Source organism: Pannonibacter phragmitetus (assembly GCF_050510895.1).
GTDB classification, from domain to species: Bacteria; Pseudomonadota; Alphaproteobacteria; order Rhizobiales; family Stappiaceae; genus Pannonibacter; species Pannonibacter phragmitetus_B.
Genome location: NZ_JBNINT010000001.1, coordinates 3482520 through 3595070, shown reverse-complemented (window position 1 = coordinate 3595070; position 112551 = coordinate 3482520). Strand labels below are relative to the sequence as shown.

Annotated in this window: 104 protein-coding genes, 1 tRNA gene and 12 pseudogenes (1 of these 117 cut by a window edge); 78 read left to right on the top strand and 39 right to left on the bottom strand. The window is 62.5% G+C overall.

All coding sequences use genetic code 11. The features are described 5' to 3' along the window. The first annotated feature begins 185 nt into the window (after positions 1–185). The 3 genes and pseudogenes from ACQB61_RS17215 to ACQB61_RS17205 all read left to right on the top strand — a co-directional run bounded on the left by ACQB61_RS17215 (position 186) and on the right by ACQB61_RS17205 (position 5429). On the top strand, positions 186–1259 hold the full coding sequence (locus ACQB61_RS17215) for an efflux RND transporter periplasmic adaptor subunit (protein WP_430513616.1): 1074 nt from the start codon (positions 186–188) through the stop codon (positions 1257–1259). Then, positions 1256–2341 (top strand): efflux RND transporter periplasmic adaptor subunit, encoded by a 1086-nt coding sequence (locus tag ACQB61_RS17210; protein WP_430513615.1) that lies wholly within the window; start codon positions 1256–1258, stop codon positions 2339–2341. The genes ACQB61_RS17215 and ACQB61_RS17210 overlap by 4 nt, the downstream gene beginning before the upstream one ends. Then, positions 2338–5429 (top strand): annotated as a pseudogene (locus ACQB61_RS17205) (efflux RND transporter permease subunit). Before ACQB61_RS17210 ends, ACQB61_RS17205 begins: the two are co-directional and overlap by 4 nt. 91 nt (positions 5430–5520) lie before the next feature. Here ACQB61_RS17205 and murJ read toward each other — a convergent pair. Both murJ and phnF read right to left on the bottom strand, forming a co-directional pair. Beyond that, the gene (gene murJ, locus ACQB61_RS17200) at positions 5521–7056 is read right to left on the bottom strand and encodes a murein biosynthesis integral membrane protein MurJ (RefSeq protein ID WP_430513614.1); all 1536 of its coding nucleotides are present in this window, start codon (positions 7054–7056) and stop codon (positions 5521–5523) included. A 109-nt stretch (positions 7057–7165) separates the two neighbouring features. Further along, the gene (gene phnF / locus ACQB61_RS17195) at positions 7166–7876 is read right to left on the bottom strand and encodes a phosphonate metabolism transcriptional regulator PhnF (protein ID WP_430513613.1); all 711 of its coding nucleotides are present in this window, start codon (positions 7874–7876) and stop codon (positions 7166–7168) included. Positions 7877–8029: 153 nt separating this feature from the next. Between phnF and phnG the strand changes: the two genes are divergently transcribed. Genes phnG through phnL form a run of 6 tightly spaced genes read left to right on the top strand, consistent with a single transcriptional unit; the run spans position 8030 to position 12536 of the window. Next, entirely contained in the window at positions 8030–8491 is a 462-nt protein-coding gene (phnG, locus tag ACQB61_RS17190) for a phosphonate C-P lyase system protein PhnG (protein ID WP_430514402.1), read from the top strand. After that, on the top strand, positions 8491–9090 hold the full coding sequence (gene phnH / locus ACQB61_RS17185) for a phosphonate C-P lyase system protein PhnH (RefSeq protein ID WP_430513612.1): 600 nt from the start codon (positions 8491–8493) through the stop codon (positions 9088–9090). The genes phnG and phnH overlap by 1 nt, the downstream gene beginning before the upstream one ends. Next, a complete protein-coding gene (locus ACQB61_RS17180; protein ID WP_430513611.1) occupies positions 9090–10196 on the top strand; it encodes a carbon-phosphorus lyase complex subunit PhnI in 1107 nt (368 codons plus the stop codon). Before phnH ends, ACQB61_RS17180 begins: the two co-directional genes overlap by 1 nt. After that, positions 10186–11076 (top strand): alpha-D-ribose 1-methylphosphonate 5-phosphate C-P-lyase PhnJ, encoded by an 891-nt coding sequence (locus tag ACQB61_RS17175; protein ID WP_430513610.1) that lies wholly within the window; start codon positions 10186–10188, stop codon positions 11074–11076. Before ACQB61_RS17180 ends, ACQB61_RS17175 begins: the two co-directional genes overlap by 11 nt. Continuing rightward, positions 11073–11852, top strand: coding sequence for a phosphonate C-P lyase system protein PhnK (phnK, locus tag ACQB61_RS17170; protein WP_430513609.1), 780 nt, complete (start codon positions 11073–11075; stop codon positions 11850–11852). The genes ACQB61_RS17175 and phnK overlap by 4 nt, the downstream gene beginning before the upstream one ends. 3 nt (positions 11853–11855) lie before the next feature. Continuing rightward, positions 11856–12536 (top strand): phosphonate C-P lyase system protein PhnL, encoded by a 681-nt coding sequence (gene phnL, locus ACQB61_RS17165; RefSeq protein ID WP_430513608.1) that lies wholly within the window; start codon positions 11856–11858, stop codon positions 12534–12536. A gap of 22 nt (positions 12537–12558) precedes the next feature. Here the strand turns inward: phnL and ACQB61_RS17160 are convergent, their stop codons facing one another. Continuing rightward, positions 12559–13377, bottom strand: coding sequence for a hypothetical protein (locus tag ACQB61_RS17160; RefSeq protein WP_430513607.1), 819 nt, complete (start codon positions 13375–13377; stop codon positions 12559–12561). Positions 13378–13671: 294 nt separating this feature from the next. Between ACQB61_RS17160 and ACQB61_RS17155 the strand changes: the two are divergent. The 4 genes and pseudogenes from ACQB61_RS17155 (at position 13672) to ACQB61_RS17140 (ending at position 17542) form a co-directional block, all read left to right on the top strand. Continuing rightward, positions 13672–14672, top strand: a pseudogene (locus tag ACQB61_RS17155) (sulfate ABC transporter substrate-binding protein). Positions 14673–14768: 96 nt separating this feature from the next. Next, positions 14769–15593, top strand: a complete 825-nt coding sequence (cysT, locus tag ACQB61_RS17150; protein ID WP_430513606.1) for a sulfate ABC transporter permease subunit CysT — start codon at positions 14769–14771, stop codon at positions 15591–15593. Between the two features lie 3 nt (positions 15594–15596). Then, complete coding sequence (cysW, locus tag ACQB61_RS17145) at positions 15597–16502, top strand: sulfate ABC transporter permease subunit CysW (protein WP_430513605.1); 906 nt, start codon at positions 15597–15599, stop codon at positions 16500–16502. After that, complete coding sequence (locus tag ACQB61_RS17140) at positions 16499–17542, top strand: sulfate/molybdate ABC transporter ATP-binding protein (protein WP_430513604.1); 1044 nt, start codon at positions 16499–16501, stop codon at positions 17540–17542. The genes cysW and ACQB61_RS17140 overlap by 4 nt, the downstream gene beginning before the upstream one ends. 35 nt (positions 17543–17577) lie before the next feature. On the opposite strand, the gene mepA is transcribed toward ACQB61_RS17140, so the two are convergent. From mepA to ACQB61_RS17100, 8 genes are all read right to left on the bottom strand, one after another. Then, a complete protein-coding gene (mepA, locus tag ACQB61_RS17135) occupies positions 17578–18588 on the bottom strand; it encodes a penicillin-insensitive murein endopeptidase (RefSeq protein ID WP_430513603.1) in 1011 nt (336 codons plus the stop codon). 147 nt (positions 18589–18735) lie between these two features. Beyond that, positions 18736–18903, bottom strand: coding sequence for a hypothetical protein (locus tag ACQB61_RS17130; RefSeq protein ID WP_430513602.1), 168 nt, complete (start codon positions 18901–18903; stop codon positions 18736–18738). Further along, complete coding sequence (locus ACQB61_RS17125; RefSeq protein ID WP_430513601.1) at positions 18876–19826, bottom strand: patatin-like phospholipase family protein; 951 nt, start codon at positions 19824–19826, stop codon at positions 18876–18878. The genes ACQB61_RS17130 and ACQB61_RS17125 overlap by 28 nt, the downstream gene beginning before the upstream one ends. A gap of 131 nt (positions 19827–19957) precedes the next feature. Beyond that, positions 19958–20500: an N-acetyltransferase family protein gene (locus ACQB61_RS17120; RefSeq protein WP_430513600.1), complete on the bottom strand. Its 543-nt coding sequence runs from the start codon at positions 20498–20500 to the stop codon at positions 19958–19960. Positions 20501–20528: 28 nt separating this feature from the next. Next, complete coding sequence (locus ACQB61_RS17115; protein ID WP_430513599.1) at positions 20529–20675, bottom strand: hypothetical protein; 147 nt, start codon at positions 20673–20675, stop codon at positions 20529–20531. A gap of 37 nt (positions 20676–20712) precedes the next feature. Beyond that, a complete protein-coding gene (locus ACQB61_RS17110; RefSeq protein ID WP_430513598.1) occupies positions 20713–21051 on the bottom strand; it encodes a helix-turn-helix domain-containing protein in 339 nt (112 codons plus the stop codon). 109 nt (positions 21052–21160) lie between these two features. Further along, on the bottom strand, positions 21161–21979 hold the full coding sequence (locus ACQB61_RS17105) for a class II glutamine amidotransferase (RefSeq protein ID WP_430513597.1): 819 nt from the start codon (positions 21977–21979) through the stop codon (positions 21161–21163). A gap of 215 nt (positions 21980–22194) precedes the next feature. Then, entirely contained in the window at positions 22195–22572 is a 378-nt protein-coding gene (locus ACQB61_RS17100) for a tautomerase family protein (RefSeq protein WP_430513596.1), read from the bottom strand. 435 nt (positions 22573–23007) lie between these two features. Between ACQB61_RS17100 and ACQB61_RS17095 the strand changes: the two genes are divergently transcribed. The 7 genes from ACQB61_RS17095 (at position 23008) to ACQB61_RS17065 (ending at position 29527) form a co-directional block, all read left to right on the top strand. Continuing rightward, the gene (locus ACQB61_RS17095) at positions 23008–23319 is read left to right on the top strand and encodes a hypothetical protein (protein WP_430513595.1); all 312 of its coding nucleotides are present in this window, start codon (positions 23008–23010) and stop codon (positions 23317–23319) included. Positions 23320–23448: 129 nt separating this feature from the next. Next, positions 23449–24507 (top strand): Rieske 2Fe-2S domain-containing protein, encoded by a 1059-nt coding sequence (locus ACQB61_RS17090; RefSeq protein WP_430513594.1) that lies wholly within the window; start codon positions 23449–23451, stop codon positions 24505–24507. Between the two features lie 272 nt (positions 24508–24779). Then, positions 24780–25616, top strand: coding sequence for a phosphonate ABC transporter ATP-binding protein (gene phnC / locus ACQB61_RS17085; RefSeq protein WP_430513593.1), 837 nt, complete (start codon positions 24780–24782; stop codon positions 25614–25616). 64 nt (positions 25617–25680) lie between these two features. Then, entirely contained in the window at positions 25681–26580 is a 900-nt protein-coding gene (phnD, locus tag ACQB61_RS17080; protein WP_430513592.1) for a phosphonate ABC transporter substrate-binding protein, read from the top strand. A gap of 76 nt (positions 26581–26656) precedes the next feature. After that, a complete protein-coding gene (gene phnE / locus ACQB61_RS17075; RefSeq protein WP_430513591.1) occupies positions 26657–27535 on the top strand; it encodes a phosphonate ABC transporter, permease protein PhnE in 879 nt (292 codons plus the stop codon). Position 27536: 1 nt separating this feature from the next. Beyond that, positions 27537–28868 (top strand): phosphonate ABC transporter, permease protein PhnE, encoded by a 1332-nt coding sequence (phnE, locus tag ACQB61_RS17070; protein ID WP_430513590.1) that lies wholly within the window; start codon positions 27537–27539, stop codon positions 28866–28868. A gap of 41 nt (positions 28869–28909) precedes the next feature. Continuing rightward, positions 28910–29527, top strand: a complete 618-nt coding sequence (locus ACQB61_RS17065; RefSeq protein ID WP_430513589.1) for a chloramphenicol acetyltransferase — start codon at positions 28910–28912, stop codon at positions 29525–29527. 63 nt (positions 29528–29590) lie between these two features. On the opposite strand, the gene ACQB61_RS17060 is transcribed toward ACQB61_RS17065, so the two are convergent. Next, on the bottom strand, positions 29591–30118 hold the full coding sequence (locus tag ACQB61_RS17060; RefSeq protein ID WP_430513588.1) for an N-acetyltransferase family protein: 528 nt from the start codon (positions 30116–30118) through the stop codon (positions 29591–29593). An 88-nt stretch (positions 30119–30206) separates the two neighbouring features. Between ACQB61_RS17060 and ACQB61_RS17055 the strand changes: the two genes are divergently transcribed. Both ACQB61_RS17055 and lepA read left to right on the top strand, forming a co-directional pair. Next, complete coding sequence (locus ACQB61_RS17055) at positions 30207–31133, top strand: LysR family transcriptional regulator (RefSeq protein WP_430513587.1); 927 nt, start codon at positions 30207–30209, stop codon at positions 31131–31133. Positions 31134–31234: 101 nt separating this feature from the next. Further along, entirely contained in the window at positions 31235–33040 is a 1806-nt protein-coding gene (lepA, locus tag ACQB61_RS17050; RefSeq protein WP_430513586.1) for a translation elongation factor 4, read from the top strand. Between the two features lie 192 nt (positions 33041–33232). On the opposite strand, the gene ACQB61_RS17045 is transcribed toward lepA, so the two are convergent. From ACQB61_RS17045 to uxaC, 11 genes and pseudogenes are all read right to left on the bottom strand, one after another. Continuing rightward, positions 33233–34630 carry a UxaA family hydrolase gene (locus ACQB61_RS17045; RefSeq protein WP_430513585.1) on the bottom strand — a complete coding sequence of 466 codons (1398 nt, stop codon included), beginning with the start codon at positions 34628–34630 and terminating at the stop codon, positions 33233–33235. After that, complete coding sequence (locus ACQB61_RS17040) at positions 34621–34755, bottom strand: hypothetical protein (protein ID WP_430513584.1); 135 nt, start codon at positions 34753–34755, stop codon at positions 34621–34623. Before ACQB61_RS17040 ends, ACQB61_RS17045 begins: the two co-directional genes overlap by 10 nt. 12 nt (positions 34756–34767) lie before the next feature. After that, positions 34768–35430, bottom strand: a complete 663-nt coding sequence (locus tag ACQB61_RS17035; protein WP_430514401.1) for a hypothetical protein — start codon at positions 35428–35430, stop codon at positions 34768–34770. Between the two features lie 48 nt (positions 35431–35478). Further along, positions 35479–36206 (bottom strand): annotated as a pseudogene (locus tag ACQB61_RS17030) (mannitol dehydrogenase family protein); the annotation flags it as partial. Then, positions 36178–36918 carry a 2-dehydro-3-deoxy-D-gluconate 5-dehydrogenase KduD gene (kduD, locus tag ACQB61_RS17025; protein ID WP_430513583.1) on the bottom strand — a complete coding sequence of 247 codons (741 nt, stop codon included), beginning with the start codon at positions 36916–36918 and terminating at the stop codon, positions 36178–36180. The pseudogene ACQB61_RS17030 and the gene kduD, both read right to left, overlap by 29 nt. Continuing rightward, complete coding sequence (kduI, locus tag ACQB61_RS17020) at positions 36915–37739, bottom strand: 5-dehydro-4-deoxy-D-glucuronate isomerase (protein WP_430513582.1); 825 nt, start codon at positions 37737–37739, stop codon at positions 36915–36917. The genes kduD and kduI overlap by 4 nt, the downstream gene beginning before the upstream one ends. A gap of 30 nt (positions 37740–37769) precedes the next feature. Then, positions 37770–38084, bottom strand: a complete 315-nt coding sequence (locus tag ACQB61_RS17015; protein ID WP_430513581.1) for a cupin domain-containing protein — start codon at positions 38082–38084, stop codon at positions 37770–37772. 13 nt (positions 38085–38097) lie between these two features. Next, complete coding sequence (locus ACQB61_RS17010) at positions 38098–39378, bottom strand: TRAP transporter large permease (RefSeq protein ID WP_430513580.1); 1281 nt, start codon at positions 39376–39378, stop codon at positions 38098–38100. Position 39379: 1 nt separating this feature from the next. Further along, entirely contained in the window at positions 39380–39892 is a 513-nt protein-coding gene (locus ACQB61_RS17005; RefSeq protein ID WP_430513579.1) for a TRAP transporter small permease, read from the bottom strand. Positions 39893–39966: 74 nt separating this feature from the next. Then, positions 39967–40947 (bottom strand): TRAP transporter substrate-binding protein, encoded by a 981-nt coding sequence (locus ACQB61_RS17000; protein WP_430513578.1) that lies wholly within the window; start codon positions 40945–40947, stop codon positions 39967–39969. A 30-nt stretch (positions 40948–40977) separates the two neighbouring features. Further along, positions 40978–42387, bottom strand: a complete 1410-nt coding sequence (gene uxaC, locus ACQB61_RS16995; protein WP_430513577.1) for a glucuronate isomerase — start codon at positions 42385–42387, stop codon at positions 40978–40980. Between the two features lie 104 nt (positions 42388–42491). Between uxaC and ACQB61_RS16990 the strand changes: the two genes are divergently transcribed. Continuing rightward, a complete protein-coding gene (locus ACQB61_RS16990) occupies positions 42492–43199 on the top strand; it encodes a GntR family transcriptional regulator (RefSeq protein WP_430513576.1) in 708 nt (235 codons plus the stop codon). A gap of 280 nt (positions 43200–43479) precedes the next feature. Here the strand turns inward: ACQB61_RS16990 and ACQB61_RS16985 are convergent, their stop codons facing one another. Continuing rightward, positions 43480–44916 (bottom strand): helix-turn-helix domain-containing protein, encoded by a 1437-nt coding sequence (locus ACQB61_RS16985; protein WP_430513575.1) that lies wholly within the window; start codon positions 44914–44916, stop codon positions 43480–43482. An 84-nt stretch (positions 44917–45000) separates the two neighbouring features. Between ACQB61_RS16985 and ACQB61_RS16980 the strand changes: the two genes are divergently transcribed. Next, complete coding sequence (locus ACQB61_RS16980) at positions 45001–45372, top strand: response regulator transcription factor (RefSeq protein WP_430514400.1); 372 nt, start codon at positions 45001–45003, stop codon at positions 45370–45372. Between the two features lie 44 nt (positions 45373–45416). Here ACQB61_RS16980 and ACQB61_RS16975 read toward each other — a convergent pair whose 3' ends face one another. The 3 genes and pseudogenes from ACQB61_RS16975 to ACQB61_RS16965 form a co-directional block, all read right to left on the bottom strand. Continuing rightward, entirely contained in the window at positions 45417–46010 is a 594-nt protein-coding gene (locus ACQB61_RS16975) for a helix-turn-helix transcriptional regulator (RefSeq protein WP_430513574.1), read from the bottom strand. Next, complete coding sequence (locus ACQB61_RS16970) at positions 46007–46420, bottom strand: helix-turn-helix transcriptional regulator (protein ID WP_430513573.1); 414 nt, start codon at positions 46418–46420, stop codon at positions 46007–46009. The genes ACQB61_RS16975 and ACQB61_RS16970 overlap by 4 nt, the downstream gene beginning before the upstream one ends. Before the next feature lie 471 nt (positions 46421–46891). Then, a pseudogene (locus ACQB61_RS16965) lies at positions 46892–47864 on the bottom strand (complex I NDUFA9 subunit family protein). A 173-nt stretch (positions 47865–48037) separates the two neighbouring features. Between ACQB61_RS16965 and ACQB61_RS16960 the strand changes: the two are divergent. The 12 genes and pseudogenes from ACQB61_RS16960 to ACQB61_RS16905 all read left to right on the top strand — a co-directional run bounded on the left by ACQB61_RS16960 (position 48038) and on the right by ACQB61_RS16905 (position 57810). Continuing rightward, positions 48038–48123 (top strand) — tRNA-Leu (locus ACQB61_RS16960). A gap of 149 nt (positions 48124–48272) precedes the next feature. Next, a pseudogene (locus ACQB61_RS16955) lies at positions 48273–48892 on the top strand (ribonuclease D). A 253-nt stretch (positions 48893–49145) separates the two neighbouring features. Continuing rightward, the gene (gene lptC, locus ACQB61_RS16950; protein WP_430513572.1) at positions 49146–49805 is read left to right on the top strand and encodes an LPS export ABC transporter periplasmic protein LptC; all 660 of its coding nucleotides are present in this window, start codon (positions 49146–49148) and stop codon (positions 49803–49805) included. Beyond that, positions 49802–50347, top strand: a complete 546-nt coding sequence (lptA, locus tag ACQB61_RS16945) for a lipopolysaccharide transport periplasmic protein LptA (protein WP_430513571.1) — start codon at positions 49802–49804, stop codon at positions 50345–50347. Before lptC ends, lptA begins: the two co-directional genes overlap by 4 nt. Before the next feature lie 96 nt (positions 50348–50443). Then, a complete protein-coding gene (lptB, locus tag ACQB61_RS16940; RefSeq protein ID WP_019963591.1) occupies positions 50444–51226 on the top strand; it encodes an LPS export ABC transporter ATP-binding protein in 783 nt (260 codons plus the stop codon). Between the two features lie 72 nt (positions 51227–51298). Beyond that, positions 51299–52864: pseudogene (gene rpoN / locus ACQB61_RS16935) on the top strand (RNA polymerase factor sigma-54). A gap of 282 nt (positions 52865–53146) precedes the next feature. Further along, a pseudogene (hpf, locus tag ACQB61_RS16930) lies at positions 53147–53736 on the top strand (ribosome hibernation-promoting factor, HPF/YfiA family). A 78-nt stretch (positions 53737–53814) separates the two neighbouring features. Further along, positions 53815–54281 (top strand): annotated as a pseudogene (ptsN, locus tag ACQB61_RS16925) (PTS IIA-like nitrogen regulatory protein PtsN). Positions 54282–54481: 200 nt separating this feature from the next. Beyond that, the gene (locus tag ACQB61_RS16920; protein ID WP_430513570.1) at positions 54482–55444 is read left to right on the top strand and encodes a zinc-dependent alcohol dehydrogenase; all 963 of its coding nucleotides are present in this window, start codon (positions 54482–54484) and stop codon (positions 55442–55444) included. A gap of 50 nt (positions 55445–55494) precedes the next feature. Next, positions 55495–55896, top strand: coding sequence for a 6-pyruvoyl trahydropterin synthase family protein (locus tag ACQB61_RS16915; RefSeq protein WP_430513569.1), 402 nt, complete (start codon positions 55495–55497; stop codon positions 55894–55896). Further along, positions 55893–56978: a glycosyltransferase family 4 protein gene (locus ACQB61_RS16910; protein WP_430513568.1), complete on the top strand. Its 1086-nt coding sequence runs from the start codon at positions 55893–55895 to the stop codon at positions 56976–56978. The genes ACQB61_RS16915 and ACQB61_RS16910 overlap by 4 nt, the downstream gene beginning before the upstream one ends. A gap of 40 nt (positions 56979–57018) precedes the next feature. Further along, the gene (locus ACQB61_RS16905) at positions 57019–57810 is read left to right on the top strand and encodes a hypothetical protein (protein ID WP_430513567.1); all 792 of its coding nucleotides are present in this window, start codon (positions 57019–57021) and stop codon (positions 57808–57810) included. Positions 57811–57894: 84 nt separating this feature from the next. On the opposite strand, the gene ACQB61_RS16900 is transcribed toward ACQB61_RS16905, so the two are convergent. Continuing rightward, the gene (locus tag ACQB61_RS16900) at positions 57895–58767 is read right to left on the bottom strand and encodes a RibD family protein (RefSeq protein ID WP_430513566.1); all 873 of its coding nucleotides are present in this window, start codon (positions 58765–58767) and stop codon (positions 57895–57897) included. A 265-nt stretch (positions 58768–59032) separates the two neighbouring features. Between ACQB61_RS16900 and ACQB61_RS16895 the strand changes: the two genes are divergently transcribed. The 6 genes and pseudogenes from ACQB61_RS16895 (at position 59033) to ACQB61_RS16870 (ending at position 65732) form a co-directional block, all read left to right on the top strand. Further along, the gene (locus ACQB61_RS16895) at positions 59033–59566 is read left to right on the top strand and encodes a cytochrome b (RefSeq protein WP_430513565.1); all 534 of its coding nucleotides are present in this window, start codon (positions 59033–59035) and stop codon (positions 59564–59566) included. A 248-nt stretch (positions 59567–59814) separates the two neighbouring features. Next, entirely contained in the window at positions 59815–60063 is a 249-nt protein-coding gene (locus tag ACQB61_RS16890; protein WP_430513564.1) for an acyl carrier protein, read from the top strand. Then, the gene (locus ACQB61_RS16885; protein ID WP_430513563.1) at positions 60063–61250 is read left to right on the top strand and encodes an acyl-CoA dehydrogenase family protein; all 1188 of its coding nucleotides are present in this window, start codon (positions 60063–60065) and stop codon (positions 61248–61250) included. Before ACQB61_RS16890 ends, ACQB61_RS16885 begins: the two co-directional genes overlap by 1 nt. Before the next feature lie 31 nt (positions 61251–61281). After that, the gene (locus ACQB61_RS16880) at positions 61282–62190 is read left to right on the top strand and encodes an amino acid--[acyl-carrier-protein] ligase (RefSeq protein ID WP_430513562.1); all 909 of its coding nucleotides are present in this window, start codon (positions 61282–61284) and stop codon (positions 62188–62190) included. A gap of 1 nt (position 62191) precedes the next feature. Next, a pseudogene (locus tag ACQB61_RS16875) lies at positions 62192–63192 on the top strand (DUF1839 family protein). A 92-nt stretch (positions 63193–63284) separates the two neighbouring features. Continuing rightward, on the top strand, positions 63285–65732 hold the full coding sequence (locus ACQB61_RS16870) for a glycosyl hydrolase 2 galactose-binding domain-containing protein (RefSeq protein WP_430513561.1): 2448 nt from the start codon (positions 63285–63287) through the stop codon (positions 65730–65732). Here the strand turns inward: ACQB61_RS16870 and ACQB61_RS16865 are convergent. From ACQB61_RS16865 to ACQB61_RS16850, 4 genes are all read right to left on the bottom strand, one after another. After that, the gene (locus ACQB61_RS16865; RefSeq protein WP_430513560.1) at positions 65720–66343 is read right to left on the bottom strand and encodes a hypothetical protein; all 624 of its coding nucleotides are present in this window, start codon (positions 66341–66343) and stop codon (positions 65720–65722) included. The genes ACQB61_RS16870 and ACQB61_RS16865 overlap by 13 nt on opposite strands. Continuing rightward, on the bottom strand, positions 66331–68475 hold the full coding sequence (locus tag ACQB61_RS16860) for a cellulase family glycosylhydrolase (protein ID WP_430513559.1): 2145 nt from the start codon (positions 68473–68475) through the stop codon (positions 66331–66333). The genes ACQB61_RS16865 and ACQB61_RS16860 overlap by 13 nt, the downstream gene beginning before the upstream one ends. A gap of 127 nt (positions 68476–68602) precedes the next feature. After that, positions 68603–69979, bottom strand: coding sequence for a lipopolysaccharide biosynthesis protein (locus ACQB61_RS16855; protein WP_430513558.1), 1377 nt, complete (start codon positions 69977–69979; stop codon positions 68603–68605). After that, on the bottom strand, positions 69976–71139 hold the full coding sequence (locus ACQB61_RS16850) for a glycosyltransferase (RefSeq protein WP_430513557.1): 1164 nt from the start codon (positions 71137–71139) through the stop codon (positions 69976–69978). Before ACQB61_RS16850 ends, ACQB61_RS16855 begins: the two co-directional genes overlap by 4 nt. Positions 71140–71433: 294 nt before the next feature. On the opposite strand from ACQB61_RS16850, the gene ACQB61_RS16845 reads away from it, so the two are divergent. Together ACQB61_RS16845 and ACQB61_RS16840 are read left to right on the top strand one after the other, a co-directional pair. Then, positions 71434–72519: a polysaccharide deacetylase family protein gene (locus tag ACQB61_RS16845; RefSeq protein ID WP_430513556.1), complete on the top strand. Its 1086-nt coding sequence runs from the start codon at positions 71434–71436 to the stop codon at positions 72517–72519. Beyond that, positions 72516–73673, top strand: coding sequence for a glycosyltransferase family 4 protein (locus ACQB61_RS16840; protein ID WP_430513555.1), 1158 nt, complete (start codon positions 72516–72518; stop codon positions 73671–73673). Before ACQB61_RS16845 ends, ACQB61_RS16840 begins: the two co-directional genes overlap by 4 nt. Positions 73674–73697: 24 nt before the next feature. Here the strand turns inward: ACQB61_RS16840 and ACQB61_RS16835 are convergent, their stop codons facing one another. Then, positions 73698–75005: a UDP-phosphate alpha N-acetylglucosaminyltransferase gene (locus tag ACQB61_RS16835; protein WP_430513554.1), complete on the bottom strand. Its 1308-nt coding sequence runs from the start codon at positions 75003–75005 to the stop codon at positions 73698–73700. Positions 75006–75051: 46 nt separating this feature from the next. After that, positions 75052–77064 carry a GumC family protein gene (locus ACQB61_RS16830; protein WP_430513553.1) on the bottom strand — a complete coding sequence of 671 codons (2013 nt, stop codon included), beginning with the start codon at positions 77062–77064 and terminating at the stop codon, positions 75052–75054. A 543-nt stretch (positions 77065–77607) separates the two neighbouring features. On the opposite strand from ACQB61_RS16830, the gene ACQB61_RS16825 reads away from it, so the two are divergent. From ACQB61_RS16825 to ACQB61_RS16815, 3 genes are all read left to right on the top strand, one after another. Then, positions 77608–78204, top strand: coding sequence for a WecB/TagA/CpsF family glycosyltransferase (locus ACQB61_RS16825; RefSeq protein WP_430513552.1), 597 nt, complete (start codon positions 77608–77610; stop codon positions 78202–78204). Positions 78205–78311: 107 nt separating this feature from the next. Continuing rightward, entirely contained in the window at positions 78312–79184 is an 873-nt protein-coding gene (gene cobA / locus ACQB61_RS16820) for a uroporphyrinogen-III C-methyltransferase (RefSeq protein ID WP_430513551.1), read from the top strand. Beyond that, positions 79181–80512, top strand: a complete 1332-nt coding sequence (locus ACQB61_RS16815; protein WP_430513550.1) for a cobyrinate a,c-diamide synthase — start codon at positions 79181–79183, stop codon at positions 80510–80512. Before cobA ends, ACQB61_RS16815 begins: the two co-directional genes overlap by 4 nt. Positions 80513–80585: 73 nt before the next feature. On the opposite strand, the pseudogene ACQB61_RS16810 reads toward ACQB61_RS16815, so the two are convergent. Next, a pseudogene (locus ACQB61_RS16810) lies at positions 80586–81886 on the bottom strand (MFS transporter). A 265-nt stretch (positions 81887–82151) separates the two neighbouring features. Here ACQB61_RS16810 and cyoA point away from each other — a divergent pair. The 5 genes from cyoA to ACQB61_RS16785 all read left to right on the top strand — a co-directional run bounded on the left by cyoA (position 82152) and on the right by ACQB61_RS16785 (position 87313). Continuing rightward, positions 82152–83357, top strand: coding sequence for a ubiquinol oxidase subunit II (gene cyoA, locus ACQB61_RS16805; RefSeq protein ID WP_430513549.1), 1206 nt, complete (start codon positions 82152–82154; stop codon positions 83355–83357). A gap of 12 nt (positions 83358–83369) precedes the next feature. Next, the gene (gene cyoB, locus ACQB61_RS16800) at positions 83370–85373 is read left to right on the top strand and encodes a cytochrome o ubiquinol oxidase subunit I (protein ID WP_430513548.1); all 2004 of its coding nucleotides are present in this window, start codon (positions 83370–83372) and stop codon (positions 85371–85373) included. Between the two features lie 5 nt (positions 85374–85378). Then, entirely contained in the window at positions 85379–86002 is a 624-nt protein-coding gene (cyoC, locus tag ACQB61_RS16795; protein ID WP_430513547.1) for a cytochrome o ubiquinol oxidase subunit III, read from the top strand. After that, positions 86002–86403 carry a cytochrome o ubiquinol oxidase subunit IV gene (cyoD, locus tag ACQB61_RS16790; protein WP_430513546.1) on the top strand — a complete coding sequence of 134 codons (402 nt, stop codon included), beginning with the start codon at positions 86002–86004 and terminating at the stop codon, positions 86401–86403. The genes cyoC and cyoD overlap by 1 nt, the downstream gene beginning before the upstream one ends. 199 nt (positions 86404–86602) lie before the next feature. After that, positions 86603–87313: an SURF1 family protein gene (locus ACQB61_RS16785; RefSeq protein ID WP_430513545.1), complete on the top strand. Its 711-nt coding sequence runs from the start codon at positions 86603–86605 to the stop codon at positions 87311–87313. 21 nt (positions 87314–87334) lie between these two features. On the opposite strand, the gene ACQB61_RS16780 is transcribed toward ACQB61_RS16785, so the two are convergent. From ACQB61_RS16780 to ACQB61_RS16770, 3 genes are all read right to left on the bottom strand, one after another. Next, positions 87335–87664, bottom strand: coding sequence for a hypothetical protein (locus ACQB61_RS16780; RefSeq protein ID WP_430513544.1), 330 nt, complete (start codon positions 87662–87664; stop codon positions 87335–87337). 68 nt (positions 87665–87732) lie between these two features. Next, positions 87733–88170 (bottom strand): cobalamin biosynthesis protein, encoded by a 438-nt coding sequence (locus tag ACQB61_RS16775; protein WP_430513543.1) that lies wholly within the window; start codon positions 88168–88170, stop codon positions 87733–87735. Beyond that, positions 88167–88616 carry a hypothetical protein gene (locus tag ACQB61_RS16770; RefSeq protein ID WP_430513542.1) on the bottom strand — a complete coding sequence of 150 codons (450 nt, stop codon included), beginning with the start codon at positions 88614–88616 and terminating at the stop codon, positions 88167–88169. The genes ACQB61_RS16775 and ACQB61_RS16770 overlap by 4 nt, the downstream gene beginning before the upstream one ends. Positions 88617–88835: 219 nt before the next feature. On the opposite strand from ACQB61_RS16770, the gene ACQB61_RS16765 reads away from it, so the two are divergent. The 4 genes from ACQB61_RS16765 to ACQB61_RS16750 all read left to right on the top strand — a co-directional run bounded on the left by ACQB61_RS16765 (position 88836) and on the right by ACQB61_RS16750 (position 91932). Continuing rightward, a complete protein-coding gene (locus ACQB61_RS16765; RefSeq protein WP_430513541.1) occupies positions 88836–89255 on the top strand; it encodes a DUF2946 family protein in 420 nt (139 codons plus the stop codon). A gap of 86 nt (positions 89256–89341) precedes the next feature. Further along, positions 89342–90772 carry a PepSY-associated TM helix domain-containing protein gene (locus ACQB61_RS16760; RefSeq protein ID WP_430513540.1) on the top strand — a complete coding sequence of 477 codons (1431 nt, stop codon included), beginning with the start codon at positions 89342–89344 and terminating at the stop codon, positions 90770–90772. Positions 90773–90898: 126 nt separating this feature from the next. After that, a complete protein-coding gene (locus ACQB61_RS16755; protein WP_430513539.1) occupies positions 90899–91312 on the top strand; it encodes a carboxymuconolactone decarboxylase family protein in 414 nt (137 codons plus the stop codon). A 92-nt stretch (positions 91313–91404) separates the two neighbouring features. Continuing rightward, the gene (locus ACQB61_RS16750) at positions 91405–91932 is read left to right on the top strand and encodes a glycine cleavage system protein R (RefSeq protein WP_430513538.1); all 528 of its coding nucleotides are present in this window, start codon (positions 91405–91407) and stop codon (positions 91930–91932) included. Between the two features lie 17 nt (positions 91933–91949). Here ACQB61_RS16750 and ACQB61_RS16745 read toward each other — a convergent pair whose 3' ends face one another. After that, positions 91950–93248: an Hsp70 family protein gene (locus ACQB61_RS16745; RefSeq protein ID WP_430513537.1), complete on the bottom strand. Its 1299-nt coding sequence runs from the start codon at positions 93246–93248 to the stop codon at positions 91950–91952. A gap of 233 nt (positions 93249–93481) precedes the next feature. On the opposite strand from ACQB61_RS16745, the gene flgB reads away from it, so the two are divergent. The 22 genes and pseudogenes from flgB to flbT form a co-directional block, all read left to right on the top strand. After that, positions 93482–93862: a flagellar basal body rod protein FlgB gene (flgB, locus tag ACQB61_RS16740; RefSeq protein WP_430513536.1), complete on the top strand. Its 381-nt coding sequence runs from the start codon at positions 93482–93484 to the stop codon at positions 93860–93862. Positions 93863–93865: 3 nt separating this feature from the next. Continuing rightward, the gene (gene flgC / locus ACQB61_RS16735; RefSeq protein WP_430513535.1) at positions 93866–94282 is read left to right on the top strand and encodes a flagellar basal body rod protein FlgC; all 417 of its coding nucleotides are present in this window, start codon (positions 93866–93868) and stop codon (positions 94280–94282) included. Positions 94283–94284: 2 nt separating this feature from the next. Beyond that, positions 94285–94626 (top strand): flagellar hook-basal body complex protein FliE, encoded by a 342-nt coding sequence (locus ACQB61_RS16730; RefSeq protein ID WP_026355490.1) that lies wholly within the window; start codon positions 94285–94287, stop codon positions 94624–94626. A gap of 49 nt (positions 94627–94675) precedes the next feature. After that, positions 94676–95464 carry a flagellar basal-body rod protein FlgG gene (gene flgG, locus ACQB61_RS16725; RefSeq protein WP_430513534.1) on the top strand — a complete coding sequence of 263 codons (789 nt, stop codon included), beginning with the start codon at positions 94676–94678 and terminating at the stop codon, positions 95462–95464. Between the two features lie 53 nt (positions 95465–95517). Next, positions 95518–95982, top strand: a complete 465-nt coding sequence (gene flgA, locus ACQB61_RS16720; protein ID WP_019963547.1) for a flagellar basal body P-ring formation chaperone FlgA — start codon at positions 95518–95520, stop codon at positions 95980–95982. 2 nt (positions 95983–95984) lie between these two features. Then, positions 95985–97097 carry a flagellar basal body P-ring protein FlgI gene (gene flgI / locus ACQB61_RS16715; protein WP_430513533.1) on the top strand — a complete coding sequence of 371 codons (1113 nt, stop codon included), beginning with the start codon at positions 95985–95987 and terminating at the stop codon, positions 97095–97097. A gap of 227 nt (positions 97098–97324) precedes the next feature. After that, entirely contained in the window at positions 97325–97921 is a 597-nt protein-coding gene (locus tag ACQB61_RS16710; RefSeq protein ID WP_430513532.1) for a MotE family protein, read from the top strand. Beyond that, positions 97921–98625: a flagellar basal body L-ring protein FlgH gene (gene flgH, locus ACQB61_RS16705; protein ID WP_430513531.1), complete on the top strand. Its 705-nt coding sequence runs from the start codon at positions 97921–97923 to the stop codon at positions 98623–98625. Before ACQB61_RS16710 ends, flgH begins: the two co-directional genes overlap by 1 nt. 23 nt (positions 98626–98648) lie before the next feature. Next, the gene (locus tag ACQB61_RS16700; protein ID WP_430513530.1) at positions 98649–99155 is read left to right on the top strand and encodes a flagellar basal body-associated FliL family protein; all 507 of its coding nucleotides are present in this window, start codon (positions 98649–98651) and stop codon (positions 99153–99155) included. Next, positions 99152–99900: pseudogene (gene fliP, locus ACQB61_RS16695) on the top strand (flagellar type III secretion system pore protein FliP). Before ACQB61_RS16700 ends, fliP begins: the two are co-directional and overlap by 4 nt. 261 nt (positions 99901–100161) lie before the next feature. Continuing rightward, on the top strand, positions 100162–101079 hold the full coding sequence (locus ACQB61_RS16690; protein WP_430513529.1) for a flagellin: 918 nt from the start codon (positions 100162–100164) through the stop codon (positions 101077–101079). A gap of 143 nt (positions 101080–101222) precedes the next feature. Beyond that, the gene (fliF, locus tag ACQB61_RS16685; protein ID WP_430513528.1) at positions 101223–102863 is read left to right on the top strand and encodes a flagellar basal-body MS-ring/collar protein FliF; all 1641 of its coding nucleotides are present in this window, start codon (positions 101223–101225) and stop codon (positions 102861–102863) included. Beyond that, on the top strand, positions 102863–103498 hold the full coding sequence (locus ACQB61_RS16680; protein ID WP_430513527.1) for a hypothetical protein: 636 nt from the start codon (positions 102863–102865) through the stop codon (positions 103496–103498). Before fliF ends, ACQB61_RS16680 begins: the two co-directional genes overlap by 1 nt. Beyond that, a complete protein-coding gene (locus ACQB61_RS16675; protein WP_430513526.1) occupies positions 103495–105156 on the top strand; it encodes a MotB family protein in 1662 nt (553 codons plus the stop codon). Before ACQB61_RS16680 ends, ACQB61_RS16675 begins: the two co-directional genes overlap by 4 nt. 92 nt (positions 105157–105248) lie before the next feature. After that, positions 105249–106157 (top strand): chemotaxis protein, encoded by a 909-nt coding sequence (locus tag ACQB61_RS16670; protein ID WP_430513525.1) that lies wholly within the window; start codon positions 105249–105251, stop codon positions 106155–106157. Between the two features lie 2 nt (positions 106158–106159). Then, the gene (locus ACQB61_RS16665) at positions 106160–107581 is read left to right on the top strand and encodes a flagellar hook-length control protein FliK (RefSeq protein ID WP_430513524.1); all 1422 of its coding nucleotides are present in this window, start codon (positions 106160–106162) and stop codon (positions 107579–107581) included. Beyond that, complete coding sequence (locus tag ACQB61_RS16660) at positions 107521–107988, top strand: transglycosylase SLT domain-containing protein (protein WP_430513523.1); 468 nt, start codon at positions 107521–107523, stop codon at positions 107986–107988. The genes ACQB61_RS16665 and ACQB61_RS16660 overlap by 61 nt, the downstream gene beginning before the upstream one ends. A gap of 171 nt (positions 107989–108159) precedes the next feature. Then, positions 108160–109433 (top strand): annotated as a pseudogene (locus tag ACQB61_RS16655) (flagellar hook protein FlgE). A 28-nt stretch (positions 109434–109461) separates the two neighbouring features. Next, positions 109462–110946 carry a flagellar hook-associated protein FlgK gene (flgK, locus tag ACQB61_RS16650; protein ID WP_430513522.1) on the top strand — a complete coding sequence of 495 codons (1485 nt, stop codon included), beginning with the start codon at positions 109462–109464 and terminating at the stop codon, positions 110944–110946. 3 nt (positions 110947–110949) lie between these two features. Further along, positions 110950–111999, top strand: coding sequence for a flagellar hook-associated family protein (locus tag ACQB61_RS16645; protein ID WP_430513521.1), 1050 nt, complete (start codon positions 110950–110952; stop codon positions 111997–111999). Positions 112000–112064: 65 nt separating this feature from the next. Further along, on the top strand, positions 112065–112445 hold the full coding sequence (gene flaF / locus ACQB61_RS16640) for a flagellar biosynthesis regulator FlaF (protein WP_430513520.1): 381 nt from the start codon (positions 112065–112067) through the stop codon (positions 112443–112445). Continuing rightward, positions 112420–112551: the 5' portion of a flagellar biosynthesis repressor FlbT gene (flbT, locus tag ACQB61_RS16635; RefSeq protein ID WP_430513519.1), read on the top strand. 291 nt of this gene lie beyond the right edge of the window; the window shows 132 of its 423 coding nt (coding positions 1–132); the start codon lies at positions 112420–112422; its stop codon lies off the right edge, out of view. Before flaF ends, flbT begins: the two co-directional genes overlap by 26 nt.

The following is a 112551-nucleotide window of genomic DNA, read 5'->3' as shown; positions in this document are numbered from 1 at the left end:
ATCTATATCAAGGCTTTCGATGCTGACGCATCGCGCCTTGAAGATGCTCAATCGCCGCACGGGCTTAGCCACGGCTCGATGAGGCAAGCTCATCGAGCCGTGGCATTTACCTGATTGCTGTTTTTTTCATTGACCTTCGAGTCAGTCAATAATAATTTGCCGCATCTTTTTAGGAAGGGGCGATCATGCGACGGATAGCCACACATTTTCTCTGGCCGCTTGCTGCCGGCTTTCTGGCGGCCTGCGGGCCGCAGGATGAGCCGCAGCAGAAGCCGGACCGGCTGGTTCAGGTGACGAAGGTGCACGAGGTCTCCGTTCCGGACCGTGTGACGGCAACAGGGGAGATCCGCGCCCGCGTGCAATCGAACCTCTCCTTTCAGGTGACGGGCCGGATCATCGCGCGGCTGGTGGATGTGGGAGACCGGGTCAGCGCCGGGCAGGTGCTGGCACGGGTTGATCCAAGCGAGCAGCAGGCGGATCTGGACGTGGCGGTTGCCTCGCTCAACTCCGCGATGGCTGAACGCACGCAGGCGCAGCAAGCCTTCGACCGGCAGCAGCGGCTGTTTGAAAGCGGTGTGACCACGCGAGCCTCGCTCGACAGTGCCCAGGAGCAGCTGACGCGGACTCAGGCCAATGTGGAAGCCGCGCAGGCGCAAGCTGGCCGGGCGCGCGAAGCGCTGGAGCGGACCAGCCTCAAGGCCGATGCAGACGGGGTCATCACCGCCCGCAGCGCCGAAGTGGGGCAGGTGGCACAGGCCTCGCAGCAGGTCTTCTCCCTAGCCCATGACGGCCCGCTGGACGTGGTGCTCAATCTGGATGAATCGGTCTTTCTGGACCGCAAGCTGGAACCTCTGGTGCTGGTTTCGCCCTTGAGCGGCGGCACACCGGCCAAGGCGGTCATCCGCGAAATTTCTCCGGCCATTGACCCGTCCACCGGCACAATCCGGGTGAAGATGCAGCTTGAGGACAGCGCCGCCCTGCGTCTTGGCAGCGCGGTGACGGCCACCTTGAGCTATCAGCCCGTGCCTGTGATCGAACTTCCAGCCGCGGCTATGGCATCGGATGGCGGGCGCACGGCTGTCTGGGTGGTGGATCCGGCAGAGCGCAAGGTTTCGCTGCGCCCGGTCGAGGTGATGGCCTATAGCAGCAGCGCCTTTACGGTCGCCTCAGGCGTCACGGCGGGGGAGCTGGTGGTCAGCAATGGCACCAAATTCCTGAGCCCCGGCGAGATCGTCAGTTTTGAGGAGGCCGCCCAATGAGACGCGCAGCCAGTCTTTCGTTCCTGCTGCTGGCCGGTATTTCGCTGGCCGCATGCAATCCGCATGAAGCTGGAGAGGCGGCACCGGTGCGCCCGGTGCTGTCCGTGCGGGTGGAGGAAGCGCCTGCCACCCGTCTGACCCTGCCCGGCACTGTCGCCGCGCGTGTCGAGACGGACTACGGGTTCCGCGTGCTCGGCCGCATCGTCACGCGCAATGTGCAGACGGCCGATATCGTCCGCAAGGGCGATGTACTTGCCACCATTGATCCGGTGTCGCTGGAACTGGCGGTGAAAAGCGCCCAGTCCGATCTGGTCAATGCCAATGCTCAACTAAGCAATGCCATCACCACCGAGGCGCGGCAGAAGACGCTGTTCGAGCGCCAGTCTGGGGCTCTGGCAACTTTCGAGACGGCGGAGCAGGACCGCAAGATTGCCGAAGCGGCGGTGGCAAGGGCCAAGGCCAATCTGGACAAGGCTCAGGAACAGCTGGGCTATGCCCGCCTGCTGGCCGAGTTCGACGGGGTTGTCACCGGCACATCGGCGGAAGTGGGGCAGGTCGTGACGGACGGGCAGACTGTGGTGACGGTGGCCAAGCCGGACGAGCGCGATGCGGTGATCGACGTGCCGGAGGACGCCAGTGGCAAGTTGAAGCCGGGCGCTGTCTTTGATGTGGCCTTGCAGCTGGACCCAAGGGTGCAGGCGAAAGGCATCGTGCGCGAAATCGGCCCGCAGGCTGACGGCGCCACCCGCACCCGGCGTGTGCGCCTGACACTGGTGGACCCGCCCGAGGCATTGCGGCTGGGAGCCGTCATCATGGCCTTTGCCGATGTCCATTCCGAGGCCCGTTTCTGGCTTCCGGCATCCGCCATCCGTGCGGACGGGGATACGCGGTCGGTGTGGGTGGTGGACGAGGCTGCCGCCAAGGTGGTCTCCCGCCAGGTGCGTCTTGACGAAACGGCAGCCCAGGGCGGCCGGGTTGCAGTGCTGCAAGGTCTTGAGGCGGGCGACCGCGTGGTCGTGGCTGGTGTGAACATGCTCACGGAAGGCCAGGCCATTCGAATTGATCAGGAGACGGTCAAGTGAAGAAGTTCAACCTCTCTGACTGGGCGCTGGAGCACCGTTCTCTCGTCTGGTACTTCATGATTGTCTTCCTGCTGGCTGGTGTCTTCTCCTACATGAACCTTGGCCGCGAGGAAGATCCGAACTTTACGATCAAGACCATGATCGTCAGCGCCCAGTGGCCCGGCGCCTCTGCGGAGGAAATGCGTCTGCAGGTGACGGACCGGATCGAGCGCAAGCTCGAGGAACTGGAGGCACTGGACTTTACCCGCAGCGAAACGCGGGCGGGCCAGACCACAATCTTTGTGGAGCTTCTGCCGACAACGAAGGCAAAGGACGTCACCGGCAACTGGGTGCGCGTCCGCAACATGATCAATGACATCCGGGGCCAGTTCCCCAGTGGCGTGCAGGGGCCGTTCTTCAACGATTCCTTCGGCGATGTGTATGGCAACATCTTTGCCTTCACGTCGGACGGGCTGACCCAGCGCCAGCTGCGCGATCTGGTGGAAGATGCCCGCGCCAAGCTGCTGACGGTGGAAAATGTCGGCAAGATCGACATTCTGGGCGCGCAGGATGAGGTGATCTACCTGGAGTTTTCCACCCGCAAGATCGCTGCGCTCGGCATCGACCAGCGGGCAATCATCGAGACCTTGCAGGCACAGAACGCGGTTACCCAATCCGGTTTCGTCGAGGCGGGGGCCGAGCGGATTGCCCTGCGCGTCAATGGACAGTTCACCTCCGAAGAAAGCCTGAAGGCGATCAACCTGCGTGTGAATGACCGGTATTTCCCGCTGGCAGACATTGCTACGGTCAGGCGCGGCTATGTGGACCCGCCGTCTGAGCTGTTCCGGTTCAACGGCCAGCCAGCCATCGGCCTTGCCATTGGCATGAAGGCGGGAGCCAACTTGCTGACCTTCGGCGAGGAGCTGGAAGCCGAGCTGCAACGCGTCATCCGGGATCTGCCGGTCGGCGTGACCGTGTCTCAGGTCTCGAACCAGCCCAAGGTGGTGGAGGAGGCCGTCTCCGGCTTCACCAAGGCCCTGTTCGAGGCGGTGGCCATCGTCCTGGCCATCAGCTTCATCAGCCTTGGCATGCGTGCCGGTCTGGTGGTGGCTATCTCCATTCCGCTGGTGCTGGCCATCACATTTGTCTTCATGGAATACACCGGCATCTCATTGCAGCGTATTTCGCTGGGCGCGCTGATCATCGCGCTGGGCCTGCTGGTGGATGATGCCATGATTGCGGTGGAGATGATGGTGTCGCGCCTGGAATCAGGCGATACGCTCAGGAAAGCGGCCACCCACGTCTACACCTCTACCGCCTTCCCGATGCTCACCGGAACGCTGGTGACGGTCGCCGGCTTCATCCCCATCGGCCTGAACAGCAGTGCTGCCGGTGAGTTTACGTTCACGCTCTTTGTCGTCATCGCCGTGTCGCTGATCGTGTCCTGGATCGTGGCCGTTCTGTTCACGCCTCTCCTTGGTGTGACAATCCTGCCGAAGACGATGAAGGCCCATCACGAGAAGAAAGGGCGGATGGCTTCGCTGTTCGCCTCGCTGCTCACGCTGGCCATGCGCTGGCGCTGGATGACGATCCTGCTCACCATGGCTGTCTTCGGGGTGTCGGTGGGCGGCCTCGGGCTGGTGCAGCAGCAGTTCTTCCCCGCGTCTGACCGTGTCGAGCTGATCATCGACTGGAACATGCCGCAGAACACGACCATTGCCGAAACAAACCGGCAGATGGCGCAGCTGGAGCGTGAGAAGCTGGCTGGCAACGAGGATGTGGAGCATTGGTCGGCCTATGTGGGGCAGGGGCGCCGCGCTTCATCCTGTCCTATGATGTGCAGTCCGCCTCGCCCTGGTTCGGCCAGATCGTCATTGTCACAAAGGACCTTGAGGCCCGCAACCGGCTGCGCGCAGATCTTCAGGCCTATGCGGCGAAGACCTTCCCGGGCAGCGATGTGTTCGTGAAGCTTCTCGACATCGGGCCTCCGGTGGGCAAGCCCGTCCAGTACCGCATCAGCGGTCCGGACGTGCAGCAGGTGCGTCAGCTGGCGCAGAAGTTTGCAGCGGTCATCAACAAGCACCCGCTGCTGTCCAACCTGACCTACGACTGGAACGAACCCATTCGTGTGGTGAAAGTGGACGTGCTGCAGGACAAGGCCCGCCAGCTCGGCATATCCTCGCAGGATATTGCCTCGGCGCTGGGCAGCATCGTGCAGGGGTCTTCGGCGACCCAGGTTCGGGACGATATCTATCTGATCGATGTCGTCGGCCGCGCCCAGGCCTCCGAGAGGGGCTCTGTCGAGACTTTGAAGAACCTGCAACTGCCCAGCAGCAGCGGCAAGTCCATCCCGCTGTCAACGGTCGCCCGCTTCCGCAACGAGGTCGAGCAGCCGCTGATTGCCACCCGCGACCGCATCCCCACCATCACGGTGAAGGCTGCCGTGATCGGACCGACCCAGCCTGCGACGATTGTCGAGCAGCTGAAGCCGCAGCTGGAGCAGTTCCAGAAGGAACTTCCGGCAGGTTACAACATCGAAATAGGCGGCTCGGTGGAGTCCAGTGCCGAGGCGCAGGGGCCGATTGCTGCTGTGGCCCCGCTGATGCTGTTCATCATGGCCACGATCCTGATGATCCAGCTGCAGAGCTTCAGCCGCCTGTTCCTGGTGTTCGCCGTGGCGCCGCTCGCTCTCATCGGCGTGGTGGCGGCGTTGCTGCTCAGCAATGCGCCGATGGGCTTCGTCGCCATTCTCGGCGTTCTGGCCCTCATCGGCATCCTCATCCGCAACTCGGTGATCCTTGTGGTGCAGATCGAGCATTTGCGGGAGGAGGGTATGCCTGCATGGAAGGCGGTGATCGAGGCGACTGAACACCGCATGCGGCCGATCATGCTGACGGCCGCGGCAGCGACGCTTGCGCTGATCCCGATCTCCCGCGAGGTGTTCTGGGGGCCGATGGCCTATGCCATGATGGGCGGCATCGTAGTGGGCACGGTGCTGACGCTGCTGTTCCTGCCCGCACTCTACGTAGCCTGGTTCCGCATTCCGCGTGACGACAGCCCTGCAGAGCCGCAGGACGGCGGGCACAAGGACGGCGCTGCGCATACCTGAGGCACAGCAGGGAACAAGGCAGAGAAGCTGAAACAGAACGGGCGGCCAACCGGAAGACTGGCCGCCCGTCTGCGCGTCCGGGATTGAGAACTCAGCGCCTGCGGCGGCGCAGGAAACCACGTGCGGGGTAGAGGACCACCGCATAGACGGTGAGGGCGGCGCCTGCCAGCAGCGTCAGCGTGGCAAAGGGCGCGAGTGCCCCCAGGCTTTGCGGCAGCAGGCTGGAGAAAAGCACCAGCGTCTGGTTCTGCAGGAGCATCAGGCCTGCCATCAACACCGTGCCCGTGAGCAGCAGACCGGTCAGCCGGGAGGGCGGGGTGCCCATGTAGTCGCGGTGGCGTGCCGTCAGATAAAGCCCCATGGCATAGATCCACACGCCTGCCGAAGTGCCTGCTGCAAGGCCTGCTGCCTCCCAGGGGCCGGAGAGGGTGGCTTTCAGGGAAACATTCACCAGCGTTGCCACGGCAAGGATCTTCAGCGGCGTCACCATGTCGCCGCGCCCGTGGAAGGAGGCAACGAGGGAGCGCACGGCAAGGGCGGCCGGCAGGCCGAGCGAATAGGCAAGCAGCACCGCGCCTGCCCCGGCGGTCGCACTGGCATCAAAGGCTCCGCGCTGGAAGAAGGCGGCAATGGCAAGTTCTCCGAGCCCTGCCATCAGCACTGCCACCGGCAGCCCGACGGCAAGGCAGATGTTGAAGGCCTGATCCATGGTGGCGCGCAGCTTCTGCCGGGCTTCGTCCGTCTCCGCTGCGGCGCCCCGGCTCACTTCCGGCAGCAGCGCTGTTCCAAGAGCAATGCCGATGACGCCCAGCGGCAGCTGATACAGCCGGTCGGCATAGTAGAGGTGCGAGAGGGCGCCAGAGGGCAGGAAGCTGGCAAGGATCGTGTCTGCGAAGATGGCGATCTGAACGACGCCCGAGGCGAGCAGCGCAGGCCCGAGGCGGCGGAAAAACAGGCGCACGCCCGGATCCAGCTTTGGCAGGCAGAAGCTCACGGAGAATTCGCTGCGGAAGGTGGCTGCCGTCAGCAGCAGAACCTGCGCAATGCCGCCCGCCAGCACGCCCCAGGCTGCTGCGCTGCCTGCATCGGGGAAGTGGCTGACGGCCAGCAGCGTGCCAATCATGGCGATGTTCAGAAGCACAGGTGCAGCCGCTGCCGCAGCAAAACGCCGCTCCGCATTCAGCACGGCCGACAGCAGCACCACGATGGACATGCACAGGAGATAGGGGAAGGTGATGCGCGTCAGCTCGATGGCCATGGGCCGGGCCGGATCATCAGCGCCCAGCCCCGGCGCCAGCAGGGTGATCAGTGTTCCCGTGGCCGCCCAAGCGAAGGCGAGCAGCGCCAGATTGGCGAGCATCAGCCAGGACAGGATCTGCGAACCGAAATGGCGCGCCTTGTCCGGCCCATCCTTCTCCAGTGTCGCGGCATAGGTGGGCAGGAAGGCTGCGTTGAAGGCTCCTTCGGCAAAGATGGCGCGGAAGTGGTTCGGCAGGCGGAAGGCCAGCATGAAGGCATCGGCAATGGGGCCTGCGCCGAGCACGCCGGCCATGATGAGGTCGCGGATGAAGCCGAGCAGCCGGCTCAAAAGGGTCAGTCCGCCGATTAGGCCAAGGCGACGCAGCATGTCTCAAGGTTCCGCACATCAGGCCGGACACGGCGCCCGGCTGCGGCGTGCTGCTTACCCTATATCTGCGCCGCCGTCACGCCGCAGGGGGCTCTGGTCCCCTGATGCCCTAGTCCGGAGCCATGGTGAGGGACACGCGGTCCCCGGCGAACCAGGTGATGCCATATTCAATGGGTCTGCCATCGTCCGTCACATTGACCGAAACGGAGCGCAGGATTGGTGCGGCTTCCGCGATCTGCAGCGTCAGGGCTTGCACCGGGCGCGCCAGCTTGGCTGTCAGGCGCGTCTGGGCACGGGTGTAGTCGGCAATGCCGCATTCGGCCAGCGCTTCGGTGATCGACTGCCGCCCTGCCATGGCCTCAAGGAAGCCGGGCACGCGTGCTGCCGGAAAGACGGAGCGGAACAGCGCCAGCGGAACACCATCGGCCAGGGATACACCCTCTACAACATGCACCAGGTCGCCAGGAGCCAGTTGCAGCGCTTCGGCTTCCTTTTCGCCGCAGGCCCGGGTTTCCATCAGGCTGATACGCCGCGAGGCCATGCGGCCGCTGGCGGCAAGGTTCTGCTGAAACCGTACACGCCGGCCGATGGCATAGTCCGTCGGCTTGATGGTGACGAAGACACCGGCCCCGCGCCGTGAATGCACGGTTCCCGCCTCTGCCAGCGCAGCCAGAGCATGGCGCACCGTATGCCGGTTCACGCCAAAGCGCGCGGCAAGCTGCGCTTCCGTCGGCAGCTTATCCCCCGGCTTGTAGTGGCCTTCCGCGATTTCCGCCGAAAGCGTGTCCACGATGGATTTCCAGATCGCGCTGCGCGCCATTGCCTTGCCCTGAAGTCTCTGCCGCCCGATGCGCAACCCCGTCTGTCGCAAAAATTTCACAAGACGGCGGTTGAGCCGGATGGCCCCTTGCAGTATCCATATGTCTAGTTGTCTATCATTATATAGACAGGATCCAAAGATGTCGAGGTGCCGATGAAGCCCGCCGTTTCCCCCAAGGATGACGAGCCGTACAGCCAGCGCAAGAGCTGGTTGTCGCTGCTGGCCAAGGCCAATCCGGCGCGTCTGGCGGCATTGTTTCCGGATCTGCCGGACCATACGCAGCTCCGCCGCCCCGAGGTTGGGGCCGTGATGGTGCGCGGGCGGATGGGCGGCACGGGCGCACCCTTCAACTTGGGTGAGATGACCATCACCCGCTGCACGGTCCAGCTCTCCGGCGGTGAAGTGGGCCACGCCTATGTACAGGGGCGGGACAAGGCCCATGCCACCCGTGCGGCCTGTGTGGATGCGCTGATGCAGACCGGGGCTGCCGCAGATCTTCAGGCACGGGTGCTGGATGTGCTGGCCGCAGAGGCGGCAAGCGCCCGCCAGCTGCGGGCGGAAAAGGCCGCAGCCACCAAGGTCGATTTCTTCACCCTCGTGCGCGGAGAAGACTGATGACGCCCGACGCTCTGACCGGCGGCTTTGCCGATGCGCCTATCGAGGCCGCACGCGCCTTCCGCTGTCTGCTGGAAGCCCTCGCCCGCCCTGGCACCCTTCACACGCTGGATGCTGCCCAGCCGCCGCAACCCGTTTCCCCGGCCGCAGGCGCGGTGCTTCTGACCCTTGCCGACACAACGACGCCCGTGTTTCTGGCCGGTGCTGCCGATTGCGAGGCCATGCGCGGCTGGATCACCTTCCACACCGGCGCCCCGGTGCTGACGGCGGCAAGCCTTGAGGCAGGGGCTGATGCTGCGAGCATCCGCTTTGCGCTTGGGCGCCTTGAGGACCTGAAGCCCTTCATGGATCAGTTTCCCATTGGCAGCCCGGATTATCCGGACCGCTCTGCGACGCTGGTGCTGGAAGTAGAAAGGCTCACAGCAGAAGGCTGCCGTCTGACGGGGCCCGGGATTGCGGACGAGGCATTCCTGAACCTGCCGGAGACGGAGCTGTTCCGGCAGAACCGTGCGCTGTTTCCCCTCGGGTTTGACTTCTTCCTGACCGCAGGCCGCCAGATCGCCGGACTGCCACGCACAACCATCGTGGAGGCCAGCTGATGTATGTCGCCGTCAAGGGTGGCGAACGCGCCATCGGCAATGCCCATGAATGGCTGGCAGAGGAACGGCGCGGCGACACTACCGTCACCGAACTCACAGTGCCGCAGATCCGCGAGCAGCTGAAGCTTGCCGTTAACCGCGTGATGGCGGAGGGCAGTCTTTATGATCCCGATCTCGCCGCCCTTGCCATCAAACAGGCGCGAGGCGATCTGATCGAGGCCATCTTCCTCATCCGAGCCTACCGCACCACCCTGCCGCGCTTCGGCGCGTCGCTGCCAGTGGAAACGGCAGACATGGCCGTGGACCGCCGGGTGTCTGCCACGTTCAAGGATCTGCCGGGCGGACAGATCCTCGGGCCGACCTTCGACTACACCCACCGGCTCATCGACTTCAAGCTGGCTGCAGAAGGGGACGTTGATCCGGCCCCGCAGGCCCCGGCGGACGGCGGTCCAGTGCCGCATGTCACCGGCATTCTTGGCCGGGACGGGCTCATTCAGGACGAACCGCGCAGCGATAGCACCCCGCCGGATCTGACCCGCGAGCCACTGGAGCTGCCGGCCAGCCGCCCGCTGCGGCTTCAGTCTATCACGCGCGGAGATGAGGGCTTCATCCTGTCGCTCGCCTATTCCACACAGCGCGGCTACGGGCGCACCCATGCCTTTGTCGGTGAACTGCGCATCGGCACAGTGGCGGTGGAGATGGATATTCCGGAGCTGGGCTTTGCCATCGAAATTGGCGAAGTCGAGCTGACGGAATGCGAGACTGTCAACCAGTTCACCGGTTCGCGCACCGAGCCGCCTCAGTTCACGCGCGGCTATGGCCTTGTTTTTGGCCAGTCGGAGCGCAAGTCCATCGCCATGTCGCTGGTAGACCGGGCGCTGCGCTGGGAGGAGCTGGGCGAGGATTACATCGGTGCCCCTGCGCAGGATCAGGAGTTCGTCCTGTCCCACTGCGACAACATCCAGGCCACGGGCTTTCTGGAGCACATCAAGCTGCCCCATTACGTGGACTTTCAGGCGGAGCTGGAACTGGTGCGCCGCCTGCGGGCGGAAGCAGAAGCAGCCCGCAACGCAACCGCAGAGGGGAGGCTGCCAAATGACGGATGATGCCTACAACTTCGCCTATCTGGACGAGCAGACCAAGCGGATGATCCGCCGTGCCATCCTCAAGGGCATCGCCATTCCCGGCTATCAGGTGCCCTTTGCCAGCCGCGAGATGCCCATGCCTTATGGCTGGGGAACAGGCGGCGTTCAGGTGACGGCCGCCTGCCTTGTGCCGGAGGACCGGCTGAAGGTGATCGATCAGGGGGCGGATGACACCACCAACGCCGTCAGCATCCGCCGCTTCTTCCAGCGCACCGCCAACGTTGCCGTGACCGGGCGCACGGAGGAGGCGACACTGATCCAGACACGCCACCGCATTCCGGAAACGCCGCTGACCGAAGGGCAGATCCTTGTCTATCAGGTGCCCATCCCCGAGCCTCTGCGCTTTCTGGAGCCGCGTGAGACCGAAACACGCAAGATGCATGAGCTGGAGGAATACGGCCTCATGCATGTGAAGCTTTACGAGGACATCGCCCGTCACGGCGAAATCGCCACTTCCTACGCTTATCCGGTGAAGGTGGAAGACCGCTACGTGATGGATCCTTCGCCGATCCCGAAGTTCGACAATCCGAAGCTTTCGGACAATCCGGCGATCCAGCTTTTCGGCGCCGGGCGTGAGCAGCGCATCTATGCCCTGCCGCCCTATACGAAGGTTGTCAGCCTCGACTTTGATGATCATCCCTTCGTTCCCGGCAAGGCGCCGCATGCCTGCGATCTTTGCGGGGCGGAAGACAGCTATCTGGATGAGGTGATCACGGACGATGCCGGCAGCCGGATGTTTGTCTGCTCCGACACAGATTATTGCAGCGAGCGCCAGGCCTGCGGTCATACCGGGCGGCTGAGCGCAAACCCGGTTGCCGCAGCGCGGGAGATGGCGTCATGAGCCTGCACCAGACCGTCACTGACACACCGCTTTTGAAGGTGTCCGGCCTCACCCGGCGCTATGGCGCGCGTATCGGCTGCGCGGATGTCTCCTTCGAGCTTTATCCCGGTGAGGTGCTGGGCATCGTCGGCGAAAGCGGCTCGGGAAAGTCCACGCTACTGTCCTGTCTGGCCGGACACCAGCAGCCGGATGAAGGCACCGTGCTTTATGAAGGGCGCGACGTGCTGGCCATGGCGGAAACGGCCAGACGGCGGCTGTCGCGCACCGAATGGGCCTATGTGCACCAGAACCCGCGTGACGGCCTGCGCATGGGCGTTTCGGCAGGCGGCAACGTCGGGGAACGGCTTATGGCTGTCGGCGCCCGGCATTACGGCTCGATCCGCGACAAGGCCACAGACTGGCTGGCGCGGGTGGAAATTGCTGCCGACCGCATCGACGACCGCCCCTCCGCTTTTTCCGGCGGCATGCAGCAGCGCCTGCAGATCGCTCGCAATCTGGTCACCGGCCCGCGCCTTGTCTTCATGGACGAGCCGACCGGCGGGCTGGATGTGAGCGTGCAGGCCCGGCTGCTCGACCTGCTGCGCGGGCTGGTGCGTGACCTTGGGCTGTCGGTCATCATCGTCACCCATGACCTTGCCGTGGTCCGGCTGCTGGCCGACAGGCTGATGGTGATGAAATCCGGCCGCGTGGTGGAGCAGGGCCTCACCGACCAGGTGCTGGACGACCCGCAACATGCCTATACCCAGCTTCTCGTTTCCTCCGTCCTGCAGGTGTAGGCCATGATCCGGATTGAAAACCTGTCCAAGTCTTTCACGCTGCACAATCAGGGCAGTGCCGTGATCCCTGTGATGGAAGGGGCCAGCCTCACCGTTAAGTCGGGCGAGTGCATCGGCCTCACCGGCCAGTCGGGAGCGGGCAAGTCCACGCTGATGCGGATGATCTATGGCAATTATCTGGCCGCCGGCGGGCAGATCCTCGTGGGCGGCATCGATGTGACGAAGGCGGAACCACGCCAGATCATCCGCCTGCGCCGCGAGACGCTGGGCTATGTCAGCCAGTTTCTGCGCGTTGTGCCGCGTGTGCCTGCGCTGGATGTCGTCGCCGAGCCGCTGCTGCAATTGGGCACACCGATTGAAGAGGCCAGGGCGCGCGCCGCAGATCTGCTGAGGCGCCTCAATATTCCCGAAAGGCTCTGGCAGCTCTCGCCCACCACGTTCTCCGGCGGTGAGCAACAGCGCGTCAACATCGCCCGTGGCTTTGCCCATGCCTATCCGGCTCTGCTGCTGGATGAGCCCACCGCAAGCCTTGATGCCGCCAACCGTGAAGTGGTGCTTTCGCTCATCGCTGAAGCCAAGGGGCGGGGCGCTGCCATCGTCGGGATCTTCCACGACGAGGAAGCCCGTGCCCGCATCTGCACCCGGCTTGTCGATGTGACCGGATTCACGCCGAAGGCTGCGTGAGGTCTGACCCCAGGCGGACTGGTCAGACCCTGTAATTGTACTCGCGCAGGACCGAAAGCTCGCCTTCGGAGAAATTGTATCCCAGTCTGATCTCCGAGAGCATATTATCAAATGCCTGCTGCACGGAATTGATCTCGTCGTAATGAAGATCATCCGGCGTCAACATGATGTAGCCTTCGTCAGCATGACTGTAGGCTAGCTTGACATCATCACCGTACCGTTCTTTCAGCTGGCGCTCGGCTTCAAGGCGTTCCATGAAACCGGTCAAATCAGCGATGCTGTTTTTCTCAAACATGTCTATCGGTTGAGAAAGCGGGTTCCCACGGTTCCATTGCCCTGCCAGCATCTGCGGTGTGATGGGCATGTAGGAACTCGTGGCGCCGGGCGGCAGCGCCTTCAACGCCTCTGACGTGCTGTTCAGCTGCGGGGGTTCATCCGCATCTATCTGTGCCTGCAACTCGGGCGAATAGGTCAGTTTCCCATCGTAGGGGCGCAGCAAGGAAATCCCCTCGCGTGCATCAATGCTGTGCCCCGCCACAATGATGTTGAAGCCGTTTGCAGTTTCGCGTTTGACGGGATCCTCAGCGGGCGCCGGTGAGGCGCTGCCCGCGCCGGCTTCCTGGATCTTCTGGAGGGTGGCCATGACATCGGCAGAGAGGACACGTGCCGAAGACGTGGAGACTGACCAGGGGGCATTTTTTGCAGGCAAATTTTGCCTAGTGGCACTTTCTGACATGTGCCCGGCAACACCCTGACGTGTCTGATCAACACTCTGAGTACCGCTTCTTACGGATGAATACCCCAAAGCAGCCCCTGGCCGGCCCGCAGATAGGCTGATCATTGCTACCTCCTGTCTCGTCAACAGGAGACACGCAGCAAGATGCATACCAATCTGAAAGGCAACTGGCGCGGGAAGCTGCGCTCTGCCCTGGTGGGCCGGCTGCGGGCTGTAGAGGCGATGATGAAAAGGCCCTGCTCCCGCCCCTCTGCCGCCAGCAGGAACGGCGCACCCCGGATTGGCGGCAAATTGGCATAGGTTTTTCCTCTTTGCGCCAGAGGAAGACCGCCATGCCTCGTACCTCCGTTGCCCATCGCTATGCTTTGGGCAACATCAAACGGGGGTTCCCATATGACGATCAAGGCTCTTCTGGTGGCAGGCGCTGCCGCCGCCGCACTGCTGACCAACCCTCTGCAGGCCTCAGCCGCAGAGAAGCTGCTCAACGCCTCCTATGACATCGCCCGCGAGCTCTTCGTCGAGGTCAACGAGGCCTTTATTGCTGATTACAAGGCAAAGACCGGCAAGGATGTCACCATCGACCAGTCGCATGCCGGCTCCTCCAAGCAGGCCCGCGCCATTCTGGAAGGCATGGAAGCCGATGTGGTGACCTTCAACCAGACCACTGACATCAACGCCCTCGTCAAGGGTGGCGCAGTGTCGCCGGATTGGGTGGAAGACTTCCCGAACCGCGCCTCCCCTATTATTCGCTACCAGCCTTCCTGGTGCGCGAAGGCAACCCGAAGAACATCAAGGACTGGGGCGATCTCGTCCGTGACGACGTCAAGGTGATCTTCCCGAACCCGAAGACCTCCGGCAACGCCCGCTACACCTATCTGGCGGCCACCGCCTATGCCCGTGAAGCCTTCAACGGCGACGAGGCCAAGGTTGACGAGTTCATCACCAAGCTCTTTGCCAACGTGCCGGTGTTCGACACGGGCGGGCGCGGCTCCACCACCACCTTCGTGGAACGCGGCACAGGTGACGTGCTGATCACGTTCGAAGCCGAAACCCAGGGCATTGCCAAGGAATTCGGCGAGGACAAGTTTGACCTCGTGACCCCGTCCGTCAGCATCCTGGCCGAGTTCCCGGTCGCCATCGTGGACCGGGTGGTCGATGCCCGTGGCTCGCGCGATCTGGCCAAGGCTTACCTCGACTTCCTCTATGCGCCGGAAGGTCAGCGCATCGTGGCCGCCCGTGGCAACCGGGTGCATGACGAGACGGTCAAGGCCGAATTCAAGGACAAGTTCCCCGAAGTCCGCCTCGTCACCGTTGAAGACGTGTTCGGCGGCTGGGACAAGGCGCAGGAAGAGCATTTTGCCTCCGGTGCCAAGCTTGACAAGCTCTTCACAAACCGCTGATTTCGCGGGCTGATTTGACATCACGGCAACCGGCGGGCCAGCTCCTGCCGGTTTCGCCATGAAGGGGCAACGCCCCGCCACTTGAGGAGAAGCCGGATGAGGCACCGCCGCGTCCTGCCGGGACTGCCGCTAACGCTGGGCGTTACGCTGTTCTACATCAGCCTGATCGTGCTGCTGCCGCTGGGTGCGCTGGTCTACAAGGCCGCGAGCATGGGCCCTTCAGCCTATTGGCAGATTGTCGCGTCGGAACGGGCAGTGGCCAGCTACATGGTCACGGCAGGCTCCGCGCTGGCCGCAACCCTCTTCAACGTGGTCTTTGGCGTCATCCTCGCCTGGGTGCTGGTACGCTACGAGTTTCCGGGCAAGCGGCTGATTGATGCCATGGTGGATCTGCCTTTTGCCCTGCCGACAGCCGTTGCCGGTATCGCGCTGACCACGCTTTTCGTCGAAAATGGCTGGATCGGGCAATTCCTTGCACCCTTCGGCATCAAGGTGGCCTACACGCCGCTCGGCATCATGGTGGCCATGGCCTTCACCAGCCTGCCTTTCATCGTGCGCACGGTGCAGCCGGTGCTGGAGGATCTCGATCCGGCGCTGGAGGAAGCGGCACAATCGCTGGGCGGTTCGGATGCACGTATCTTCCGGCAGGTGATCCTGCCGCTGCTGGCACCGGCGCTGCTGGCGGGCACGTCGCTTGCGTTCGCCCGAAGCCTCGGCGAATTCGGCGCCATCATCTTTATCGCCGGCAACCAGCCGTTCGAGACCGAGATCACGGCGCTTCTCGCCTTCATCCGGCTGGAGGAATACGAGTATCAGGCCGCCGCTGCTATTGCTTCGGTCATGCTCATCATCGCCTTCCTCATGCTGGCGCTTACCAACCTCCTGCAGGCTCGTGCCCTGCGCTACATGTCGAGGGGCTGAGCCATGGCGCATGCCCGTTCTTCCCGCAAGCCGCCCCGCGTTGGCGACCGCCCGGCCATCCGCCGCACGCTGATCGGCTTCGTGCTGGTGCTGGGTGCCATCTTCATGCTGGCCCCGCTGCTTGTCATCTTCGCGCAGGCCTTCAGCAAGGGCTTCAGCTATTTCGCCGCCACCATTGCCGAACCGGACACGCTGCACGCCATCGGCCTGACGGTGCTGACGGCCCTGATTGCCGTGCCGGTCAACACAGCCTTCGGTATCGCCGCCGCCTGGGCCGTCACCAAATTCGACTTCCCCGGCAAGCGGCTTCTGATCGTGCTGATCGAGATCCCCTTCTCCATCTCGCCGGTGGTGGCGGGCGTCGCCTACATGTTCGTCTATGGGCTGCAGGGCCTGTTCGGGCCCTTGCTGCAATCGGCAGATATCAAGATCCTCTTTGCCCTGCCGGGCATCGTGCTTGCTTCCATGTTCGTCACCGCCCCGTTTGTGGCGCGCGAACTGATCCCGCTGATGCAGGCGCAGGGGCGTGATCTTGAAGAAGCAGCCACCTCGCTGGGCGCTTCGGGCTGGCGCACCTTCCTGGCGGTGACGCTGCCCAACATCCGCTGGGCGATGCTCTACGGCGTGGTGCTGTGCAATGCCCGGGTGATGGGCGAGTTCGGCGCGGTTTCGGTGGTTTCCGGCAACATTCGCGGGCAGACCAACACGCTGCCGCTGCATGTGGAACTGCTCTACCACGACTACAACACGGCAGGCGCCTTCGCGGCTGCCTCCATTCTCACTGTCCTGGCGCTGGTGACCATCATCGCCAAGGTTCTTCTGGAACGCATGGGCGCAGGCCGCGCCTCCCGCCCGGCGCTTGCTGGTGCTCCGCTTTCCGGCGATCAGGCCAAGGGTGAAAAGCCATGAAAATCGTCCTCGACACTGTGGTGAAAACCTTCAACACCTTCCGTGCGGTGCGCGGTGTTTCGCTGGAGATCGAAAGCGGCGAGCTTGTCGCCCTGCTCGGACCTTCCGGCTCCGGCAAGACGACGATCCTGCGCATGGTGGCAGGCCTCGAATATGCCGACGACGGGCGCATCCTCTTCGGCACGGAAGATGCCACAAATATCCCCGTGCGGGACCGGGGCGTCGGCTTCGTGTTCCAGCACTACGCGCTGTTCCCGCATATGACCGTGGCCGAAAACATCGCCTTTGGCATGAAAGTGTCCAAGACCCGCCGCAGCCGTCAGGAAATCGCTGACCGGGTGCAGGATCTCTTGTCACTGGTGCGCCTTGCCGGGCTCGGCGACCGGTTCCCCTCGCAGATCTCCGGTGGCCAGCGTCAGCGCGTTGCCCTTGCCCGGGCGCTCGCCGTTGACCCCAAGGTGCTGCTGCTGGACGAGCCTTTCGGCGCGCTGGATGCCAACGTGCGCCGCGACCTGCGCCGCTGGCTGCGCGAGATCCATGACGAGCTGGGCATCACCACGCTCTTCGTGACCCACGATCAGGAAGAGGCGCTGGATCTGGCCGACCGCGTGGTCATCCTCAACGAGGGCCGCATCGAACAGCAGGGTACGCCACGCGATGTCTGCCGCACCCCGGCCTCGCCCTTTGTCACACGTTTCCTTGGTGATGCCAACCGCTTCACCGGCGAGGCACGCGGCGGCACACTGCTGGTGGACGGCCAGCCGGTGGGCGCAAGCGGGCATGACGGGCCGGTGGAAATCTACGTCCGGCCCGCAGATCTCGGCTGGCAGGCGGACGGGACGCAAGGCGGCATTCCCGCCACCGTCCAGCGCGTCATCGACCACCCTGGCGGCCGCCGCCTCATCGTGCGGGCCACCGGCAGCGGCGCACCGGACGAGGCGCTGGAGCTGGAAGTGCCCTCCACCACGGATGTGAGTGCAGGCGAATCCGGGCACCTGAGCATCCGCAAGGCAGATATTTTTCCGCTGGTCCGGGGCTGAGTTTCAGCTTTGCCAAGCCGGTGAGATCTACGCCCTCACCGGGCTGTCAGAACCTCGCCACAGGTTTTCGGCAGAGCGGCAAGGGCGAGGGGGCGCTTCTTCTGCACCGGGGGCGGCTTGCCGGTTTGCGGGTCGATCTTCGGCACCCAGGGCCCGTCTGCCAGCCATGAGGTAAGCTCCGTGCCACAGCCGTCACCTTGCGGCGGCTCGTCCTGATCGGTGCAGCCCAGGCTGCCGGCCGGGCAGGACATGCGCACATGGAAATGATAGTCATGGCCCCACCAGGGGCGCACCTTGCGCAGCCAGGCCCGGTCACCGGTTTCGAACTCGCACAGGGCCTTCTTGATCGCCGGATTGACAAAGATGCGCGCAACGCGCTGGTCCTTCGCCGCCAGACGGATCAGCGCCGCATGTGTATCGGTCCAGCGCCGCGGATCAACGCTGCGGTCTGCCCCCGCGACGTCCTGCGGCTGCTTGACCATGGAGATGGCGGAGATGTTCTCCCGCTCGTCCTGGCTTAGAACCCGGTCCGGCATTGGCGTCAGCCAGATATCCGCATCCAGCCCGATCTGGTGGCTGGAATGGCCGGAGGTCATCGGCCCGCCACGCGGCTGGGAAAGGTCGCCCACCAGCAGCCCGCGCCAGCCCACTTTCGGCGCCTTGGCTGCAAAGTCCTCCAGAAAGCTGATCAAGGCCGGATGGCCCCAGTTGCGGTTGCGCGACAGGCGCATGACCTGCCAGGAAGGGCCATTGATGGGCAGGGATGACGCCCCGGCAAGGCAGCCCTTGGCATAGGAGCCGATGGCGCGGGAAGTGAGTGGCGCGGGCTCCTTCATCGCACCGAAATAATCCTTGGCCGGAGCGCCGGGATCAAGATGGCGCGGCAGCCTTGGCGCCGATGCCTCACGTGCAGATGGCTTGGCCGCAGGCGTGCCGGAGGCCTGAGCCGGCGCACAAGCCAGCAGTGCCGAAAGCCCTGAAGCGGCGAGGGCAAATACAAGACACCGGGCCGCAGCAGTCCGGTGAATTCTGGAAAGATAAGGCATAAGCACTGAAATCCGTGGAGGGACCATGATGGCCCTTACCTGGCGAATCTCAACAGAGTCGGGCTCTGAGGGCAAGTCTGACGCGATCACGGACATGTCAGCCAGCGCTTTCGAGCCAGCCTCCCAGTTCGATTCTCGGGCCGCTTTTCAGGCAGCTTCCCGCTCCTTTGCGGCAGACGTGCCAGCCTCCTCGACCTCATCGCAGCTGGCCGCAATTGATGCCGCCAGTTCATCCAGCATCAGTGTCTGATCGCGGATGATGCGGTCCGCCGCACCGTTGAGCAGGATCAGATTGCCAGGACGGCCGTTGTCCATCTCCTCGGCCTCCGGCGGCAGCTCGCCGTCAAAGCGGTAATAGGCAGGGCCATCCAGATCGGCGAAAACCTGATTCGCCAGACCGGCAGTGGCGGCGGCATGCCCGTCGTGCAGCACCGAGAGAAGCGGCGCGCCATTGGATGGCAGCATCCAGCCGAGCGCCCCCAGCGGCAGGCGGGCTCGTATTCGAAGGCCCGTCCGCCCGCATGGCCCGTGCCCAGCGAGATCATCACGATATCCTCCGCCGCCCAGCCCATGCGGCGGGCCTGGGCATAGGCTGCCAGTGCCGGATTGCCAAGCAGTGCACTGCCGCTGATCATCGCCTCGTTACAGCCACGGGTGAGGTTGTCGATGCGGGCAGGTTCAAAGAAAGATGGTTCGGCCATGGAGGCGCGCACCGCTTCCCAGAAATAATAATCGTCCGGACGCGCCGCATCCGTGCCCTGCCCACTGGACATCATCACCAGATTGCGCCGTTCTATGTCATAGGCCGGCAGCATCACATGGGTGAGGGCGCTGGCCATGGAGGTCCAGCCGAAACGGTCCTTCAGCATCCGCTCCAGTGGACGGGCGTCATAGCGCTCGTCGAAGAGGCCAAGCGGATTGGTGACAAAACGGCCAAGACGCTTGCTGAAGCTGTAGGTGAACAACTCACGCGCCTCGACCTCGAAGAAGTGCCGCAGATCCGACAGAGTGCCTGCTGCCTCGCCGCCAGCACCGCCGTTGCGCGGAGCTGCAAGGGCCGCTGCAATAAGGCCGCTGGCGGATGTGCCACAGATCAGGCTGAAAATCTGATGCAAGGGCCGGGTCACGCCAGCACGGCGCAGCCGCCCGTCGAGAGCCTCCAGAATGCGCAAGGGGATAATGCCTCTGATGCCGCCGCCGTCCATCGACAGGATGAAATGCTTCGCCTTTCTGCTCACCGCAGGCCTCCTTGGTTTTCTCCCCGGCAACAGACCCCTCTCCCCCGAGTGAAGATCAATGCCCGGCGCTGTCCCGTACCCGGTGGTGAGTGTTGACGAGGATTGCGACCAAGGGAAGGCGGAAAGCCTCTTCAGGTTGCGTTCAGCACCTTGTAGAAGAAGGTGCAGCCCTCCAGCTGACCGGTTTGCGGGTGGTTGGCATAGGCTGGGATGCGGCCGAGGATCTGGTAGCCGAGCCTGAGATACAACCTTTCGGCTGCATCGCCTTCGCGTGTATCCAGGGTGAGCAGGCTGCGGTCCCGTTCCCGCGCCAGGCGCTCAAGTTCCAGCATCAGTGCTTCCGCTATGCCGCGGCGGCGGAAGTCCGGGTGGACCAGAAGCTTGCGCACATCGGCACGGTGCGGCTGGTTGGGCGGGGTATCGCAGGCCAGCTGCACGGTTCCGGCAATGCGGCCACCCGCAACTGCCACCACCAGATCGCTGTCGCCACAGGCGACGGACGGTGCCACCTTCTGCACGAAGAAGCTGCGGGCGTCCGCCTTCGTAAACGGCTCTACGAAACTGACGCTGGCACCGCCGCTGACGCAGCCGAGAAGCACGTCTGCAAGACCATCAAGGCATGCATCATCGAGCTGCGCCGGGGCCCGGCGCAGGTCAAGGGTGAAATCGGACAAGGGAAATCTCCGGACTTGAGAGGTGGTATCAGACCATGAAAATCAGATAGCAGGCACCGGTCTCTGGCGGTGTCTCGAAGGTATTGCCGCCATAGAGCTGAAACCGCAGGCAATCGCCCGGCGCCAGGTCATGGGCCTCACCGTCGAGCGTCACCGTCAGCTTGCCATCCAGCATGACCAGATGGTGCTCAAGCCCGGGGCGGGGCGGAGCTTCATAAGTGACGGATGTGCCAGGCGGCAGGACGGATTCCAGCACCTCGCCCGACAGCGCGCTGGTGGGGAGAGATGATGCGGCGGCGGTGTCCGGTTTCCGGGTCCGTCCAGACGGGCTGTGCATCCCGGCGCACCACGGCAGGAAATGCGTCCTCCGCCATCTGCATCAACCGGGAAAGCGTCATGCCATGGGCCGTGCAAAGCTTGGCCAGCACCGCTGTTGTGGGGCTGACTTCGGCGTTCTCCAGCCGTGACAGGGTCGCGCGGCTGACGCCGCTGAGCGCTGCGAGCTGATCAAGAGAGAGCCCCTTCTCCTGCCGCAACAGGCGAAGACGCAAGGCGATCTGCTGATCCAGTTCAGCTTGGTCTGACTTTTTATTTTCCATATTTGGAATTAAATCTCAAATATGGAAAATCGTCAAGCGTGAATGAGGTGAGCCGGAGAAGTCAGCAGGCCGCTTCCAGCACGCGCGCTTCCGTGCTGCTCTGCGGCACAGCCAGAGGTGTCTGTTCGACGCCGTTTGGCGTCAGCCGGTACAGATGGCCCTGCTCAACTGGCCTCCAGCGCGCGCAGGCACCCTCCAGCGGCTCCGAGGCAAAGGCGCGGCCGCCATGGTCGAGGCATTCGGAAATATAGAGCGTGGGCGCTGCCGCATCATCGGCGTAACGGAAGGCGAAAAGTTCCGTGCCCTCGGTGAAGACACAGGTAAGCCGGATGGGCTTCTCGCCCGTGGTCCGCCGGGCTGCAATATCGAGCACCTGCGCAAGCGTCCGGTCCAGTGCCGCGCGCGGGTTCTCCTCAAGCCCATTCGTCAAAAGCAGCAGGAAGAAGAGTTCGGAGTCCGTGGTGCCGCGCCGCAGCGCGTAGAAATCCTCATCGATAAGCATCTCCATCTCCCGGCGGATGCGGGCGAAATCACCGATGTTGCCATTGTGCATGAAGGACCAGCGGCCATGAGAGAATGGATGGCAGTTGTCCCGCGATGTGGCCCCTGTGGTGGCCGCGCGCACATGCGCCAGAAACAGGCGCGAGGTCACCAGCCGGCAGATGCTCTGAAGGTTGGTGTCGGCCCATGCCGGCAGCACGTCCTTGAACAGGCCCGGCTCCGCCGCATGGCCATACCAGGCAATGCCGAAACCATCGCCATTGACCCGCAGCTTCGCCTCCTGCGCATCGAGGCTTTGCACGAGCAGGGAGTGCCGGGGCTTGGCAATGATGTTTTCGAGCGGGATCTCGGTTCCGAGATAGGCAGCCAGACGGCACATGGTTGGGACGACCTGCAAACTGTTGCAACAGGGAGGGAATGGGCGGCAGCCAGCGAAGCAACCTTCCAATCCGGGCAAGATTAAGGGCAATGAGCCGGGATTGGATACGGATTTTCCGTCAGGATCCGTCATATCCTGGGGAATCGTCCCACTCAGACATTAACACTTCGATATTTTTCGCTCCCGCGCCGGGCTACGTGCCATGCGGAAAGCGGTCAGGTGTATTGCGCAATGCCCCGGCCGAAGGACCAGCAGTCGCGCGTCACCTCAACGAGTGACACCATCACGTCGTCATGCATGACCCCCACCTTGCGGCCGAGCTTGTCGCAGATGGCCTTGTAGAGGTTCTTCTTCATCTCGACGCTGCGGGTGTTGCTGACGGTGATCTGGATCAGAATGAACGCATCGCTGCGCTCCATCTCCGGGAACGATCCGAAGAAGAAATCGTCGCGCTCCTTTTCATTGAAGACCATGTACTGGTCGTCATGAGGGATGTCGAAGCGCGTCATCAGTGCCTCATGGATGCATTCCATGATGAGCTGCTTCTCCTCGGCGCTGCGGCCGGGAAGTGAGAAGATCTGTGTCACCGGCATGATCGTTTCCTCCGTTTCAATCCCCTCAGCCAGGCCCCCAGTCCAGCTTCCAGATAGATTGGTTAATGATGCGTTAATCTTTTCCCCTGACACTCTGCTCCAGATTCGCCGCCAGCAGCCCAGAATGGAGCCCGGCATGCAGCTTTCGATCCAGACGACGACCACCTCTGCCAGCCTGTTCTCGATGACCCAGAACTCATCCGGATCAAAGGGCGGCAATTTGCTGGATACAACGCCTGCCGGTTCCTCTGCGAAGCCTGCAGCCAAAGATAGCGCAAGTAGTTCCGTTCTGGAAGCGGCGACCAAGCAGGCTCAGGAAGCGGATGCCGTAATCAAAACGCTACGTGAGGCTGTTCAAAAAATAAGGACGAGAGCGCGGAGGATAAAAAATCTCCTTTGGCCTCTTCTGATGATTACACGAAAACGGCGAACAAGTTGCGTGCCGCACTCGGCGAAGACGGCGGAACTGATGGAACGTCCCAGGCTTCAATGGCCTACGAAAGCGCCACGATCACTGAAACCCTCATCGAGGGCGAGATCGGTGGGCAGAAAGTCTCCGCGTCCTTCGTTTCCTATGACCGCGTGTCCTATGACAGCGCGACCGGGCTTTCGGCCCGTTCGGCCAGTGCAGGCAGTATCAATGTCAGCGGCAATGGCGTCTCTTCCAGTTATCAGAGCGCGTCGGTTTCCTCGCTCTACGCGGGCACCCGGGATCAGATCGGGACGCTTCTCTCCAGCGCTGCCTGAGCCCTTTTTCTCCGCCTTACATCCGTAATGTTGCGGACCGGACCGTTGCATCGAAGCCTTGAGCCTGCTTCCCTGCTCGGGTACACCCGGACGAAAGGGCTTCCGGGGCCGGTTTCAGGGTGACTTCAGGTGGATAATCTCAAGGCAGAACTTCTGCGCGGTCTTTGGTACGTTGCCTGTCCGGGCGCGGAGATCAAGCCCGGCGCGATGACCGGCAAGAAGCTGATGGGCGACATGGTTCTGCTGGGCCGCGACAAGACCGGAAAGGTCTTTGCCCTGCGTGACATCTGCCCGCACCGGGGCATCCCGCTGCGCCACGGCAAGTTTGACGGCGAAACCGTGCAATGCTGCTACCACGGCTGGCGCTTTGATACGGCGGGGGTCTGCGTCGACATTCCTTCCACGCACGAAGACCAGACCATCGACTTTTCCAAGATCACCTGCGGCGCCTATCCCGTCGTGGAGCAGCAGGGTCTGATCTGGGTTTATTTCGCGGCCAATGGCGAAAGCCCGGCGGAAGGCCGCCAGCCGCAGCCGCCTATGCTGCCGGATTTTGCCGTTGAGCAAGGCCCGGCCCTGCATATCATGCAGCACTTCGTCTGTTCGGTGGACCATGCAGCGCTCGGCCTGATGGACCCGACCCATGCGGCCTTCGTTCATACCTCGTGGTGGTTCAAGAAGAACGCTGCGAAACTGCGCCCCAAGCGCAAGCTGTTCGAGCCGTCGGAGCTGGGCTGGGCCATGGTGCGCCACAAGCTGCCGCCGCAGAACATTGCCTACAAGCTGCTGGGCGATGATGTGACCACGGAAATCCGCTACATGCTGCCGGGCCTGCGCATCGAGCATATCAAGGGCTCGAAGCACTCCGTCGTCGGCCTGACCACGATCACCCCGGTGAGCGAGGATGAGACGGAAGTGCGGCAGATGTTCTGGGCCAGCATGGGCTGGATCGGGCCGTTCAAGCCGCTGATCCGCCACCTGATGAATGTCTTCCTCGGTCAGGACCGCCGTGTTGTCATCCAGCAGCGCGAGGGGCTGGAGTACAATCCAAAGCTCATGCTCATCAACGATGCGGATACCCAAGGCCGCTGGTGGATGCAGCTGAAGCGGGAATGGTCCGCCTCACAGGCAGAGGGACGTGAGTTCGTCAATCCGGTGCGTGGCCGTGAGCTGCGCTGGATGAGCTGAGACTTCCGTCAACGCCTGATAATCCAAGACCCCGGCCTTCCCCGAAGGCCGGGATTTTTGTTAAGGCCTGCCATTTTTTCGGAAGGGCACAGTGCAGGGTTGATATTTAGCCAAAGAACAAAACCCAGAGGGGGCTTGTTTTTGCTTCAAGGTCTTGCGGCCAAAAGTCATTGATGAGGTAACCGGCTAAATCTATTCGCATGATCTTCATGCTTCCTACAAGAAACTGTCACACAGGGGCACTAGGTTACGCCGAGCAAAAGGGGTGGCCAATGCTGGAAGTCAGGGAAGTGACGCGTCTGTTCGGTCAGAAGGCAGCCGTGAACCGGATCAGTTTCGAGATCGCCGGTCCTGCATTCGTCGGCATCATTGGCCGGTCCGGAGCAGGCAAGTCGACTTTCCTTCGGATGATGAACCGCCTGACAGATGCCACCGCTGGCGAAATCCTGGTTGAGGGCCGCAACATCCTGGCGCTGAAGGGGGCGGCCTCGCGGGCCTGGCAGTCCCAGTGCGCCATGATCTTCCAGCAGTTCAACCTGGTGCCGCGCATGGATGTGGCCTCCAATGTGCTGCACGGCATTTTGAACCGCCGCTCCACGATGCAGACGCTGTTCAGCCTGTGGCCGCGCGCCGACATCCTGAAGGCGCTTGAAATTCTCGACCGGCTTGGCATCGCCGAGCAGGCGCCCAAGCGTGCCGAGGCTCTTTCCGGTGGTCAGCAGCAGCGCGTCGCCATTGCCCGCGCCCTCATGCAGGACCCGAAGATCATTCTGGCTGACGAGCCGATTGCCAGCCTGGATCCGATGAACGCGCAGATCGTCATGGACACGCTGAAGAGGATCAACGTGGAAGACGGCCGCATGGTCATTGCCAACCTTCACACGCTCGACACCGCGCGGCGCTACTGCGACCGGGTGATCGGCATGCGCGATGGGGAAGTGGTGTTTGACGGCACGGCGGACGAGCTGACGACCAGCGTTGCCCGCGAGATTTACGGAGCCGATGACAGCTTCAACGAAGCTGCCACCTCCACAAGCATTCCGGTGGATGCGAAGGCTGAAGATCCCGCGTGGTCCCAGCCCGCCTATGCCGCCGCGATGGTGTCCTGACGGTCCCGGCCTGAGGCCGGCAGCAAGCCGGTTCAGGCCTCTATTCTGTGAAAATGGAGTTCTTATGAAGAAGCTGCTTCTGGCGACTGCCCTCTCGCTTGCCTGCACCACCGTTGCCGGTGCGCAGGAAAAGATCACCCAGTTCAACATCGGTATCCTCGGCGGCGAAAACGCCCAGGACCGCATGACCTCGAACGAGTGCTTCCGCGTCAAGGTGGAAGAAGCCCTCGGCGTGCCGGTCAAGCTCTTCACCCCGGCTGACTATGACGGTGTGATCCAGGGCATGCTCGGCGGTTCGATCGACTTCGCCGGCCTCGGCGCTTCCGGCTATGCCAAGATCTACCTGACCAACCCTGAAGCCGTTGAGCCGGTTCTGACGAAGCAGAACATGGATGGCTCGACCGGTTACTACTCGATCGGTTTTGCCCGCAAGGACAGCGGCATCACCTCGATCGAGCAGGCCAAGGGCAAGCGCTTTGCCTTCGCTGATCCGAACTCCACCTCCGGTTATCTGGTTCCGGGTGCCGAGCTGCAGGACACCTATGGCAAGCTCGACCAGTACTTCGGTGAAGTGAAGTTCTCCGGTGGTCACGAGCAGTCCATCGTCGGCGTCGCCAACGGTGACTTCGATGCTGCGGTGAGCTGGGCTGACGGCCTTGGCAACTGGGAAGACGGTTACAACTCCGGCGCCTTCCGCAAGGCTTCGGACGCTGGCATCGTGGACATGAACGATCTCGTCGAGATCTGGAAGTCCAAGCTGATCCCGGAAGGTCCCTACGTGATCCGCAAGGCTCTGCCGGCTGACGTGAAGGCCAAGGTTACCGCCATCGCCGACACCATGTGGCAGGACGATCCCAAGTGCGCCTACGCCCTGTCCCATGGCGAAGCCAAGGATCTGGTCCCGGTGACCCATGATGCCTACCTCGGCATCATCGCCGCCCGCAAGCTGCAGGAAGCCAAGTAAGCTCTCCGCATATTCATGCCGGGCTCCAGCAATGGAGCCCGGCACTCGCATTTTCAGGGCACCATGTCAGGGCAACATGACCAATCTCGCGTATGGAGCTGATGGCGGCAGCCGCAAGGGCGTTGCCTCGCATCATGAAGCTTATCTGGAGATGACACGGCGCAAGCGCCTCTATGGCGGCGTGCTGCTGCTCTTCTTCATCATGCTGTTCTCCTCCGGCTGGATCATGGCCGACGGGCGCAATGCCGGCGGCTTCTGGAACGGCCTGTCGCAGGTGTTCGATTTCCCGTCCGAAGTTCTGGCAGAAGCCTGGGCCAAGCGGGCTGTGCTGCCCGGTTTGATGGCCAGTCATTTCGCCTCCCTGATCGAAACGGTGAACATCGCCGCAACGGCAACGCTGACCGGCGCGCTAGCCGCCATGCTGCTGGCGCTGCTGGCAACCCGCAGCCTCGCCCGCTGGCCCCGCCTTGTGCCGCTGTTCCGCCGGATGATGGACGCCCTGCGCGCCATTCCGGAGATCGTGGTTGCGCTGGTGCTCGTGTTCATTCTCGGCGGCGGCCCTGTGCCGGCCGTCATCGCCATCGCCCTGCACACGGCAGGCGCGCTTGGCAAACTTTTCTCGGAAGTGGCGGAAAACGCCGATCTGAAGCCCGTCGAAGGCCTCGCCTCTGTAGGGGCTTCTTGGGTGCAGAAGATGTGGCTCGGCGTCATTCCGCAGGTGTCGCCCAACTGGCTTTCCTATGCGCTGATGCGCTTCGAGATCAATGTGCGCGCCTCCGCCATTCTCGGCTTCGTCGGGTCCGGCGGCATCGGCTATGACCTGAAGATTGCCATGCAATGGGGGCAGGGCCGCTACGACGAAGTGGTGGCCATCTTCCTGATGCTCTTCGTCACAATCGTGCTGATCGACCGGCTGTCGGACCATGCCCGTCACAGGCTGGTGAAAGGACACTGACATGGCCACCATGGACATGCCGCAGACGGCGAACCTCAACAGCACCATCCTCACCCGCTTCCGCAACCGGCGCATCGCTGCCTTCGCGGTGCCAGGCCTGATCCTTGCCTATCTTGCTTATGCGGCCTTTGCCTTCGATCTGGCGGGCCTGGCGCAGCGGGCAAGACTGGACAATGCGGCCATCCTGCTGGCGGACTTCTGGTCCTACAAGGTGCATGTGACGCGCGACAACCGCAACGGCGGCCTGTCCGTGTCCGTGGAGGGCGAGAACAAGGGCGCCTATCCGCCGGGCATGCTGCCGGACTGGGTGACCAGTGACGGCACGACCACTGTGGTCGATCTGGGCAATGGCCACGTGATCACCTATGACGCGGCAGGAGCGCGTTATGAAGTGCCGGGCTATGGCGTCATTGACGTCCAGCCCGACGGCAACAGCCTGAAGCTGATGGCTCCGCAGCCGCTGCCGGACTGGATCAATGCCTCGGACTCCCGCGTGTCCGTGACGACCAAGGCCGGGCGCTTTGCCTACACCCGCTCCAAGGTGGAGACCTTCCGCTACTTCCCGGGCTGGGAGCTGTTCTTCTTCACCCTCGACAGCCCATTCTACGGCAAGGGTCCGCTGGAGTTGATGAACCTGGCCCTGTGGGGCGAGCGGGTCAACCCGGAACAGGCCAATGCTCCGGCCATGCTGCATGACTTCTGGACCAACCGCATGTGGCGGCATGGCGATGTGGCCTGGGCCATATTTGAAACCATGCTGATGGCTTTCCTCGGCACGGCGGGCGCCGCGCTGATCGCCTTCCCGCTCAGCTTCCTTGCAGCACGCAACTTCAATCCGCTGGGGCCGTTCCGCTTCGCTGCCCGCCGTGTGTTCGACTTCATCCGCGGCGTGGATGGTCTCATCTGGACCATCATTCTGTCCCGCGCCTTTGGTCCCGGCCCAATGACTGGCGCCCTTGCCATCATGATCACCGACACGGGCAGTTTCGGCAAACTCTTCTCCGAAGCGCTGGAGAACATCGACGAGAAGCAGGTGGAGGGCGTGCGCTCTACCGGCGCCAATGCGGTGCAGCGCGCCCGCTTCGGCGTTGTGCCACAGGTGATGCCGGTGCTGCTAAGCCAGGCGCTCTACTTCCTTGAATCCAACACCCGCAGCGCAACGGTCATCGGCGCCATCGTTGGCGGCGGCATCGGTCTGCTGCTGACACAGGCCATCCAGACCCAGCGCGACTGGGAAGAGGTGGCCTATTACATGACGCTGATCGTGCTGATGGTGATGGCCATGGACAGCCTGTCCGGATGGCTGCGCAAGAAGCTGATCAAGGGTGAATGAAGTTTGCCGCCCCTTAGGGGCAGCCTCAGACGGATCATATCATGCCGAAGCTTTCCGCCGCTGAGCCTTTCCTCCATCCCGGTGTCCAGGTGGTCAATTCCACCTTCGGGGCCTATTGCGAGGCGGGCAGGGACAGCCGGATTACAAACTCCACTTTCTGCGACTACGCCTATTGCGACCAGATGGCTGATATTGCCAACACGGAACTGGGCAAGTTCGCGAATGTGGCGGCCATGACCCGGATTGGTCCAACCGATCACCCGATGGACCACGCCAGCCTGCATCACTTCCTCTACCGCTCCAGCTATTACTGGGAAGAGGAGGCAGATGATGCGGAATTCTTTGCAAGGCGTGCTTCGAGGCGAACGGTCATTGGCCCGGACACGTGGATCGGGCATGGCGCCATCATCAAGCCGGATGTGACCATTGGCGCAGGCGCCATTGTCGCTGCCGGAGCTGTGGTGACCAAGGATGTGGCGCCCTACACCATTGTTGCGGGCGTCACCGCAACGCTGCTGCGTCCCCGTTTTGCTGCAGCAACCGCGGAACGTTTGCTGCAGCTTGCCTGGTGGGACTGGGATCACGAGCGGTTGCGTCTCGCTCTCCCCGATTTCCGCCAGATGAAGGCGGAGGCCTTTCTGGAGAAATACGGCGGTTGATGGCTCTTGCTGCTGCGGCGAGTAGCCTGCCTCTGTCCTCGCACATCGGCCGCAAGAGGGGTATCAGCTCGCAGAGCCGGCAGGCGGTGCAGGCTGGTCTGACAGCACCTTGACCACAAAGATCAGGTCCATCCACTGGCCGAACTTGAAGCCGACCTGCGGCAGGCGGCCTGTTTCGGTGAAGCCGAACTTTGCGTGCAGGGCGAGGGAGGCAGCGTTGTCTGCGTCCACTGCTCCGACCAGCGTGTGCAGCCCGGCGGCCTTTGCATGCTCGATCAGATCCTGAAGAAGTGCCTTGCCGGTGCCTTTGCCCTGAGCCGTCTTGTTGACGTAGATCGAGTGCTCCATGGTCAGGTTATAGCCCTCCTTGGCGCGGAAGGGGCCGTAGCTGGCATAGCCAAGCAGTCCACCATTCTCATCGACGGCCACGATCACCGGGAGGCCTGCGGCCTGGCGGCCCTCCAACCATTTTTTCCGGTCCTCCAGCGTTTCAAGCCGGTCGGTCCAGATGGCCCGAAGCTCCCGCACGGCGGTGTTGTGAATGTCGAGCAGGGCGGGGAGGTCGTCGTGGGTGGCGGGGCGCAGGTGCATGGCTTGTGTTCCGGATTGCATTAGATTTCTGCTTTCTATACCCTCTGAATGCAAAAGAAATTATCAGATCCATAAGAAAATTCAATCGATGGACTTTGATCAGCTCCGAACTTTCGACCGTGTGGTGCGTGATGGCAGCTTCACCCGGGCAGCCGCCCGGCTCAATGTCACCCAGGCCACGGTTTCCATGCGCATCAAGGCCCTGGAAGATGCCATTGGCGGGGCATTGTTCCTGCGGGGCCGCAATGTGCGCCTGACGGATGTCGGTATCAGCTTCCTGCCCTATTGCCGGCGCATGCTGGGTGTGATGCAGGAGGCGCGCGAGGCGCTGAAACGGGCCGAGCGCGGACGTGTCGCCATCGGAACGCTCAGCACCATGATCATGCCGCTGGTCAGCCGCGCGCTGCTGCGCTTCCAGCGCGGTCACGCCGGGGTGGATGTGATCGTGCGCGATGGCCGCCACACACATGTGGCCACCATGTTGCATGAGCGCGAGGTGGATCTTGCCGTCATGTGCTGGCCCAATATTGATCCGCTGCTGACTCATCTGGAGGCGCTGTTCGTGCTGCGCGAGGATCTGCCGCTGGTGGCGGCCCCTGCCGTGGCGGAGCGGATCGGCGAGGCGCCGGACATGCTGGAGGCCCTGCGCCTTGCGCCGCGCTTCTTCAATCTGCGCTGGTGGCAGATCGCTCCGGCGCGGATGACGTCGCTGACGCTCGCCGCTCCCTCCTGTGTGGAGCTTCCCACTGAGCCGGGGCGCTATCTGGTGGAGGCAGGGGAGGGGATCGGCTTCTTTGTCCGCTCGTCTGTTGAGGCTTCGCTGGCAGCGGGTCGTCTCGTCGAAATCCGCCCCGCTGATTTCGAGCCTCTGACCCGTGATATTGCGCTGGTGGTTCAGTCGCGCAAATCACTTGAGCAGGAAATGCTGCTCGACTTTGCTCTCGAAATTGCGGACGAAGCAGCCCGGTTCGGCACCATCCTGCGCCGTGATTTGCCTCCCCGGCACGGGATTTGAGTCAAGTCTTCGCATCAGGGTTAAAAAATACGCCGGAAACCCATGCTCCAACCGCTGCAATCCCCTTTGCGGAAGCCAATTGGAGTGGTAAACGGGCAAGCATGACGAGCCAGCCCATTTCCAATATTCGCAACTTCTCCATCGTGGCCCACATTGACCACGGCAAGTCCACGCTTGCGGACCGTCTCATCCAGATGACGGGCACGCTGACGGACCGGGAGATGACCGAGCAGGTTCTTGACTCGATGGACATCGAGCGGGAACGCGGCATCACGATCAAGGCGCAGACTGTGCGCCTCGTCTACAATGCCAAGGACGGGCAGCAATATATCCTGAACCTGATCGACACGCCGGGCCACGTGGACTTTGCCTATGAAGTCTCGCGCTCGCTGGCGGCCTGCGAGGGCTCGCTTCTGGTGGTCGATGCCAGCCAGGGCGTGGAAGCCCAGACGCTGGCCAACGTCTATCAGGCCATCGACAACAACCACGAGATTGTCACCGTCCTCAACAAGATCGACCTGCCCGCCGCCGAGCCGGACCGGGTAAAGGAGCAGATCGAGGAAGTGATCGGCATTGATGCGTCCGATGCGGTGATGATTTCCGCCAAGACCGGCCTTGGCATCGAGGATGTGCTGGAAGCCATCGTCACCCGTCTTCCGGCGCCGAAGGGCGACAGGGACGGGCCGCTGAAGGCCATGCTGGTGGACAGCTGGTATGACCCCTATCTGGGCGTGATGGTGCTGGTACGCATTATCGACGGCACGCTGAAGCGCGGCCAGCGCATCCGCATGATGGGCACAGACGCCTCCTATGAAGTGGACCGTGTCGGCGTGATGACGCCGAAATTCCTGCAGGTGGACCAGATCGGCCCCGGCGAGATCGGTGTGCTGACCGGTTCGATCAAGGAAGTGGCCGACACCCGCGTCGGTGACACGATCACGGATGAGCGCAAGCCCTGCACCGAAGCACTGCCAGGCTTCAAGCCGGCGCAGCCGGTGGTGTTCTGCGGTCTCTTCCCGGTGGATGCGGGCGACTTTGAGGATCTGCGCGCTGCCGTCGGCAAGCTGCGCCTCAACGACGCCAGCTTCTCCTTCGAGATGGAAACCTCTGCGGCGCTGGGCTTCGGCTTCCGCTGCGGCTTCCTTGGCCTCTTGCATCTGGAAATCATTCAGGAGCGCCTGTCGCGTGAGTTCGATCTCGACCTCATCGCCACGGCACCTTCGGTGGTCTACCAGATGACCCTGACCGATGGCTCGGAAGTGGAACTGCACAACCCGGCGGACATGCCGGATGTCGTGAAGATTCAGGAGATCCGCGAGCCGTGGATCCGCGCCAACATCATGACGCCGGACGAGTATCTCGGCGCCATCCTGAAGCTGTGCCAGGAACGGCGCGGCGTGCAGGTGGATCTGGCCTATGTGGGCTCGCGTGCCATGGTCACCTATGACCTGCCGCTGAACGAAGTCGTCTTTGACTTCTACGACCGCCTCAAGTCCATCTCCAAGGGCTACGCCTCCTTCGACTATTCCTTGTCGGATTACCGCGAAGGTGACCTCGTCAAGATGTCGATCCTCGTCAACGAGGAACCCGTCGATGCGTTGTCGATGCTGATCCATCGCTCTCAAGCCGAGCGCCGTGGCCGCGCCATGTGCGAGAAGCTGAAGGATCTGATCCCCCGTCACATGTTCAAGATCCCGATCCAGGCCGCCATCGGCGCCCGGGTGATCGCCCGCGAAACCCTCGCCGCCTTGCGCAAGGACGTGACCGCCAAGTGCTATGGCGGCGACGCGACCCGCAAGCGCAAGCTTCTGGAAAAGCAGAAGGAGGGCAAGAAGCGGATGCGCCAGTTCGGCAAGGTCGAGATCCCGCAGGAAGCCTTCATCAAGGCCCTCAAGATGGACGAATAAAACAAATACCCGGCGGGTCAGCCCCGCCGGGTATTTGTTTCGGTCCGCAAGGATCTGCAAAGGCATGGCGCTGGCGCCATGCCTTTTTATTGTACCAAGGCTTTCGATGCTGACGCATCACGCCTTGAAAATGCTCAAGCGCCGCACGGGCTTGACCAACTCTCGATAAGTCAAGCTCATCGAGAGTTGGTATTACATCACTGCGCCGACCTGCCAGGGCACGAACTCGTTGTCGCCAAGGCCAAGGGCTTCGGATTTGGACTTCTGGCCTGAGGCGACGGCGAGGATCATGTCGAGGATTTCCTCGCCCTTGGCTTCAAGGCTGATGCCTTTCGACAGCACGTCCCCGGTGTTCAGGTCCATGTCTTCCGGCATGGCGTTGAACAGGATGTCGTTGGTGGCCACCTTGATGGTGGGCGCAGGCTTGGAGCCGAAGGCAGAGCCGCGGCCCGTGGTGAAGACCACCAGCTGTGCGCCGCCCGCAATCTGACCCGTCGCTGACACGGGGTCATAGCCGGGGGTGTCCATGAAGACGAGGCCGGGTTCCGTTACCTGTGCGGCATAGTCGTAGAAGGCGGTCAGCGGCGTGGAGCCAGCCTTGGCGACAGCCCCCAGCGACTTTTCCAGAATGGTCGTCAGCCCGCCCGCCTTGTTGCCAGGGCTCGGGTTGTTGTCCATGCTGCCGTCGTTCATCTCGGTGTAATGCTCCCACCAACGGATGCAGCCGATGAGATCATCCGCCACCTTCTGCGAGGCAGCACGGCGCAGCAGAAGCTGTTCGGCACCGTAGATTTCCGGCGTTTCCGACAGGATCACCGTGCCGCCAAGGCCGACAATCATGTCCGACGCCTTGCCAAGGGCCGGGTTTGCGGTGATGCCGGACAGGCCGTCCGAGCCGCCGCACTGCAAGCCGATGCGCAGGGCCGAGACAGGGCAGGGCTGGCGCTGTGCCTTGTTCACCTCGGGCAGGATCTCCAGCACCTTGGCCTTGATGGCCGCGATGGTGGCACGGGTGCCGCCGGTTTCCTGGATGGTCAGGCTGTGGAAGTGGTCCGCGCCTTCTGCCCCGAAGGTGTGCTTCATGCGGGCGATCTGCATCACCTCGCAGCCGAGGCCGACGAAGACGGCCGCGCCCACGTTAGGATGGGTGGCATGGCCCCACAGCACGCGCTGCAGGATGTCAAAGCCGCGCCCCTCGGAGGCCATGCCGCAGCCGGTGCCGTGGGCAAAGGCGACGATGCCGTCCACATTCGGATAGTCTTCGAGTGCGCCGGAGTTTTCCAGCTCGAAGGCCGCCCGGCGGATCACGGTGGCAGAGCAGTTCACCGTGGCGCAGAGGGCGATGAAGTTGCGGGTGCCCACACGGCCATCCTTGCGCAGATAGCCGTCAAACGTACGCGGAGCGGGCGAGGGCACAGCGGCCTTCGCCCGTTCCAGATCGGCACCGGTCTGATACTGCTGATCGTGGTCCCCGAAGGCGCAGTTCTGGGTGTGCACGTGCTCCCCAGCGGCGATGTCCTTGCTGGCCCGGCCGATGATCTGGCCGAACTTGAGGATTTCCGCTCCGGTGGGGATTGCGGTCAGGGCCACCTTGTGGCCCGGTGTGAGGGTGTGGCGAGAGCCACACCCAGCCCGAGAGGATCGCTGCCGGCGGCAAGGCGCTCCTTCACGATACCCACATTGTCGTCGGGATGAAGAACGATCAGCTGGCTCATGGCTTGCCTCTGTTACAGGGACTGCACGGACTTGCGGGCACCCTGGCTCAGCAGCAGGCCAAGCGCCTCTGCCACAGGGGCCTGCAACTGGCTGGCAAGAGCCGGATCAAAGATCTCGCGCACACCCAGAAGGGCTGCGGCCTTACCTTCCGCCGTGGCGGCGCTGTCGAAGAGTTCACGCAGGCGGGCCGCCAGCGGGTCCTTCACTTCGATCGGCGCACCCGTCTCGTCCACACCGCCCACGTAGCGCATCCATGCGGCCACGGCGAGCATCAGGCGCGGGCTGTTGCGGCCGGCCTTCAGGTTCTCGCCAAGGGTGGAGAGAATGCGCTGCGGCAGTTTCTGGCTGCCGTCCATGGCGATCTGCCAGGTGAGGTGGCGGATGCCGGTGTTGGCAAAACGGGCCTTGAGGGCAGCCGCATAGCCGGCAAGATCCACGCCCGGCGGCGGGGTCAGGGCGGGGATGATCTCCTCGCTCCACAGGCGGGTGACGAAACCGGCCAAGACCTCATCAGCCATGGTGTCGGCGATCGTCTTGTGGCCGGAAAGGTAACCCAGATAGGCGAGCGAGGAATGCGCGCCGTTGAGCATGCGCAGCTTCATGTGCTCGTAGACGGCAACGTCAGACACGAGTTCGACGCCAACGGCGCCAAGGTCCGGGCGTTCGCCGCCCACGAAGTCATCCTCGACCACCCACTGGCGGAATGGCTCATGCACCACGAGGCCGTCTTCATTGCGGCCGGTGACGGCGGACAGGCGCTCGATGTCTTCCGGCTTGGTCGCAGGGACGATGCGGTCCACCATGGTGGAGGGAAGCGGCCTTCGCGCTCGATCCAGTCTGCAAGGGCCGGGTCGATAAGGCGGGCGAGATCCAGCACCACGCCGCGCACCACCTTGCCATTGTGCGGCAGGTTATCGCAGGTCATTACGGTGAAGGGGGCAAGGCCAGCGGCAAAGCGGCGCTGCAGGGCGCGCACCAGATAGCCCGGGGCGGAGACGGGCAGGGCGTTCGCCAGATCCTTCTGAATGTCCGGATGGGACTGGTTCAGGCGGCCGGTGCTCGGCTCGTGGCAATAGCCCTTTTCGGTGACCGTCAGGGTGACGATCTTCACATCGGGGCTCGCCATGGCGGCAAGCACGGCTTCCGGGCTTTCCGGGGCGACCAGCACGTCGCGGATGATGCGCACGTCACGGCGGGTTTCCCCATCGGGCCCCAGCTCAACGGCGGTGTATTCGAAATTGCGCGGCGCCATGCGGTCGCGCGTCGTCGGGCTTTGCAGCGAAACGCCGGTGATGGCCCAGTTGCCGCCGGAGCGGGCAACGGCTTCCTCGATGAAAATGGCACCATGGGCACGGTAGAAGGCACCAAGCCCCAGGTGGACGATGCCCACCTTTGCATTCACGACACGTTCGATTTCCAGATCAGCGGGCAAGCCAGCCTCCGTCAACATTCAGCACTGCACCATGGATGTAATTGGCAGCCGGAGAAGCAAGGAACACGGCGGCTTCGCCGATGTCCGATGCCTGGCCCCAGCGGCCGGCAGGGATGCGCTCAAGAATGGCCTTGTTGCGCACCGGGTCCGCCCGCAGTGCTTCGGTATTGTTCGTTTCGATGTAACCGGGGGCGATGGCATTCACATTGATGCCCTTCGCCGCCCATTCGTTGGCCAGAAGCTTGGTGATGCCAGCAACACCATGCTTCGAGGCCGTGTAGGACGGCACCCGGATACCACCCTGGAATGACAGGAGCGAGGCAATGTTGACGATCTTGCCATTTCCTCCACGGCCAAGAACGGCCTTGCCGAAAGCCTGGCAGGTGAAGAACACGGCCTTCAGGTTCACGTCCATCACCTCATCCCAGTCGGCCTCGGTGAAGTCCACCGCATCGGCACGCCGGATGATGCCCGCGTTGTTGACGAGAATGTCCACCGGTTCGGCGGCAAAGACGTCACGGGCGGCCATCGGGTCGGCGAAGTCGAGCACCATCTCCCGCGCCTTGCCATTACCGCCGGTAATGAGGCCAACGGTTTCTGCGCAGGACGAGCGTCCCGCGCAGATGACCTCAGCTCCCGCGCGGCCAAGTGCCACCGCGATGGCTTGACCGATGCCCGTATTGGCACCGGTCACCAGGGCGGTCTTGCCCTCAAGCGAGAAAGGGTTCACCGCAGATCCTCCATGGCGACCATTTCCACGTCCTTGTAATCGACGTTGTCACCGGCCATGGCCCAGATGAAGGTGTAGCTGCCGGTGCCTGCGCCGCAGTGGATGGACCAGGGCGGGGAGACCACCGCATCCTCGTTCTTCATCACCAGATGGCGGGTTTCCTGCGGCTCGCCCATGAAGTGGAACACGCGCTGCTCCGGCTTCATGTCGAAGTAGAGATAGGCCTCCATGCGCCGATCATGCACGTGGGCGGGCATGGTGTTCCAGACCGAGCCATTGTGCAGCTGGGTGTAGCCGACAACGAGCTGGCAGGAGGTCATCACTGCCGGATGCACGAACTGGTAGATGGTGCGGTCGTTGGAGGTCTCGATCGAGCCGAGCTTCACCTTCTCAGCCTCGCCGATGCGGATCAGGCGGGCCGGGTAGGCAGCGTGTGCCGGAGCGGAGAGAATGTAGAAACGGCCTTCGCCTTCGAAGGTCACCTTGCCCGAGCCCATCGGCAGATACAGCACGTCACCGCGCTCCATGGCATAGGTCTCGCCCGCTGCGGAGACACTGCCGCTGGCGCCGACGTTGACGACGGCCATCTCGCGGCGGTCGAGGATGCTGGCGGTGCCGCATTCCTTGACATGATCCAGCACGAGCGCAGCGCCCGAGGGCACGGCGGCGCCGACGATCATGCGGTCATAGTGGGTATAGACGAGGCGGATTTCACCGGCGGCAAACAGGTTGCCCATGTGGAAATGCTTGCGCAGTTCTTCCGTGTCCATCCGCTTTGCGGTCTGCGGATCAATGGCGTGGCGGGTTTCAACGGTCAGCATGGAACGGGTCCTTCTTCCTTAACTTGCAAATCAGAGAAAATCGTCACGGCGGGGCGTGAATGTGTCGATCAGGGTGCCGGGCTCAAGGCAGCGGCAGCCGTGGATGGCCATGGAGGGGATGACGAAACTGTCGCCCGGCCCCACCTCGATCTCCTGACCGTCCACCTGAAACAGAAAGCGGCCGCTTTCCACATAGGTGGACTGGACATGCGGATGGTTGTGCAGCTTGCCCTCGGCCCCTTCATGGCCGAAGCGGAAGGCAACGACCATGAGCTCGGGGCTTTCGGACAGAACCTGGCGGGTGACGCCAGGATCTGCAGGGACAGCAGGGTAAGTCTTCAGCATGGGACAGTTAGCCTCAATGGAAGAGTGAAGGGAGCCAGAGCGACAGGGCGGGCACATAGGTGACCAGCAGCAGCGACGCAAAGGCAGCGCCATAGAAAGGCCAGATGGTCTTGATGGCATCCCAGACGGTGATCCGTCCCACGGCGCAGCCGACGAAGAGCACGGCGCCCACGGGCGGAGTGCACAGGCCGATGCCGAGGTTGAGGATCAGGATCACGCCGAAATGCACCGGATCGACACCAAAGGCGGTGGCAACCGGCAGGAAGATCGGCGTGGTGATGACGATCAGCGGCGACATGTCCATGAAGGTGCCAAGGAACAGCAGCACCACATTGATCAGCAGCAGGATGATGATCGGATTGTCGGAGAGGCCGCGCAGCAGGGCGACCATTTCCGCCGGCACCTTCAGGAAGGCCATCAGCCAGCCGAAGGAGGCCGCGCAACCGATGACCAGCAGCACCATGGCCGTGGTGCGCACCGCCGCCATGGTGGACCCGACAAAGTTCTCCCATGTCATGGTTCGGTAGGCGAGCACCGTTACCACCAGCGCATAGACGGCGGCAATACAGGAGCTTTCGGAGGCGGTGAACACGCCCGAGCGCACGCCGAAGAAGATGATGCCGATGAGCAGCAGGCCCGGAATGGCATTGGCAAAGAGCCAGCCAAGGGCCGCCCAGCCGGGGAAGGCTTCCGTCGGATAGCCGCGGCTGCGCGCCACCCACCAGGCCGCCATCATCAGGCTGAGCGCCAGAACGAAGCCGGGGATGATGCCGGCTGTGAACAGATCCGCGATGGAAATGCGCCCGCCTGCCGAGATCGAATAGATGATCATGTTGTGCGAGGGCGGGATCATCAGGGCGATGATCGAGGACACGACGGTGACATTGACCGCATAGTCGACGCCATAGCCGCGTTCCTTCATCTGCGGGATCATCAGCCCGCCGATGGCAGAGGCGTCGGCTGCTGCCGAGCCTGAAATGCCGCCGAACATGACGGAAGCGGCGATGTTCACCTGGCCGAGGCCACCGCGCATGTGCCCGACAGCCGCCCCCGCAAGGGCAACGAGGCGCCGGGCAATGTCGCCGCGCACCATCAGTTCACCGGCAAAGATGAAGAAGGGGATAGCCATCAGTGCGAAGACGGAGACACCCGAATTCAGCCGCTGGAAAACGATCACCGGCGGCATGCCGAGGTAGAGCACCGTCAGCAGCGACGAAATGCCGAGGCAGAAGGCCACCGGAGTTCCGATGAGAAGAAGAACGGCAAAAGAGCCGAAAAGAACCCAAAGTTCCATCTCACGCCTCCTGCATGTCGGTTTCGCCGAAGCGTGAGGTTGGCAGGCCTGCAGCCCGGCGCGCGATGCGCTCAAGCGAGAACAGGAAGACGAGGACGCCGCCGCCAACCAGCGGCAGGAAATCAAAGGCACCGGAAATGCCGAGCGAAGGCAGTTTCACATCCCACGCGGACAAGGCAAGCTGCAGCCCGTACCAGAACATGCCAGCGCCGAAGACGGCGACCAGCGCATCGGACACGGTGTAGAGAGCCAGCTTGACTTTTTCCGGGATGATGTAGAGCAGCACATCGAAGCTGAGGTGATAGCCCTCGCGGATGCCGACTGCCGCGCCGAAGAAGATGAACCAGCCCATGAGAATGACCGCAAGCGGTTCGCTCCAGATGAGGCTGTCGTTCAGAATGTAACGGAAGAAGACCTGAGCCGAAATGATAGCGGTCATCAGGACGAGACCGGCGCCAGCCAGCCAGAGAGCGAGGCGAGCGATGAGGCCCAATGCCTGCGCGATTGATTTCATGGTGTCTTGCACCTGACGTCTCCACGCAAAAGAAGGCCCGTGCCGCAGTGTGCGGCACGGGTTTGGGCTTCACATCACTCGGTCGCCTGGATGCGGGCGACCAGATCCTTCAGCTTGTCAGATGTCACGTGCTTCTCGTAGACCGGCTTCATCGCGTCGATGAAGGGCTTCTTGTCGATGTCCGTGACGATCTTGGCGCCAGCGGCGCGCACCTTTTCCTCGGATGCCTTTTCACGGGCAGCCCACATCTCGCGCATCATCGGCACGGAGTCCTTGGCAGCCTGACGCACGGCGGCCTGATCTTCGGCGCTGAGCTTGTCCCAGGATGCCTTCGACATCACCAGAACTTCCGGCACGATCAGATGCTCATCCAGGGTGTAGTAGCCGGCGACTTCGAAGTGACCGGAAGATTCATAGGACGGCCAGTTGTTTTCTGCCCCGTCGATGACGCCAGTCTGGATCGAGGAGTAGACCTCGCCATAGGGCATCGGGGTGGCATTGGCACCGAGGGCGGACATCATGTCGACGAAGATGTCCGACTGCATGACGCGGACCTTCATGCCCTTCAGGTCGTCGATGCTCTCGACCGGCTTCTTGGCATTGTAGAAGCTGCGCGAACCGCCGTCATAGAAGGCAAGGCCGACGTAACCATGCGGCTCGAAAGCCTTGAGGATTTCCTCGCCGATCGGGCCATCCATCACCTTGTGCATGTGATCGACCGAACGGAAGATGTAGGGCAGCGAGACAACCTTGGTTTCTTCAACCAGATTGTTGAAAGGGCCCATGGAGACGCGGTTCATGTCGATGACGCCGAACTTTGTCTGCTCGATGGTGTCTTTTTCCTGGCCAAGCTGGGCGGAGTGGAACACTTCGATGCAGAGCTTGCCGCCGGTGCGCTCCTCAAGCATCTTGCCCATGGCCTTGACGGCCTCGACGGTCGGATAGCCGTCCGGGTGGGTGTCAGATGACCGGAGCGTTACCTCGCAGGCCGTTGCAGCCCCGGTCATCATCACACTTGCCAGCAATGTGGCCTTCGCAATCTTCATGAATGTCATTTGGTTCTCCTCCCAAGTGAACGGCCCTCCTCAGAGCCGGTAGGCTTGCTTGGCAAGCCTGTAGGTGAGGTCGTAGGCGACCTCACCCGCCTCGTCCTGGTCCAGCCGCCCTGTGGCGACCAGATGGGCGAGGTAAGCGCAATCCACGCGCCGGGCCACGTCGTGGCGGGCGGGGATGGAACAGAAAGCACGGGTGTCGTCGTTGAAGCCGACGGTATTGTAGAAACCCGCTGTTTCCGTAACCTGCTGGCGGTAGCGCATCATCCCTTCCGGGCTGTCGAAGAACCACCAGGCGGGGCCCAGCTTCAGGGCCGGGTACACGCCGGCGAGCGGTGCAAGCTCGCGCGAGTAGGTGGTTTCATCCAGCGTGAAGGCGATGATCGACACATCGTCCCGCATGCCGACTGCATCGAGCAGCGGCTTGAGCGAGCGCACGTAATCAGTGCGGCTCGGAATATCGAAGCCCTTGTCGCGGCCGAAGGTGTTCAACACCGGGCCGGAATGGTTTCGTGAGCTGCCGCAGTGGATCTGCATGACGAGGCCATCGTCAATGCTCATGCGGGCCATCTCGGTCAGCATCTGGCCACGGAATGCATCTGCCTCCTCCGCAGTGCATGCGCCGCGCAGCGCCTTGTCGAAAAGATGAGCCGCCTCAGCTTCGCTTAGATTCTCGGTGCGGGCGGTGGCATGACCGTGGTCGCTCGAGGTGGCGCCGCCCTGTTCCTTGAAGTAGGCGCGGCGGATGCGGTGGGCTTCCAGATAGCCGGACCAGGTGGTGGCATCGGTGCCGCACAGTTCGCCCAGTTTCTCGACGGTCTCGGTGAAGCCGGCATATTCGGGGTCAACGGCCTGATCGGGGCGGTAGGCGGTGACCACACGGCCCTTCCAGCCGCTTTCGCGGATCATGCGGTGCCACTTCAGGTCGTCCAGTGCGCCTTCGGTGGTGGCGATCACCTCAATGCCGAAGCGCTCGAAAAGGGCGCGGGGGCGGAACTCGGGGCGTTGCAGGCAATCGGCGATCTGGTCGTAGATCTCGTCTGCCGTTTCCGCCGACAGGCGCTTGGTGACACCGAAAACGTCCTGGAACGCATGATCCAGCCACATGCGCGATGGAGTGGCACGGAACAGGTGATAGTTAGAAGCGAAGATCTTCCAGATCTTGCGGCCGTCAGTTTCGGTCCAGCCGCCGTCAGCGCGCGGCACGCCGAGGCTCTCCAGCTTTATGCCTTGCGAGCAGAGCATGCGGAAGACGTAGTGATCCGGGGTGACGAAGAGCTGGGCCGGGTCCGGGAAGGGGTTGTTTTCTGCAAACCAGCGCGGGTCCGTATGACCATGCGGGCTGATGATCGGCAGATCCTTCACGCCTTCGTAAAGACCGCGCGCAATGTTGCGAACGCCGGGTTCAACGGGGAACAGTCTGTCAGAATCCAGCAGCGCCACGCTTGCTCTCCTCCCGAGTAATGACATAAGCCGGAGAACGGCTCTTTTCTTAGCGTATTTCAGCTAATATGCTAGTATCCAAAAGGAGTCAATGGGAGGACAAAATGCCGGATTCGCTTCACCTGCGAGCGCTAGAGCCCGTCGGAAGGCCACTCGTCGCCGATGCGGTTTTTGAACAGTTGCAGCGGCAGATCCTGTCACTTGAACTGCCGCCAGGGGCCAAGATTTCAGAGATTGATGTCGCCAGGGCGATGGGTGTTTCGCGCCAGCCGGTGCGTGATGCCTTCTACCGCTTGTCCAAGCTCGGCTTCCTGCATATCCGGCCGCAACGGGCTACATCCGTTTCAGTGATCTCCGAGCGCGCCGTCTTCCAGGCCCAGTTCATCCGCACGGCCATTGAAGCGGAAACCGTGCGCGTCGCCTGCGCCCAGTTGACGGAGACGGACCACCAGGCGCTCGCAGACATCATCGAGCAGCAGCGCGAAGCCGTCATAGGCAAGCGGCCGCTGGAATTCCATGCGCTGGATGATCTCTTTCACAAGGAGATCTGCGAACGAGCCGGCCACGCCCATGCCTGGGAGATGATCCGCGAGAACAAGGCGCACATGGACCGTGTCCGGTACCTGTCACTTGCCTTTGCCTCACAGGATGCTTTTGACGATCACTGCAAGCTGCTGGAAGCGATCCGTCAGCGCGATGCGGAGGCTGCCGCCGCCTTGATGCGCAGCCACCTTGCCCGCATCCGCCAGCAGCTGGAGCGCATCCGGGCAGGTCACATGAAGTATTTCGCCCACGAGACGGGGGAGGCCTGAGGAGAAGCGGTTTCAGGGGGATGAGACGGAATTGCCTCGCCACAGACTCGGCGTCGCCCCGGACGCAGCGGAGCGGGATCCGGGGGCCACTCGCTTCCAGAGCGGTGAAACTGAAGCGCGGCGCAGGGGCTAACTTAAGTTCGCTCTGCACTGCGGCTTGAGGCAACGGAAGCTCTCTGCAAACGAGTAGACCCCGGCTCGCGCTCCGCTTGGCCGGGGTGACCCAGTGCCTGTTGCCAGTGTGTGCTCCACAGTACCGGCCTTTCACCTATCCTTCCGCTCACCGCAATGAAAACGGTACGATGCCGCGGGAGTTGCGTTCCACCTGGATTTCCTTGTCGAGGGCGGGGAAGGCCCGTTCCGGGCAGCTGGCCCGCGGGCAGATGCGGCAGTTGATGCCGATGCGGGCAGGGTTGACCCGGTCCGTCAGGCCCAGTTCGTCGCCATAGACCAGCATGTCCGCATATTTCAGCTCGCAGCCGAGACCAAGTGCATAGCGCCGCTCGCGTTCGCCGAAGCGGGTGGCGGGTTTGGAGATGCTGCGGGCAAGGCAGAGATACTGCGTGCCATCCGGCATCTCGCCCACCTGAGCCGACACGCGGTTCTCATTCAGTTCAAACGCCTCATGCACGTTCCACACCGGGCATGAGCCGCCGTAACGGGCGAACTGGAACCGTGTGGCGCTGTGCCGCTTGATAACATTGCCCGCTCTGTCCACCTTCAGGAAATAGAAGGGCACGCCCTTTTCGCCTGACCGCTGAAGGCTGGATAGCCGGTGGCAAATCTGCTCAAGGCTTGCACCCGTCGTCACCATCAGCCGGTCAAGATCATGCCGGTAGGATTTGGCGAGGGACAGGAAGGCGCCATATGGCAGGAGCAGGGCGCCTGCGAAATAGTTGCGCAAGGCAAGGCGGCAGATCTCCCGTGCCGCCAGCGTGGAAAAACCCGCCTTCTCGACATGGCTGGAAATGAGCTTTTCCGCCGTCAGATCCGCGAGGATGCAGGCGAGCTGAAACTCCATAGCCGGACGCGGCAGGCCCCGGTCGAGCGTGACCAGCTTTGCGCGGGCGTCGAACGCGACGATAGCGCCATCTTCTGCCTGCCGTTCGGTGACGTCCACCCGTACGCCGTGAGTGTCCCGCAGCCATGCGCTGAGCCGGCCAAAACGGTCCGGTGTCCAGGCAAGTCCGAGTTTGCTGGCGAGCTCCTCGGCGCTCACATCCAGCGCATCGACGTAGTTGTCGATGTAATGAAAGTGGTCGCGCACTTGATCATAGGGCGGCGTCATGCGCGGGCCGCGGCCGCTGCCTTCTCCATGGGCGTCAATGGCATCATCCAGCGAAGCCTGCTGCTCGCTCATGCGCCGCAAGGTTCCGTAGAGATCCAGAAAGGCGCGGGCAAAGTCCGGCGTATGCGTGGCAACGCTCTTCAGGTCCTGCAGTCCAACGCTGCCGTCATGGAAGCGTGTGTCCGCCAGCGCCTCGCCAAGGTCGGCCACAAGCCGGTCAAGGTCGCTCGCCTCGAAACTGGCAAGGTCGGCCCCGAACTCGCGGCTGACGGCGATCAGCACCGAGGCGGAGACCGGCCGGATGTTGCTCTCCAGCTGGTTCACGTAAGAGGGCGACAGGTCAAGCCGGCTGGCAAAAGCCACCTGCGTCAGGCCTGCCCGTTCGCGCAGCTTGCGCAGCACATGTCCGGCAAAAAGCTTTCTGGCCATCGGTTTCTCAAATTGCGAAGATTTTACAGTTTAACATGACACACTTTTGCATATCGCAGAAGGCCCGCTAAATGGCTATGGTCCATTTCATCAAAAAGGTCCGGGAGGAGGTGGCTGCGCGAGAGGCGCCGCCGGACGGGCCTGAAACGAAAGGGAGCGCACATGCTGGATCAAGTCGTGGAGAGCTGGCACCATCCGGTTGAACTGCATCCGGTGATGCCGAAGCCAGTCGCCGGGTTGACGGTTTCGCAGGAGCGGGTGGCTCTGCTCACCGAGCGTCAGAAGGATGTGATGCGCATGCTGGCGGATGGTCTGATCAACAAGCAGATCGCCCACCGCCTCGACATCAGCGTCGCCACAGTGAAGACCCACATTGCCGCTGCCGTGCGCCGCATGCGCGCCAAGAACCGCATTCACGCGGTGGCAATGCTGATTCGCGCCGAGGGCGGCTGCTAACAAGCCCGGCAGGCAAACAGCTTCTGGGAGGAAGCCGCCGCTCATCACTGATGGGCCGCGGACATCGCGGCGAGTTCCGCCGCGAAGAGAGGCCGGAGGGCGCTGGGCTCGATGAGCTCGGCGCCCGGGCCCAGCCAGCGCAGCAAAGGAAACAGGCGCTCCTTTGATATGTCGGTAACGGTGATTCGCACCTTTCCGTTTCCCGCTGGAGAAAACGCCGCATGCCGGTAATACCAGTCCCGGGCCAGCGTGCGGGCCTGTTCGGCGGTTACCAGAATGATGCCGGTCGGGTCCTCCGACTGCCAGCGGCGCATTGCGCGTGACAACCAGGCACCGTTCAGCAGGGCTTGCACTGAAAACTCTTTCGGCGGACGGAAACGCAGGCCGCTCACCTCTATGTTGAAGATCCGGTCTGCCCGGTAGATCCTGAGGTCATCCGCCTCGACGGAGCGCCCCGCCAGATACCACAGATCCCGGTCGAAGATGACACCCAGCGGCTCCACCTCATGGGCACGGGGTTCCGTCCGGCTCGGATTGTTGTGCTCGAAGCGCACACGCCGCCCCTCCAGAAGCCCTTCCATGAACCGGTCCAGCGCCTCCTGCCAGCCCGTATTGGGCTCGATGGATGGCGAGATCATGGAAGATGTCCGCAGGCAGCGGCTCGACTCCGACGATCTCGTTCGCCGTTTGCCAGCAGGTCCTGCGCCGGCCGGGGCAGGGAGGCGACGAGCTTGCGCTCCGCCGTTTCAAGATCGGCGGCCAGCGGCGTGGTGCGCAGGCCGCGTGCCACCGACAGCACGATGAGCAGCGCCGCCGTCTCGCGGCGCGTCAGGGCGACCGGCGGCTGTATATACCCTTTTGCAAGGCGGTACCCGCCCTCCGCGCCGCGCTCTGCTTCCACCGGTACGCCAAGCGCGACCAGCCGGTCCACATCCCGGTAGATGGTGCGCAAAGACACCTGGAAGCGCTCCGACAGGGCTGTGGCCGTCACCAGCTTTCCGCTGCCAAGCAGCAACAGGATGCCCAGGGCACGTTCAATCGGGTTCATGTCAGCCTGCCGGTTCTCAGAAAACAAAAAGAATCAGAATGAGAACATAACAGGATCAAACCTGACTCGCAGCTGTCAGGTTTGGGCTGGCATCCTTGCTTTCACTGGCCCCGCAGGAGGGGCTTGAAAGGAGGCAGGATCATGAATGGGAACGGCACATCAGACCGCAAGGCACCGGTAGAGTCAGGGTTTCTGCCATTTCTGGCAGGGCTTCTTGGGCACATTGGCAGCTGGTTGCATGAGGAGCGTCTGCGCCGCCGCCGCCGCCGCAACATCGCCCATCTGGACGAGAGGCTGCTCAAGGATGTGGGGCTCACATCATCGGGTCACTGGATCGAGCCGCGGCCCAAAAGGACAGGGGCGTCAGATGACGCCCCTGCAAAACTCAACCTTGTTGCGCGGCCTCTCTGGCCCGGATGCCCTCTTTGCGTGGCCTTTCAGGCCACCCAGAGCCTTAATTTGCGTGGCCCTTCAGGCCACGCGGTGGGCATCATACTGACCGTGCTCGCGGAAGCGGGTCAGATAGGACGGCAGAATGGCTGCCAGCGAGGACGGATTGACACCGAGTCCGGCCAGCGTGCGGCCTTCCGATTCGGCGGCAGCCGAAACAACGTTGTCCACACGCAGCATCTTCACCTGGTCCACGGTCAGCAGCGGCTTGGGCAGCAGCTGAAGGACGCGTGCCTGCATTTCGGCCACGCCAAGGGGAGCGGCAGCAGCAGCCGCTTGCGGCGGGTGATCTCCAGCATCAGCTCAAGGCATTCCTTGAAGCTCTTCACTTCCGGGCCGCCCAGCTCATAGACAGCGCCCGGCTTGCAGCCGCCGTCCACAGCCTTGGCAACCGCAGCTGCAACATCGCCCACATAGACCGGCTGGAACTTCGTTGCCCCGCCGCCGACGAGCGGCAGAACCGGGGACATGCGTGCCATGGCGGCGAAGCGGTTGAAGAAGTCATCTTCCGGACCGAACACGATGGACGGGCGGAGGATGACGCTGTCCGGCAGCGTCTCCAGAACGCCAGCCTCACCCGCTGCCTTTGAGCGGGCATATGCGGCAGGTGATGCCGCATCAGCGCCGATGGCCGAGACGTGGACAATGCTGTTCAGTCCCGCAGCGCGGGCTGCTTCCGCAATGGCGCGCGGACCGAAGCCCTGCACGGCATCAAAGCTCTGACGGCCAGACTGATGGAGAATCCCCACCAGATTGACGACCGCATCCGCCCCTCGACGGCGCGGTCTACAGACCAGCGGTAACGCAGGTTCGCCTGAACCGGCATGATTTGGCCAACGCCGCCCAGCGGCTGCAGGTGCTCGGCCAGATCCGGACGGCGCACAGCCGCACGAATCCGGTAACCGCGGCGTGCCAGTGCAAGCACCACATGGCGGCCGAGAAAGCCGGAAGCACCGAAGACGGTAACGAGTTTTCCATTGAGCGCCGAATGCATAGCGGCCGGCTCCTTGTCGCGTCACTTGAAGCAATGGGCCGCCCGGATGGCGGCGCACCTAGGGTTCTTAGCCCTTTGCTCTGCGCCTGTGAAGGCGGCATGTGTGCAAATGCATTTTTCTCTCAAAAGGACGATTGACAAGCTCCGGAAGCCCCCTAAAAGCCCTCCTCACAGCCCAGGTGGCGGAATTGGTAGACGCACTAGTTTCAGGTACTAGCGCTCACAAGGCGTGGAGGTTCGAGTCCTCTCCTGGGCACCAAATTTCTGGATCACTACCAAGGTCCAGATCGAAAAGGTCCGCGAAAGCGGGCCTTTTCGCTTTCTGACGTTCCTTGATACGATGCCGGATCTTGCCCGCTTCAAGGGAATGTGGTGAAAGAACCCGACGCAACTTCAGGATTTCAGCCCATGACCATCCGTTACCACAAGAACGACCTGCCGGACCTTTCCCACTACGAGGGGTGGAGGCTGTCGCAGTGGACACGGAAACCCTGGGCCTCAACCCGCACCGTGACCGGCTGTGCGTGGTGCAGCTGTCGCCCGGCGATGGCACGGCAGATGTGGTGCAGATCGCCCGTGGCCAGAAGTCGGCTCCGAACCTCGCCCGTCTGTTCACCGACCCGGCAAAGGTGAAGATCTTCCACTTCGCCCGCTTTGATCTGGCGGTGCTCTACCAGTATCTCGGCATCACCGTCTCGCCGGTCTGGTGCACCAAGATCGCCTCCAAGCTGGTGCGCACCTATACAGACCGTCATGGCCTGAAGGACATCACCCGTGAACTGGTGGGCGTGGACCTGTCAAAGCAGCAGCAAAGCTCTGATTGGGCCGCCGAAACGCTGACGGACGCACAGCTTGCTTATGCCGCATCTGACGTGCTGCACCTTCATGCCCTGCGCGCGCAGTTGCAGAAGATGCTTGAACGGGAAGAGCGCACCGGCTTCGCGCAGGCCTGTTTCGAGTTCCTTCCCACCCGTGCGCGCCTTGATCTGCTTGGTTGGGAAGAGCAGGATATTTTTGCACATAGCTGAACAGACGCTGCCAGTCGGGTGATTGGTGCTGCGTTGCATCTTTTTAACGTTCGTCGCATACCCCATATGCGGTTACATTCCAGGATGGCTGGGTGACGCAGGTCCCGCATGGCGTGCAGGTGCGTGATCACGGTGCGGTGAGCCTGTGGGTGCTGCCATGAAACCGGCGCAAGCCGGCGTCAGGTGAATGTGACACCCCCTCGCGGGAGTGACTCGCATGATGATTTGGCGCGGCCGTGGGCCGGGAGAGAAGATGGATCAGACGACACAGCGCTCCGGGGATGCAGCAGATGGGCGGGTCAACAAGGCCCGCGTGAACGCGCGGCGTCATTCAGGCCGCGTGCGTGCTCTTCGCATCCTGCTGCCTGTGCTTGGGCTTGTCGTACTGCTGGGCATGGGCGGGCTGATCTTCGTCTTCAATCTTCTGAACAGCCTTGGCATCGGCAACGTGACGCTGACCTCGGACGGGCTGGTCATGGACCGTCCGGAGTTGTCCGGCAACGACGGCGAACGCACCTACAAGGTGTTGGCAGAGCGGGCCATTCAGCGCCTCACCAATCCGCGCATCATTGACCTGGAAATGATCACGGCCGAAATCGTCTCCAATCCGGAAGAAAAAGCGGAGATCACGTCCGACAAGGGCACCTATGACAGCAGCGCCGAGACGCTGCAGCTGTTCGAAAATGTCAGGATCAACTGGAGCGGCAAATACGCCATCGAGTTCCAGCGTGTAGATGTGGACATGAAGACGGGTGCAGTCGTGACCGACAGGGCGATGCAGGTGCAGTCGAAAGGCGGCGATATTCAGGCCAATGGCTTCACATATGATCAGGAAAATGGCATTGCCCGTTTCACTGATGGTATCAAGATGGTGCTTAGACCCGGCGCCGACAAAACGGAGAACCCGCAATGAAGGGTATCAGGACTTTGCTGACCCTCGCCGCATTGGCGATTGTACCCGTCGGGGCCTCCGCCCAGACCTTCAACAATGCGTTTCAGGGCTTCGGCCAGGACAACGACAAGCCAATCCAGATCGAAGCCAAGGAGCTTCAGGTCGAGGATAATTCCAAGGTGGCAACCTTCACTGGCGACGTGGTCGTGGTGCAGGGTGAGACCACGCTGAAGACCCAGCGTCTGAAGGTCTTCTACGATGGTTCGGCCACCCAGGGGGCGCAGCAGGATATTTCCCGCCTCGAAGCTTCGGGCCGTGTTTTCATCACCTCGAAAGACCAGACGGCAACGGGGGATGAAGCCGACTTCGACATGGCCACAAACATGATGGTGATGACCGGCCGTGAGGTCGTGCTCAGCCAGGGGCCGAACGTGGTTGTCGGCAACAAGCTGACGGTCAATCTCACTACCGGTCAGGCGGATCTCGAAGCGCCCAAATCCGGCCGTGTGAAGGTCCTCATTCAGCCCAACAGCCTGAATAACACTCCGCCCGCAGGAAACTGATCAAGTCATCCGCCGTGAGGGAGAGCGGCGGCTGGCTGACCCAGCATGTGTGCAAGAGTTGTCTCTTACCGTGAGGATGCTTCCCGCGTGAAATGGTTGCCCTTCCCCTTCTCCGGCCGTGACGCCGCCGGACCCGAATCCGACGAAGCCTACGCCGGCGGCGCATTGACGGTCGAAGGCATCGGCAAAAGCTACCGCAAGCGCCAGGTGGTCAAATACGTGTCGCTAACGGTCAATCCGGGTGAGTCCGTCGGGCTGCTGGGGCCAAACGGGGCGGGCAAGACGACAACGTTCTATATGATCACGGGCCTCATTCGCCCGGATCAGGGGCAGATCACTCTGTCCGGCTTTGATATCACCAGCCTGCCCATGTACCGCCGCGCCCGTCTCGGCATCGGCTATCTGCCTCAGGAAGCGTCGATCTTCCGCGGCCTCAACGTGGAAGACAACATCCGCGCCGTGCTGGAAGTGGTGGAGCCGGACAAGCGTCAGCGCGAAGCGGACCTGGATGAGCTTCTGGCCGAATTCGGCCTTACCCATCTGCGCAAATCTCCCTCCATCGCCCTGTCTGGCGGCGAGCGCCGCCGCGTGGAAATTGCCCGAGCGCTTGCAACCCGCCCGTCCTTCATGCTGCTGGACGAGCCCTTCGCCGGTATCGATCCCATCGCCGTTGGCGACATCCAGCAGCTGGTGCGCCATCTCACCCAGCGCGGCATCGGCGTGCTGATTACGGACCATAATGTCCGTGAAACGCTTGGCCTCATTGACCGTGCCTATATCATTGCCTCGGGAGAAGTGCTGACAGAGGGCGCGCCGCATGACATCGTGGCGGACCCGGATGTGCGCCGTCTTTACCTCGGAGAGCAATTTACGCTTTGAACAGGGCGCTGGTGCTGGGTTATAAGCAAGAAACGGACCAAAAAGCACCAGGATAGGAAACGCCCCCCGCCCATGGCAATCTCGACCAAGCTTGAGATGCGGCAAAGCCAGTCGCTGATCATGACGCCGCAGCTCATGCAGGCGATCAAGCTGCTGCAAATGTCCAATCTCGATCTGGTTGCCTATGTTGAGGCGGAGCTGGAGCGTAACCCCTTGCTGGAGCGCACGGAAAACGGCGACGGCTCCGGTGCGGCAGACGGGCAGGGCGGCGATCATGACGGTGCCCATGATGCGTCCGGTGGCGATGATTTCGAGGCTGGCGGCGGCGAATTCAGCAGCAGTGACGGCGCTCCCTCCGAATGGCTGAAAAGCGACCTTGAGCCGCAGGCCGAGGCCATCGCGTCGCAGATGGACACCGATCTGGGCAACGTATTTCCAGATGAGCCCGGCGTGTCCGCAGCGCCGGAACCGGCCTCGCTTCTGGGTATCGACAGCCACCGGGCCAGCAGCTCGGCCTCCTCCGAGGACTATAATCTCGAAGCCTTCGTGGCGGAGGAAGAATCCCTCATTCAGGTGCTGATGGATCAGATGCATCTGGCTTTCGCCGATCCAGTCGACAAGATCATCGGACAGCACCTGATCAACAGCCTTGATGAGAACGGCTATCTGCATCTCGATCTGGAGGAAACCGCTGCGCAACTCGGCATTCCGGCAGCGCGCATCGAGGCCGTTCTTGCCGTGATGCAGGGTTTCGAGCCTTCCGGCGTCTTTGCCCGCTCACTGGCCGAGTGCCTCGCCCTGCAGTTGAAGGAGCGCAACCGCTTCGATCCGGCAATGGAAGCCATGATCGCTCACATCGAGCTGCTGGCGCGGCATGACTATCCGGCGCTGCGCCGCATCTGCGGGGTGGATGAGGAAGACCTTGCTGACATGATCGCAGAGATCAAGGCGCTGGACCCGCGGCCCGGCCGGGCCTATGGCTCCTCTATCGTGCAGCCCATGGTGCCGGACGTGCTTGTGCGCCCTGCCTCGGACGGGGCTGGACGGTGGAACTGAACACCGACACCTTGCCGCGTGTCCTGGTCAACCAGACCTATTTCGCCTCCATCACCCGCAATGCCCGCAACGAGACCGAGCGCAGCTATCTGACCGATTGCATGCAGACCGCCAACTGGCTGGTGAAGAGCCTCGATCAGCGTGCCAAGACCATTTTGAAAGTGGCAACGGAGATCGTGCGCCAGCAGGACGGTTTTCTGACTTACGGCATTGAGCACCTGAGGCCGCTCAACCTCAAGACCATTGCCGATGCCATCGGCATGCATGAGTCCACCATCAGCCGTGTCACGTCCAACAAGTACATGGCGACACCGCGTGGCATCTTCGAGCTGAAGTACTTCTTCTCTTCCGCCATTTCGGCAACGGAAGGGGGATGCCCATTCGGCCGAAGCTGTGCGCCACCGCATCAAACAGATGATCGATGCCGAATCGCCGGACGATATTCTTTCCGACGACACCATCGTGAAGCGCCTCAAGGACGATGGCGTGGACATCGCCCGCCGCACTGTGGCCAAATACCGCGAGGCGATGAACCTGGGTTCTTCCGTGCAAAGACGCAGGGAAAAGAAGGGCTTGTCCTAAAGACAGCAAAAATTAATCGCACTCTCGTCCAGTAGGTGCTCACAAAGCCAAATTGTGATCCTATATGTTTTGGACGGGAGGTTTGATCCGCCCGGCCACTGAGGCTGTCAGAGCCGCCAATTGACTTTACGGGCAGTGCCGCCTATAGCACCGGCCGCGAAAGCAATGTCAGGGTGTGGCGCCGAAGTGCCAATTGGGTCATGCTGATCCGTCCGGGGGTAACAGCCCCGTGAGCCGGCTCCGGCCGGCAGGAAACGGTCCATGGAACAAGAAGAGGTCCCCATGACATTGCGGATTTCGGGTAAGAACGTTGATATTGGCGATGCAATGCGCGTCCATGTCAACGACCGGATCGCCGACGCCCTGTCGAAGTATTTCGACGGGGGTTTAACGGGCACGTCACGCTGACGCGCGAAGGCGCGGGCTTCAAGACGGAATGCTCGCTGCATCTCGACACGGGGATCGTGTTGCAGGTGTCCGGAGAGGACCACGACCCGCGCGCAAGCTTTGACCGCGCGGCGGACAGAATTGAAAAGCGGCTGCGCCGGTACAAGCGCAAGCTTAAGGCGCATCACAGCGTAGCCAATGGCGCGCAGCGTGAATTCTACGAGGCAGCGTCCTACGTGCTGGCCTTGCCCGAGGAGGAAGAGGAAGTTCCGGCGGACTTCAATCCGCTGGTCATCGCCGAGACCTCGGCACGGATCAAGACCCTCACCGTCGGCATGGCGGTCATGGAACTGGATCTGTCCGAAGCCCCGGTCGTCGTCTTCAAGAGCGCTGCGAATGGCGGCGTAAACGTCGTCTACCGGCGTCCGGACGGAAACATTGGCTGGATTGACCCAGCCTTGATTGGACAGCAGGCGGCCAACTAGGCCATCTTGTCCTCAAGTTCTGCACTCCCGGCGGGGCAACCTGCCGGGAGCGCTTTGAGGACCAAACGGAAAAGAATGATGGATCTGAGCGATCTGATATCTCAGGAAGCGGTTGTCGTCGGTTTGAAGGCGAGCAGCAAGAAGCAGGCTATTCAGGAGCTGGCCACCAAGGCCGCTGAACTGACCGGCCTGTCCGAGCGCGAGATCTTCGACACGCTGCTGCAGCGTGAGCGGCTTGGGTCCACCGGCGTTGGGCATGGCGTTGCCATTCCCCATGGCAAGCTGGTGAAACTCGACAAGCTGGTTGGATTCTTCGCAAGGATGGAGAAGCCGATCGACTTCGATGCGCTGGACGACCAGCCGGTCGATCTCATCTTCCTGCTGCTGGCCCCGGAGGGGCCGGTGCGGATCATCTGAAGGCGCTGGCCCGGATCGCCCGGCAGCTGCGTGATACCAAGGTTGCGAGCGGCCTGCGCACGGCCATTGATGCCCAGGCAGCTTTTGCGCTTCTGACCCAGCCGCAGACGTCTTCGAACGCGGCCTGACCGGCCGGAACTGGCGGCCGCAGCCCAAAGCGCCTGAATGACCGAGTTTTTGAACACCCTGCCGGGCCTTCCCGGCAGGGTGTTTTCGTCTGATCTTCATGCGAGCGCAGATTTTCTGCCTTTAGAGCCTGTTCGGGCTGCTCCAGTCTGTGCCACCCTGCGTATAAGAGATCAGACAAGCCAATTGCAGGACAAGCCGGATGACCGCTGAGCAGGATGCCTGGGACCGACAGCAGACAGCCACGGCGCTCTGGTATGTGGAGAGCGGCGCTTGCCAACTGCGCTCCGAGCCTCTGCCGCTGCTTGAGCAAGGCCGCGTCCGCTTGCGCACGCTGGCAAGCGGTGTCAGCCGGGGCACGGAGCGGCTGGTGCTGAGCGGGCTTGTGCCCGAAGCTGAATGGCAGCGCATGCGCGCGCCGCTGCAGGGCGGAGCCTTTCCCTTTCCGGTCAAGTATGGCTATGCCGCCGTTGCCTGTGTCGAGGCAGGGGCGCCAGCGCTTCTGGGCAAGACCGTCTTCTGCCTGCATCCCCATCAGGACGTGTTTGATGCACCGCTTGAGATGCTGGTGCCTGTGCCGGAGGGTATCCCGGCGGAGCGGGCCATTCTGGCGGCCAATATGGAAACCGCGCTCAACGCTCTGTGGGACGGAGCTCCTGCGCCCGGTGACCACATCTGCGTCGTCGGAGGAGGCGTTCTGGGGCTGCTCTGCGTCTTTCTGGCGGCCGGGATTCCCGGCACCCGCGTCACTCTGGTGGATGTTGATCCCACCCGTGCAAAGATTGCTGCGTCCTTCGGGGCAGGCTTTGCTGCGCCCGCAGAGGCGCCAGGGGATCAGGATCTCGTCATCCATGCCAGCGCTTCGCCCGAAGGGCTGGCCACTGCGCTCACCTGTGCCGGGGATGAAGCAACCGTGCTGGAGCTGAGCTGGTACGGCGCGAAGCCGGTATCGGTGCCACTCGGGGCGGATTTTCACAGCCGCCGGCTGGTGCTGAAATCCACGCAGGTCGGGCGCATCCCCCGCAGCGCCGCAACCGCTGGACCTTCCGCCGACGGCTGGAAACGGCCCTTGCGCTGCTGGCAGATGACCGCCTCGATGCGCTGCTGCACCCCGCCTTCCCTTTGCCCGCCTGCCCGAGTGCCTGCCGCATGTTCTGTTGCATGACCGTTCGGCTCTGGCGCCGCTTGTCGTTTATGATCAACCGGAGTGAGTGAATGTTTGCCGTTGAAGTCCGCGACCACGTGATGATTGCCCACTCCTTCAAGGGTGAGCTGTTTGGCCCGGCACAGGCGCTGCATGGGGCGACTTTCGTGGTCGATGCCGCCTTTCTTGCGGACAGCCTTGATGCCAATGGCGTTGTGATCGATATCGGCCGAGCCCATGAGGCGCTGAAGGAAGTGCTGTCGCCACTGAACTACCGCAACCTTGATGAGGTGCCGGAATTCGCCGGGATCAACACGACGACAGAATTCCTGACCAAGCACGTGCATGACCATCTGGCGCAGGCCGCAAGGGACAGCCGGCTCGGCCGTCCCGGTGCTGAAATCCGGGCGATCCGGGTGACCATCTCTGAGTCGCATGTGGCCCGGGCCTGGTATGAGGCGCCTGTGGCATGACAAATGTGGCCTTTGCCCCCAAAGCCCCGATCGTCTTTGCCTTTCCGGGCAATCTCGATATGCCGACCGGAGGCTATGGCTATGACCGGCGCATCATCGCCGGGCTCGGGGAGCTTGGCCGGGATGTGAAGCTTCTGGAATTGGGGGCGGGATTTCCCTGCCCGGAGCCGGAAGTGCTGCGCAAAGCTGAAGCGGCCCTTGAGGCACTGCCGGACGGCACGCTTCTGGTGGTGGATGGCCTTGCATATGCGGTGCTGGGGGCTGTCGCAGCGCGTCTTGCGCCGCGGATGACGCTCGTCTGCCTGTTGCATCACCCGCTGTGCCTCGAAAGCGGTCTCGCCCCGCAGCTCGCCGGTCAGCTTGAGACTGCCGAACGCGAGGCCTTGCGTCATGCCCATGAAGTGATCGTCACCAGCCACGCGACGGCAGCACGCGTGCGTGAGCTTTTCGCCGTGCCGTCTGCCCATCTGCATGTGGTGGAGCCGGGCACGGACCGGGCGCCGCAGGCAGTGGGCAGCGGCGGGCCAGCCTTGCGGCTTCTGTCGGTCGGCTCCATCGTGCCGCGCAAGGGCCATGACGTGCTGGTGGAGGCGCTGGCGGGGCTAACGAAGTTTGACTGGCGGCTGGAAATCGCGGGCGGCTTTCTGGACGAAGCATGCCACGCTGCACTGAGGCGGCAGATTGCGGCGTGCGGGCTGGAGGGCCGGGTCACCCTGCATGGGGCTCTGCCAAGCTCCGTGCTGGAGGCCGCCTATGCTGCGGCAGACCTTTTCGTGCTCGCCAGCCACTATGAGGGCTTCGGCATGGCTTTCACCGAAGCGCTGGCCCGTGGCCTGCCGGTTATCGGCAGCGGCGGCCCGGCGGTGGAGCGCAGCCTGTCCGGTGGAGGCGGGATCTATGTTCAGCCCGGCAGCGTAGAGGAGTTGCGGGGAGCGCTGTGCAGTCTGATGGCAGACAGTGCCTTGCGCCTGCAGCTGGCGGCAAAGGCACGCGCGGCGGCAGAGCTGATGCCTGACTGGACAGAGGCGGCACACCATTTCTCGGATGCGCTCGACGCTGCTGCACTGCGCATCCCGGCGTAATCAGGAGAGAGGAACGACAGATGGCCGGATTTTCGGCTGAGTGGCTGGCATTGCGCTCCCCCTTGATGAGGCAGCGCGCAGTGCTGCAGTGGAAGCGGTGTTTCTTGACGCCCTGCCGCAGGGGCGCCCGCCGCATCTGACGGATCTGGCCAGCGGCACCGGCGCAACCGTGGCTGCACTTGCGCCCAGGCTCGCCCTGAACCAGCAGTGGCTGCTGACCGATCATGACCCAGCCCTTCTGGCCGCAGCCAGGGCCCGTCTGGCCGGGCCCTCCGGCGTCATCATCGAGTGCCGGGAGACGGATCTTGCCTCAGGTTTCGGAGGCCTTGATCTGGCGGCCACGGATGGGGTGACCACATCGGCCTTTCTGGATCTGGTCACGGCAGGATTTGCTGACGCTCTTGTTGCCGCAGTCAGTGCCGCGAATAAGCCTTTTCTCGCCAGTCTCACCTATGATGGCCGGGCTTCCTGTTTCCCGCCCCATCCGCTGGATGAGACCGTGCGCCTTGCGATGAATGCGCATCAGCAGACAGACAAAGGCTTTGGCCCGGCTTTGGGCCCGGCGGCTGCCGCTTATGTCGCGCGTGCTTTCGAGAAGGCAGGCTACCGGGTGGTGCAGGGCACTTCCGACTGGCAGGCAGGGCCAGAGCATGGTGCCTTTCAGGAAGAGCTTGTGCGCGGCTGGGCCGAGGCCGCCCGGGAGATGGGGGCCGATGCTGCCGGCCTGGCAAGCTGGCTGGCCTTCCGTCTGGCAGAAATCGCCGCCGGCCGTTCAAGCCTTCAGGTTGGCCATCTAGACATTGCTGCGCTGCCTCATGCCAGCTCTCCGTGAGCTTGGCTTACAGAGAGCGGGTCAAGCCCGTGCGGAGGATGAGCAATTTTGAGGCTTGATGCGGAAGCATCGAAAGCCATGGTATCAGGAATAAATTTCACAGGACCGCAGATCGCAGTCGAGCAGCACCTCGTCACCAGCCTGATGGGCTGTCATGCGCGGGCGCAGGGCTTCCTGCAGCGTCTGGATCGGTGAAAGCTCCAGGCCCATTTTCCCCGCACCGATGATCATCGGTGCGATAAGCAGATGCAGCCGGTCAAGCGCGCGGGCGGTGATGAAGCGGGAAATCGTCTGACTGCCGCCTTCGATCAGGATACGGCGCAAGCCTGCCTTAGCCAGCGCCTTCACAATGGCCAAGGGGCATAGCCCGCCGCCGGCGAGCCGCGCCAGCCGCAGCACCTCCACCCCTTCCGGCCAGTCTCCCTGGGTGTCTGCTGCCGTTATGATGATGCGGCGTACGCCGTCGTCGTCGAACAGGCGCAGGTCTCTCGGCACGCGGCCACTCGGATCAATAATCGCACGGGCCGGATTCGGCCCTTCCACAAGGCGCACATTCAGCTGCGGATCATCGGCAATGGCGGTTCCGGCGCCAACCACCACCACGTCGCAGACCGCACGCAACCGGTGCAAATGCGATAGGCAGCCGAAGCCGTTGATATATTTGGAATGACCGCTAACGGTGGCAATGCGCCCGTCGAGCGATTGCCCAAGCTGGCCAACCACGCGCGTTTCATCCGGCTTCAGGTGAATCAGCGGGCCAAACAGGCTCTCCCACCTTTGCGGCAGTGGGGTGCCAGGCGCACGGGCTGCTGCCAGCACGGCGCGCCAATCCTCGTCATCAGCAAAGGAGGTCAGGCGGAGCGCTGGATCACGCTGAGGCCGAAGCGGTGCCGCTTGCGTGACCGTCTGCTTCGTTTGGCCTGCCGTCAGGGCCGCTGGCATCCGTGTTGACCTCACCTTGCGCCTCTCCACCCTCTGGGTTCAGGTTCAGTAATGCCGCTGCATTCTGCCCTGACATACTCAAGCGCCGCTCTGGCACGCTCTGTTCCGAAGTTCGCCTCCGAACCAGTTTTAGCAGAGGTAAATTGGGTTTACCTTGCCTTTGTCGACCATACGCATGCCGGAGGCTTTCCGATGCAGGGCTCACGTAATCGTGACAGGCCTTGCCTTCGGCGCAACGCATGCGATCCTGTGTGACGCGAAGGCATAGGGAGAGGCTTTAATGAGCACGGATACGTTCCGGTATGGCGGCGGCGCCCGCCTGTTTCACGGGGTAACGGCGGGGCTCGTGCTGGCCATGGTGCCAGCCGGGTTTGTCATGATCCGCGTCGGCCCCGGCAGCCTGCAGAACAGCCTGTTCGATTTTCACCGCTCGGTTGGGGTGGTGCTGATGGCGTTGACGCTGGCACGGCTTTTCTGGCGGCTCCGGCATCCGCCACAGCCTTTGCCAGATACCATGCCTGTCTGGCAGCGCCGGGCGGCTGAGACTGTCCATGTCCTGCTTTATGGGTTTCTGCTTCTCAATCCGCTTGTCGGGTGGGTGGCAACCTCTGCCTATGGCGCAACAATTCAGGTTTTTGGGCTCTTCACTCTGCCGCCGCTGACAGGACAGGACCGGGAACTGGCCGCCAGTCTCTTCAGTGTGCACATGGCGATGGGGCTGGCTTTCACTGCGCTCGTCTTCTTGCATATCGGAGCGGCACTGCATCACCATTTCGTGCTGCGGGATGACACGCTGCGCCGGATGATGGGATAGGCCAAGTAGCTGCTTTGCTCAACGGGCCTGTCAGGCATGCTGTCTTGGTTGTCCCCTAAGGGAAAGACCTTAGCACGCAGAGTAAGTTTATCGCAGGTTAATGAAAATGGACGAATTGCAGTCTTGATTTAACTGTATTGTATCTTTGCGCGTGCCATGATCCCCGCGATTGCCTATCCTCGCCGAAAAGTTCCGGCACGGGCTCGACGCGAGAGGGATGGGCTTGCGTTGTCTGGGGGTGTTAATTCATGACTGCTACAATCCGTGATCTGATTTCCCGGCATGGCGGATTGCCTGTGCCTGTTGATACATTGCACGATGAAGATGATCTCTACGAAGCGGGTCTTTCGTCCTTTGCGTCGGTTCAGCTGATGCTGGGGCTGGAGGATGCTTTTGACGTAGAGTTTCCCGAAACGCTGCTGAACCGCAAAACCTTTGCTTCGATCGCTGCAATTTCTGCGGCCGTTGCTTCCCTGACAGCCGGACAGGTGGCGTGATGAACGAGTTGCGGCCGGTTCGTGCCCTTGCCCTTGCCCTTGCTGAGCGAGCTAAGCGTGCTGCGACCGTCGCCGCAGCCCATGCGGACGATGTGGATGCATCCGGCCGCTTCCCTCAGGAGGCGCTGGACGCCATGCGGGCGGAACGTCTGCTGGGCCTGCAAGTTCCGGTGTGCCTTGGCGGTGAAGGCGCCTCCACCGCAGAGCTGGCGGAAGTCTGCTCCATTCTCGGTCAGGCCTGTGCAGCGTCGGGCATGATTTTCGCCATGCATCAGATCAAGGTGTCGAGCCTTGTGGCGCACGGGCAGGGAGATGTGTGGCAGGAAGGCTTCATGCGCCGCATTGCGGCAGAGCAGCTTCTGCTCGCTTCCGCCACCACAGAAGGCGGTATTGGCGGCAATTTGCGCAATTCCATCTGCGCTATTGAGGTGGCGGACGGCATCTGCACGCTTCAGAAGGATGCGACGGTCATTTCCTATGCGGAGGCGGCGGATGCCATCCTCGTCACCTCGCGGGCGAAGGCCGACAGCGCGCCGTCCGATCAGGTGATGACGGTGTTTCTGAAGGGGCAGTACAGCCTGGAAAAAACCCATCACTGGGACACGCTGGGCATGCGCGGTACCCGTTCGGACGGGTTCCTGTTCAAGGGCGAGGCCCCGGCCTGCCAGATCCTGCCTAAGCCCTTTGCCGAGATCGCGGCTCAGTCGATGCTGGTCTATTCCCACATCCTGTGGAGTGGCGTGTGGTTCGGCATTGCCGCTGATGCCTTTGCGCGGGCGCAGGCCTTTGTGAAGGCCGCAGCGCGCAAGAGCCCCGGCACTGTTCCACCCGGCGCTTTGCGTCTGGCTGAGGCATCCAACCTTCTGCAGCTGGTGAAGTCCAACATTCTGGCGGCCTTGCAACAGTATGAGGCGGCGCGGGAGGACGAGACGCGGCTGTCCTCCATCAGCTTTGCCGTCTCCATGAACAACGTGAAGATCGCCTCCTCGCAGACGATCCTCGAGATCATCAACCACTGCCTGCTGGTCTGCGGCATCATGGGCTACAAGAACGGCACGCCCTACAGCCTCGGCCGTCATCTGCGTGACGCGCATTCGGCGCAGCTGATGATTTCCAACGACCGCATTCTCGGTAACACATCCACGCTTCTGCTGATGAACCGGCAGGACACCAGCCTGCTCGGCTGAGGCATTTCAAAAAGCAATTTCCGGGGGACATATGGACATGCAGGCTTCCCTTCTCGACCGGCTGTTTGCCGCCGGTCATCTCATCGACACGGGCGTTGACGGCCTCTACGGGCGGGGCGGCGTGTTCGAGGATGTGATCCAGCGCTTTGATGCGCTCGTGTCGGCTTTCGGGGCAGACCAGCAGGCCGAGGTCATCCGGTTCCCGCCGGGCATGAACCGCGCCCACTTCGAGGGCTCGGGCTATATGAAGAGCTTCCCGCAGCTTGCCGGTACCGTGCACAGCTTCTGCGGCTGCGAGCTGGACCACGTGAACCTGCTGCAATGCATGACTGACGGCGGCGACTGGACCAAGGGGCAGGAGGCAACGGATATCGTACTGACGCCGGCCGCCTGCTATCCGCTCTATCCCACCGTGGCGCGGCGCGGAAAGCTGCCTGAGCGTGGCGGCATCTTCGATCTTCAGTCCTATTGCTTCCGTCATGAGCCGTCGAAGGATCCGGCGCGCATGCAGCTGTTCCGCATGCGCGAATATGTGCGCATGGGCACGCCGGACGAAGTGATGGCCTTCCGTCAGTCGTGGATGGAACGCGGGCAGGAGCTTATTGCCAGCATTGGCCTGCCGGTTGCCATTGATGTTGCCAATGATCCGTTCTTCGGCCGGGCCGGGCGCATGCTTTCCAACAACCAGCGCGATCAGAACCTCAAGTTCGAGCTGCTGGTGCCGGTCACGTCCACCGAAAAGCCGACGGCGTGCCTCTCTTTCAACTACCATCAGGACCATTTCGGCAAGACCTGGGGCTTGACCACGGCAGATGGCGAAGTGGCCCACACGGCCTGCGTCGGCTTTGGTCTTGAGCGTGTGGCGCTGGCGCTCTTCGCCCATCACGGCCTCGATACCGGCAGCTGGCCGGCTGAGGTGCGCAAGGTGCTGTGGGGCTGATATGACTGCAAGGGACAAGGTGTTTGCGGCGCTTTCGCCCGAGACCTATCAGCGCCATGCCTTGCATGACCTGTCGCGCGACTGGCCGGAAACCAACTGCTATCTCGACATATGGATCGAGGTTCTGGCTGCGCTTGGCCTGCCGCCGGAGGCAGCGCTGGGCTTTGCCATCACGCAGGACTTCGAGGGCGATCAGTTCACCTTTTTCAAGGTGCCGCTGGAGGATCTGGAAACACTCTTCGGCCTGCGGGTGACGGAGCTTGCCATCTACGACCGGGTGGAACTGCATGTGGCAGAGCAGATCCGGCGCGGTCGCCTGTGCCTTGTCGAGCTGGACAGCTTCTTCCTGCCGGACACGCAGGGCACTGCCTACCGCAAGGAGCATGGCAAGACGACGGTGGCCATCAACCGGCTCGATATGGATGCCCGGCAAATGGACTACTTCCATAACCTTGGCCTGCACCGGCTGGAGGGGAGGATTTCGACGGCATCTTCCACCGCAACGCCGCGCCTGATGCCCTGCCGCTGCTGCCCTATACGGAGTTCGTCAAGTTCCCGGCAGCGTGGCCTCAAGGGCCGGAAATTGCGCATCGCGCCGCGAAGATTCTCGCCCGCCATGTTGCGGCAAGGCCTGAAGCCAACCCGGTGCGCAGTTTTGCGGCTGTCTTTGCCGGGCAGGTGGAAGCCATTTCAGAGCGGCCTTTCGGCTTCTTCCATCTCTATGCCTTCAACACCCTGCGCCAGCTGGGCGCGAATTTCGAGCTGTTCGCTGCACACCTTGACTGGCTTTCCGCAAGTCACGCTGGACTGGGCAGCCTCGCATCGCTGTCCGTTCATGCCAGAGCCATTTCCTCTTGCGCCAAGTCGGTCCAGTTCCAGCTTGCCAGAGCCGTGATGCGCAAGTCCTTCGACCGGCTGACCCCTGCCCTGATGCCTGCTGCGGATGCCTGGGACGAGCTGGCTGCGGGGCTGGTGGCGGTTTGTGGTGAGGTGGATGGCTGAGTTGCCTGATGTTTGGCCGCAGCGCCCTCTCCCCCTTGGAGGAGAAGAGGAGCGGGTGTGAAACCGCAGGCTGCCCATGAAGGTCCCGGCGTATGATGATGGCAGGGCGTAAGCTTCTCACTGCAGACTGGCGCATGGTGGTGCTGCCGGTTGGCTCTGCTGCAAGGCCAGAAGAGCCTGCCGGGCTGGAGAGCATCCCCGCAGCCGTGCCCGGAACGGCGGCGGAATCCCTTGCGCAGGCAGGGCGGTTTGATCCGGCTGCCCCCACTCCGCTGCAGGGCCGGGATATCTGTTACAGCGCTGAGGTCACCGCCCAACCCGGCCGTTCCCGGCTCATTTTCGACGGGCTGGCAACGCTCTGCGAGGTCTGGTGGAACGGCGCTTGCGTTCTTGAAACGGACAACATGTTCCGCCGCTATGCGGTTGAGGTGGAGGCTCAGGCGCAGAACACGCTGGTTCTCGTCTTCCGGGCGCTGGCCGGGATGCTTGCCCGCAAGCTGCCGCGCGCCCGCTGGAAAACCATGCTCATTGACGAGCCCGCACTGCGTGGCATCCGCACGACGCTGCTTGGCCACATGCCCGGCTGGTGCCCGGAAATTGAGGCCGTGGGGCCTTGGAAGCCGGTCTGGATCGAAAAGCTGGAAGCAGAAGCGCCGCGGCTGGAAGCCATCGCTGCGCATCTGGATGAAGACGGCACCGGTCATCTGACTGTCAGCCTGAGGAAGCTGGCGGAGACGGCGGAAGCTGTGATTCATTGCGCCGGTCACACTGCGGAGCTGAGGCAAACCGGTCCTGGCACATTCACGGCCAATCTCCGGCTGCCCGGCGTTGCCCCATGGTGGCCCGCGACCCACGGCGCACCGGTCCAGCATGATGTGGTGCTGGTGCAGGACGGCGTAGAGACATGGCTTGGCCGCACCGGCTTCCGCCGCATTGAGGTGGAACACGGGCAGGACGGCAAGGGCTTCGGCCTTGTCCTCAATGGCGTGCCGGTTTTTGCCCGTGGTGCGGTCTGGACGAGTGCGGACCTGTTGGCGCTGCGTGATGACCGGGAGGCATGCCGCCCGCATCTGGAAGCAGCAGCGGCAGCCGGTTTCAACATGATCCGCGTGCCGGGTCTGGGCGTTTATGCCAGCGATGATCTGCTTGATCTGTGCGATGAACTGGGGCTGATGCTCTGGCAGGATTTCCAGTTCGCCAACTTTGATTATCCAATGGCTGATGAGGCTTTTGCTGCCTCCGTCGAAGTGGAGGTGCGGCAGGCGCTGGCCCGCCTCCGCCCGCATCCCTGCCTCACCGTGTTGTGCGGCGGCAGCGAAATGCAGCAGCAGGCGGCGATGATGGGCCTGCCCGCAGAGCGGCGCGCCTGTCCGCTCTCGCAGGACCTGCTTCCGCGCCTTGCGGGTGAAGATGCACCCGGTATTCCCTTCGTGCCCAACTCTCCTTCTGGCGGCAGCCTGCCGTTCTATCCGGGGGAAGGCATAGGCCACTATTACGGTGTCGGAGCCTACCGCCGCTCGCTGGAAGATGCCCGCCGGGCCAATGTCCGCTTTGCCGGAGAGTGCCTTGCCTTCGCCAACTTGCCGGATGACGCGGGCCTTGCTGGCCGCAAACCGTCAGATACCAGCTGGAAGGCGCTGGCCCCGAGAGACCGTGGCGCCGATTGGGATTTCGCGGATGTGCGAGATCATTATCTGGCTAATCTTTGCAGAATTGACCCGCAGGCCCTCGCGGCGCAAGACCCGGCGCGTTATCTCATGTTGTCCCGCGCAGCCAGCGGCGCAGTGATGTCGGAGACCTTTGCCGAGTGGCGGCGGGTTGGGTCTTCCTGCCGGGGAGCGCTGGTGCTGGCGTTGAATGATCTTGCTCCCGGCTGCGGCTGGGGGCTGATGGCGGCGGGTGGAGAGCCCAAGCCCGCGTTGCAGGCCCTGGCCCATGTGCTGCGCCCTGTTCAGGTGCTGGCGCTGGATGAGGGCACCAATGGCCTCGACGTGCATCTTCTCAATGAGACGCCAGAGCCGCGCCGGGTGAAACTCACCTTGCAGGCGCTGCGGGACGGACATGTGCCGGTTGTGTGCGGCCACCGCGAGCTGGAGCTTGCTGCCCGCTCGGGGCAGATCATCCCTGCCGTTGATCTGATCGGCAGCTTTTTCGACATCACTTATGCCTACCGTTTCGGCCCACTGCCGCATTCGGTGACGGTGCTGCGCCTAACGGATGCGGAAACGGGCGAGTGTCTCAGCGAAGCGTTCCATTTCCCGGCTGGCCGCAATCTGCCACAGCAGGATCTGGGGCTGGCGGTGGCAGTGCAGCAGGACGAAGATAACGGTTGGGCGCTGGAGATAGCGGTAGACCGCTTTGCCGAAAGCCTGCATGTGGAGGACCCCTGCTTCATCGCGCAGGACAATTGGTTCCACCTCGCACCTGCAGAGCCGCGCCGCATTCGTCTCAGGCGCAAGGCTTCGGCCCCGGCTGATGCAAAGCCCTCTGGCGTAGTCTCGGCGGTCAATGCGCTGGCGGGTGTGCGTTATGAGGGTTGAACCGCTTTCAGCAGATGATCGAGCCAGACGGTGCGCGCCTCGGGCGGTGTCAGATTGTGATCGGCCTTTTCCAGAAAGGTAACGGATACGCCCGGCAGGCTGGCTGCCTTGGCGCCCATGGGGCCAAGCGCCTGTTCAAGATAGGGCAGGCCGGGGTCATTGGGGCTGTAGATCAGGTCTATGGTCTGACCGCGCCCGGACACAAGCGCCAGATCAGCGGCGATCTGCCGTTGCAGACGGGAGGAAGGCGTCAGGCCCATGGCCCAGGGCGCCGTTTTCTCTTCAGCCTTTTGCAGCGCCCGTCCGGCCATGTATCTCAGGAGCCGCAACACCGGAACGCCGCCGGAGAAGAGTTTCCGCAACTTGTCCGGATCAAGCAGCTTGCCCGCATAGCCGGCGGCATTGTCATGACCAAAGTGCAGCAGGTCGGCGATATCTTCGCGCCGGTCCCACTGCAGCCGTTGCAGGTTGATGCAAACCGCCGCCTTGATCCGCGTATCTGCCACGGCCCCGCGAAGTGCCAGATAGGCACCGCTGCAGGCGCCTGTCGCAATGACTTGGCGGTAGCCGCGTGCGTCCAGCCAGTCGAGCGCATCTGTCACGTCCTGCATCTGGGGGAGCTGTAATGCACCGGGTAAAGGCCTTCCGGTGCGGCCACGCTGTCACCAATGTCCGAGGCGTCCACCCGCAGCGTGGCGATGCCCTGCGCCGCCAGTGCCCGCGCCATCTCCCGCATGCCGTGCGCCCAGCCAGTGCGCGGTGTGCCGCCTGCAGAAAAGGCCAGTACCACGGGGCCGTGCGTTTCCGGCGGGTGCGCAGGCGTACACCACGTTCCGGCCATCTGGCCATAACGCCCCAGGATGACGCTTTCCTCGCTGAACGTGGCGGCGGCCAAAATGGCAGGCCGCGCCGGGGAAGGCGCCCGTGTGGCGGCTGCCGCCGGTAAGGCCTGTTCCAGCCAGAGGGCCATCCCGCCCAGATCGTCCAGCGGTGCCTGCGACAGGGTCGGGTCCGTGACCATGGCGTCATAGCCGGAAAAGTCGAGCCGTGTTGCCTTGGGATGCGTGGCGGCAAGGTCCGAAGCGAAGTCCACCTCGGCGGTCCGTCCAGGACGGGGCATGACGAGGACGGGCAGGCGGGCCGGAATGTCCTGCGCAGTCATCCTGCGTGTGCGGATGGCCGCAGCCAGCGTCTCCGGCATGGGGATCCCGGCCATATGAAAGGCGATGCCCGGCACCGGCTGCGTGGAGATTCCCGTGCGTTCCGAGATCATGGCCGCATTCAGCTGGTTCTCCCGCAGCCAGCTGCGGCCCGAAACGGGTGGGGCCATGAGGATCAGCGCGGCAGTACTCTGCGGATGGCGGGCCGCCCGGTCCAGTGCCAGAAGCGCGCCGAGGCCAAGGCCTGCGAAGATGAACCGGTCGCATGCCCGGGCAGCGCTCAGAGCTTCGGCAGCTTCATCAAGGGCCGCTGCAGCCTGGTCCAATCCGTCAATCTCTTCCGGCCTGCGCAAGGAGGCGCCCATGCCGGGCAGATCGAACCGTAGCACCGGATAGCCCGCAGCGGCCAGCCGCTCGGCCAGCAGCCGCATGCTGCGGCGGGCGCAAAGACCGGTGTAGCCCCAGTCCTCGATCAGGATCACCCCCGTGCCAGCCGCCGGCCCCATCATCAGACCGGGCTCGTGGCTGAGGGCAACCGGGATCTGTGCCGTCACAGTGTCAGCGCGCGGGGGCATCGGCGGCACCGGTTCCTTTCTGGTTCCCGTCCGGGCCGCGCAGCTGCCATGCGGCTGCCGGGGCAAGGAGGCGCAAGCCGGGATCTGCCCGGTGGCGGGATCAAGGATATAGCGCTGTACCACCCGCATCTGCGGCCGCTCGATGCCATTGTCATCGGGCTGGATCGACAGCGGATAATCGCCCCACCAGTCTCCGGCGGCCCAATAGGTCCAGCCGATCCATGTGTCCGGGTTGTCATTGACGAAGCCGGCCATGCGGCCGATGGCGTCGAGACAGTCCGGGCTTGCGGTGCCGCCAAATTCGCCCAGCAGTGCCCGGTTGCCGGTGGCCTTCAGCCAGTCCGTCACCCGGTGGAGGGATTCAATCGCCGTGTCTGTGGCCGGGCAGGTGCGGTTGGTGCCGGAAAAATCGTGGTCGGGATACTGGTGGATGTCGAAGGCAAAGTTGTTCAAGGGATCAACGACGCCCGTCATCACCTCAGCATTGCTGCCGCCGTTCTGCTCTGCGAACCAGTGATAGGCGCTGGTCCAGATGGTGCCGGGCACCAGGATCATGTTGTCCGCGCCATTTTCCCGGATCGCGGCGATGGCTGCATTGACGGAGGGCAGCCAGAAGGCTGCATCCATGTAGTCCGGCTCGTTCTGCAGCTCGAACATGACCTGAGGGTCGCCTGCGTGAAAGGCGGACATGCGGCGCCAGAAATCCACGAAGGCAGCGGTTGGCACCTCCGGTGAGCCGATCTGCTTGCCGGCGAAGCGGGCGTTGGTGTGCGGGTCCAGAATGACGGTGAAACCCATCTGCCGCGCCATGGCAACGCTGGCCAGAAGGGGCGTCAGTTCCCGGTCATCAAGCGGGCCGTAAAGCTCGGGTTGCAGCCGCTCCCATTTGAAGGGAAAGCGGACGATGTTCATGCCCTTGCCGGCCAGATAGGTGAGGGTCTTCTGCGTCGGATAGAAATGGGTGGTGCCGAGCTTGCCCACGGTATCGCCAAACTCCGCCCCGGCCACGTTGGCACCGCGCAGGCAGGTGAGGTTTTGGGCTGATGCGGGGAAGCCCCAGGCAGGCAAAGCAGGGCGGACAGAAGTCCGGCGATGAGCCTTGCGGGTGCAGGCCCGGCTGCCGTACGCCCTGCCATCACTGCCCGTCCTTGGGGGCAGGGGCCGCGCTGGCCACACTGCCCTGCCGCCAGTTGCGCAGCACGGTGATGATGGTGCTTGCCATGTTGTCCACCCCCATGTGCTTCAGCGACCAGTTGCGGCAGAGATAGAGCACGGCAACGCTGTGCAGTGTACCGATTGCCGCAATCCCTGCCATGCCATAGACCGGCGCGGCCAGGACCAGCGCGCCGATATAGACGGCAAAGGCAACCGATCGCATGGCCAGGAAGTAGCGCTCGCCACCGCCGATCATCATGAGGTTGGTGCCAGGGCCGAAGAAGGCATGCAGAACCGGCAGCAAACACAGGATTGCCAGGACATCGAAGTGCTCGGCGAAGCTCGGTTCGAACAGTCCGAGCGCAAATTTCCCGATCAGCATCATGAACACATAGGCGAGCAATGTTCCGGCAAAGCTTGCGGCGGAGAGGATCGAGATCAGATGCTGAGCCCCGGCTGTGTTCCGCTCCTGCAGCTTTACAGAAACCATAGGCACGCCGACGGTGTCGATGATGGTGACAGGCAGCATCAGCAGCGCGGCAAGGCGGAAAGCGACGAAATAGAAAGCAGCAGCCTCAAGGCTCAGGAAGATGCCGATGAGGATGGTTTCCAGATAAAGAGAAGCGGACACGAAGAAGCTGTTGGCGGTGAAGAACAGGCTCTCGTGGGTCCACTCCCTTTTCTGGCCCGCCCCGCGCGGGATCCGTGCCTTGCTTAGGAAGCCTGAGCCCTCGAGCGCGAGCATGCGCACCGCCTGATAGCCAACCACCACCACCAGAAGCACTGTGGTGATCTCCATCGCCCTGGCGCCGGAGTTCATGAAGCCAGTCCAAGTGAAGAACGGGAAACAGAGAAGCGTGAGGATGCGCCAGATGTTCTCGCGTGGTGTCAGCGCCAGCCCGACATTGCCCTTAACCCGGAAATAATACTGCATGTACTCGCTGACGGAGAAAATTGCGGCGAACATAAAGGCCACATGCAGTGCCTGATAATGCAGCTCAAGACCCTGCCGGAACGGATAAATGAGGGCTGTGGCTGCCAAGAGGAACAGGGCGCCACCGGCAAGCCAGACCGCGTTCATCCGCAAGAGGGCAGCATTGCCAAGGGCGTCTTCCGGCTTACCGCTGTTGCGGTAATGTTTGAGCAGCAGCACGTTCTGGCCCAGCACCAGCACAAGGCCCAGCGAAGAGCCGACCGAAAAGAGGAAGTTGTAGAGGCCGTATTCCTCGATGGTCAGCATGCGGCTGGCCATCAGCAGCACGGAAAAGCTGAGCACCGGTGAAGCCAGCCGGCTGACGAGTGACCAGAGAAATTCCTTGAGATTGACGCGGGACAGGATCTGGCGAAGCGCTTTCATTCGGCATCTGCCTCTTGAAGCAGTGACCGGGATGTCTGCGCACGGCTGCGGATATGTTCAAGGAAGCCGCTGAACTGCGGTCCGATGGTCTCCGGCAAGTAGGTCCGGGCAGCCGCCAGTGCGCCTGCGCTTAGCGCTGCGTACTGCTCTGCACAAGCTGCAGTTTTCAGGATTGCCTCCTTGAGGGCGGCCGCATCGGCCGGCGGCACGTGGAAACCATTGACCCCATCTACGATGTTTTCAGCCACACCGCCTATATTGGTCGAAATAACAGGAATGGCATGGGCAAAGGCTTCGATCGACGACCGGCCGAATGCCTCACGCCCGATGGACGGATAGGCCAGAACGTCGATGCCCGCAAGGAACTCGTCTGCCTTCACCCAACCGTGAAACACCGTATTGTGCTGCGGGAAACGTGCCCGGACTTCTTCGGCGTAGTTGTCCCGCGAGGCGCCTTCCCCGGCTATATGAAATTCGATGCTGCGGTCGTCCGCCAGCATGCGGGCAGCATCGGCAAGATAGGCAAGGCCCTTGAAATGGCTGTGCAGCCCCAGAAAGCCGACCCTGAGCGGCCGGTCTTGCGGGAAAGGGCGCGGCGCAGAGGTCTGAAGCCGGGGCAGAACAGCCGGAATGCGGCGCATTTCAGCGTTTGGGAAATAGCCCTCCAGCCGGTGCCGGTTCAGCACGTCCTGTGACTCGCCCACCACCCCGTCGACAAAGCGGGTGAAGCCGCGCTTGCCCAGGGAGGTCAGCTTGCAGCTGCTGCACTGGCGCGTGCAGTTCTCCGACTTCTTCTGCATCACCGAGTTCCAGCAGATCAGGAAGGAGTTGAAGGCTGTATGCACCACCGGCAAACCGGCCATCTTTGCCGCCGCCCAACTGGCTACATTGATGTTCTCGATGCTGACGGTCAGAAACAGATCCGGCTGGGTGCGGGCGATCTGCCGGCGCATGGCGGCAAAGGCGAAGGGATTGCCGTTCTCCAGCGCATGCCAGACCGGCTTCTTCCAGGCAGCCTTGCGCTTCATATAGTCCCAATAGACATTCGGGCTGGCAATCCGGTGGACCCGGATGCCGGACACGGTTTCCTCTGCATCCGTGTCGCCCACATTGACGACGGTCAGGTCCGCCCCCTGCGACTGCAGCATCTTCGCCAGCATGAAGGAGGAGGTCTGGGCTCCTCCGGGCAGATTCGGGGGAAGGCGGCGCAGGCCATCAATATGCGCATAGTCTGGGCTCGTCTTGTTGCAGTTGGTCTCTTGATAGCTGAGGAGTCTTGAGGAAACGTAAGGTCAGCCATAAAGCCGGAATGACGAGGGGCCCGCAACGGGCCTGAACTGACGCTGCGGCAAAGGCAGATTTGATCAAGCCCTTGTTAAAAGAGCTATGCCATTGTCGCCCTCAGATGACGGCAGCAGCTGGAAGCGGCAGATCGGAAACGGAAACAGGCCCTCATGACACCAGTGGTGCCCGGCATTCCCCTGAAAGCAAAGATCAGGGCGTCGGTTCTTTCGGGAGCCGCACGCCTGCTGCACGGCATTGGGCTGGATGCGATCGTGGGCCGGCGCTATGGCGGCTCAGGCGTGGTGCTGATGTTCCACGAATTCGTCCGCGACACCGGGCCGTCGTTGGGGCAGGGCTGCCGGATCGATGACTTCGATGCCATCCTGACCGGGCTTCAGCGCCAGGGCCGGGAGTTCGTTACGCTGGACGAGGCGCAGCGGCGGCTTGCAGCTGGCGATACGCGCCCCTTTGCCGCGCTGACCTTTGATGATGGCTACCGTTCCAACCTGGAGCTGGCCCTGCCGGTGATGGAGCGCCACCGCGCGCCTGCCACCATCTTCGTGCCAACGGATATGCTCAACCGGTCCATTAATGCCTGGTGGCTGGGCCTGCGTGAACTGGCGCTGCACAACGACAGGCTCACCATTGAGCCCATGGGTCAGATCATTGAAAGCCGCACCGCTGCCGAAAAACTGGCAGCACTGGAGTATATGACTGCCTGGGTCTGGGCTGACTTTGCCAGAGCAGCCTTGCTGCCGGATGTCTTTGCGGCCCACGCGCTGGATATGCCGGGCCTTGTAGACCGGCTGGCCATGGGACCGGAAGAGGTGAAGGCGATTGACCTGCACCCGCTCGTCGAAATCGGGGCCCATACGACCACCCACCGCGCGCTGGCGCTGCTGTCCGAGACGGACGCAGAAGCGGACATTGCCGCTAACAAGACCTATCTCGAAGCCTTGCTGGACCGTGAGGTCCGCTGGTTTGCCTATCCCTATGGCGCTCCGTCGATCAGCGGCACGCGGGAGGCGGAGATCCTGCGCGGGCTTGGCTTCCATGGCGCGGTGACCACCGAGCCGGGCTGCCTCTTTCCGCAACATGCGCAGGCGCGCTGGCTCTGGCCCCGGCAGAATGGCGAGTTCGCCGCTCATGCGGTGCCCCAGGCTCTCAGCGGCGCGCATGGAGTTTTCCGGGCTCTTCGCAGCGGCTGGGGCGAGCCTGCCGTGCACATGCGCCCAACCTCAGGACCTTCTTCATGACGGCACCGCTTCCCGAGCCTGTTTCGCCTTTCGCAGACAAGACAATCGTGCACGTGGTGCGCCAGTTCTACCCGATGATTGGCGGGCTTGAGGATGTGGTGCGCAATCTGGCTGGCCGTCAGACCGGGCGTTTTGGCCGCGTGAAGGTGGTGACACTGAACCGCCTTTTCATCGAGCCGGACCGTTTGCTTCCTCCGCAGGAAACCATCGACGGCTTCGAGGTGAGGCGCATTCCTTTCAGGGGCTCGCCGCGCTATCCGCTGGCGCCGTCCGTTTTCGCAGAGCTTGGCGAAGCCGATCTCATCCACGTGCATGCGGTCGATTTCTTCTTCGACAGCCTCGCCTGGACATCGCCTTTCCGCCGCACACCGATGGTCGCAACCACCCATGGCGGCTTCTTTCATACGGCGGATCACAAGCGGCTGAAGACGCTCTGGTTCAACACGGTCACGCGGCTTTCCGCCAGCCGGTACCCGGGCATTGCCTGCTGTAGTGAAAGCGATCTGGCGACATTTGCCCGCATTGCCCCCTCCCGCGTGCGGTTGATCGAGAATGCGGCGGATCTGGAGAAATTCGGCGGTGCGGCCTCGCCCGTGCCCGTGAAGGGTCTGATGACCATCGGCCGCTTCTCCCACAACAAACGCCTTGATGCGCTCCTCGATATGATGAGGGTGCTGGTGGCAAAAGACAGCGAATGGCACCTGCATATCGCGGGAAGCGGCTCGGACTGGAGCGAGGCGGATGTGCGCGGCATGATCGGCCAGCGCGGGCTTGAGGCCGCGGTGTCGCTGCATTGCAATCCGTCCAACGCCCGCATCCGTGAGGTGATGGGCCGTTGCAGCCTGTTCGCCAGCGCCTCGAATTATGAGGGTTTCGGCGTTGCCATGATCGAGGGCCTCAGCGCAGGGCTCCTGCCGGTGGTGGAACCCAACACGGCCTTCGTTTCACTTGCCCGTAAACATCCGATGGTCCGTCTTGCCAGCTTTGCTGATGCAGACAATGCGGCTCATGCGGTGGAAGAGGCATGGGCAGCGCTGATGGCTGGTCCTTCGGCTCAGCGTCAGGCGGCCATTGCCTCGGCGGCACAGCACGGCTGGGCCGGCACGGCGGCCGCCTATGAACGGCTCTATGCTGACGCCTTGAGGCTGGCCTGATACTGTTCCGATACTGGCGTGAACTCAGGCCCCGCGGCCCTTCTCGAAGCCTGGCGGCAGTTTCCAGCGGCCCGCCACGGCTGGCCGCTCCGTCTTGCGGCGGCGGAACAGGGCGGGCAGGGCAAGGCGGCTGACCCCGGCAGGATGGCGCCCGTTCCAGGCATCTGCCGCACCGGCGCAGAGCCAGAGCAGGCCGCCGGTCTTGATGGTCGAGAGCGAGTAGGAAACGATCATCAGCAGGCAGATGTAGACCGCCATCAGCACTTTGAGGCGCCAGCCCGCATCGGACGCCGCCGGGGCATAAATGTAGAGCACCCAAAGCCCCAGCAGGCCGATGGCGCCTGTCTGGAACAGAGCAAAGGCATAGCCGCTGTCAGACAGGTAGGTCTGCATGGTGGAGATGCCGAGAATGCCCTTCCAGTCCAGCTTCATCAGCAGTTGACCCGAGTAGAGCCACCGGCCTGTCAGCGTGTCATCCCAGCCGAGCCTGTTGCTGGCTGCGGCGTAGATGATGAGCAGCAGCACGATCAGGATAGGGGCAGCCACCAGCACGGCGCGCGGGGTGATGCGGTTAAGCGGAGCGATGAGAAAGAAGCTCAGTGACACGAACATGCCGAAACGGGCGTCGCCCAGAATGATCACCGCAAAGGCCAGCACAAACAGCAGCAGGCGGCCCTGCATGTCCTGCCGGAACACGGCCCACATGACGAGAAAGGCACCGAAGTTGCCCATGGATACCGGTTCCAGGAACACCGACGAGACGCGGTGGGCACCAAGAAAGGCAAAGAAGTTGCGCCCGCCCAACCGAACGCCGCTGTGGAACAGAGGGCTGTCCTCGCCCAGAAAATTGCTGTCTGCCGTGATCGTGCCGCGGGCGACGTAGTAGTCAAAAATGTTGACGTTTTGCAGGAACAGGTCGAGGAAAAGGTACTCAATCAGGCCGACGGCGATAACGAGCAGAGCTGACCAGAGCACCAGCCGGTCCACGTGCCGGATGTCATGGATCTGGCGGCCTAGAAAATAGAAGATCACCGGCACCAGCGCATCGCGCACCGATTTGGGATCAATGATCCCGCGCAGCGCCATGATCATCAGCATGTAGGCCAGATAGACGCCGATGACCACATAGAGATTGGCCCGGCGCGTCATGGCCAGCAGCATGGCACAGGCGGTCAACAGCAACTCGCTCAGCACCACATGGTTCTGCGAGATGCCCATGACCCTGGTGTTGATGAAAGCCAGAGCCAGGTTAAAGATCAGCGTACCGAAGATGACCGCATAGACGGCCACCAGCCAGGCGGGGCTGCGTTCCTGCGGACGTGCGGGCTGCACCCTTGCGCCAGCCGGAGGCAAGCGGAAACGGGGGTGAGCCGTCCCGTCAGGCCGCTTCAAGGACGACATTGCCGATCACCCGGTCCTGCCACGGCTGGATATAGGCCAGCACCCGGTCGAGATCCGTCATCCGCGTGGCGCCGAGCTGGCTTACCAGCACGATGGCATCGCAGTTCTTGAGCAGCACCGGCAGGATCGGATTGCTTTCGGAGGGACCGCAGTCGATCAGCAGAAAATCCTGGCCTTCATCCATCAGGGAGGCGGGGCCTGCATATTTGCGCCGTTCATTGACCCGTTCGACGCTGAGGTAGCGTGACAGGGCGGCATTGCGCTCTGGCGGCTCACCGGTGCTCCTGGCCAGTTCGCCCTTGCGCGCCTTGGGCCTGTCTTCCGGCATGCTCTGTTCTGACTGGGGCAGGGCCTGAGCCAGAAGCACGTCCTCGTTCATCTCGTGAAGCGCTTCGGCGATGCCCCGGGCGACGGGCCGTGTGTCCAGCATGTCAGAGGTGCGCAGGATCAGAATGTTCGCAGGAAGCTCTTCCGACAGGGCATAACGCAGGGCATAGGCGACCCGGGTCATGCACATTTGCACTTCGTTGAGCAAGGCGGGCGGCTTGCTTCCACCCCTTCTGCCCAAAAGCTTGCGTGCGGGGGACGGTGACAGAACCGGAAGATTGGTAAGGATGGGGGCGCCGGTCCAGTCCACGAGATCCCGCTCGGAGTTGAGCCGTCCGCTGACGATCTCGGCGGCAACGGCGCCACCTGCGGCAGCGGCAAGCCCAAAGATGGCTGCGGCGGCGATGATGATCACCGACGACGGCCCGTTTGCAGAAAGCGGAGGCTGGGCGGCAGAGAGAATGCGGGAATTGGTGGCGGTCACATTCTGCTGTTCGGCCAGCTCCTGCGCGCGCTTCAGGAAGAGCTGATAGACCCCCCGCTGGGTATCAGCTTCTGCCTCCAGCTGCCGCAATTCAATTTGCGCCTGGCTTTGGGTGGAGTTGGCGGATTTCAGCTGGTCGATCCGGGTCTCAAGCCCGGCAAGATTGGCCTGTGCGCGCTCGAAGTCGCTGCGGATGTTGCGCTGGACGCGGGACAGCTCATCCGAGATCTGGCGGCGGGTGTTTTGTATCTGAGCGGCAATCTCACGCATTTGCGGATGATTTGCGCCCAGTGTGGTCGATGCGCGGGCTTCCTGTTCGGCCAGGTTCGCATATTGTAACCGCAGCGAGCTCAGCACCGTGTTGGCCACATCCACCGGAATGGCACCCGCTTCGATGTCGGACGGGCTAAGACGGCGGATCAGCTCGAACGTGTTCTTGGCCTTCTCAAGGTCCACCCGCGCCTGTGTGAGCTGGGTGTTGAGGTCCTGCAGCTGCTGGTTCACCACAAGCCCACCCTGGGAGGTGGAAATCAGACCGTTTTCGGCGCGGTATTTTTCCACCGCAGCCTCCGCCTGCTGCACCTGTGCCTGAAGCTGGTCGGCTTGCGTCTTCAACGACTGGCTGGTGCGCTGGAAGCCCTCCGAGCGGGCCTTGGCAGCTTCCTCCAGATAGGCCGCAGCGGTGGCGTTGGCGATGTCGGCAGCCCGGTCCGGGTTCGGATGTGTCGCGGCAATCTGGAAGATGAAGGTCTTTTCGATCCGCTGCACCTGCAGCCGCTTGCGCAGTGCCTCAATCACCGCCATCCGCCTGCCTGCTGGATCGGGCGCGGAAAACAGGAAAGGCAGCAAGGTCTGCCGCAGGCCCTTGCCGGAAAAGGCCGGATCATTTTCGAGTTCGAGCGAAGTCACCACCCGGTCCAGAACCGGGGTGGACATCAGCACGAAGGCCTGGCTGTCGACATCGAAGCCTTCCAGCGGCGATGCGCCCTCGCGGCCAGAGAATTCCCGTCCCAGTATTTGCAGGCTGGGCGGTTCCACGAGCAGCTCTGCGGACGCCGTGTAGGCGGGAGCGCGTGTCATGGCAAAGAGGACGGCAAGCCCGGTCAGGAGCACCGGAACAAGGATGATCCACCGCAGGCGGCGCCTGAGAATGGCCGGAATATCAGAAACTTCAACCATGACCGAGAACCGTTGGCGAGGCGATGGGCGGCAAACCTCTTGAGCTGACCGGGGAGGCGGGCATGCCCGCACCGTAGTGTTAGGAAAGATGAAGAGATATGATTAACATTTGGAAAATGGGCCGCTATCCCGGCTTGTGCCTGCCCTAGCGTTTGCAAAAGGAGTGCAATTGTCATGGTAAATGAAATCATGACAACAATGTAAGAATTCTTGGTATGGCGTTGAGGATGTATAATCTATAGAATGTCTTTCTTCTGGGAGTTAAGGCGTTGTTGATCTGTTTTGACCAACTTCCCTCAGTCAAAAGAGTGATGAAGTGGGGCGTTGGGGATGTTGTTGCCTGAATTGACCTTGGGAATGCCTTTAGGGGCAGGGGTCGCGCAAATTGGTCCGCTTGGGATAAACAGGTTATCGCGTGCGCAAGCCATCGATATGCTGCGCACTTCCCAGTTGTTGCGCATAAAAATGGATGTCGCCATCTGTAACGCACACACTGTCCTTCAGGCTCTTGATCATCCTGAGTACGCGGAAACTCTGTCCCGCATGACGTTGTTCAACGATGGGATCGGCGTGGACATTGCGGCGCGTGCCATCACGGGCAAGGCGTTTCCGGCAAATCTGAATGGCACTGACCTTGTGCCCGCGATTCTGGAGAACATTGGACTGCCTATGCGGATTTATCTGCTGGGGGCAAAGCCAAGTTCTGTGGCGGGCGCGGCTGAGTTTATTGGTGCGCGTTACCCGCAGCATCATGTTGCAGGCTTCCATGACGGCTATTTCGCGCGTGAAGACAAGGACGCTCTCATCGCGCAGATCAATGCAGCCAATGTGGACCTTTTGCTCGTCGGCATGGGAAATCCTGCTCAGGAACGCTTCATTGTCGAGAACCGGGACAAGCTCAATCCGACCATCTGCATCGGTGTTGGAGCGCTGTTCGATTTCCTGTCCGGGGAAGTGGTGCGGGCGCCGCGCTTTCTTCAGGCTGCCGGCCTGGAGTGGCTTTTCCGCCTGATGCAGGAGCCGCGCCGCCTCGGCAAGCGCTACACGGTCGGCATTTACCGGTTCCTTGCGGCTGTCTTGCGGCTGCGCGCCGAGGCCCGCCGTGACCGGCCAGGTGGCCGTGCCATGCCTCTGCTGTAACCCCCGTTCAGGTTCATCTGAAGCCGCAATGGCCGCTGCATCAGACATTCGGCGGAGAGGCAAGCAACCGGCTTGGCCACTGGCGGCAAGGCAGGTAGAACGGTGGCATGACACGTGCTGCCAATTCCCTTGTGCTGCCCCTTGCCCTTCCGGTCTTCGAAGCCGGTTGGGTGTGGCTGGCGGGTGCCGGCCCCGGTGATCCGGGGCTCCTGACGCTTCACGCCCTCAACGGGCTGCAGCAGGCGGATGCGGTGGTCTATGACGCGCTGGTCGATACCAGCATCCTCGATTTCGCCCGGCCCGGCACCTTGCTGGAATATGCCGGAAAGCGCGGCGGCAAGCCGAGCCCGAAGCAGCGCGACATCACCCTGCGTTTGATTGAACTTGCCCGCGAGGGCAAACGGGTGCTGCGGCTGAAGGGCGGCGATCCCTTTGTCTTTGGCCGGGGCGGAGAGGAAGCGCTGGGCCTTGCGGGCGCGCACGTACCCTTCCGTATCATTCCCGGCATCACCGCAGGTATCGGCGGCCTTGCTTATGCGGGCATTCCCGCTACGCACCGCGATACCAATCAGGCTGTCACTTTCTTGACAGGACACGACCAGACAGGCCTTGCACCGGAGGCCATCAACTGGAAGGGCATCGCCGAAGGCTCGCCAGTCATCATCATGTATATGGCGATGAAGCATCTTCCGGAGATTTCACAGGCGCTGATAACCTGTGGGCGGCCTGTGGATGAGCCTGTGGCTATCGTGTGCAATGCCTCGCAGCCGGACCAGAAGGTGCTTATCACCGCGCTGGGCAACTGTGCGCAGGAAGCCGAATTGGCAGGGCTGGAGCCGCCCGCCATCGTCTGTGTCGGCGAAGTGGTTCGTCTGCGTGACGGGCTGGACTGGGTTGGCGCCATGGCGGGACGGGTGCTCGTGTCCGATCCGCTGGGGCTTGGCGGCCATCCGCAGCAGGCGGCAGGCACAGCCACATGAGGTCTTCTCTTCCCCTGGCGCTGATGCTGGCCGCGCCGTCCTCCGGTTCCGGCAAGACGGTGCTGACCCTTGCCCTGCTCGCTGCCCTGCGGCGCAATGGCCTTGCCGTGCTCGGGGCGAAATGCGGGCCGGACTATATTGACCCGAAATTCCATGAGGCGGCCTCTGGCGCGGTTTCGGTCAATCTGGATCCCTTCTCCATGCCGCCGCACGTGCTGCACCAGCTTGTGGAACAAGCCGGGCAGGGGGCGGATCTGCTGCTGATCGAGGCGGCCATGGGGCTGTTCGATGGTGCTTCTGATGGCTCCAGCAGCGCGGCAGATGTGGCGGCGGCTCTGGGCGTGCCTGTGGTTCTGGTGATTGATTGCGGCCGTCAGGCGCAGTCGGTGGCTGCGGTGGTGCGGGGCTTCCGGGATCACCGGGCCGATGTGGAGGTGGCGGGCGTCATCCTCAACAAGGTGGGCTCTGCCCGCCATGGCGCCATGCTCCGGGCGGCACTTGCTCCGCTTGGGCTGCCGGTGCTGGGCGAGGTGCCGCGCAGCGGGGCGCTGGTTCTGGCCGAACGGCATCTGGGGCTGGTGCAAGCCTCAGAGCGGACTGACCTCGCAGAGTTTCTTGAAGGGGCGGCGGATGAGGCCTCCCGGTCTGTTGATCTTGCGGCTCTGAACGCGCTTGCGCGTCCGCTTGCGGCCGTTGAGGGGGCGCCGTCCGGCTGGCCCGTCCTGCTGCCGCCGCCGGGGCAGCGCATTGCGGTCGCTGATGATGTCGCCTTTGCCTTTGCCTATCCGCATCTTCTGAAAGGCTGGTGGGCAGCGGGGGCTGAAATCCTGCCCTTTTCGCCCCTCGCGGATGAGGCGCCTGATGTGAAAGCCGATGCGGTCTATCTGCCTGGCGGGTATCCGGAGTTGCATGCGGGTCAGCTTGCTGGGGCATCGCGCTTCAAGGCGGGTATGCAGCAGGCAGCAGAACGCGGTGCAGCGGTCTACGGTGAGTGCGGCGGCTACATGGTGCTGGGCGAGGGGTTGATCGATGCAGGCGGCGGAAAGCACGCCATGCTAGGCTTGCTGCCGCTCGTTACCAGCTTTGCCGCCCGCAAGCTGCATCTGGGCTACCGGCGGCTGACGGCGCTGGGCAGTCTGCCATTTGCCGGGGTAGAGCAGGGGGCAGCGCTGACGGCGCACGAGTTCCACTACGCCAGTATCGTCCATGAAGGCGAGGCTGAGCGGTTGTTTGCCGCACGCGATGCGCTGGGCGATGCCCTGCCGGACATGGGGCTGCGTCGCGGAACGGTTTCGGGCTCATATGCCCATCTGATCGCGCGCGTCTGATCCATCCTTGAAATTAAAAAGGGCCGCCGGTTCTGGAATGAACCGGCGGCCTTTCATCTTTTGGATTGTGTTCTTACTCACCGCGGGGGTGCAGGGCGATCTGCCGGGCGACGGCCAGCGAGAGCAGCGTGCAGACGGCACCTGACAGGAGGTAGAGGCCCGCCGCATAGAGGCCGAACCAAGTGGACAGCAACAGCGCGCAAAGCGGCGCGAAACCTGCGCCAAACATCCACGACAGAGCGGATACAACGGCCGAACCCGTGTAGCGGTTGCGCTGATCGAAGAGCGAAGCCACGGCGCCGGAGGACTGGGCGAAGTTGAAGCCGAGGATCAGGAAGCCGATCATCAGATAGGCGGTGACGCCAGCCTGCCCGCCGCTCAGCAGCAAGGGGGCGCTGAGGGCAAAGGCTGCAATGGCCCAGGCACCCCAGACAAGGATCTTCTGACGGCCGATCCGGTCCGACAGCCAGCCGGAGAACAGCATGGCAAGAATGCCAAGGCCTGCACCGGCGGCTTCGATCAACAGGAACGAGCCCAGGGTTTCGTCTGTGTAGAGGAAGATCCAGGACAGCGGAAACACAGTGACCATGTGGAACATGGCAAAGCTCGCCAGCGGCACGAAGATGCCCAGAAGCACAGTGCGGCCATCCTGTGACAGGGTGGTGGACAGGCTCGTCGGCGTCAGTTCGTTCGTCTCGAACAGCTCCTTGAACTCCGGTGTATCGACGATGCGCAGACGGGCAAAGAGCGCCACCACGTTGATGGCAAAGGCCACGAAGAAGGGATAGCGCCAGCCCCAATCGAGGAAATCTGCCGAGGAGAGCGTCAGCACCAGATAGGCAAAGAGCACAGCTGCCACGGCAAGGCCCACCACGGCGCCCAGCTGCGGGATCATGGCATAGAAACCGCGCCGGTCCTTTGATGCAGTGATCGCCAGGAGCGGTGCCAGACCGTCCCAGGTGCCGCCCAGGGCAAGGCCCTGGCCAAAGCGCAACAGCACCAGCATGCCCACGGCCCACCAGCCCGCGGTCTCGTAGGACGGCACGAGGCCCATGGCCACCGTTGATGTGCCGAGCAGGAAGAGCGCCACTGTCAGCTTGGTGACGCGGCCGTGACGCCGGTCGAGTGCCATGAACATCGCCGTGCCCAATGGCCGGGCTACGAAGGCCAGCGCCACGAGGGCGAAGGACCAGAGCGTACCGGTCAACGGATCAACGAACGGGAAGATTCGTGCCGGAAACACGATGACCGAGGCAATGGCGAAGACGAAGAAGTCGAAGAACTCTGAAGTTCGCCCAATGATCACGCCGACAGCGATGTCAGAGGGGAAACGTCATGCTCGTGCGTGCCCCGGCCGCTCGAAGAGGACTTCATGGAGGAGGTATCGGCTGTGTTCGCCATCGGACCCGGCCATTTTCATGAGGACTGACGGAGTGCGGCTGCAAGCCTGCGGCCTGTTGCTGCACCGGTAAATACGTATTTAGGGCTCAATGACGCAGCGCGAAATTTTTTATAGGTGACAAATTGTCGTATGTGCGCCTGCACAGATTCGCTCTAGGTGCTTTGCGCAAGATCAAATTACGTCAGTTTGCGTTCGGGGGAGGCGGCTGACGGGTGCGGCAAACTGTCGGGGTAAACTATGTCGAAGCTTCGCCTCCCGAGAATACTCGCTGCGTGCGGCGCATTTCTGCTGCTGTCCGCCTGTAAGGCCGAGGTCCTTGCACCATCCGGTGATGTTGCAGCGCAGCAGCGCGACCTGCTGGTCATCTCCACGCTATTGATGCTGATCATCATCATTCCGGTGATGCTGCTGATCTGCTGGTTCGCCTGGCACTTCCGCTCCGCGAACAGAAAAGCCGCCTACGAGCCGGAATGGTCACATTCCACCAAGCTGGAGCTGATCATCTGGGCTGTGCCGCTGCTGATCATCGTGTCGCTTGGCGCGATCACCTGGGTCGGCACTCATCTTCTCGATCCCTACCGGCCACTGGCCCGGATCGACAAGGACCAGCCAGTCAGCCCGGACGTTGAGCCGTTGCAGGTGCAGGTGGTCGCGCTCGACTGGAAGTGGCTCTTCATTTACCCGCAATATGGCGTCGCCTCAGTGAACGAGCTGGCTGTGCCGGTGGACCGGCCGATCCAGTTTACGCTCACATCCTCCTCGGTGATGAATGCCTTCTACATTCCTGCCATGGCCGGAATGATCTATGCGATGCCGGGCATGCAGACGACCCTGCACGGTGTCTTCAACGAGGAGGGCACCTATCAGGGTCTCGCCTCGCATTACTCCGGCGCCGGCTTCTCCGGCATGCGCTTCAAGGCTCTGGCCAACGACGCTGCCGGTTTTGAAGCTTGGGTCGAGGCCGCGCGCGCCGGTGACCAGACGCTTGACCGCCCGTCCTACCTTGAGCTTGAGCGCCCCAGCGAGAACGTGGCACCGGCCACCTTCGCCAGCGTTGATCCGGAGCTCTTCCCGCGCATCGTCAACATGTGCGTCGAGAACGGCAAGATCTGCATGGCCGAGATGATGGCGCTGGACGCGCAGGGCGGCACCGGCCTTGCCGGCACCGTCAACATGTCTTCGCTCATCTATGACAAGTACGACCGCCGCGGCACCCGCGAGCCGGTTCTCGGCTGGGCGCCGTTCCAGGTGGTTGGCTTCTGCTCCACCGAAGAACTGCAGCAGATGTTGTCGGCAAAGCCTGCCTGGGCAGATGCACGCCCCGTCATTTCCGGCCCGCTGCGCGGCCACGGGCTCTCCCAGCCTGCTTCGCTCTTCGGTCAGCGCGATGACCGTTCCATCACTTACGCACTGCCGTTCTCCGGCTCTGCGCCCCAGCTCTGACAGGATCCGGGCATGGCCACGATAGATCACTCGACCACATTCCTTCTGGGGCGCCTCAACTGGAGTGCGATCCCCCAGGAGCCCATCGTCTGGGCAACCTTTGCCGTTGTGGCAGTGGGCGGCATCGCGCTTCTTGCGGCGCTCACCTACTTCCGCCTCTGGGGCTATCTCTGGAAGGAATGGTTCACCTCCGTCGATCACAAGAAGATCGGCATCATGTACATCGTCCTTGCCATCGTGATGCTGGTGCGCGGCTTTGCCGACGCCATCATGATGCGCATTCAGCAGGTCTGGGCCTTTAACGGCTCGGAGGGCTACCTCAACGCCCATCACTATGACCAGATCTTCACGGCCCATGGCGTCATCATGATCTTCTTCGTGGCGATGCCCTTCGTCACGGGCCTGATGAACTATGTGGTGCCGTTGCAGATCGGCGCGCGCGATGTGTCCTTCCCCTTCCTGAACAACTTCTCGTTCTGGATGACGGTGGGCGGTGCCGTGCTGGTGATGGCCTCGCTCTTCATCGGCGAGTTCGCGCAGACCGGCTGGCTTGCCTTCCCGCCGCTGTCGGGCATCGGCTACAGTTCATGGGTGGGGGTTGATTACTACATCTGGGGCCTGCAGGTCGCGGGTGTGGGAACAACGCTATCGGGCATCAACCTGCTGGTGACCATCATCAAGATGCGCGCCCCCGGCATGACCTTGATGCGCATGCCCGTGTTCACCTGGACCTCGCTCTGCACCAACGTGCTCATCGTCGCCTCCTTCCCGGTGCTGACGATGACGCTGATCCTGCTGACGCTCGACCGCTACATTGGCACGAACTTCTTCACCAATGACCTTGGCGGCAATCCGATGATGTACATCAACCTCATCTGGATCTGGGGTCACCCGGAGGTGTACATCCTCATCCTGCCGCTGTTCGGCGTCTTCTCGGAAGTCACGTCCACATTCTCCGGCAAGCGGCTGTTCGGCTACAGCTCCATGGTCTATGCCACGGTCTGTATTACCGTCCTTAGCTACCTCGTCTGGCTGCACCACTTCTTCACCATGGGCTCTGGCGCTTCTGTGAATGCCTTCTTCGGCATCACCACCATGATCATCTCCGTGCCGACGGGTGCGAAGATTTTCAACTGGCTCTTCACCATGTACAAGGGCCGGGTGCGCTTTGAACTGCCGATGATGTGGACCGTTGCCTTCATGCTGACCTTCACCGTTGGCGGCATGACGGGCGTTCTGCTGGCCGTTCCTCCAGCTGACTTCGTGCTGCACAACTCGCTGTTCCTGGTGGCGCATTTCCATAACGTCATCATCGGCGGCGTGCTGTTCGGCTGCTTTGCTGCCATCGCCTACTGGTGGCCGAAGGCCTTCGGCTTCAAGCTGAATGTGTTCTGGGGCAAGGTGTCGTTCTGGTGCTGGGTCGTCGGCTTCTGGCTGGCCTTCATGCCGCTTTACATCCTCGGCCTGATGGGTGTGACGCGCCGCATGCGGGTGTTTGATGATCCGGACCTGCAGATCTGGTTCATCCTCGCTGCCGCAGGCGCTGCGCTGATTGCCGCCGGTATTGCCGCCTTCTTCGTTCAGATCGGTGTTTCCATCTGGAAGCGGAAGGAAAACATGGACCTGTCGGGCGATCCCTGGGATGGCCGTACGCTGGAATGGGCCACCTCTTCGCCCCCGCCGGCCTACAACTTCGCCTTTACCCCGGTGGTGCATGACCTTGACGCTTGGCACGGCATGAAGCTCGCCGGTCAGACGCGCCCGAAGGCGGCCTACCTGCCGATCCACATGCCTCGCTACACCGGCACGGGTGTGGTCCTCTCGGGCCTTGCCACTCTCTGCGGCTTTGCGCTCGTCTGGTACATCTGGTGGCTTGCAGCCCTCGCCTTCCTGGCCCTGGTCGCAACTGCCATCGCTCATACGTTCAACTATGACCGCGACTATTACGTGCCGGTCGAAGAGGTCGAGCGGGTGGAAGGTGCCCGTGATCTCGAACTTGCGAAGATTGGAGCCTGAAACCGATGAGCACCATGGCCCATTCGGCAGGCACTGCCGTATCCCACTGGGAAACCGAGCCGCATCACCACCCGGAAGGCGCGTCGACCAAGCTCGGCTTCTGGATCTACCTGATGAGCGACTGCCTGATGTTCGCAGTCCTCTTCGCGGCCTTCGGTGTGCTGGGGCAGAGCTTTGCGGCCGGTCCCGGCCCCAAGGCGCTGTTTGATCTGGAGCTGGTGGCCATCAACACGGGCTTCCTGCTCGTGTCGTCCATCACCTTCGGCTTTGCCATGCTGGCAATGTATGAGGGCCGCCAGGCCCGCATGCAGGTCTGGCTGTCGGTCACGCTCGTGCTTGGCCTCGCCTTCCTGGCGGTGGAGCTCTACGAGTTTTACCACCTCATCCATCTGGGGGCCGGGCCGCAGCGTTCTGCATTCCTGTCGTCCTTCTTCGCGCTGGTCGGCACGCACGGCCTTCACGTTGCCTTTGGTTCCATCTGGCTGGTGACGCTGATGGTTCAGGTCAACCGCAAGGGGCTCATTCCGGCCAACACCCGCCGCATGGAATGCCTCAGCATGTTCTGGCACTTCCTGGACGTGATCTGGATCGGTGTTTTCACCTTCGTCTATCTTCTGGGGATGATCTGATGTCCGCACATTCCATCAAACCCCACAGCCATCATGGCGATCATGGTCACGGCAACACGGGCCACGATCATGGCAGCTACAAGTCCTATCTGATCGGCTTCGTGCTTTCGGTCATTCTGACGGCAATCCCCTTTGCCATCGTCATGACCGGCGGCTTTGAAAGCCGGGCGGTGACTGCGGTGATCGTCATCGGCTTTGCTGTCGTGCAGATCCTCGTGCACATGGTCTACTTCCTGCACATGAACAGCCGTTCGGATGAAGGCTGGACCATGCTGTCGATGATCTTCACGGTCATCGTGGTGGTGATCATGCTCGCTGGCTCCCTGTGGGTGATGTACAACCTCAACACCAACATGATGCCGCAAATGGACCACAGCCAGACACAGGGCTTCGGCTCCTGATCTGATGGAGATGCGTTCCGGCAGGACGTTTGCCGCTCCACTTCCCCTCAAGGGGAGAGGAGGTGGAGCCTGACTGGCAGTCCGTTGTAAAAGCTGCCCTCTTGTTGAGACGGGGGCGGAAAGGCTGTGCCACAGAGGCCAAAGAGGCGCGTTGCGGTTCTCGTCGAGCGCCCGTGAAAGGCCTGCCAAAGGAGGCGTGATGTCTGCCGGAACGCGCAAATGGCTGCTTCTTGGGCCTGGTCTTCTGGCAGTGGTGCTGCTGGCAGGTCTTGGTGTCTGGCAGGTTCAGCGGCTTGGCTGGAAAAATGCCCTCATCGCACGGGTAGAGGCAGGTCTTGCGGCGCAGCCCGTTGCTGCACCCGGCCCTGAGGCTTGGCCGGACGTTACCTTCGACACTGCTGAATACCGCCGCATCACCGTTCGCGGCCATTATCTGCCGGAATCCGACCTGCTGGTTATGGCGGTGACTGTGCGCGGGCCGGGGTTCTGGGTCATGTCACCCTTCGAGACGCAGGATGGCTGGCGGCTGTTCGTCAACCGGGGTTTCGTACCGCAGGACCGGCAGGATCCGGCAGACCGGCCGCGCCCGGAGGGCAATGTGGAGGTTTCCGGCCTTCTGCGCCTCAGCCAGCCGGATGGAGCGTTCCTGCGCTCCAATGATCCTGAAGGCGGGCGCTGGTTTTCGCGCGATACGGCAGCCATGGCCGAAAGCCTCGGGCTGGGTGAGGCGGCGCCTTATTTCCTCGATGCCGATGCGACAGCCGGAGCAGCTGACAACCTGCCCCTTGGCGGGCTCACCATTGTCACTTTCCCGAACAATCACCTGCAATATGCGCTGACATGGTTCGCCCTGTCCGGCGGCCTTGCTTTCCTGTTGTTCTGGGCGTTCCGCAGGAGCGGGGAAGACTAAGGCTTGCCACGCCGTGGCCGCTCACTTGCGTGGGCTATGGCGCAGGATGCGGTAGCTGTAGCCGTCTCCTTCGCAGCCAATCCACTTGCTGCCCGGCTCGGGCGCGATATTGACGGCGATCCGCAGCGGCTTCTTGCGATTGCCCGAGCGCTCATAGGTCACTCTCTGCTTCTGCGCAGTGTTGTTGCGGATCACGATGCCGCCGGTATTTGCGGTGCACTGGCGGTCGAAGGTTGTAGTGGTGACCGCAACCGGCTGATCCGAGCCGCTCATCCGCTTCTCGCCAGTTGTTGCTGCGCAGCCGCCGGAGGCGAGGGTGAGGGCGATCAGGGCATATTTCGTCGCAGACATGTCTGAGGTTCCCATCATTCACAAGGCTTTCCGCCCTTCTGGACAGGCACTTGCCGTTCTCTTCTTGTCTATTCTTGTGGCAAGGCGATGGCCGCCGCCAGTGCTATTGCCGCCCGTGCTGTCTTGCGCCGCGCAAGAACCAGATGCCCGTCCGGTCCTGCGGCGGCGAGCGCTGCACCCTCGCAGACGCTGTGGCATCCAACTGCCGCAAAAACACGTTCCGAAGGGGTGGCCAGACGGGGCGTTTCCTGCTCCAGCCGGGCCGCATCGAACGTCAGCAGCGGCACGCCGAAATGCGCCGCAAGCGCGCAGATGGCTGCCTCGTCCGCCTTGAGATCCAGCGTTGCGATTGCGGCAACAGCTACCGCCGTCAGGCCCGCCTGCTCCAAAGCGGTGCCCGCCAGGCCTATAAGTTCCGCAGAACCACAGCCCTTGCTGCAGCCTGCCCCAACAATCACCCGCCGGGCGTGGTGTGTCTCTTGCCCGGGTGTGTCTGCGCTGGTCATCGGTCCTGCTTGTCCTGTGCCTTTTCCTCGCGCAGGGAAGGCAGCCGTTTGGGCCGGATCGAGAGATCGCCGGGCTTGGCAGCTGCGTCCTGGGCGGGCGGGGCGGTTACCACCTGCGTATGCACCTTGCGCCCCCGTGCCCGGCGGGGTGGCTCACCGGAGGCTGAGCCGCCGTGCGACAGGAAACCGAGAGAGCGCAGCCCCTTGGAGTTGGCAGGCTTGCTTGAGGCTAAGTCTTGAGGCGCCGCTGCCGCGATCCGGCTGGGGCGTATCGCCGCTGCTGCCTCAGTCGCCGGGGCGGGAGCCTTCTGCCGGGGCAAATGGTCCGTCTTGCTGGACAAGGCAGTCACGCCCGCACGGCGTCTCGATTGCCCGGCTTGAGGTTCGCCCTTTGGCAGACCGGAGCCATCCTGGCAATTGCCCTGCCCGTTGCCCTTTCCGTTCACCTCAATTTCTCCTGCTGCAGGGGGCCAGAGCCGCGCCGGATAACTCACACGCCGGAAATTAAAGAGCGCGCAAGTGCCGCAGCGCGCTGTCAAACTTGACCCTAGTTGAGCCATCCTGCCCTCGCAAGGTCCGGGTTTCCCCTATTGTTCCAAAGAAGGTGTTCGGCTAGAGAGCAACGGAGGAATGCCTGCATTGGGCGGGCTGGGGGCTTTACGCGTTTGTCTTCCGTATGGGCAGATCTGCGCCATGATGCGCGCGTGCTGGCGGTGTGGATTGCACTGTTCGGCGTGCTGTTCCATGCCCTTATTCCCGCCGGTTTCATGCCTGGCCGTTCCAGTGGCGGCGAGTTGACTATTGTGATCTGTGCGCCCTCCATGGTGGAGGGCTTCAGAATGGTCACGCTGGATGCATCTGGCGAGGAAAAGCCCGCCGGCCCGGAAGACCAGCGCAAGGGCAAGGGGCAGGCCGCACCGTGTTCCTTCTCTGCCGTTCTGGCAATGGCCACTCCTGAGGGCTCTCCGTCCCTGCCGCTGCCGGTTCTCTCCGGCGGACGGCTTCTGTCCGTTTTCGACAATGCAGGCCATACGGCGGGTATTTTTTCCGGTGCCGGGGCGCGTGCTCCGCCTGTTCTGATCTGATCCCCTCTCCTTTCATTCCAGAACACCCTGCCGGTTGATGCTGCTCGCCGCGATGTGCGCGCTTCTCCGGCCATGAGGATCAGACCATGACCGATGTTGTTTCCGGCACCGCGCAGGACGCGGGCCGTCCAGCCGATGCTTCTCTTCTTGCAGCTTTCTACCGTGCCGCCTGGCGCTGGCATTTCTATGCGGGGCTGTTTGTCGTGCCCTTCTTCTGCATTCTTGCCGTCACCGGCATGATGATGATGTACATCGGCTATTTCGATGGACGCGACGGCGAGAACATCCGCGTGAACGTCCCGCAGGGCGCCGTGGCGCTGGCGGTTTCCGAACAGGCGGAAAAGGCAGTCACCGCGCTTGGCGGCGGCACTTTGGTGGAATGGCTGAGCCCGCAGGCAGAAGACCGGGTGGGCGTTTTCCGGATCAAGACCGATGCCGGGCAGGAGATGGTCGCCATCAACCCCTATACGGGTGACGTGGTGGAAACCTGGGGCCGCCGTATCGGCTGGTATGACATGGCTGACAACATCCACAGCGACCTGTTGCTGGGCACCCCCGGCGACCGGATGCTGGAGATCGCAGCGGGCTTCGGCATCATTCTGCTGATCACTGGCCTCTACATGTGGTGGCCGCGTGAGGGTGGGCTCGGTGCCGTTCTGTTGCCGCGCTTCAATCAGAAGGGCCGCGCCTTCTGGAAGGCGCTGCATGGCACCGTTGGCTTCTATCTTTCGGCTTTCCTGCTGCTGTTTCTGCTGTCCGGCATGTCCTGGACGGGCGTCTGGGGCTCGAAGCTCACACAGGCCTGGAGCACATTCCCTGCGGCCAAGTGGGACAACGTGCCCCTGTCCGATGTCACCCATGCCGAAGCCCTCAACCACGATGGCGTTGCCAATGTGCCCTGGGCTCTGGAACAGACGATGATGCCAGCCTCCGGCTCTACCGGCGGCGTCATCGGTGTGGCGCCGGGCTTTGCCGTTGATATCGACAGCCTCGCTTCTTTGGCAAAGGCGGTTGGCTTCAATGCCCGCTACCGTATCTCTTATCCGAAGGGCGACACCGGTGTCTGGTCCATCAATCAGGACACCATGAGCGCGGATGCCAAGGATCCGTTCTCGGACCGTACTGTCCATGTGGACCGCTATACGGGCCGGATTCTCGCCAGCGTCGGGTTCGAGGATTACTCGCTCGCCGGCAAGGTCATGGCCGTTGGTGTCCCGCTGCACATGGGCCTCACCGGTCTGTGGAACCTGATGCTCAATACGGTGATCTGCCTGTCGGTCATCTTCCTGTCTCTCAGCTCGGTGGTTCTGTGGTGGATGCGCCGTCCTGCGCGTGGTGGGGTCCGTCTGTTCGCACCGCAGGTGCCGTCCAACCTGCCGCACTGGCGCAGCGCCATGCTGGTGATGCTGGCCGTGTCACTGTTCTTCCCGCTGGTCGGCCTGACGCTGATTGCGGTGCTGGCGCTGGATATTCTGGTCATCTCCCGCATTTCCCCGCTGGCCCGCGCCCTGCGCTGAGCCTTATGGAATTATCCTGAGAGGGCGTGGCAGACACCTGCCGCGCCCTTTTGTTCTTCAGGAGAGTGTTTCCCAGTCACATGAATGCGGTCTAGTCTGGCGGTCCAACGGGAGGATAAGACCAGCATGGCAACAGTCAGATTGATTTCCGATGCAGAGGCCGGGCCGCAGGTGGCGGCGGTCTTTGCCGATATCCGCAAGACTCGCGGCTCCGATTTCATCAACAATTTCTGGCGCGCCCTGGCGGCAGATCCAGCCGCGCTGGAACGCACATGGGCAGAAGTGAAGGCGGTCATGGCAACGCCCGGCGCCCTCGACCCTCTGACCCGCGAGATGATCTACATTGCCGTGTCGGTGGCCAATGGCTGCTCCTATTGCGTCCACTCGCATACAGCCGCAGCCCGCGCGAAGGGCATGAGCGAGGCGCAATATGGCGAGCTTCTGTCCGTCATCGGCCTTGCCGCCAAGACCAATCATCTGGTGACGGCATTGCAGGTTCCCGTTGATCCTGCGTTTGATGCGGGGGCAGACGGCCGATAGGCTTTGCCTCCAGCCCAGAGCATGCCTAAGGTGCGAGCAGAAGAGGCAGGCCGCATGATGGCCTGCCGGACATATCGAGAGGAAGAAAAGCCATGGGCCGCCATATTGTTCTGACTGCCATCGCCAAGGACCGGCCGGGCCTTGTGGATGCGCTGGCCAGTGTCATTGCCTCTGCGGACGGCAACTGGCTGGAAAGCTCCATGGCACGGCTCGGTGGTGAGTTCGCCGGCATCGTCAGCGTTGACGTGCCGGAAGACCGGGCGGCGGAGCTGGAGGCGGCCCTTGGCGCCCTGTCTGCACAGGGCATCTCGGTCAATGTTGTCAGCGGCGGTGGCGGCAATGGCGCCGAGGGACGCCGGCTGCGGCTGGATCTGGTCTGCCAGGATCAGCCGGGCATCCTGCGCGCCATCACGCAGGTGATTGCCGCGCAAGGTGCAAGCATCGAGACGCTGGAAACCATTGTCTCTCCGGGGTCCATGTCGGGCGAGCTGCTCTTCCGCGCCAGCGCCGACCTGATCCTGCCGGACACCACCAGCATCGCCAGCCTCGAAACCGCCATTCAGGCGATTGCCGCCGATCTCATGGCGGACATCGAGATGAGCGAGGACACGGAAGACTGAGGCCGCCCTTGTCCGCCTTATGCTGCCACGGCCCAGGCGGCGGCGTCTTCGCGGGCGCCGATGAGGGAGAGGCCCTTGGCGACGGAGGACATTTCCTCACCGCCTGACAGGCGCTCTGCTCCGAAGCGGTCCGCGAAGAGTTTGCGGATCGCAGGCACGAAGGAGGTGCCGCCGGTCAGGAACACCTTGTCCACATCCTTTGCATCCAGATTGGCGTTGGCCAGTGTTGCCGTCAGTGCGTCGCTGATGCGCGACAGGTCGTGGGCGATCCACTCTTCGAAGTCCGCCCGGCGCACGGTGGCGGCAAAGTCCTTGCCAATGGGGGCAAAGCGCAGCTCCGTCTCCTCATCGAAGGACAGGCGTGCCTTGCATTCCGACACGGCCTTGTAGAGCGGATAGCCCTGATCCGTATCCACCAGCTCGATGAAGAGCTCGATCTTGTCCTGATCCAGACAGGAACTCAGCATCTTCTTCAGCTCGCGGTAGTCGGCGGAAGCCTTGAAGACCGACAGCATGTGCCAGTGCGCGAAGTTGGAGAAGAGGTTCGGCGGTACTTCCAGCACCTTGCCCATGCTGCGGTACTGGCTGCCCTTGCCCAGTTCCGGCAGGATCACCTTGTCAACGATACGGTAGTCCAGAGTATTGCCGGCGATGCCAAGGCCGCCATGGCCCAGCGGGTCGGCTGTAAGGCCGCTGGCGTTGCGGGCAAAGCGCATCAGCGAAAAGTCGGTGGTGCCACCGCCGAAGTCGGCGACAAGAACCGTCGCCTCGCCCTCCAGCCGCTGCGCATAGGCAAAGGCGGCAGCAACGGGCTCGTAGACAAACAGCACTTCCTCAAAGCCGAAGCGCGAGAGGGCGGAACGGTAGCGCTGCATCGCCAGCGCATCATCGGGAGCGCCGCCAGCAAAGGTGACCGGGCGGCCGATCACCAGCCGTCCGCCGCCCGTATCCAGCGCCTCGTCGCGGTGCGCACCGGCGCGGCGCAGGAAGGTTTCCAACAGGTCTTCAAATTCATAATGGGTGCCGAACACGCCGGTGCCCTTGAACAGCTTGCTGGCGACGAAAGTCTTGAGCGATTGCAGGAAACGGCACTCGCCCGTGTGCTCCATGAACTGACGGATGGCCCACTGGCCCACATCGGCCTTGGTGTCCGGATGCTCGCCGCGCGGTGGCTCCAGAAAGGACAGAACGGAAGGCAGGCTCTCCACCTGATCACCATCGTTGCCGAAAGTGATGCTGCTGGCGTTACCTGCTGCGGTGCAGGCGGTCAAAACCGTGTTGGACGTGCCGAAATCAAGACCGATGGCCGGACGCATGGCGGGCTCCCTGAGATGTCGCTGGAGGATGGGACGCCGTGCAGGCGCGCAAGGGACGTGCGCATTAGCCGATCCCGCCGCCTTGCGCAAGGGCAGGTGCCGGTTTTCTGCCTTTGCGGACGATGCCTTCCGCCTGCGCCAGCCGTACCGTCAGGGCCGGTATCGAAAGCCTCAGACAAGGTTGACGCCCTAGTTCTTTTACCGAACGCCACAACAGGCTTCGGAGAGCGACGTTGGAACCTGTCTATCTGAACAGTCTTGCATCCCGTCAGGCCGACTGGCTGTCGGTGCGCCAGGCAACGGTGGCGCAGAACATCGCCAACGCCAACACGCCCGGCTATGCCGCCCGTGACGTCGAGGCCTTCACGACGCTGATGGATGAAACCAGCCTGGTGATGACCGCAACGCACGGCCGCCATATGGGAGGCCTCGGCGATGCGCCTGAAGCGTCCAAGGTTGGCAAGGCAGAAAGCTGGGACGTTGCTCACTCCGGTAACAGCGTCAACCTGGAACAGGAGCTGATGAAGGCTGGTGAGATTTCGCGCGATCATGCACTCAACACCAGCATCATCAAGTCCTTTCACCGCATGTATCTGGCAAGCCTGAAGGGGTAAGCGATGATCGACCCGTTGGCCGCAACTCTCAAGATCTCCGCTTCCGGCCTGCGCGCCCAGTCTGACCGGCTTCGTGTCGTGTCGGAAAACCTGGCGAACGCGCAATCGACCGGCAAGACGCCCGGCTCGGACCCTTACACCCGCAAGACCATTACCTTTGAAAGCGAGGTTGACCGGGCATTGTCCGCCGATCTTGTGAAGGTCAAGGGCATCGGGTCCGACAAGGCACCTTTCACGGTTGAATATGACCCGGGCCATCCGGCTGCCGACGAAAATGGCTACGTCAAGATGCCGAATGTCAACATGCTGATCGAAATGGCTGACATGCGCGAAACCAACCGCTCCTACGAAGCCAACCTGAAGATGATGACGCAGGCCCGCAGCATGATCATGCGCACCATCGACCTGCTGAGGGATTGAAGATGATCGACCAGATTTCCGCCATCAAGTCTGCCGGTGACGGTATCACCTCGCAGGTGTCGCAGACCCGCTATGTCGCAGGCGGCGTGCCACTTGGCGGTACAGCGCCAGCCAATGCGGTGCCCGAGGTCAGCTTCACAGACACCATGGCTTCCGTGACGCAGGAGGCTATCGAGCGCGTGAAGGAAGGCGAAGCCGTTTCGATCGCCGGCATCAGCGGCAAGGCTTCGGCCCAGCAGGTGGTGGAAGCCGTGATGGCCGCCGAGGCCTCTCTGCAGACGGCCATCGCCATCCGCGACAAGGTCGTCTCCGCCTATCAGGAAGTCAGCCGCATGGCCATCTGAGGCTATGCCCGGATGATCAGGAATTCAGCCCGCACCAAGGGAGTTTGACATGAAAGCTCTGGCAATCGCAGCGACCGGCATGAGCGCCCAGCAGCTCAATGTCGAAGTCATCGCCAACAACATCGCCAACATCAACACCACCTCTTTCAAGCGGGCGCGTGCCGAGTTCACCGACCTGCTCTATCAGGCCGAGCGCCTGCAGGGCGTGCCGAACCGGGGTGGTGAAGATCCTGTACCGGAAGGTGCGCAGCTTGGCCTTGGCGTGCGTTCTGCTGCCATCCGCAAGCTGCACATCCAGGGCACCATGAACCAGACCGGCAACGAGCTTGATGTTGCCATCGACGGGCGCGGCTGGTTCCAGGTAACTGGCCCGGAAGGCGAGGTGCTCTACACCCGCGCCGGCGCGTTCAACAAGAATGCCGAGGGCCGCATCGTGACGCTCGATGGCTATGCCATTGAGCCGGCCATCATCATTCCGCCGGAGACCGTTGAAGTCACCATCAATGAGTCCGGCACGGTCTTCGCCAAGGTGGCAGGCCAAGTGAACCCGCAGGAACTGGGGCAGCTGGCCATGACCAACTTCGCCAATGACGTGGGGCTTGAGGCCATCGGCGGGAATCTGTTCCGTGAAACCCCCGCGTCCGGCCCTGGGATTGCCGGTCTTGCCGGAGATCCGGGCTTCGGCATTATCCGCCAGGGCTACACGGAAGCCTCTAACGTGGACCCGGTGAAGGAAATCACCGAACTGATCTCGGCTCAGCGCGGCTACGAAATGAACTCCAAGGTCATCAAGGCTGCGGACGACATGTTTGGCGTCGTGACGCAGGGCATCCGCTGATCCTTAGGGGGCAGCTTGGGCACTTTTGCCGGAATGGCTCTAGGAGAGCAGCGATGCTGACACGGCTTTTCATCTGCATGATGCTGGCAGGCCTTGCCCTCACGGCTGCCATGACCGGTGCGCGCGCCTCTTCTCTGGATCTGCCGGTGCTGCGGTCCGGTGTCCGGCAGGGTGAGGTGATCAGTGCCGATCAGGTGATCATCCGCCGTTTTCCGCTGCGCACGGTGCAGCGCTTCTCCGTGATCGAACATCGGGAAGAGCTTGTCGGGCGTGTCGCCCGCCGTTCACTGCAGCCGGGAGTTCCTGTGCCTGCAACAGCTGTTGCGGTGGAAACGGTGATCAAGCGCGGCGAACCTGCCCGGTTGATCTTCCGTGAAGGCGGCCTGCAGATCATTGCTCAGGTCGAGGCGCTGCAGAATGGATCCGTCGGATCGTTCATCCGCGCCAGAAACATCGACAGCGGCCTCATCATCACCGGCCGGGTACAGCCGGACGGCTCCATTCTGGTGGGTGACTGACCATGCGGCGGATTTTCCTTGCAGTTCTGCTCCTGGCCATGAGCGCCTGCGGCCTTGTGGCGCCCGCCGCCGCCATGGTGCGCATCAAGGACATTGCCTCCCTCCAGGGCGTGCGCGACAATCAGCTGGTCGGCTATGGTCTGGTCATCGGCCTGCAAGGCTCTGGCGACACGCTGCGAAATGCACCTTTCACCGAACAGTCCCTCCAGTCCATGCTCGACAGCATGGGCATCAACGTGCGTGATGCGCGCCTGCGCACCCGTAATGTCGCGGCTGTGGTGGTGACGGCAAATCTGCCGCCTTTCATTGGTCAGGGTTCGCGCATTGACGTCAATGTCTCGTCCCTCGGCGATGCGTCTTCGCTGGCCGGCGGCACACTGGTTGCCACGCCGCTGCTGGGCGCGGACGGAGCGGTTTATGCCGTTGCGCAAGGGGCCGTTGCAGTCTCTGGCTTTTCCGAGACCGGGCAGGCGGAAAGTCTGCGTCAGGGCATTCCGACGGTCGGTCGCATTCCCAATGGCGGCATGATCGAGCGCAATTTGCCGGACCGTTTCGCAAACATTCCAGGCTTGGTGCTGGAATTGTCCAATCCGGATTTCCGCACGGCGGTGCGGGTGGCCGATGCCATCAACCGCTATACCAAGACCACCTATGGCGTTTCGTCAGCCCGTGAAAGAGATCATCGCTCCATTGATCTGACGCCGCCGTCCAAGGTCAATCTCACCCGCTTCATGGCTGAGATCGAGGGCTTGATGGTGCAGCCGGATCAGTCGGCGCGCGTTGTCATCGATGAGCGGACGGGAACCGTGGTGATCGGCCGCGATGTGCAGATTTCAACCGTTGCCGTCACCCATGGCAATCTGACGGTGCGCATTACCGAGGCGCCCGAGGTTTCCCAGCCGCAGCCCTTTGGCAATGGTGAAACGGTGGTGACGCCGCGCACCTTCATTGATGCGGCTGAAAATGGCGGACAGCTCGCCATCATTGGCGGCACTGACCTGCAAACGCTTGTGCGTGGTCTGAACCGTATCGGGCTCAAGCCAACCGGTATCATCGCCATCCTTCAGACGATCAAGACGGCGGGCGCCCTGCAGGCGGAACTGGTGATCCAGTAAGTCCTGCCTGCTCCAGAATTCAGGCATCTCCCGGTGGCCCCCTGCCCACACAGCTCCGGGGAGGGCACGGTCCGCAACCCTATGGCTGCGGACCGTGCTGCATTCAAGCCTGTCTCTCCCGAAAGCCTGGGCTGCCTTGACGGCATTTGGCCAAGCCCCGCACAAGCCTCAGCCGCCATAGTCGGGCCAACAGTGACTGGAAGGATTTCCTGCCCATGATCCCGTGCATGACCCCGGCTGGAGCCCTGCGCTCCCAGGTCCGGCGTTCTGTCTGCCGCATCCTGATTGTCTCCTGCGTCCTATCGCTGGCAGCGCTGGGCGTTGCAGTCCCGGCAGGTGCCCAGACGGCCTCCAACCTGCGCAACGCATCGGGTGGCGCTCTGCCGGTGCCTGCCCCTGCGGAGCCTGGAGATGCGGGGGAGCCCAGCGACGCGGCGCTTTACTGCAAGAATATGGGGGCAGCGGCGAGCGATGCCCGTCTTGCCTGGCAGACGTGGAACCTCATTGCACTGGAGGAGCGGCTCCAGAACCGCATCCGCGAGCTGGAGCAGAAGCGCGCCGAGTATGAGGAATGGGTCGAGCGGCGTGAGAAGGTCCTTGGTGAAGTTGAGGGGCATGTCGTGTCGATCTTTCAGCGCATGCGGCCCGAGGCGGCTGCGGCACAGCTGGCGACACTGGATGAGGATACGGCTGTGGCCGTGCTTGTGAAGCTCAATGCCCGTGCAGCCAGTCAGATCCTGGATGAAATGGACCCCGCCCGTGCGGCTCAGCTAACCCACTCCATGGCTGGACTTTCCAAATCCGAAGCACAGGGGAGCCTTTGATGCGCCTGTTGATCCCTTTCGCCCTTTGTCTCGTGTCAGCAGGATGCGCAGGTCAGATGAACGATCTTGGCCGCGAACCGGCGATGACGCCCGTGGGCTATGGCCTTGCGTCCCAGCCAGCTGCGGTCTATCCGCTCAACACCTTCAATCCGAGCGGCCGCAAGGACTACAATTCGCTCTGGGTTTCTGGCCGCGATGATTTCTTCTCCGATCCCCGTGCCCGCCGCGTCGGGGATGTCATCACTGTGCTGATCGCCATCAATGACAAGGCAACGCTGAACAACAATTCGGCTCGCGGGCGCGATGGCAAGCTCGGGGTCGGTGGCGGCTTCTCCGCCAAGGCCGGCAGTTCCGGAACCTCGGCAGATCTTTCCTTCGACACGAAGTCCGGCTCCTCCTCCAATTCGCGCGGCACCATCGACCGCAAGGAAGAGATCAAGCTGCAGGTGGCCGCTGTCGTGACCGACCGCCTTCCGAACGGCAACCTCGTCATCTCCGGTTCGCAGGAAGTGCGGGTGAACTACGAAATGCGCGTTCTCAACGTGGCGGGCATTGTCCGCCCGCGTGATATCGGCGGCAACAACACCATCGATTACAACAAGATTGCAGAGGCACGCGTTTCCTATGGCGGTCGCGGGCGCATTTCGGAGATCCAGCAGCCCGCCTGGGGCCAGCAGGTCATCGACAATATTTCACCCTTCTGAAGGTCTGTTGAGGAGGCGTTTCCATGGCTGATCTTGCCAATGATCCTGACGGGCGCGAGGGCTCATCCGGCGGCTCCATCGGAAGCTTCATCCTTGTCCTGCTTCTGCTGACGCTGCTTGGTGGAGGCATCGGAGCCGTTGCAGGTCTCCATTTCGCGGAAACGGTCCGCAATGCTGTCGCCGGGCAAGCCGCAACTGCAGCGGAAGAAGCTGATGTGGAGCAGATTTATCTCGCTCCCGTCAGGCTCAGGGCGCTCAAGCCGCTGGTGACAAATCTGGCCGCCCCGCGCGAGGCCTGGGTGCGGCTTCAGGCCTCTGTCGTGATCGACCAGGAAGGCATCGACGACGTTATCGTCCTGCTTGGCTACATCGAGGAAGATGTTCTGGCTTACATGCGCACTGTCACGCTTGCCCAGATAGAGGGAGCTGCGGGTCTTCAGCATCTGCGCGAAGATCTCAATGAAAGAGCCCATGCCCGCTCCGGCGGAAAGGTCCGCGAACTGATCCTTGAATCCCTGGTGGTGCAATGACACGCAGGCTGCTGAGCACCATTTTGCTGCTGCTGGCGGGCACTGTTGCCGCCAGTGCGCAGGCCTTGCCGGATCTGTCATCGCTGCTGCCGGCGGGTGAGGCCAGCGCCAGCGGCCGCATCGTGCAGGTGATTGCCCTGCTTACGGTGCTGTCGGTTGCTCCGGGCATTCTCATCATGGTGACGAGTTTCACCCGCTTTGCCATCGCCCTGTCGTTTCTGCGCTCCGGCATCGGCCTGCAGACGACGCCAGGCAACCTGATCCTGATTTCCCTCGCCCTGTTCATGACCTTCTATGTCATGGCGCCCACTTTCGACCGGGCGTGGAACGAGGAGTCAAGCCGCTGCTGGCCAATGAGATCACCGAAGAAGTAGCCTATGAGCGGATCACCGACCCGTTCCGTGACTTCATGCTGTCGCAGGTGCGCGAGACGGATCTGGTGCTGTTTGATGATCTGGCCGCCGGACGCGTGACCAACGAAGTTGCCGCGACGCCGGACAAGGTGGAGCTGCGGGTTCTGATCCCTGCCTTCATGATCTCGGAACTGCGCCGTGGCTTCGAGATCGGCTTCCTGATTGTCCTTCCGTTCCTCGTGATCGACATGATCGTTGCCACCATCACCATGTCCATGGGGATGATGATGCTGCCTCCCACCGTGATAGCCCTGCCTTTCAAGGCACTGTTCTTTGTGCTCATTGATGGCTGGAATCTGTTGGTGGGCAGTCTCGTGCGGTCGTTTTTCTGAACAAGCGGCTGCGGGTATGGCAAGGCGTGGCACGCACCGTGCCGCGCCTTTTTGTGTTGAAGCGCGCGCATTTGCTGCTTGGCAACGGCACTTTTATGGTGCTAGCCTTCGGTCAGCCTCACGCAAGCTACACGGGCTAGCGTGAAATTCACAGCAGGTTGAGCCCACCCACCTATGAGGCTCAAAGGCATGATGCCGTCCTGCTGTACCGGTGAAAACCCGGTATGTCCCCTTCAACTTTCCATATGAAAGGGACTAGATATGTCCAGCCTTCTGACTAATGCCTCCGCCATGACGGCGCTGCAGACCCTGAACAAGACCAATGCGTCCATGTCTCAGGTTCAGAGCCGCATCTCCACCGGTCTGCGCGTGTCTACCGCTCAGGACAACGCAGCTTACTGGTCCATCGCCACGACCATGCGTTCCGACAACATGGCTCTTTCGGCCGTGAAGGACGCCCTGGGTCTCGGCGCTGCTACCCTCGACGTGCAGTACACCGCCATGGACAAGACCAAGGAACTGGTTGACGACATCAAGGCAAAGCTCGTTGCTGCCCGTCAGCCGGGTGTGGACCGCGAGAAGATCCAGGCCGACATCACCGAGCGTCAGGGCCAGCTGAAGACCATTGCCGACTCGGCAGTGTTCAACGGCGAAAACTGGCTGTCGGTGAACACCGGTGCAGCTGACTATAACGCTACGAAGTCTATCGTGGGTTCGTTCACCCGTGCTGGTGGCACGGTCAAGCTCGACACGATCTCGATCGACATCACCAAGACCACGCTGTACGACAGTGCTGCTCAGGGTGGTATTTTGGACAAGGATCGCACGGTTGGTGCGGGCAACGTCAAGGTGTCCACGCTCGACATTTCGGCTTTGACCGACTCGGCTGCCGACCTGACGACCCTGGAAGGCACGATTGCTGCAGTTGATGACGCCCTTGGCGAAATCGCTAATGCCGCAACGCTTCTCGGCTCCGTCAAGACCCGCGTTGACGGCCAGAAGAGCTTCGTGACCGCCCTGACCGACGCCATCGAGCGCGGTGTCGGCCAGCTGGTTGACGCGGACATGAACGCTGAATCGACCCGTCTGCAGGCCCTTCAGGTCCAGCAGCAGCTCGGTATCCAGGCACTGTCCATCGCCAACTCCAACAGCCAGAACATCCTCTCGCTGTTCCGTTGATTTCAAGCCGCCAGCCGGCCTGAAACAGGAAGCCGCGCCCTTACGGGTGCGGCTTTTCTGCTTTCAAACGCCCGCAAGCCTCACGCCAGCCAGACCCGCGATAGTCTGGTTACGATCTCTTCGACCTAGCACAGGGGTGTCGAATGCCGGGCCGTGAACATGCAGAAAAACTCTGGGCAAACCTTATGGAGCTGGGCGTCAGGCGCCTTGTTGCCCTTGCACTGATCGGCATTGCCACGGTCGTCACAGTGGGCTTGGGGGCCTACTATCTCAGCCGCCCGCAAATGACGCCGCTTTATACCGGTCTGGAAGGTGATGACGTAAGCCGCATGGGACAGGCCCTGCAGGATGCCGGCATCCTCTTTGACGTCAGCGCGGACGGAACCTCTGTCCTCGTAACTCCCAGCTCGGCACCGCGCGCCCGCATGCTTCTGGCAGAGCGCGGCCTGCCACGTGGCACCGGCACAGGCTATGAGCTGTTCGATAATCTGGGGTCTTTGGGCCTCACCTCCTTCATGCAGGACGTCACCCGTCTGCGCGCCATTGAAGGGGAGCTGGCCCGCACCATTCAGCTGATGCAGGGCGTGCGCGCTGCGCGTGTCCATATCGTCATGCCGGAAAAAGGCTCCTTCCGCCGCGACCAGCAGCCGCCGTCAGCTTCAGTGGTGATCCGTGCCGACAACCGGGACGATGTGCGGATGGCCGATGCCATCAGGCACCTTGTAGCCGCAGCTGTTCCCGGGCTGACTTCGGACAAGGTGACGGTGCTCGACACCTCCGGCACGCTTCTGGCATCAGGTGCGGATCCGGCCAATGCGTCCGCAGGCCAGATGGCCAGCCTTGAGACTGCCATCAGCACGCGCATTCAGGAGAGCGTCCGCAAGACTCTTACCCCTTATCTCGGCCTGGACCACTTTCAGGTCAGCGTTGCGGCGACGCTCAATACGGACCGGCGCCGTGTGGCCGAAACGATCTTTGATCCGGACTCCCGCGTTGAGCGCTCGACCCGCAGCATCCGCCAGAGCGAGGCTTCGCAGAATGCCAGCACCCAGACCCCGGCGACGGTGGAGCAGAACCTCCCCGAAGAGCAGGTGCAGGCCGATGGCGGCGAACGCTCCAGCGAGGAAAATCAGCGCCGCGAAGAGACGGTCAACTATGAAATTTCCACGAAGGTGATCGAAACCTCACAGGAGGGCTACCAGGTGGAGCGCCTGTCCATCGCCGTTCTGGTGGACCGGGCGCGCCTCGTCGCGGCGCTGGGTGGCAATCCTGATCAGAACCAGATTGAGGATCAGCTGAAGGAGATCCAGGAACTGGTCGCCTCTTCCGCAGGCGTCAGCTCGAACCGTGGCGATACGATCAAGGTGTCGGTGGTCGAGTTCTTTGACGGTGCGCGCGACATGCAGGCAGCCCCGCCGCTGTCCATCGCCGAACTGCTTATCCGCCAGTCTGGAAATGTCATCAATGCCGTCGCCATTCTGGGCGTTGCCGGACTGCTGATCTGGTTCGGCCTGCGCCCGGCACTGTCGGTTCTGATTCCGCAGAGCAAGGAAAAGCCCGCAGAAATTGCCGAAATGGCTATGGACGGGTCTCCGGAGGCGCTGGCTGCACAGTTTGGCGGACAGGCCGCTCTTGGTGGGCCGGATCACTCCCTGTTGCTGGCTGACCTGACCAACAAGATGAACCAGTCGCCGATCAAGAAGCTGGAATCCCTGCTTGAGCTGAATGAGGAGCAGTCCGCAGCCATTCTGAAGCAGTGGATGTATGAGGCGGAGCGCGCCTGATGACCCCGAAGCCCATCGCCTCGCGCCTGCCGGTGCTTTCCAGTCCCGTTTTCCAGCATCTCAGCAGTGCCGAGGTTATCATGGCTGAGGTGATGCCGGCGGTGGAACGCGCGCCGGAGCCTACCCTTGAAGAGCGGCTTGCAGCTGAATATGCGCGTGGTGTGCGGGCAGGGCGGGAGGAAGCGCGCCTTGCTGCGGCTGAAGATCTGGAGGTTCAGGTTACCGCCCTCCGTTCCGAGGCCGCTGCTGCGCGTGAAGCTTTCGAGGAAGAACAGGCACGGCAAATCTCGCAGGGCATTGCCAATGCGGTGGCGAGCCTGTCGCTCCGGCTGTCTGAAGCCGTCGAGCAGGTGCTTCTGCCGTTCCTGAAGGAAGCCGTCCGGGATCAGGCAGTCAGCCATTTTTCCGGAACACTCAAGGAACTGCTGACAGGGAGTGGCGCTGCATTCGAGGTCAGCGGTCCGCAAGAACTCCTTGACCGGGTCATGCAGCAGCTTGGACCTCTTGCGGGTCTGGTTATTGTCAAACAAGGCGAGACGCCGGAGCTGCAGGCCGTGCTCGGCGACACCATCATCGAGACGCAGATGGCCGACTGGCTGAGACGCCTCAAGACGATCCGGGAGACCGAAGAATGAGTGCAGGTCTGCAGGCAAACGAGATCATCATCGTCCGCCGCCGCGCGTCGCTTGAGAGCGATACCGTCAAGGGTGGGGTCTGGAAGATTGCCTTTGCGGACTTCATGACCGCCATGATGGCTTTCTTTCTCGTCATGTGGCTGATCAACGTCACGGACGAAAGCGTGCGCAAGGGCGTTGCTCAATACTTCAACCCGGTAAAACTGGCTTCAACGACCCAGACCCGCAAGGGACTGAATGATCCTGACGTGCCGGGCCCGGAGGTCACCAACCCTGCCAAGATCGATGCGCAGATGGAGACAACGCCGGATCCTGACGGCAGCCCCGGTGCTGCAAACGGATCGGATGCGACGGGCTCAATGCCTTTGCGCGAGGGTCTTGTTGCCGGCCGCAGGGCTGGGGAGTTCAATCCGACACTGTCTGAGTCGCAGCTCTTCAGTGATCCCTACGCGGTGCTTGATCAACTGGTCGGCACGCTCGGGGATCAACTGGAGGCAGGAGTGGCCCCTGAAACCGAAGGCATCGGGCAACAACAGACCGAAGGTGCTCTGGGAGGCGACGCATTCCGGGATCCGTTTGATCCGATGTACTGGCAGTTTCTTCCCGGCCGCAAGACATCGCTTCAGGAGGGAGGGCCGGCAGCGTCAGTGACCGGCCAGACAGCCATTGGCACGGTTGCCTTTGAAGCCCCGGCCAGCGATGAAGACGGTGAGGCTCCGGCCCAGCCCGAAGGAACAGCCGAAGGGCAGGTCCCGGAAGCCGAGCCTGACGCTCCGCTGACGGCGGTCAGGGTTCCTGAGCCAAAGCAGGGCGTTGCACCCGCAGCAGAAACGCAGGCCGCACCGGGTGCAGCAGTGCCGCAGCAAACCTCCGTGGCAGATGCGTCAGCACCGGCGGCCCCGGAGACGGCAGAGGCAGAACAGGCAGTATTGCGCACTGAGGCGGCGGCTTCCGAGATCCGCGAGGCGATTACCGCGTCCGCCAATGGTCCGCTGGCCGAGACCGCCAGCCGCATCGAAGTGTCGATGCAGGACGGTGGCGTTCTGATCAGTCTGACGGATGCCGAGAACTTCGGCATGTTTGCCGTCGGGTCAGCAGAACCCCGGCCTGAGCTCGTGAAGCTGATGGAGCGGATCGGTGCCGTCCTGTCAGCCCGTCCGGGCAAGATCGTGATCCGCGGCCATACGGATGGACGGCCTTTCAAGTCAGCCAGCAATGACAACTGGCGCCTGTCGACATCACGTGCCCACATGGCTCTCTACATGCTGGTGCGCGGTGGCGTGGACGCCAGCCGCATCGAACGCGTTGAGGGCTATGCCGACCGTGAGCTGAAGCAGGCTGAAGATCCCTATGCCCCGGCAAACAGGCGCATCGAGATCTTCCTGATGGAGGAGGGGCGTGATGGCGGCCCTGCCTGCACCCGTCCGCGGCCTTGCGTGGTGGCAAGGCATGGCCCTGAGTCTTGTGCTGGCCCTGGTGCTTGCACTTGCGCAGGGCTGGGCAGGCAACAGGGCAGTGGCTCAGGAGGTTGCTGCCCTGCCTCAGGAAAATGCGCCTTACGAGATGGTTCGCACGCTCCAGATGCTGCAGGGGCAAGTGGCGCAGGGCAACACTCAGGCCCACATGGCGCAGCGCACCCTCTTGCAGCACATGAATGAGGTGTTTCTGGCAGCCCCCCTCCACCTGGGCAGATGCACGTAATGCCCGTGCAGCGGTCATTCATCTGTTGAGCGGAGGCCATCCCAATGTCGTGCGCAAGCTATTGACGCTGAAGGCTGCGCCTGCTGTCGAGGAAGACCTCATGCGCGGCGCGCTGGCCTATGTGGACGGCCGTCCTGAAGAAGCCAGGCGGCTGCTGTCCGGCTATGACCCCATGGGCATGGCGCCCAATCTGGGCGGACAGGTCGCGCTGGTGCGCTCAGCATTGGAAGTGGCAGACAATCCGAAAGAGGCGATGCGCCTGCTTGCCATCGCCCGGCTGCTCATGCCCGGGACGCTGGTGGAAGAGGCTGCCTTGCGCCGTGAGGTCTTTGTTGCCGGCAAGCTGGGTGACATTGAGGGATTTCAGTCACTTTCCATCCGCTATCTGCGCCGCTTCCGTGGCTCTATCTATGAGGGGGACTTCCGCCGCCGCTTCGGACTGGCCCTGGATTCGCTTGGGTTCAGCGAGAATGACGACCGCTTTGGCCTGCTGGAAAGTCTGTTGGCGGAGTTTGATGAAGACACGCGCCGCGGCTTCTATCTCCGGCTTGCCCGCCGGGCCGTCGCGGGCGGCCACCTGTCGATCGCCCGCAAGGCCTCCGAGCGGGCCATGCCACTGGCGATGGCCGGCACCTATGACGAGACCCAGCTGAAACTCTATCAGGCGGCAGTGTCACTGCGCCCCGAGGACATTCAGAGCACACGCCAGCTGCTCTGGTCGATCGACCGCAAGAGCCTTACTCCGCAGGACCGGGATCTGATGGATGCGGCCTACATCGTTCTCAATCACGTGCGCCACTGGCCAGAACCGCCACGCGGTGTGATCGGCGAGTTCGGAGCCTATGCCATTCTGCCGGCACCGGCCGACTCCTCCTGGAGCAAGCCGGTGATGCGGCAGGCCGAGCGGCTGCTGAAACAGACGGAAGATCTGATGAGCAAAGAGAAGGGGAGGTTCTGACCATGGCCATGATTGCAGCCACGGCGGCGGCGCCAGCGGCATCTTCATCTGCCGCAGCGTCCAAGTCCGGCGCGCAGGAAGAGGGCGGTACTGGCTTCTCCGATCTCATGCGCAAGATGACCCCCAAGGACGACAAACAGGAAAAGGCGGGCGAACAGACGCCTGCCCCGTCAGCAGGCGCAGCAACAGAGGCGCCGGTTCAGCCGCAAGGCGAAGCCGCTTTGCCGGATCTGCTTGCGGGGCTGTTCGAGCCGCCTGTCCAGCCGGATGCGGGAGAGGGAACCACTCAGTCCGGCGGCGCCGCGTCGCTGATGGCTGCACTGGCTCAGCCGGATGGGACCGCTGCCCTTCAAGCGGCTCCGGCCGCCGCATCGGCCGTTCAGGGCCAGGCGGCTGCAACGCCGCGCGCCAAGGCTGGGGAGCTTGCTGGTTCCCCGGCACAGCCTGCGCAGCCCATCATGCCTGAAGGCGCGGTCCGGTCTCAGCTGGAGCCGCGAGCCCAGCAAAAGCCGCAACAGGCCATGCCGTCTGGTCCGGTCATGCCCTCCAGCGAAGATCTTGAAGGGTTGGATGACGCTGGCCTTATTTCGCGCCTGATCAGGTCCGATGGCACGGGCGAAGGGGAGCCGGTGGATGACGCCGGTGCGCTGCGGGTTGCGGCGGGCATGGGCAAGATGAACGTGACGCGCGAAGAAACCCATTTCGCGCCGTCATTGCGCCTGTCTCCAGCTCAGCAGATCGGAACCGCCATCGCCTCTGCGCTGAATACGCCTGCGCAGCCTGATCCGGCCCGCAGCGATGCGGCAGCAGCGGTTTTCCGCGTCCGTCCGGATGCGCCCGCGGTCAAGATGCTGGAGATCCAGTTGCAGCCGATGGAGCTGGGCACGGTGAAGGTGACAATGAAACTCACCGGCGACTCCGTGCAAGTGGTCATGACGGCCAGCAACCCCGATACCGTTGAACTGCTGAAGCAGGACCGGCAGCTGCTGGACCAGATGATGCGTGCCACCGGTCACAAGGCGGACAGCATCACCATTCAGGCGGCAGGTGACGACCGCCCGGCGTTTCAGGTGACAGGTGCGCAGGCAGGGCAGGGCACGCAGGGTCAGCCCGGCGGCGATGGACGGGGCGCCATGGCTCAGGGCCAGTTCGGAGAAGCCATGGGGGAGGCAAGGAAGGCCAGGGAGGCCGCTCTTCCTCCTCTTCCCAGATGGACAACGGCAATGACGGTACAGAGGGGCAACAGCATGCAACGGCGGGTGATAGCCGCAGCGGCGCTTTGTATCTTTGAGTTTCTTCAGGGGGCGGCCAGTTCGCCGCCCCGGCTCAGGCTGCTCCCGGGCAGGCCATCTGTGAGCGGGAAATGGCTGCCGCAGCAAAGGCCTATCAGATTCCTCTCGGTGTGCTCTATGCCGTTGGCCTGACCGAAACGGGCCGGCGGAACTCGCTCTCGCCCTATGCCCTGAACATCGAGGGGGCGGCCAGATTCCCCGAGAACGCCAAGGCAGCCGAGCGCGAGGTGGCGGCCGCGCGGGCGCAGGGCAAGAAGCTCATCGACGTTGGCTGCATGCAGATCAATCATCACTATCACGGCAGTCAGTTCCGCTCGGTTGCGCATATGCTGGAGCCGCAGGCCAATGTGCGCTACGCCGCAAGGTTCCTGAATGAACTGCATGCCCGCCAGGGCACATGGACCATGGCAGTTGCGCGTTACCATGCAGGACCCAACAACAACCCGGCGCAGAAGCGTTACGTTTGCAAGGTCATTACCAACATGGTGGCCTCCGGCTTCGGCAAATGGACGCCGGAGGCAAAGACTTTCTGCAAGTAGCCGTTTTTTGTGGTGCCGCAGAATGAGGCCCGGGGGCAGTCCCGGGCCTTTTTCTTCCCTGCCGGGACCCGCTGCACCGCCCTAAAATCCCGCAGGACGGCCAGCAACAGCCTCACGCAAGATTGACCCCGTTGAATGGCAGCCAAGAGAGTTGGAAACGGGAGACGTTCCATGAGTCTTTACGGCGTTATGCGCACCGGCGTGTCCGGTATGAACGCGCAGTCCAGCAAGCTTGGCACTGTTGCTGACAACATCGCAAACTCCAATACCACGGGCTACAAGCGTGCTTCGACCGAGTTCAGCTCCATGGTGCTGTCGCAAGGGTCGGGGAAATACAATTCCGGCGGCGTGAAAGCCCAGACGGTCTATTCGATCTCCAGCCAGGGCCCGGTCAGCTACACCAGTTCAGGCCTGAACCTTGCAATCGACGGAAACGGCTTTTTTGTCGTCGCTGATGGAGACGGCACGCCGTCCCTGACCCGCGCAGGTGCTTTTGTTGTCGACAAGGAAGGCTTTCTGGTCAACACGGCCGGTTACCGCCTGCAGGGCTATCCGGTTGCCAATGGTGCAGAACCGGCCGTTGTCGCCAATGGTCTCGGCGGACTGGAGAACATCAACGTTTCCCAGAACCAGCTTGTCGCAACGCCGACCACAGCTGCCAAGCTCTGGACCAACGTTCCGGAAGATGCAGCCATCGTGCCTGCGGCCAATCTGCCTTCCGGCAATGCGGCCGGCGCAGCTTACACCTCCAAGACCTCGCTCGTTGTCTTCGATAACCTCGGCAACGAAGTGAAGCTGGATGTCTACTACTCGAAGACAGCGCAGACGGCTGGCGACTCCACATGGGAAGTTGCCATCTTCAACTCTGCCGATGCGGCTGCAGGTGGTGGCTTCCCTATGCCTCGGGCCCGCTGTCGACCCAGACGCTGACCTACAGCCGCACGACCGGCAAGCTGGACGCGGCGAGTGCCACGGCCATCAACGTCGCCGTTCCCAACGGCGGCACCTTCGACATCGACCTGTCCGGCTCCACTTCCGTGGCGGCTGAATTCGGCATCGCCGAGGTGGGCCGCAACGGCAATGCCCCAAGCGCTGTTGAGAAGGTGGAGTTCAGTTCGGACGGGACCCTCAGCGCCGTTTACGGGGATGGCTCCCGCCGTGCGCTGTACCGCATTCCGCTGGCAACGGTGCCCAGCCCCGACAAGCTGACAGTGCTTTCGGGCAACATCTATTCTGCATCGAACGACTCCGGTGAAATCCGCGTCGGTTTTCCGGATGAGAATGGTCTCGGGAAACTGGAGGTCGGCGCCAAGGAAGACTCCAACGTCGATATCGCAACCGAGCTGACTTCAATGATCGAGTCCCAGCGCGCCTTCACAGCCAACTCCAAGGTCTTCAAGGCAGGGTCTGACCTGCTGGAAGAACTCGTGAACCTGGCACGCTGACCGTCAGATCAAGGATGGAACTTCTGCCATGAGCCTGTCCGTAGCCCTGAAGGCCGCGCAGTCTGCACTGAGTGCAAGACAAATCGAGACCTCGACCATCTCGCGCAACATTGCCGGCGCGCAGCAAGCAGGCTTCACCCGCAAGTCTGTCATGCTGAGCACCGTCATATCTCAGGGCGGTACCGGTGGTGGCGTGCGTGTCGATGGCATCGCCCGCTCCACTGACAGCGGGCTTTACAAGGCGCTGTCAGGAGCAACATCCATCGCCTCGTCGCAGCTTGCGATCGCCAATGGGCTGGACAAGCTGGCAGGCACGACGGGCGATACCGAGCTCCTGCGTTCTCCGGCTGCCCAGCTGGGCAAGCTTGAAGCCGCGATCCAGAATTATGCGGCTGAACCGGGCAATTCCATCCAGGCGCAGGCCATGCTCACGGCGGCCAAGGATACGGCAAAGCTCCTGAACGACTACACAAGTCTTGTTCAGGGCGTGCGCGCGGATGCCGACGCAGAGATCGCCACATCTATCAATAAGGTCAATGATCTGCTCGGTCAGATCCAGACCCTCAACTCGGTGATCGTCAAGGGCTATGCATCGGGTGCAGATATCACCGATGCCATGGACAGCCGGGATCAGGCCCTTCTGGCTCTGTCGGAAGAAATCGGCATTTCCACGCTGACCCAGCAGGACGGCGGCGTCGTGATCTATACGGACAGCGGCGTGACCCTGTTTGAAACGTCCGCCCGCAAGGTGTCCTTCGAGCCGACAATTTCCTTCATGGCGGGTACGGTGGGAAATGCCATCTTCATTGATGGTGTCCCGGTAACAGGCGCTTCGGCCATCATGCCGGTTTCAACTGGCCGCCTGCATGGACTGACGCAGCTGCGCGACAATGTGGCGGTCACCTATCAGAACCAGCTGGACGAAGTGGCCCGTGGCCTCGTGGAAGCTTTCGCTGAAAGCGATCAGACCGGAGGCGGCGGCCCGCTGCAGGCTGGTCTCTTTACCTGGTCTGGCGGCCCTGCCGTTCCGGCAACGAGCACACTGTCTCAGGGCCTGGCCGGTAGCATCCGCATCAATTCGGCCGCAGACCCCGATCAGGGCGGAAGCCTTGACGTGCTGCGGGACGGCGGCATGGCAGGTGCCAACTACGTCTACAATCCGGCGGGTTTTGCAGGTTACACCGGACGCTTGAACGAATTCGTCAGCGCCATGAACGATCCCTCCCGCGTCTTTGATGCCGGGGTTGGATTGGACCCGACGTCTTCCCTCAAGACCTTCGCAAGTTCCTCTGTGAGCTGGCTGGAGGCCGGACGAAAAACGGCAGCGGCCAATGTTGAATTTCAATCCGTCATCGTTTCCCGCTCGGCAAGTGCCTTGTCGAATGTCACAGGCGTCAATCTCGATGAAGAGATGACGCTCATGCTCGACATTGAACGAGCCTATGGCGCGGCGGCCAAACTGATGACCGCTGTTGACCGAATGCTTCAGGACCTGCTGGACTCTGTGAGGTAAGTCATGACTACGACGCGTATTTCGACCTACTCCATGGCTGATTCAAGCCGCAGCCAGTTGATGCGCCAGACGACGCTGGTTGACAGGCTGAAACAGGAAATGTCCTCCCAGCGGCATTACGACATTGGTCTTGAGCTGGGTGCGCGGACTGGAGAAGCCGTGACCGTCCGCTCCGAGTTCGACCGCCTCAAGGGTACGATCGATACAAATGCGCTGCTGACGTCGCGCCTTGGCGTGACACAGGCCGCCATGGACGATGTTCTCAACTCGGCGCAGGAGATGCTCAAGACCCTTGTGGCCGTGCGTGATGCCAACGGGGCAAGGATCGGCGGCCAGAACATGGCCCAGGGAAACCTCAAGCTTCTTATTTCACGTCTGAATACAGAGAGCGGCGGCGTGTATGTCTTCGGTGGCGTCAACACCGGAGAAGCGCCGTTGACCGACTACTTTGCGCAGCCTGCGTCTGCCAGCAAGGCGGCTCTGGATGCAGCCTTCCTGGCCGAGTTCGGATTCAGTCAGTCTGATCCTGCAGCTGCAGGCATTTCTGCGGCTGACATGAACACTTTCCTCGACGGTGCTTTCCAGACGATGTTCGATGACCCCGCCTGGGGCAACAACTGGTCTTCGGCAACTGATGAGCTGATGAAAAACACCATCGCTCCAGGGGAGACGGTTGATACGACGGTCAGCGCCAATGAAAAGGCATTCCGTCAGCTTGCTTCTGTCTATTCGATGATTGGTGACCTCGGGGCGACGGGTCTCAATGACCTTGCTTACAAGGCAATTCTCGACAAGGCCATCTCTGTTCTTGGTGATGCCGTTGTCGGCGTCACGAATGCCAAGGGTAAATTGGGGCTTGTGGAGGAACGCGTGGCCGAGACGAGTGAACGGCTCAAGACGCAGGCCGACATCCTCAACAAGCGGGTCCTTACCCTTGAGCACATTGATCCGGAAGAAACGTCGGTACGGCTCAACACCGCTCTGACGCAGCTGGAAACCTCCTATGCGGTCAGCGCGCGCATGCAGAAGCTGAGCATCCTCAACTATCTGTGATCCATTTGACCGGCGCGGCCGCTTGCGGCCCGCCGCCGGACGGCAGCCAACACCAGAGAGGTGCCATGTACAAGTCCTCCTATGCCCAGACGATGGATGAGTTCGGAAACGATCCGCGTCAGGATGAGCGTGAGGCGCTCGGGATCGTCATCAGCCAGCTTGAACTGGCACGCGAGAATGGGGTCCGGTCTCGTGAGGCTGTCGAAGCCATCTTCAATGCGCGCCGGGTCTGGACATTCCTGCTGGAGAGCCTGTCCGAGAACAGCAACGAGCTGCCGGTGGAAATCCGTGCTGACCTGATCTCCATCGGCATCTGGGTGCTCAAGGAACTGGAGCGCCTTCGCCGTTACGAGACGGACAGCTTCGACGCCATTATCGAGATCAACGGGATCATCCGTGACAGCCTGAGGGGTGACCGCCATGCACATTGCCCTGAAAGCCGGTGAACGGCTCTACATCAATGGTGCGGTAATCCGCGTCGATCGCAAGACATCGGTCGAACTGCTCAACAATTGCGTTTTCCTGCTCGAGAACCACGTTTTGCAGGCGCAT

Excerpts from the sequence above, each read along its gene's own strand:
- ACQB61_RS16910 (WP_430513568.1), top strand. The coding sequence starts at position 55,893 with ATGACAAATGTGGCCTTTGCCCCCAAAGCCCCGATCGTCTTTGCCTTT.
- ACQB61_RS16760 (WP_430513540.1), top strand. The coding sequence starts at position 89,342 with ATGACCGATGTTGTTTCCGGCACCGCGCAGGACGCGGGCCGTCCAGCC.
- ACQB61_RS16665 (WP_430513524.1), top strand. The coding sequence starts at position 106,160 with ATGGCCATGATTGCAGCCACGGCGGCGGCGCCAGCGGCATCTTCATCT.
- ACQB61_RS16690 (WP_430513529.1), top strand. The coding sequence starts at position 100,162 with ATGTCCAGCCTTCTGACTAATGCCTCCGCCATGACGGCGCTGCAGACC.
- ACQB61_RS16710 (WP_430513532.1), top strand. The coding sequence starts at position 97,325 with ATGACCCCGGCTGGAGCCCTGCGCTCCCAGGTCCGGCGTTCTGTCTGC.
- phnH (WP_430513612.1), top strand. The coding sequence starts at position 8,491 with ATGACGCCCGACGCTCTGACCGGCGGCTTTGCCGATGCGCCTATCGAG.
- ACQB61_RS16775 (WP_430513543.1), bottom strand. The coding sequence starts at position 88,170 with ATGACCAGCGCAGACACACCCGGGCAAGAGACACACCACGCCCGGCGG.
- ACQB61_RS16675 (WP_430513526.1), top strand. The coding sequence starts at position 103,495 with ATGAGTGCAGGTCTGCAGGCAAACGAGATCATCATCGTCCGCCGCCGC.
- ACQB61_RS17175 (WP_430513610.1), top strand. The coding sequence starts at position 10,186 with ATGACGGATGATGCCTACAACTTCGCCTATCTGGACGAGCAGACCAAG.
- ACQB61_RS17055 (WP_430513587.1), top strand. The coding sequence starts at position 30,207 with ATGGACTTTGATCAGCTCCGAACTTTCGACCGTGTGGTGCGTGATGGC.
- cyoA (WP_430513549.1), top strand. The coding sequence starts at position 82,152 with ATGTCGAAGCTTCGCCTCCCGAGAATACTCGCTGCGTGCGGCGCATTT.
- ACQB61_RS16825 (WP_430513552.1), top strand. The coding sequence starts at position 77,608 with ATGACGTTGTTCAACGATGGGATCGGCGTGGACATTGCGGCGCGTGCC.
- phnL (WP_430513608.1), top strand. The coding sequence starts at position 11,856 with ATGATCCGGATTGAAAACCTGTCCAAGTCTTTCACGCTGCACAATCAG.
- ACQB61_RS16750 (WP_430513538.1), top strand. The coding sequence starts at position 91,405 with ATGGGCCGCCATATTGTTCTGACTGCCATCGCCAAGGACCGGCCGGGC.
- flgI (WP_430513533.1), top strand. The coding sequence starts at position 95,985 with ATGCGGCGGATTTTCCTTGCAGTTCTGCTCCTGGCCATGAGCGCCTGC.
- ACQB61_RS16700 (WP_430513530.1), top strand. The coding sequence starts at position 98,649 with ATGGCTGATCTTGCCAATGATCCTGACGGGCGCGAGGGCTCATCCGGC.
- ACQB61_RS16660 (WP_430513523.1), top strand. The coding sequence starts at position 107,521 with ATGGCTGCCGCAGCAAAGGCCTATCAGATTCCTCTCGGTGTGCTCTAT.
- ACQB61_RS16985 (WP_430513575.1), bottom strand. The coding sequence starts at position 44,916 with ATGGCCAGAAAGCTTTTTGCCGGACATGTGCTGCGCAAGCTGCGCGAA.
- cysW (WP_430513605.1), top strand. The coding sequence starts at position 15,597 with ATGGCGCATGCCCGTTCTTCCCGCAAGCCGCCCCGCGTTGGCGACCGC.
- ACQB61_RS17065 (WP_430513589.1), top strand. The coding sequence starts at position 28,910 with ATGCCGAAGCTTTCCGCCGCTGAGCCTTTCCTCCATCCCGGTGTCCAG.
- ACQB61_RS16745 (WP_430513537.1), bottom strand. The coding sequence starts at position 93,248 with ATGCGTCCGGCCATCGGTCTTGATTTCGGCACGTCCAACACGGTTTTG.
- flgG (WP_430513534.1), top strand. The coding sequence starts at position 94,676 with ATGAAAGCTCTGGCAATCGCAGCGACCGGCATGAGCGCCCAGCAGCTC.
- ACQB61_RS16755 (WP_430513539.1), top strand. The coding sequence starts at position 90,899 with ATGGCAACAGTCAGATTGATTTCCGATGCAGAGGCCGGGCCGCAGGTG.
- flgK (WP_430513522.1), top strand. The coding sequence starts at position 109,462 with ATGAGCCTGTCCGTAGCCCTGAAGGCCGCGCAGTCTGCACTGAGTGCA.
- flgC (WP_430513535.1), top strand. The coding sequence starts at position 93,866 with ATGATCGACCCGTTGGCCGCAACTCTCAAGATCTCCGCTTCCGGCCTG.
- phnC (WP_430513593.1), top strand. The coding sequence starts at position 24,780 with ATGCTGGAAGTCAGGGAAGTGACGCGTCTGTTCGGTCAGAAGGCAGCC.
- ACQB61_RS16865 (WP_430513560.1), bottom strand. The coding sequence starts at position 66,343 with ATGCAGGACGTGACAGATGCGCTCGACTGGCTGGACGCACGCGGCTAC.
- flgA (WP_019963547.1), top strand. The coding sequence starts at position 95,518 with ATGCTGACACGGCTTTTCATCTGCATGATGCTGGCAGGCCTTGCCCTC.
- phnE (WP_430513590.1), top strand. The coding sequence starts at position 27,537 with ATGGCCACCATGGACATGCCGCAGACGGCGAACCTCAACAGCACCATC.
- ACQB61_RS16970 (WP_430513573.1), bottom strand. The coding sequence starts at position 46,420 with ATGAACCCGATTGAACGTGCCCTGGGCATCCTGTTGCTGCTTGGCAGC.
- ACQB61_RS17005 (WP_430513579.1), bottom strand. The coding sequence starts at position 39,892 with ATGAAATCAATCGCGCAGGCATTGGGCCTCATCGCTCGCCTCGCTCTC.
- lptA (WP_430513571.1), top strand. The coding sequence starts at position 49,802 with ATGAAGGGTATCAGGACTTTGCTGACCCTCGCCGCATTGGCGATTGTA.
- ACQB61_RS16785 (WP_430513545.1), top strand. The coding sequence starts at position 86,603 with ATGTCTGCCGGAACGCGCAAATGGCTGCTTCTTGGGCCTGGTCTTCTG.
- ACQB61_RS17140 (WP_430513604.1), top strand. The coding sequence starts at position 16,499 with ATGAAAATCGTCCTCGACACTGTGGTGAAAACCTTCAACACCTTCCGT.
- ACQB61_RS16845 (WP_430513556.1), top strand. The coding sequence starts at position 71,434 with ATGACACCAGTGGTGCCCGGCATTCCCCTGAAAGCAAAGATCAGGGCG.
- phnD (WP_430513592.1), top strand. The coding sequence starts at position 25,681 with ATGAAGAAGCTGCTTCTGGCGACTGCCCTCTCGCTTGCCTGCACCACC.
- ACQB61_RS16890 (WP_430513564.1), top strand. The coding sequence starts at position 59,815 with ATGACTGCTACAATCCGTGATCTGATTTCCCGGCATGGCGGATTGCCT.
- lptC (WP_430513572.1), top strand. The coding sequence starts at position 49,146 with ATGGATCAGACGACACAGCGCTCCGGGGATGCAGCAGATGGGCGGGTC.
- cyoD (WP_430513546.1), top strand. The coding sequence starts at position 86,002 with ATGTCCGCACATTCCATCAAACCCCACAGCCATCATGGCGATCATGGT.
- ACQB61_RS17015 (WP_430513581.1), bottom strand. The coding sequence starts at position 38,084 with ATGCTGAAGACTTACCCTGCTGTCCCTGCAGATCCTGGCGTCACCCGC.
- ACQB61_RS16645 (WP_430513521.1), top strand. The coding sequence starts at position 110,950 with ATGACTACGACGCGTATTTCGACCTACTCCATGGCTGATTCAAGCCGC.
- cysT (WP_430513606.1), top strand. The coding sequence starts at position 14,769 with ATGAGGCACCGCCGCGTCCTGCCGGGACTGCCGCTAACGCTGGGCGTT.
- ACQB61_RS17060 (WP_430513588.1), bottom strand. The coding sequence starts at position 30,118 with ATGCACCTGCGCCCCGCCACCCACGACGACCTCCCCGCCCTGCTCGAC.
- ACQB61_RS16840 (WP_430513555.1), top strand. The coding sequence starts at position 72,516 with ATGACGGCACCGCTTCCCGAGCCTGTTTCGCCTTTCGCAGACAAGACA.
- ACQB61_RS17105 (WP_430513597.1), bottom strand. The coding sequence starts at position 21,979 with ATGTGCCGTCTGGCTGCCTATCTCGGAACCGAGATCCCGCTCGAAAAC.
- ACQB61_RS17215 (WP_430513616.1), top strand. The coding sequence starts at position 186 with ATGCGACGGATAGCCACACATTTTCTCTGGCCGCTTGCTGCCGGCTTT.
- cyoB (WP_430513548.1), top strand. The coding sequence starts at position 83,370 with ATGGCCACGATAGATCACTCGACCACATTCCTTCTGGGGCGCCTCAAC.
- cobA (WP_430513551.1), top strand. The coding sequence starts at position 78,312 with ATGACACGTGCTGCCAATTCCCTTGTGCTGCCCCTTGCCCTTCCGGTC.
- ACQB61_RS16780 (WP_430513544.1), bottom strand. The coding sequence starts at position 87,664 with ATGTCTGCGACGAAATATGCCCTGATCGCCCTCACCCTCGCCTCCGGC.
- ACQB61_RS16870 (WP_430513561.1), top strand. The coding sequence starts at position 63,285 with ATGATGATGGCAGGGCGTAAGCTTCTCACTGCAGACTGGCGCATGGTG.
- ACQB61_RS16885 (WP_430513563.1), top strand. The coding sequence starts at position 60,063 with ATGAACGAGTTGCGGCCGGTTCGTGCCCTTGCCCTTGCCCTTGCTGAG.
- ACQB61_RS17010 (WP_430513580.1), bottom strand. The coding sequence starts at position 39,378 with ATGGAACTTTGGGTTCTTTTCGGCTCTTTTGCCGTTCTTCTTCTCATC.
- ACQB61_RS16895 (WP_430513565.1), top strand. The coding sequence starts at position 59,033 with ATGAGCACGGATACGTTCCGGTATGGCGGCGGCGCCCGCCTGTTTCAC.
- ACQB61_RS16920 (WP_430513570.1), top strand. The coding sequence starts at position 54,482 with ATGACCGCTGAGCAGGATGCCTGGGACCGACAGCAGACAGCCACGGCG.
- murJ (WP_430513614.1), bottom strand. The coding sequence starts at position 7,056 with ATGCTGCGTCGCCTTGGCCTAATCGGCGGACTGACCCTTTTGAGCCGG.
- ACQB61_RS16975 (WP_430513574.1), bottom strand. The coding sequence starts at position 46,010 with ATGATCTCGCCATCCATCGAGCCCAATACGGGCTGGCAGGAGGCGCTG.
- ACQB61_RS17210 (WP_430513615.1), top strand. The coding sequence starts at position 1,256 with ATGAGACGCGCAGCCAGTCTTTCGTTCCTGCTGCTGGCCGGTATTTCG.
- ACQB61_RS17180 (WP_430513611.1), top strand. The coding sequence starts at position 9,090 with ATGTATGTCGCCGTCAAGGGTGGCGAACGCGCCATCGGCAATGCCCAT.
- ACQB61_RS17130 (WP_430513602.1), bottom strand. The coding sequence starts at position 18,903 with ATGGACAACGGCCGTCCTGGCAATCTGATCCTGCTCAACGGTGCGGCG.
- ACQB61_RS17000 (WP_430513578.1), bottom strand. The coding sequence starts at position 40,947 with ATGACATTCATGAAGATTGCGAAGGCCACATTGCTGGCAAGTGTGATG.
- ACQB61_RS16680 (WP_430513527.1), top strand. The coding sequence starts at position 102,863 with ATGACCCCGAAGCCCATCGCCTCGCGCCTGCCGGTGCTTTCCAGTCCC.
- ACQB61_RS17040 (WP_430513584.1), bottom strand. The coding sequence starts at position 34,755 with ATGAGCCAGCTGATCGTTCTTCATCCCGACGACAATGTGGGTATCGTG.
- flgH (WP_430513531.1), top strand. The coding sequence starts at position 97,921 with ATGCGCCTGTTGATCCCTTTCGCCCTTTGTCTCGTGTCAGCAGGATGC.
- phnG (WP_430514402.1), top strand. The coding sequence starts at position 8,030 with ATGAAGCCCGCCGTTTCCCCCAAGGATGACGAGCCGTACAGCCAGCGC.
- lepA (WP_430513586.1), top strand. The coding sequence starts at position 31,235 with ATGACGAGCCAGCCCATTTCCAATATTCGCAACTTCTCCATCGTGGCC.
- ACQB61_RS16990 (WP_430513576.1), top strand. The coding sequence starts at position 42,492 with ATGCCGGATTCGCTTCACCTGCGAGCGCTAGAGCCCGTCGGAAGGCCA.
- cyoC (WP_430513547.1), top strand. The coding sequence starts at position 85,379 with ATGAGCACCATGGCCCATTCGGCAGGCACTGCCGTATCCCACTGGGAA.
- phnE (WP_430513591.1), top strand. The coding sequence starts at position 26,657 with ATGACCAATCTCGCGTATGGAGCTGATGGCGGCAGCCGCAAGGGCGTT.
- ACQB61_RS17115 (WP_430513599.1), bottom strand. The coding sequence starts at position 20,675 with ATGCTGGATGGCAAGCTGACGGTGACGCTCGACGGTGAGGCCCATGAC.
- ACQB61_RS16915 (WP_430513569.1), top strand. The coding sequence starts at position 55,495 with ATGTTTGCCGTTGAAGTCCGCGACCACGTGATGATTGCCCACTCCTTC.
- mepA (WP_430513603.1), bottom strand. The coding sequence starts at position 18,588 with ATGCCTTATCTTTCCAGAATTCACCGGACTGCTGCGGCCCGGTGTCTT.
- ACQB61_RS16855 (WP_430513558.1), bottom strand. The coding sequence starts at position 69,979 with ATGAAAGCGCTTCGCCAGATCCTGTCCCGCGTCAATCTCAAGGAATTT.
- phnF (WP_430513613.1), bottom strand. The coding sequence starts at position 7,876 with ATGGCGCGCAGCGCGATCTGGAAATCCATCGTGGACACGCTTTCGGCG.
- ACQB61_RS16850 (WP_430513557.1), bottom strand. The coding sequence starts at position 71,139 with ATGCTGGCGAAGATGCTGCAGTCGCAGGGGGCGGACCTGACCGTCGTC.
- fliF (WP_430513528.1), top strand. The coding sequence starts at position 101,223 with ATGCCGGGCCGTGAACATGCAGAAAAACTCTGGGCAAACCTTATGGAG.
- phnK (WP_430513609.1), top strand. The coding sequence starts at position 11,073 with ATGAGCCTGCACCAGACCGTCACTGACACACCGCTTTTGAAGGTGTCC.
- ACQB61_RS16830 (WP_430513553.1), bottom strand. The coding sequence starts at position 77,064 with ATGGTTGAAGTTTCTGATATTCCGGCCATTCTCAGGCGCCGCCTGCGG.
- ACQB61_RS16815 (WP_430513550.1), top strand. The coding sequence starts at position 79,181 with ATGAGGTCTTCTCTTCCCCTGGCGCTGATGCTGGCCGCGCCGTCCTCC.
- ACQB61_RS17160 (WP_430513607.1), bottom strand. The coding sequence starts at position 13,377 with ATGATCAGCCTATCTGCGGGCCGGCCAGGGGCTGCTTTGGGGTATTCA.
- ACQB61_RS16730 (WP_026355490.1), top strand. The coding sequence starts at position 94,285 with ATGATCGACCAGATTTCCGCCATCAAGTCTGCCGGTGACGGTATCACC.
- flaF (WP_430513520.1), top strand. The coding sequence starts at position 112,065 with ATGTACAAGTCCTCCTATGCCCAGACGATGGATGAGTTCGGAAACGAT.
- kduI (WP_430513582.1), bottom strand. The coding sequence starts at position 37,739 with ATGCTGACCGTTGAAACCCGCCACGCCATTGATCCGCAGACCGCAAAG.
- ACQB61_RS16880 (WP_430513562.1), top strand. The coding sequence starts at position 61,282 with ATGGACATGCAGGCTTCCCTTCTCGACCGGCTGTTTGCCGCCGGTCAT.
- ACQB61_RS17100 (WP_430513596.1), bottom strand. The coding sequence starts at position 22,572 with ATGCCGGTGACACAGATCTTCTCACTTCCCGGCCGCAGCGCCGAGGAG.